The following is a 115,343-nucleotide window of genomic DNA, read 5'->3' as shown; positions in this document are numbered from 1 at the left end:
TGGCGATCGCGTTTTAACCAGTAACGGGTTTTATCCCGTAACCAATTTCTTTGATCAAGGCGTTCAATCCCTCTGTCGGATCAAAACCGAGGATGGTTATTTGGACTGTACCCCTGATCATAAAGTTGCTGTATTAACCGACATTTATGGCAACTATAAAATGGTTAAAGCCAAAGACTTGAAAGCAGGCGATCGCTTAGTCTTTGTTCCCCATAAAATTCCGGGAACCCCAACGGAGTTACCTGAATTTAAAGGAAAACTAAGTTCCCAGGCTAAACCAATCACCGTGCCAGCGTTAACCTCAGAGGTGGCGTATTTCTTAGGGTATTTACAAGGAGATGGTTCAGTCAGTTCTGATGGTTGGCGGGTGCGCTTGCGGATTCACCAAGATAGTCCGCAAATTCTAGAATGCTTGATTGCGGTGGCTGAACAGTTTGGCTTGCCAACTCATACGTTAAGAACACCAGAACAGGGGAAAACAAAGACTTTTGAATTACAACTCAATTCTGCCGCCATCAATCAGTATCTTTCCCAGTTTAAGCAGCCGTTTACCTCGCCCTCTGTACCCGACTGTATTTTATTGGGAACTCAGGCGATTCGGGAAGCCTATTTAGCGGGTTTAGCGGATGCCGATGGATGTCATTCTCAAGGGGTTTTAGTGGCTTCCGTTCATCCCGACTTTTTGCGACAAATCCAGACTCTATATGCCTCTTTAGGAATTGCCACACGGTTGTGTGCTTCAATTCGTAAACGCACAGGTAAATGGGAAGGTGAGTTAGTCACTGTGGGTGAATCGGCTTATTTAGCGGTGCAAACCTTCATGTCTACTGATTCGAGTACCTTTAGTGAACGACAACGACAACACCCGAAATCGTTTCACGATCATGGATTTACCCGAGAAATAGTGAAACCGTTGGTTAGTAGCGATCGCTATCATTATGGAACAGGTCAAAAGCAAGTTATTGCACCAACCGTAAAGCGATTGGTTCCGGAGTCTACGGGGTTAATTCCCGTCAAGGTTAAATCTGTAGAAACTAATGTCCGCACCGCACCAACCTATGACATTGAAGTGGCAACTATCCATGAATTTGTCTGCGAAGGGATTCTGGTGTCTAATAGTGCCGGTATGCGCCAAGGGGTTAGTGATGATGAAAAGTTTGTCAATGCTAAGGATAACCTTTGGCAACAGGATGAACATGGAAACTGGCGCATTGATCCGGAACGCGATGCATTGAGAATGGCAAATCATTCCCGTGTTTTTCACCATAAACCTACCTTAGATGAATGTATTGCAGCAGTTCGCAAACAATATTATTCTGGTGAAGGTGCGATTCAATGGGCGGGAGAAGCCGTGGCGAGAGCAAGTTGTGATTTGCTAGATACTCCAGCCTTGAAAAAAGAGTTTCTGCAAGCTTACGAACAAGGAAATGGGAGTCACTGGTTAAAGGAAAAGTATCCGAATTTGACACCCGATGAAATTGAGCATCGCTTGCAGCGGTTTGGCTTAAATCCCTGTGTGACGGCTGATACTTGGGTGCATACGGAATTTGGTCCGCGCCAAGTTAAAGATTTAATCGGGAAGCAACATGGAACTTACGTTAACGGGGAACTCTTTAGCACAACAGCGGATGGCTTTTTCTATACGGGCGATCGCGCCGTCTTAACCTTAGCCACAAAAGAGGGTGTTTCCCTACGTTTGACCGGAAACCATAAAGTTTTACGAGTTAGCGCCCAAACTCAAAAGCGTCAATACACCGAATGGGTAGCGGCTGAGGAATTGAAAGTAGGCGATCGCGTATGCTTGCACAATCACCGAGGAATTCAGCCTTGGCAAGGTGTGGGAACCTTTGATCAAGGATGGTTATTGGGGAGTCTCGTTGGTGACGGATCACTAGCAGAAACTCAATGGAACGATCAGGGAATATTGCGATTCTGGGGTGACTCTCAAGTAGAAATGGTGGAGTATGCAGTAGCAACACTCCAGAAAAATGTTGATTGTGGTATGAATTTAGGAGGTCATTATCATCGCCAACACAATTTACATCAGGTGGCGTCAAGTGGGTTAGCGAAACTAGCCGCGCAGTTCAATATTCATCGCGGTAAAAAAATAGTGACGCCGGAAGTTGAACAAGCCAGCTACGAGTTTTATCAGGGATTCCTACAAGGCTTATTCGATGCCGATGGGAGTGTGCAAGGAACGCAAAATAAAGGCATTAGTGTGCGTTTAGCCCAAAGTAATCTTGAGTTGCTTCAAGCCGTACAGCGGATGCTGCTGCGTCTAGGAATTGTTTCCAAAGTTTATCAAAATCGTCGGACAGCAGGTTATCGGTTGATGCCTGATACCAATCGTGATCAGGCGACGTACTTCTGCAAAGCCCAGCACGAATTGGTAATAGCTAACGACAATCTGATTGAATTCCGCGATCGCGTGGGTTTCCGTCAGCCGGATAAACAGCAAAAGTTGGATAATTTACTCAACGGATACAAGCGTAAGCTAAACCGGGAACGTTTTGTTGTCACCGTTGAGTCGGTTTCTCCTACGGGTATCGAATCTGTTTATGATTGCACCGTTCCAGGTGTCTCTCGGTTCGATGCCAATGGCATTGTGGCGCACAATTGTGGTGAAATTATCGGCTCGGTATTCCATTGTAATTTAGCCGAAATTCACCTGAATCAAATTGATCCGAATAACCAGAAAGAACAAGAGGAAGCCTTCAGTGCTGGGGCGCTTTCCGTTGCCATTTTGCTCAACCATAAATTTGTTGAGGAACGGTATCAAAAATCACGAGAATTAGACCCAATTGTTGGCGTATCCTTCACCGGATTATTCGATTTCTTTGTCAAAGCTTTTGGCGTAGACTGGTTACGCTGGTGGACAGAGGGACGCCCAGATACCGTCGAAGGTGTGCAGTTCAAGGAACAAGAAAAAGCCTATTTAACCCGATGGCGCGATATTGTACATCGGGTGGTGTGGGAGTACTGCGATAAGCATGGAATTAAACGCCCTAATCGCTGTACAACCGTTCAACCTTCTGGGACAAAATCTCTACTCACGGGGGCATCTCCGGGTTGGCATCCACCCAAAGCACAGCGATTTATTCGCCGAATTACGTTTAGAAAGAATGATCCGGTAGCTTTGGCTTGTATTGATTACGGTTACAATGTCACCCCATCGCAATCGGATAAAGATGAAAACGGAAATCTATTGAATGATCCGTTTGCTGAAGCCTGTTCTGAATGGTTGGTGGAAATTCCGGTGGCTGTATCTTGGGCAGATTTACCCGGTGCCGATGAAATTGATATCAGTCAGTTTTCTGCATTGGCACAAATGGATTTTGCCATGCAAGTTCAGCGCTGGTATGTAACACATAACACCTCTTCAACCTGGGAATTGCGCGTCAATGAAATTGAACCGTTAGGAGAGCAGATTTATCAAGCGATTCAGAATGATGACGGGTATATTTCAGCGGCGCTATTGGCGCGGTTTGATGACCATCAATCGTTCCCGCGTTTGCCTTTTGAACCGATTGATAAAGCGACCTACGAGCAATTGATGCAAGAGGTGCAACAGCGGCGGAAAGTGTCTGAATTTTATCCCGCTTTGGAGAAATATGATTCGGGTGAATTAATCGAAGCAGGACCCGCTGGTTGTGATTCGGATAAATGTATGTTCCCGGAACAAACACCGAATTCGTAAGCTGGAATTAGGATAACTCTCCTACCCAAACCATTCGAGTTCCTCGTCAGGGGAATTTATTGGTCACGGGATCTGGAAAACCTCTCTCCAAACCTCTCTCCTGCAAGGAGAGAGGCTTTGAATTCTCCCCCTCTCCACAACACTGATTCATACCAAATCCGCCTTGGAAACCCCATGTAAGAGGAGGCGATTGAAATCGCTGCTACACAAACAAAGTCCGCCTGCGCGGACTAGATTATAAAGGGGGTGGCTAACCCGGATTTGGTATCAGCAGCCCTTAAGGTATTGGAGGAGAGGGCGACCTAACCCCATTGGGTAGATTGGTGTTGTTCATGAATACAAGGAGGTTGCCCATACAGGTGGACGTATGAAAAAATCAGTGAAAGTTAAACCCAACTCTAAAACGCAATCGATAGAAGAAATGGCAGATGGGACATTAAAAGTGAATCTGAAGTCGCCGCCAGTGGATGGTAAAGCAAATAAGGAGTTAATTGGGCTATTGGCAGAAAAGTTCAATGTTACCAAGTCCAAAGTTCAGATAAAATCTGGGTTATCCGCTAAAACAAAATTGATTGAAATTGTTGATGATTAGAACATCTCCACAGTTAACTTTTATTGTCCCTACCTACTTATTCCACAAACCAGTGATTAACTCCAAACCCAACCGCCCGATGGGGATGAGATAATTCTGTGGCTAGGTTGAGAACCGCTTGTCTGGCGATCGCACTTTCAAAGACGGAGGAGAAAACCACGTCTATATCGTGGGTTTGACAAAATTGTCGGAGTTGTTTCGGAGATCCTGCGATCGCAGCTTTAATTACAAAAATTCCCCGCCATCCCCGCAGGTAACAGGTTTTGAGTTGGTTCAACGTGGCGACAGATTCATCAAGAGCGATCGCTGTCCTATACTGATCCTGCATAACCCTCATTGCCGCAAACTCCTCTGGCGGCAAGGGTTGTTCCAGAAACTCAACCATTCCCGCCTGATCCGCCATCTGCAACCACTGTTGTGCTTGACTTTGTGTGAGTCCACCATTAGCATCTAAGCGTAATTGAGCTGATTGGGGTAAGGCTTGAACCAATTGGTCAAACCACCTCAGTTCCGACTCCATGGACGTTACACCAATTTTCCATTTAAACGTGCGATCGCCCTGTTGCCAACCTTGCTGCCAAGATGTTAACGCCACTTCCCCGGTGGGTAAAAGATAGCTGTATTTCAGCGACGTATGGGATAAGGATAGGCTGGTTTTTTCAGTTTCAATCTGACTCTCTCCCTTATCTTTTGCGACTAAAACCTCCCAAGCTGATTCAAAGCCAAACTGACAGGCGGGGAGTTCAGCCGGGATCGAAAAAATATCCGTTGATGTAATCTGAGACGGGAACTGCTGACAAAAGGTTAAGGCTTGTTCTAAGGTTTCAGAACCAAACCAGGGGAGGGGTGCAATTTCGCCCCAACCCACTCGCCCCTTTTCATCCGTTAGACGCAGAATAATCCCCTCGCGTACTTTCCAGATGCCATGATGAGTGGTTAATGGATGTTGAAATTGTCGCTGGTAAGGATGAAACTCAAAACGATAAGTCACCGGAAACATTTTAGGTTTTCTGTAGGGTGGGCATTGCCCACCAGCCAAAATTTCAGTACCATTCACTCTAGGTTACTAATGGTGAGATGGCTACAGATTCCTATACTAAGCTGTGTGGCATTTTAGAGAGGAGTGGACGAAAATGCGAGAACTCATCCCCAGCAATGGGTTCATGCCCAACATCTGGCAAGTCTCTGGCGGATTAACCGAACGCGCCTGGGTAGAAATCGATCGCGCGGCACTTTCCCATAACCTGAACCAATTAAAGCAGCTTTTGTCGGCTAAAACCCAACTCATGGCGGTGGTGAAAGCGGATGCTTATGGACATGGTGCCACCATGGTTGCCCAAACCGCACTCGCCACAGGTGCTTATGGATTATGTGTCGCTACAGTAGAAGAAGGCATTCAACTGCGAGAAGCGGGAATTGACGCGCCCATCGTGATTTTAGGCGCAACTAATACCCCCGAACAAGTGCGTGCGATCGCCCATTGGCATTTACAACCCACTATCTGTACACCCCAACAGGCTTTGGTCTTTTCTGATACCCTCAGTCGTAGCCAAACCCCCTTATCGGTTCATCTCAAAGTTGATACAGGGATGTCTCGCTTAGGAATGCCTTGGCAACAAGCCACAGAGTTTGTGCAATTAGTTCAGCGATTACCTCATTTAGAAATAGCCAGTGTTTATTCTCATTTAGCCACAGCAGACAGTCCAGATCCCACCGTCATGAGACTACAGCATCAGCGATTTGAATCGGTTATTGCTGAACTTCATGCCGCGAATATTGTCCCCCCTTGCTTACACTTAGCCAACTCCGCCGCCACGTTAACTGATCCTGCCCTGCATTACGATTGGGTACGAGTCGGATTAGCAATTTATGGACTCTATCCCGCACCCCATTTACACCCAAAAGTCAACCTCAAACCCGTTATGCAAGTCAAAAGCCGGGTTACCCAAGTGAAAACAATACCTCCAGGAACAGGGGTTAGTTATGGATATAAATTTATCGCCCAGAAACCGCTACGGTTGGCTGTAGTTGGTATCGGTTACGCCGATGGTGTTCCCCGGAACCTCTCGAATAAAATGATCGGATTAATTCGGGGTGAACGGGTGTCACAAATTGGGGCAATTACCATGGATCAACTGATGCTGGATGTGAGTAATATTCCCGATTTACAGGTTGGTGAAATTGTTACTTTAATTGGACAAGACGGAGATCAGCAAATTTCTGCGGATGACTGGGCAATTTCCTTAAATACAATATCCTGGGAAATCCTTTGTGGCTTTAAGCACCGACTCCCGCGTGTTTTGACATCCTCCCCGGCGTAAACGCACAGGGATTCCCGCCATCACTGACGAGGCTTCCTCTTTCCGCGACTCGGCTTACCTTGAGGAGTCTCCTCACCAAGGCAGAGGTCGATGTCTCCAGAGGCGTGACTTCCCGTGTGCCCCACGGTACGCAATGCTAATTCGAGGATGTTGATGGCGGCGTTCCAGTCTCTGTCAATGACAAACCTGCAATGAGGGCAGCAATGCGTTCTCATCGAGAGAGACTTGTGCACTTTCTCTCCACAGTTTGAGCAGTTCTGGCTAGTGTACTGGGGAGGGACAGCGACTGTCGCCACTCCAAACACTTTGCCGAAATACTCCACCCACTGACGGAAAGTTGACCATGCAGCATCAGAGATGGATTTGGCGAGTTTATGGTTTTTCACCATATTTGACACCAACAAGTCCAGCCTTCGGCAAGCCGCTGGCGCGTCTACATAGGCTACCAAGTCGTTAGACTGGACTACGCATCTGGCCAACTTGACGGCGAAATCTTTACGTTGCCTACTTACCTTGAGGTGCTTTCTCCCTAAGCGATTTTGAGCCTTCTTTCGGTTATTGGAACGTTGGCGTGTCTTAGCCAGCCGACGTTGAAGACGCTTGAGGGCTTTCTCTGACTTTCTCAGATGTCTGGGATTCTCCACCGTTTGACCATCAGAATCGGTGTAGAAATGATTCAGTCCAACATCAAGCCCAATCGTCTTCCCTGTCGGAACCCTTTTCTCCAAACGTTCCTGAGCCAGACAAAACTGAACGTAGTATCCGTCGGCACGACGGACAACTCTCACCCGCTTAATCTGCTTCAACTGATAGAAATGCAAGTCACGAGTTCCCCACATCTTGAAGCTACCAGCCTTAAATCCATCAGTGAAGGTGATAGTTCTTCTATCATCTGATAGATTCCATCCTGAGGTTTTGTACTCGACCGAATCGCGAGTTTTATGCTTCTTGAATTGGGGAAACCCTTTGTTGCCTGGAATATTCTTTTTACAGTTGTCGTAGAAACGGGCAATTGCTGACCAAGCTCGTTCCGCAGATGCTTGACGAGCCATTGAGTTGAGTTTCTTAGCCCAAGGGAACTCTTTGGCTAGAACAGCACAATATGCGCTCAGTTCATACCTTCCAAGTCCCTTGTTATCCATCCAGTATCGCAGGCAACTGTTACGAACAAACCTAGCTGTACGAATGGCTTCGTCTAGCCGTTCATACTGCTCCTTGGTTCCTTCTAACTTTGCCTCGAATACCAACATATTACGCTCAGTTACTTGACGTAATCATACCACAGTTTTTGAAGCCGTCCTATAAGGACGGGGCTTTAAACCCAATTTCTCCGGTAATTTAGAGAGGGGAGCCGCACGTAGCCTGGTTAGGCTGGTTAGCCTCGCGGCTTCGTTCCCTACAGCACAAGCAGAGTAATTAGCGATCGCACAATTATGTCCCCCACTAAACCCTGTATCCCTATCCCTCCACCCCTGATGATGTCACAGGAGGGTTCCTTTGCTCACCAGACATTGACGCAACGCTGGGTGACGATTATTGAACGTGCGATCGCATCTAACAATTATCCCGCCTCGATTACTCAGAGTCTAGAGAATCTGCGTCAGGAATTGCCTTATGGAATCGTGCGATCGCTCGTCTGTGAAACTCAACCCGATTTAGAGGCTTGGAATACCTATATAGCACCCTACCAGGGAAAGCGCTGGATTGATATCCCCTGGTATCCCGCAGAAGTCTATCTCTACCGTCGCATCTTAGAAGCCACCCACTACTTTCAACCGGGAAAATGGCACCGAGTCGATCCCTTTGAACCGCAAAAACACAGCAGTTTAGCAAAGGTAATGTCCGCCATTGAGACAATGAGTGGCAAAATTAACACCTTTGTTGATTCTCAAGGGAAATGGAAGCGCATCGATTTAATCGCCCTATTTTATTTTGCTCTTTGGGGAAATCGCATCGACTTAAGCCTGTTCCCCACTGACGCTGGGGAAAGTCAGCGGATGAATATTGAAGCCTATCGCGAACAGGCAAATTTGTTAGTTGATCATACACCCCAACTTGCCGCTCACATTGCTCACCTTAAGGGAATGCGGCTCGATTTAATTGTGGATAATGCTGGGTTTGAGTTGTTCTGTGATTTGTGTTTAGCTGACTTTTTAGTAAACAGTGGAATCGCTCAACCGATTTACTTGCATTTGAAGCCTCATCCGATATTTGTTTCTGATGCCATGATTAAGGATGTTCACCACACCATCAACGTTCTGTGTAAACATAGCAATCAAGACGTACAATCTCTAGGAAAACGTCTCAAAAATTATATTGACAACGGTGACATCATCTGCTGCGAGGATTCCTATTGGACAGCCCCCCTCGCCTTTTGGGAAATGCCAGAACGATGGCGTGATGAATTGAATCAATCCCAACTTGTGATGATCAAAGGGGATGCCAATTATCGCCGCTTACTAGGCGATCGCCAATGGGATTATACCACGCCTTGGGAAGACATTGTTTGCTATTTTCCCGCACCATTAACCGCCCTACGCACGTTCAAAGCTGAACTCGCCGCCGGATTGCAACCTGATCAGATTGAGAGATTGAATCAAGATGATCCGCAGTGGTTAATAAATGGACAATGGGGTGTAATTCAATTTTTCAACCCACACCAGTAAGTTAGGTTGATGCTTCTTACCCAACACAATCTCAGCGTCAAGCCCTTACTACATACAAACCCAATTATTATTCATCATTTAATTCATCGATTTTGAACTGTCGCACTTCTTCCAACTGCACCCCGTTTTCCGACTAATTGTTTACTCATCTAACACATCCAGAAGTTGCTTGGCAATTTCTCGACGGGTTTCTTCTTTGTGCATTTGCGTAAAAAAAGTTAATGTAATAAATATTAATGTTTTGGGGCTGAACTTTTGCCAAATATCGATTGTGACAGTGGCGGAAATAAACGTGGGATAGGGGAAAGAGAATTCAGATGCATAATGCATAATTCATAATTTATTTTTATGGGGTTTGTTGGGGGACGGCGGTAGTTTTTTGGGATAAGTTCATCCTCATGTAAAAATGCGCCAGAGTTTGTCTTACCGCCGTCCTTCGTCGTTACCTAAAACTCTCCAATGTAGGTGTCGAGGGCTCTAGCTGTTTCCACTAGGGGGTGATGGCGATCAACTAAAATCGGACTTTTGCTAGTCACATCATCAATGGGAATGCTGACGACTATTCCATTTTGCCAAGCGACCATTTTTTGATAGTCATCTTTGGCAATTAAGTCTACAGCCGTTTTGCCAAAGGAGGTGGCAAGTAAGCGATCTAAAGCAGAGGGCGCACCACCCCGTTGAACGTGACCTAAAACGGTTACTCGTGCTTCAATCGTGTTCCCGCTACAGTGAGAAATCTGGTCAGCCACATAATCTCCGATACCCCGTAATCGGATCTCACCTAGGGCGTCTGTGTAGTATCGTTCTTGACCCTCAAGGGTTTTTGCCCCCTCAGCCACAACAACGATCGCAAAGCGGCGATTCCAGCGATCGCGCAGGTCGGTGATATGCTTACAAACACCACTAATGGAATAGGGAATTTCCGGAATCAGGATTACATCAGCACCGCCAGCAATGCCTGCATTTAGGGCTAAATGTCCGGCTTCGCGCCCCATCACCTCAACTACCATGACGCGATCGTGACTAGCCGCCGTGTAAGAGAGACGAGATAAGGCATCAACAATGGTATTAACCGCCGTATCGAAACCAACGGCTAGATTCGTGAAAGCCACATCATTATCAATCGTCTTGGGGACTCCCACGATATTCATACCCCCTTGATGGGCAAGCTGGTTCATAATCGCCAGACTCCCGTCGCCACCAATGACAATCAGGGCGTCTAGACCTAATTTCTGATAACCAGCGATAATCTGATCGGCTTGAGCCTCGGTATCCCCTTTGTTAATTGAACCGAGGATAGTACCACCAGTACTCAGGAGTGGGTCAATTCCGCGATTGTCAAGACCGTGAACATTCAGTGAGACTGATTTGCCTTCCAATAAACCTTGGGTGGCGTAGGGAATACCTAAAACTTCCCAATCATAACTCAGAGTAGCATGTCTAACGGCAGCGCGAATGACCGCGTTTAATCCGGGACAGTCACCGCCACTGGTGAGTAGACCAATCCGTTTGCGAGTTTCCATAGGTCGATCTCAAGTGTGTATTATTGTGGATGGCTTTAACGAAGGCTATTTGATCATCAAAGACAGGTTTACTCCCCAGACATTCTGACAGCACCCTGACACCACAACTACAGTTTTACTGTTTGGGATTAGAATCAAGCTGAATTAGGATCGAGTGCAAGCCCGATTGAGTGGTGCAGTTGTGGCACTCGTCTTAGAGAGTCGTTTGCCTCAAAAACGCTTGCTCAGTGGTACGTCTAGGGTAGTCAGCGTTAACCCATATTGGCAAACAGGGTTCTAAATTCCCTCATGGCAAAAAACCTCAACCTTTCCTGGTCTGTAAACATCTAGTCCAAGATAGCCAATTTTCTGTAATCTGAGAGTATCAAGCCGCACTGCGGTTAAGACAATGATGATTAAAAAGCCCTGCTTCAATCCAGAACATGGATCAACCAGGTCTTAGAGGAATTTCATTTGTCATTAGAGCCGCTTTATTGACAAATGAAATTTATTGTGAATATATCAAGGCTAAAACTTTCTTTAAGAGACTTATGACTTGACAAAATGATCTCCGTTGTGTATTTACTAAAGATTGAAAGAAAAAGAGAAAACGAAAAATTTAATGATTTTCAGTACAACGACTAAGTATAGAATCGTGATAGCGACAGGAATTGCTATTCTTACCTCCTCCATGAATCTGGGTGAAGCAAAGGCTCAATCTATCCCTAATCCCCAAACTATTTTGCTCGCCCAAACCTTTGGCGGAATCGAACGAGAAATAGCTCTTGAGGACGTACCCCTTCCAGTTATGGCGGCGGTGCGAACAGTGACAGGTGCTGAACCCACAGCGGCAAACATTGAAATGAAGCCGGATGGGTCTATTGTTTATGAATTAAGAGGTCAAAACCAGCAAGGCTTTGAATTCTGGGCTGATGCGACTCCCAATGGACAAATTGTTGAGGTGGACGAAGAAATTGAGCGCAGTGCGGTTCCGGAAGATGTGATCAAAGCGCTAAAACGGTGGGAACCAAACGCCTCCATTGTCAGTACGTGGCGCAGTACCCGTCTCGGGGAATTTGTCTATGAAATTGTTCTGGATAATGATTTCTGGTTTGAAATTTCGGCTGATACGAAGCAAATCACTATTCATCAACTACAGCGTTCCTAAGTTGGTGGAAAAAATTAAAGTTAAAGACTGGGGATCGTCATTTGTCCTTTGTCATTTGTCATTGCTAAGGATTTGAGGAGTATTTACAGAATTTAATAGAGTTGGGTTGAGTTATATCAACCGACTTCGGTGAGAAACTGTTCAGCACGACGCCAGAGATTTATGAAGACGTTTACATTCACGAATTGGTCGAAAGTTCTAGCTGTGGCATTAACCGCAACGACTATTCCTTTCACGACAATTTCTGTTTCTGCTCAAGTTCTTAAAGGGTTTGGGGCTTCGTTTCCTCAACCCCTTTACCAACGCTATAGCGTCGAATACGAAAAGGAAACCGGCAACAGTATTGAATACACAGCCATTGGCAGTGGCGGTGGGATTCGCAAATTTATGGAGCGAGCCGTAGACTTTGGGGCAACCACGTTAATTCCGACTCCCATTGAGGAAAATCAAGTGGAAGATGGATTGCTGATGGTGCCGACTGGGGGAGGGGCTGTGGCTATTGTTTATAATCTTCAAGATGTCCCCACGAATATTAAACTCTCTCGCGAACAACTTGCCAAGATTTTCACGGGTCAAATTGGTAATTGGAAACAGGTAAATCCCCGCTTTCCGAATAAAGAAATTCAAGTGATTGTTCGCTCGGACAGTAGCGGTGCTACCTTTGTCTTGACGAAATACTTAAATAAAATTAGTGGGGGGAAGATAGAAGCCAGCCGAGAACCCGATTGGGGATTTGATATTTTCGCGGCGCGTCCCCAGGATAGTGGCGTGGCGGCAGAGGTGCGGCGCATTGATGGGGCAATTGGGTATGTTCAAGCGGGTGTTGCTCAGAGGAATAATCTGCCTGTGGCTCTGCTGGAAAATCAAGCGGGACGTTATGTTAAACCGACGTTGGCAGAAACCAAGAAAGCTCTGGAAAATGTCACGTTTAACCCGGATTTTACTACGGAGAATATTAATGATCCAGAGGATGGTTATCCGTTAGTCAGTTTAACCTGGCTACTTATTTATAAAAGATATCCGAATCAAACCCTTGTCCAAGACACTCAAGACTTGTTGAGATGGATCATGACGCGGGGACAAGAGTTTAATCAAGAGCTAGAATACACGAGAATTCCCGAAGATGTCGCTCAAAAGGTGATCGAAACGGTAAATACAGAATTGAAGGTTCGCCCCTATTAAAAACCTGGCTTTTCCGGGGAAAAAACCGGGGAAACGGGGAAATTCGGGGCGGGCGCGAGCTACATCTGGGTGCAACAAAAAAGATAGTCGTAAAACCCGCCCCTACACAAACGCCAAGTTCCCTGGAAGGTGATGCAGGAATACGCGCCCGGTTTACCTAGATAGTCGCGAAGGGTCAAAAATAGGCAGTGAAACGTCAGATAAAAAACTTGGGTTGGGGATGAGGAGGACTAAAGGAAAAATTATGAACAAACAGAGTGCGCTATTGGCAGTAATATCAGCCCTACTGGGTTATAATCTCCTAATTATATCCCCAGTTTCAGCACAAGCCGAGCCGATTGATCTGCCCTTCGCTGATCCGCCGACACCCTCAACACTTGAATTGCCCTTTGAAGACGATAGCCAACCGGATTCCCCCCTGGCTCAAATCACGTCGGTGAGTGAATTGCGCGATGTGAGTCCTAGGGATTGGGCCTATGAGGCACTGCGTAGTTTGGTGGAAAAATACCGTTGTTTAAGAGGTTCAACCGACCAAACCTTTGAGGGTAATCGGGCGTTAACCCGTTATGAATTTGCGGCGACACTTAACCTTTGTTTGACCCGGATGGAGGGGTTAATTGCTGACGCCAACGCCAATAGGATTAACCAAGAAGACTTAGCCACTCTGCAACGGTTACAAGCCGATTTTGCGACAGAATTAGAGACAGTAATCACGGAACTAGATATCCTAGATGCAGCAGTTGTGCGTCTTGAGGATCAGACATTCAGTACGACAACAATTCTACGCGGTGGTGTCAATTTTAATATAGCGGGGGCGTTTGGCGATCGCCAAGCGGTTCCTGGGGGCGAAAATCCCTCAGAAGACTTGGATGACACCCTCACCCTCTCATCCCTTGTCAGTCTGAGTTTGGATACTAGCTTTACGGGTAGAGATCGATTGCGAACCGGGATTCTCGCCGGGAATGGGAATAATTTGGGCAGTAGCGTGACGGGAACCGATATGACTCGTCTGATTGGTGCGGTGAATACGGGCAATGATGTGATCATCGGCACCCTATTTTACGAATACCCCCTCGGCGATCGCGGAATCGTGGCGATCACGCCAGCGGCTGATTTTCCGACTCGGATTTTTCCGGCGCTGAATCCGGTTTCTTCTATTTCAAATTTTGGTGCTGAAAGCCCGATTTACTCCTTTGCCTTTGGTGCAGGAACCGTAGCCTACTACCAATTTACCGATGAACTTGCGGCTGGGGTAACCTATTTAACCACGTCGGGTAGTAATCCAGATGAGGGACTTTTCCAGGGTCAATATACCGCTTTAGGTCAGGTAACGTTTACCCCATCAGACGAGTTTAGCATGGCGTTAACCTATGGTCGTTATTATGCCCCTGAACCGGGTTCAACGGTTAATATAACGGCGTCTAAGGGCAGTCAATTGGCTCAGTTACCTTTTGGTGGAAGTACCGCTACTTCTTCCAACGCTTTGGGCTTACAATCAACCTACAAGTTAAACGATCAGATGATTCTCGGTGGTTGGCTGAGCTACTTTCAGGCACATGCAGAAGCTTCACCGATTGTGAGTGGTTTGAGTGGTTCATCCGGCGCCGATGCCGAGATCTGGAGTTGGGCAATTACACTGGCTGTGCTGGATGTGGGGAAATTAGGCAGTCAATTAAATTTTGTGGTGGGGATGCCGCCGAAAGTGACCCATAATGATATTGTTGAGCGAGAAGATCAGGATACCTCGTTACATTTTGAATTATCCTATATTTATCCCCTGAGTGATCGAATTTTTGTCACTCCCGGCTTGGTGATGATTACCAATCCTGAACATAATGCAAATAATGATACCCTTTGGGTGGGATTGATGCGAACCATCTTTAGTTTTTAGGTTGACGGGGTGATATCGAGTCCAGGATTTTTAAGACTTGTAGTAGATGAATGAGCTACGCGGCAAACAGGCATTTATCTGTGATATGGATGGCGTGATTTACCACGGCAACCGCTTACTGCCAGGAGTGGAGGCATTTTTGGACTGGTTGAAGGCGTCGGGAAAACTATTTCTGTTCCTCACCAATAGTAGCGAGCGATCGCCTAGGGAGTTGCGGGAGAAGTTGAAGCGGTTGGGCGTCGAAGTCCCCGAAGAACATTTCTACACTAGCGCCTTGGCGACGGCTGCATTTTTGGCTCAACAATGTCCCGGAGGAAGTGCCTTTGTGATTGGGGAAGCGGGGTTGACAAATGCGCTGTATAATGCTGGGTTTTCGATGAATGATACCAACCCAGATTATGTGGTGGTGGGCGAGACGCGCAGTTATAGCTTTGAGAAATTAGAACATGCGGTGCAGTTGATGATTAAAGGAGCAAAACTAATTGGCACAAATCCCGACTTAACAGGACCGAGTGAGAAAGGAATTGTCCCCGCGACAGGGGCGTTAATTGCACCGTTGGAACTGGCGACGGGGGCGAAAGCCTATTTTGTCGGGAAGCCGAATCCCTTAATGATGCGCCATGCTCTGAAGCAGTTGGGCTGTCGTCGCGAGGATACAGCCATCATTGGCGATCGCATGGATACTGATATTATTGCCGGGATTGAGTCAGAAATCGAGACGGTGTTGGTGTTGTCTGGAGTCACACGCCAAGAGGATTTAATCCATTTTGCCTATCGTCCCCACTATATTTTGCCAGGAGTGGGGGATTTAGTCCCTTGACTTTTCTGGAAATACCTAGATGTTTGTTACATATTATAAACCTGTTCTAAATGACCATAAAGAGCGTTAAGAGGTTTATTTAACACTCTAGCAAAAGAGAGGCTCTAGGGAGTATTATCTAATTTTAGGCAGATATAAAACCGTGGTTTCACGGGTAAGACTGAGGTTATAGCAGAATGACTAATAAACAAGTGACTGAACCCAAAAAAGTATCGAGTGATACAAAAATCAGAATCACTCGTGCTGAATTAGTCAAAATCATTGCTCAAGCTACCCAAGAGGGAGTATGGCAACTAGATTTATCAGAGAAAGGTATTACAAAAATTCGCGACGAAATTACCAGATTAACTACCCTGAGATATCTAGATTTATCGAAAAATCAGATAACCGAGATACCGGAGAATATTGCTAAATTCCCTAACCTGCAATGGCTGGATGTATCAAATAATCAGATAAGAGAGATACCGCAGTATATTCGCCAACTCCCTAACCTGGAATATCTGGATGTATCAAATAATCAGATAAGAGAGATACCGCCGTATATTCGCCAACTCCCTAACTTGCAAACGCTGTATTTATCAGATAATCAGATAAGAGAGATACCGCCGTATATTCGCCAACTCTCTAATTTGAAAACGCTGTATTTATCAAATAATCAGATAACAGAAATACCAGAATATCTTGGTCAACTCACTAATCTGCAATGGCTGGATATATCAAATAATCAGATAACAGAAATACCAGAATATCTTGCCCAACTCACTAATCTGCAATGGCTGGATATATCAAATAATCAGATAACAGAAATACCAGAATATCTTGCCCAACTCACTAATCTGCAATGGCTAGATATATCGAATAATCAGATAAAAGAGATACCGGAATATCTTGCCCAACTCACTAATCTGGAAGAACTGGATGTATCGGATAATCAGATAAGAGAGATACCAGAACATATTACCCAACTCCCTAACCTGCAATGGCTGGATGTATCGAATAATCAGATAACAGAGATACCAGAATGCCTGGTTCACCTCACTAGCCGAGGGAGGCTGAATTTAGCGAATAATCAGATAACAGAATTAGATTTATCGAATAAAGGTATCACAAAAATTCCTGACGAAATTCTTCAAATAACCAACCTGCGACGCCTGGATTTAAGGAGAAATCAGATAAGAGAGATACCGGAAAATATTGCCAGAATCACTAACGTTAAATCGCTGTATTTGTCGAATAATCAGATAACAAAAATACCAGAAAGTATTACCCAACTGATTAACCTGCAAACGCTGTATTTGTCGAATAATCAGATCACAGAGATACCGGAAAGTATTGCCCAAGTAACTAGTCTAGAAGAGCTGTATTTATCGAATAATCAGATAAGAGAGATACCAGAAAGTATTACCCAACTCACTCACCTGCAATGGCTGGATTTATCGAATAATCAGATAACAGAGATACCGGAAAGTATTATCCAACTCACTAACCTGCAATGGCTGGATTTATCGAATAATCCGATAAGAGAAATACCGGGATGTATTATCCAACTCACTAGCCAAGAAAGGCTGAATTTAGCGAATAATCAGATAATAGAACTAGATTTATCAAATAAAGGCATTACAGAAATACCGGAAATTGTTGTCCAACTAAATAATCTGGAAGAGCTGTATTTATCGAACAATCAGATAACAGAGATACCGGAATGGATTACCCAACTCACTCACCTAAAATTTCTGTACTTATCAAACAATCCGATAACAGAGATACCGGAAAGTATTACCCAACTCACTAACCTAAAATGGCTGTCTTTATCGAATAATCCGATAACAGAGATACCGGAAAGTATTACCCAACTCACTAACCTACAATGGCTATCTTTATCGAATAATCAGATAACAGAGATACCGAACAGTATTGCCCAACTCACTAACCTGACATCGCTGGATTTAAGGAGAAATCGGATAAGAGAGATACCGGAAAGTATTGGCAACCTGGCAAATCTTGAACTGCTGTATTTATCGAACAATCAAATAAGAAAGATTCCGGAATATATTGCCCAACTTACTAATTTGGAATCGCTGGATTTAAGGGGAAATCAGATAGGAGAGATACCGGAAAGTATTACCCAACTCACTAACCTGCAAAAGCTGGATTTGCGGAACAATAAGATAAGAGATATAACGAAAAGTATTATTCAACTAACTGACCTGCAAAAGCTAGATTTATCGGGAAATCCCATAGGAAACGTAGTCTTAGGGACACCCCACCGAGATTTTCCATCCCCTCGCCCTGGAGACGTGGTACTGGGTTCTCAATCTTCTCCTCCCTCGAAAAAATCACTTGGATAAACTGTACTTCACCAACCTGAAGAACTTAATCCCATCACCTCAGCGACGGCGGTTGTGGTGGGCTTAATTCCTCGCTGTAACTGGTTGTTGCAGTGTTGAATAGCCGTATCCGGATCTTTTAACCCATTCCCCGTCAAAACACAAACCACGGTTGCTCCCGTCGGAACTTGATCTTTCACTTTTAATAACCCCGCCACCGATGCGGCGCTAGCGGGTTCGCAAAATATTCCTTCTTGTGATGCTAAGAGGCGATAGGCTTCGAGAATTTCCTCATCGGTAACGCTATGAAATTCTCCCTGACTGGCATGTTTTACCGCGACAGCTTTCTCCCAACTTGCCGGATTCCCAATCCGAATCGCGGTGGCGATTGTTTCCGGATGCGCCACAGGTTCACCCAGGATCAACGGCGACGCCCCTGCCGCTTGGAATCCCATCATCCGAGGTAAGCGATCGCACAACCCATTCTGATGATACTGGCAAAAGCCCATCCAGTACGCCGTAATATTCCCCGCATTTCCCACCGGAATACACAGCCAATCCGGGGCATTCCCTAAATTATCGACAATTTCAAAAGCGCCAGTTTTTTGACCTTCCAACCGATAGGGATTGACCGAGTTAACCAACGTTACTGGATAATTTGCTGCTAACTCCTGCACAATCTGCAAACAGTCGTCAAAATTTCCCTCAATTGCCAATACCTGCGCCCCATAAACCAATGCCTGCGCCAACTTCCCCAGGGCTACATACCCATCCGGAATTAACACAAAAGCTTGCATATCCCCCCGACTGGCGTAAGCCGCCGCTGAGGCAGATGTATTCCCTGTACTGGCACAAATCACTGCTTTCGCCCCAGCTTCCTTCGCCTTAGAAATCGCCATGGTCATGCCTCGATCTTTAAAGCTACCTGTCGGGTTAAGACCATCATATTTGACAAATACCTTAACTCCCTTACCCACCGCTTCAGAAAGGGCAGGAGTGGGGATCAGAGGTGTATTTCCCTCCAAAAGAGTCACCACTGGAGTTGAGGCGGTGACGGGTAAATAAGACCGATAGGTTTCAATTAGACCTGACCATTGACAAGACTGGGCAAAAGTCTCTTTTGTTTGAGGGGTGTTGGTAGCAGACAGAGTCATGGGTGATTTCTTACTAAATTTTGGTCATGACAAATGACCCGAAAAAAGCGTTGAGTAACCAGACGTGCCATGGCACATCTGTAGGGGAGGGTTTCACTATTATCGTTGTTTGCCACTCAGATGTCACTAAACCCGCCCTGCTGAAGGAGTGATAAGGTATTTGAATAGTAGGCAGGGTGTAGGGAACAGTTGAACCCCATGCTGAGGACGAATGACAAATGAAAAATTCATCCCACGCCTCTTAGTCATGGGATGAACGTGAACTACCAACATCAAATCAAAGATTATGATGTTGGCTTCGCGTCTCATTCGCCGATGCCACCACACCAAAAGATGTATTGGTCTTACTTAGCGTTTCTGGTTGGAATCCAACCTTTATCTCCTCAAGAGGGAGAACCCGCGCAGCCGCCCTGGTTCCCAAGGCTCAATTGTGCTTTTACCGCTTGGTTTTCGCGGTTTCTAACTAGAGTTATAGTCAATAATCTCAACAATAACATATCTTGTAATTGATCACAAGGTATCTTGTAATTGATCACAAGGCAAGAAGTGCATAAGTTTACAAAAAAAACAAGTTTTTCCTCACGGGCAATTAATCATCTCGCCGCTATACCCTACGGGTATAGCGGGAGACTTCTTGCCGTGTCTAGTTAATCAATTACCGAGAACGGTTGTGGGTCACCGATTCTTTGGATTTCTTATTACCACGCTTTATCACTTTCGGACGTTCGACCTTGTACTCAACCTCGACAGCAGCTAACTCCGGTTGCGTGTGGTCATAGACCATTTGCAAAGCGGCGGCGGCGATGGCGTGGGGGTCGTATTCTTCGCTTAACTCCCGCACGATGGGCAGGAATGATGCCATACGTTCTCCGGCGAGTGCCTCTCGTAACTGATCTTGCAGTTTTTCCAAGCGCCGCGCTTCGATTTGCGATCGCGTGGGAATCCGAGACACTTGTAAGTTCTGCCGGACTTTTCGTTCAATTTGGTGCAGTTTGCGCCGTTCAAAGGGTTGAATCAAGGAAATCGCTGTTCCTGTTTTACCCGCACGACCGGTACGACCAATCCGGTGAATATAACTTTCCACCTGATCGGGTAGATCGTAATTAATCACATGGGTAAGATGATCCACATCCAGACCCCGTGCGGCGATATCCGTTGCCACCACCCAGCGCACCTGACTCTGGCGGAATCGGTACAATAAGCGCTCTCGTTGACTTTGGCTGAGGTCGCCATGATACTCATCAACACTATGACCTGCAGCTTGTAACTGACTGGTCAGTTCTGCTGCTGATCGCCGCGTCCGCACAAAAATTAATGCCGCTTCTGGGTCTTCAAGTGCCAGAATCGGCTGTAGGGCTTTAGCTTTTGAGCAGCCACGGGGGATCATATAAACCCGCTGCTCAATCCGTGCTGGGGTAGCTTTAGGTTGCTCAACCGTTACCGTCACCGGAGATTTGAGGAAATTATTGATTAAATCCCGAATTGCCCCAGGCATTGTTGCCGAAAAACAGGCTGTTTGGCGTTCACTGGGGGCTTGCTTGAGGATTTTCTTCACATCATCGATAAAGCCCATGCTCAACATTTCATCGGCTTCATCTAATACCACCCATTTGACTTGATCTAATTTGAGATCTCCCCGATCTAACAAATCGATCACTCGTCCTGGCGTACCTACAACCATTTGGACACCGCGTTGCAACATGCGAATTTGCCGATCAATGGATTGCCCCCCATAGACGGTGAGGATACCGACACGACGAGTACCCGTGAAATCCCGAATCGCATCGGCGACTTGTTGCGCTAATTCCCGCGTCGGCGCAAGAATCAGGGCTTGTACACCTCGGACATGGGGATCTATCTGTTCTAAGATAGGCAGGGAAAAGGCAGCGGTTTTCCCTGTACCCGTTTGAGATTGAGCGACCACATCTCGTCCCGCCAACAGTTCCGGAATGGCTTGAGATTGAATCTCTGTTGGTGTATCAAAACCTAATGTTTCAAGTTGATGGATGCGTTCTTCAGATAAGCCCAGAGTATTGAATGAAAGGGTCATAATGCAAGCGTTTGTTGTGAGTTTTTATTGATGATTAAGATCAGTGGTCAGTTATCAGGAGTCTAGGTTAGGTATTTAGCAATTGCCATTCTCCCTCACCCTTAATCGACTCAAGTCAAAGGACAACTGACAGTGGACTAGGGACTACAGAACCATAGAGGTCATAGATGCCAGCATCGGTGATTTCTACTTCCACGATGGTCCCCAAGGGGGCTTCGCCTTGGACGTAGACTAATCCATCGACCTCAGGGGCAAATCGAGCTGAGCGACCGATCCGTTCCCCGGTTGAGGGGTTCTCTTGCTCAATCAGAACGTCAACGAGCTTGCCCACTTCACCTTGGTTTCGTTTCAACGCAATCGGCTGTTGAGCTGCCATCAGCGTCTGGCGACGCTCCTCCATGACGGCTTTGGGGACTGGATTGGGCAAGTTATAAGCTGGTGTACCCTCTTCCGGAGAAAAAGTAAACACACCAACATGGTCAAACTCATGATGCTGGACAAATTGCAGCAAATGGTTAAATTGCTGCTGTGTCTCACCCGGAAACCCTACGATAAAGGTTGTCCTCAGTACCGCATTCGGCAGGGCGGCTTTAATGCGATCAATAATTTGATCATTCACTCGCCCCTGCCAAGGACGGTTCATGGCACGCAGGATTTCTGGATGGGAATGCTGTAGGGGTAAATCCAAGTAAGGCAGAACATTAGGAGTCTCCTGAATTGCGGCAATTACTGGCTCAGTTAAACCTGTTGGGTAGGCATAGTGCATCCGAATCCAAGGTATGTCCACCTTACCCAATGCCCGTAATAGTTCAGCTAACTTGGGTTCTCCGTACAGATCTACGCCATAGTTGGTCGTGATTTGGGAAATGAGGATTAATTCCTGCACTCCTTGGGATGCCAATTGTTCAGCTTCTGCCACAATCGATTCTATTGTGCGCGATCGCTGGTTTCCCCTCAGATACGGAATAATGCAGAAGGCGCACCGATAGTTACATCCTTCTGCTACCCGCAGGTAAGCGACTCCTTCTGAGGTTGTCCGATAGCGCGGCGTTGTTTCATCGGCAATATACGTGGGTTCGGCTGAGACGGCTTTGACCCGTTCTCCGGCTTCCACCCGTTCTATCACTTCGACGATGTTCTGATAATCTCCTGTTCCCACTACAGCTACCGCTTCCGGCAATTGCAGCAACAATTCCTCTTGGAAATGTTGTGCCATACAGCCAGCAATAACAATTTTCTTATCGGCTTCAGCTAGCTCAACTAGGGTGCGAACGGATTCTTTCCGCGCTGCCTCTATGAAGCTACAGGTATTCACAATAACATATTCGGCTAAATCTTCGTTGCTATCGACTGGATAGCCTGCTTTAACCAGCAGACCCAGGATATGCTCTGTATCAATACGATTTTTTTCACAGCCTAAATGAGAAATGGCAATGGTCGGCTTGTTGCCCATGCGGTTATTACTACAATCTGCACTAGAGGAGTAGAGTCGCGCTCTGTTATAAGCACTCGTATCTGTAAGCACTGAGCCGTGAACAGTTACCTGTCAACTCCCTGGAGAAAACCCGTACAGAGTTCAGGTTGATTGAATCCTGCTCACATTTTTACCCAGCGTTACTGGATTGATAGGGGTATAGCCTTAGAGTTTACCCTTGCTCCACTAGTAGTAGTACGGATGTTCTTTGGATGCTCTAGTTTAACCCCGTTACTTATTTATATAAAATTTTATTAATATACGCAATACGCTCGGCTATTTTATCTAACTTAACTGGTGATCATAAAAAGGCGGTGGTCAGGATGCAGAGAGTTCTATGCGGTTTACCATGATTTATTTTATTTGTCAATCCATCGAACGAGACAGAAATTTTCTGTGGTTGTCAAACCTGAGTATATTGACATCCTCACCACGCCACCTTTTAAAGGGTGGTTGCTTTTGGGAGGTTGACGCTACGACAAAAACAGCCTCTTAATGAGGTCTTATACTCTCTCCACGTCCGTTTTTAGTCTGGGAATGCCCTGCCGCGATTACATGATGTATCGCTTCATAGCATCAAACAAAACTTTCCTTATGTCTCCAGGTTGGATTAAAACCAGAGTCCCTTCGATCTTTCCTATTGCTGGTTCAGGCTCGGTTTAACACCTTGATCGGTGGTATATCGACAGCAAACTTAGGTGGGGGTTTCAACCACTACAATTATAGGACAAAAGCCGTCCTTCTAGGACGGGGCTTAAATCCCATTATTTTTGGTCAAATTCTTGTGAACGGTTTTCAGGTAGATACGTGAACTTACAACAAATTTTCAAGACACCCAATCCAATTATTGGCGTTGTGCATCTGTTGCCCTTGCCGACTTCTCCCCGTTGGGGGGGGAGTTTAAAAGCAGTGATTGATCGAGCCGAACAAGAGGCGACAGCGCTGGCATCAGGGGGAGTCGATGGTGTGATCGTGGAGAACTTTTTTGATGCTCCCTTCACGAAAAACCAGGTTGATCCCGCCGTCGTCAGTGCGATGACCTTAATTGTCGGACGGCTGATGAATTTAGTAACCTTACCGCTGGGGATCAACGTTTTACGCAATGATGCCAAAAGCGCGATCGCGATCGCCAGTTGTGTCCGCGCCCAGTTTATCCGGGTCAATGTTCTCACCGGCGTCATGGCAACGGATCAAGGATTGATCGAAGGACAAGCTTATGAACTGTTGCGGTATCGCCGGGAACTCGGTAGTGATGTGAAAATTTTAGCCGATGTCTTGGTTAAGCATGGACGCCCCTTGGGATCACCGAATTTGACCACAGCCGTACAAGAAACCATTGGACGGGGTTTAGCCGATGGCGTCATCCTCTCCGGATGGGCAACAGGTAGTCCTCCGAGTCTAGAAGACTTAGAATTAGCCTCAGCCGCCGCCAATGGAACTCCTGTTTTTATCGGTAGTGGCGCCAATTGGGAAAATATTCCCACCTTGATGCAAGCCGCAGACGGTGTGATTGTCTCCAGTTCCCTGAAGCGACGGGGGCGTATTGAGCAACCCATTGACCCGATTCGCGTCAGTCAATTTGTGGAAGCGGCACGACGTAGTGTGAACACGAAAGCGTCGCCGCAACCCATGTCTTCGGTCAAGTTACATTCATAGTAGGAGTGAGTCGTAATTGTCTGGCTTACTTTTGAAATTCCTAGTGTTGATTGACAAATTATGAGACGCCGACGTTCTGCTCCCTGGATTCATCGCCAGTCCCGCCCGCTCATTGGTGCGATCGCGATTCTTGGTGCTTTAGATACTGCTTATCTCACCCTAGTGGAAACAGGGGTATTTAAAGAAGCCGTATGTCCCACAGGCGATGTAATCAACTGTCAAGCTGTCTTAAGTAGTAGTTATGCTTGGCTTTTGGGCATACCGCTGAGCTTATTTGGCTTTTTAGCCTATACTGCGATCGCGGTATTTGCCTTTGCGCCCCAACTTGTTAAATCATCGGATAACAAAGACTTTCGCCGACAAGTAGACGATTGGAGTTGGCTGCTGATGTTTGCTGGCTCAACCGCAATGGTTGTTTTCAGCGGCTACCTCGTCTATCTCATGTCCTTTGTAATTAAGGCGTTTTGTATCTATTGCCTCGTATCCGCCTTCTGCTCAATCGCCTTATTCGTGCTGACGATAATTGGGCGTGAGTGGGAAGATGTGGGACAACTGTTTTTCACTGGCATTGTTGTCGGCATGGTAGCGTTGATTGGCACCTTGGGCGTTTATGGCATGAGTAGCCAATCGACAACGACTGCTGGTGCAGACGGTGGCGTAATTCCTACAGCATCGGGTGCGCCTCAAGCTCCTTACGGCTGGAAAGTAACCACAACCTCTGGCGCAGCGGAAATAGAACTGGCTCGTCATCTGACAGCCGTGGGTGCTAAAGAATATGGTGCCTATACTTGTCCCCACTGCCACGATCAAAAGCAGTTGTTTGGCAAGGAAGCCTTTAGCCAAATCGATTATATCGAGTGCCATCCGGCTGGTGAAAATCCTCAGCCTCAAGTGTGCCAAGCAGCGGGAATACAAGGATATCCGACTTGGGAAATTAATGGTCAGTTGTACCCTGGGGTTCAGAGTTTGGAAAAACTGGCAGATTTAACCAACTACCAAGGAAAACGCGACTTTAAGTACCAATTGCCTCGCTGAGAACTGTAGAGACGCGCCATGGCGCGTCTCTACAAAGTTAATACAAATAAAGGATTAATCTGACGATTCATATAAATCGAGGGGTAGATGACCATACATTTCATTAATACCCCCTTCAAAGGAAGATTGGCAGGATACTAAAACACCGCGATGCTCACCCGTATAGGAATCTATATAACACAATCCTGAATTGCCGTTATATTTGATATAAACCGCTCCCTCAATTGGAGTCAGATCAAGATTCGGTTGATATCCTAAAGCTTGAGTATAGGCTTTGAGCGCCGATAAACCCTGAGCCGCTGTATCCGCACAAATACCAAATATTTGATAGTCTGAATGATCGGCAAGTAAAGCTAAGGCTTGCCGCAGTTTCTCTTTGTCGGAATCTGAAACCACAGGTTGAACACAGATGCAATTGAAGGGGTTGAGGAGTGCTTGAGCGTCTGAGATGGTGAGAGGGGTAGAGTTTTGGGTAGACATAATTCGCGATCGCTTGTGACCTGATCGATGATACCAAGTCGCTGGATGCCGGGAGTGACAAGCTCCTTGAATAGTACCCAGGGTGTAGGGTGTAGGGAACAATTGAATCCCTCTGTTACTTCACTATGATAGTGATCACTCAATTCATGTAAAATGAATCACCTTTTCTGGGCTTTATTATCACAACTTCTCAGAGATGTTGATCAAGATTTAGTAAAGATCTTTAGGTAAAAATAATATTTATAAATAAAAAAACATCAAAAAAAATCTGACAAGATTCATGAGTACCTGTCCCTGCTGCTCCCATCCCTTACTACGGCACATTAGCCACCATCGTCTCTACTGGTTCTGTTCACACTGTAGACAGGAAATGCCCAACCTTGATACGACTTGTCGCCAACCTATCCAAGAACTAGAGCGCCTATTTAATCTGCCAACTGTTCCCAGTCAGACTAAGTTGATCAGTTGCCTGTAGTACATTTTTACTGAATTTATGCCCGTATGTGGAGGTAATATGGCGTATTACCGGGAAACATTAAGGGTGTAAATCTCCCCAGAGGAGTTCTGGAATTATGGATTATTTACCCTTATGTTCAGAAATTGCCGAAAATCTAGCGACTTTTTTAGACAAACTACGCTACCAAAATCAGTCAATAATAGATAGCAAAGCCAAACATGAAATTAATCGCCAAGCTGGTGAAATTATCCGTTCTTGTTTAGCAGACTATCCCATAAACCTTTATCTCGCCGGAGAACACCCTAAGCGAAACCCTCACGCTGGCTACTCTATATTTGTCGATCCGATTGATGGAGCATCAAACTGGCTACGTCAAGTGGGCGATCCGTCTTTCGTTATAGCGATCGCGGCAAAATCATCCGACGTAACCTTAGGGGATCTAGACTTTGCGTATGTACGAGGATTACGTACCGGAGACTGCTACTATGGAACCCAGAACACTGCCTATTTCAGAAGCGCCCACACTCAAGACTATAGTAAAATTTACTGTCACTCTCAAGTTTCCCTAAACGACGCGATCGCATACTTACATCCAGGCTATCATCGTGCTAAAGAAAAATTGAGCGGCAGTTTCCCCTTGTGGTTATACTGTAGGGATATTCGCTCGATCGATAACTCAGCCATGGAGTTTTGTGAAATCGCCCGAGGCGCTGCTGATTTTCTGGTCGAATGTCGTTATACTTCAGGAAATTATAATTTACTCGCCTATCCAATTTTAAAATCAGCTGGCGGTTATTTGGTTGATTTTCGCGGCAATTCTCTGGCGTCTCTCAGTCTGGAATCTGAATATATTGTCGATTATGTCGCCTGTGGTTCAGGCTATTTATTACGAGAGGTTCTCCAGGCTATTCAACGCTGGGAGCAAAACCACGAAAAAACTTTCTGTAGTTTTTTAGCAGAAATTGAGCGGGAAAACCAACTTTGGAAAAGTCAAATTGCTTGAAGAGTCATTTGTGATTTGTCATTGGTTGTCTGACGAAAGTTGGGTGGATGAGTGCTGATGGTTATATGGACAAATCTTGTCCATAGGTGTAGTACAGGCTAAATTAGCTTTTCGCGGGGAAGCCCCGCACTCTGCCGTTGGCGAGTGTCGGGATGAGGAGCGGTAAGTCGAGGGGTTCAATGCCCCGAAGACGAACAACTTCATTGCTTGTGTTAGACTACTTTATAGCAAAATAGATTCTCTCTAATGTTAAAGGCACTCAAGCTAAGATTGTACCCAAATAGCCAACAAAAGCAATTGCTAGAGCAATCCTTTGGCAACTGCCGTTGGTTGTGGAATTATTGTCTTGACTTGATGAACAAAACCTACAAGGAGACAGGAAAATGCTTGTCGGGGTATGAAGTTAAAAAACAATTACCCGCACTCAAAAAAGAATACGAGTGGCTGGGATTAACCTACTCTCAATGCTTACAACAAGTTTGTCTGAATTTGGGGGTAGCCTTTAACAACTTCTTTGAGCAAAGAGCCGGTTATCCCAGCTTTAAATCCAAGCAGAGGAAACAATCAATTCAGTACCCTCAGAATGTCAATGTGTTGGACAAGTTCTTGAAACTCCCGAAAATCGGTGAAGTTAAAGCCGTTATCCATCGTCCGATTGAAGGGAAAATCAAAACCGTCACCATCTCCAAGAATCGTTGCGACCAATACTATGCTTCAATCTTGGTTGATCATGGGAAAAATCAACCGGAAAAGTCAACCGAAGGAAAAGCCGTTGGCATTGATTTGGGCTTAACTCACTTTGCCATCACCAGCGATGGTTCTAAGTTTGACAACCCTAGATGGATAGCAAAACATTGACCTGTGGGACACGGGACAAAGCCTATCGCCAAACTGTAAGACGCAGTAATAGAGGACGAATTCAATCTACTACTACGCGGGTTTCTGGGTAGGAAGCCCGCGATGTATGCGGAGCATCAGCGTCGGGTAGTTCACGAAGCTATAATCGAGAACTCCTAATTTTTTATATAAAATGCTCAAACCCCTTCCCTTGAGGACTGTACTATCCCTGACTCTCGTAACCTTTACCGCCAGCTGTTCCCCTCAATCTAATCTCTCTCAACCCTCCGTCAACGAAATCGATAGTGTTTCAGTAGCTGAAAGTCCAGCAGAAGCAGAATTGGCGCAAAAACCAGCTATTCCCTCACTCGCTTCCCCGGATAATCCCGATCCGGCGATCCAAGGGCAAATTGTGCAATACATGAATGGTTTAGCCGCCAAAGGATTTGCCAAGGAAAATCATGGGATTTGGATACAGGCGGGGAATACTCTTCTAGGGAATTATCAAGGTACAGTCCCCTTACCGGCTGCATCCATCACCAAAGTCGCCACCTCCCTCGCCGCTTTGCAAACCTTTGGTCCGGATCACCAGTTCATCACCCTGATTGGCGCAACAGGGGCGGTGGAAAACGGTGTCCTCCAGGGAGACTTAGTTATCGCAGGCGCAGAAGATCCATTCTTTGTTTGGGAAGAAGCGATCGCGTTGGGAAATCTCTTGAATCAGATGGGTATCCAGCAGGTGGCGGGTAATTTAATCATCACAGGCAAATTTTACATGAACTTTGAGTTTGACCCACTTAAATCAGGGACACTGCTCAAACAAGGGTTAAATGCTCAACTGTGGACTCCTGAAGCCCAAACCCAGTATCAAACCCTACCCCCAGATACTCCTAAACCTCAAGTTGCGATCGCGGGTTCAGTACAAGTCTCTCCCACTCCCCCCAGTAATGTCCAACCCCTGATCCGCCACTCGTCCTTTCCCCTGGCTGAACTACTCAAAAAAATGAATCAATATAGCAATAATAAAATGGCAGAAATGATCGCCAACTCTGTGGGAGGGGCTAATGTTGTCGCCCAAAAAGCCGCCGCCGCCGCAGGCGTTCCTCAAGCGGAAATTACCTTAGTCAACGGTTCTGGATTAAGCGATCAAAATAAAATTTCTCCCCGTGCGGCTTCCGGTTTATTTCTAGCCATTGCCCGATATCTTCAACCCTATAACATGAGCCTTGGCGATGTATTGGCGATTGTCGGACAAGATGAAGGCATTTTAAACGAACGTTCTCTTCCCCCATTCGCCATCGTTAAATCCGGAAGTTTAAATAGTGTCAGCGCTTTAGGGGGAGCTTTACCCACGCAGCAGCAGGAAATTATCTGGTTCTCTACGATGAATATGGGTTACAACCTTGAAGGATTTCGCGCCCAACAAGAAGCACTACTGCAAAGTTTTATTAGCCAGTGGGGATCGGTTCAATCATTACCCGAAACCTTACAACCCAATCCCGAACGAACCAGTAAAACCTCTAGCAATGAAATAGTCAACCAATTATGAGGAAACAGGAAATGGGAAACATTCAACAACCCTGACTTAGCTAACGCTTGAAGTCAGGGATTGCCGGACAAACGGACCCTTTAAACCGTTGAATACCGCATGGAGTCTCGGTTTGGTACAGACACCCGGATGTTTCCCTAGTCCGGATTAAATCTAAAGCTTTTTGTCGGGCTGTTGTTAAGTCAAGACATCTTAACCGAGATGGCGGGAAGGGACATAGTGGTCAGTGGTCAGTGGTCAGTTATCAGTGGTCAGTAATTGGCTGATAACTGGTAACTGATAACTGGTAACTGATAACTGATAACTTAACTCGTGAGGATTATATCCATGTTACGAGTACCAGTTTTATCAAGGTCAGGCAAGCCCTTAATGCCAACCAAAGCTAGCCGTGCTAGACGTTGGCTAAAAGAAGGTAAAGCCAAAATCGTACACAACGATTTAGAATGTTTTGCCATTCAGCTAACTTTTGAAACAGGGGAGAACACTCAGTCGATAGCCATAGGAATAGATCCAGGCAAATGCTACTCAGGCGCCGCCGTTCAATCGAGTCTTGCTACCCTCTGGATGGCTCATCTAGTTCTACCGTTCAAAACAGTTAAAGAGCGGATGGAATTACGGCGGGTCATGCGTCGAGCAAGAAGAGGTAGACGAATTAACCGGAAATTGTCTTACAACAAGCGTTGTCATCGTCAGGCAAGGTTTGATAATCGCAAGCAAGCCAAACTACCTCCCTCGATTCGAGCCAACAAACAGCTAGAGTTACGGGTAGTCAAAGAGTTGTTTAAGCTGTTCCCTGTTAGCGCCATTCACTATGAATTGGTTATGGCTGACGTAGACAGAACCAGTGGACGGAAATCGGCTCGGTCTGGTGTCGGATTTTCTCCAGTCATGGTGGGACAGCGACAAATGCTTAATTGGCTATCTGAATTAGCCCCGGTTAAAACTCATCAGGGATGGCAAAAGGATGGAAACGGAACTAGCCAACTAAGAAAGTGGTTGGGATTAGCCAAAGACAAGAAAAACAAAGCTAATCAGACACCTGCAACCCATGCTGTCGATGGTGTGACCCTAGCCGCGTTTGAATTTATACAATGGAGAGAATGGCACTCGAATAATGCAAAACATGGAAGTTGGTGCGGCGATGTTCAAATCACACCTGCGTCATTTGCCATAGTCCGTAGACCACCAATTAGCCGTAGGCAGTTACATCTTTGTGTTCCATCCAAGGGCGGCAAACGGCGCAAGTATGGCGGTACAGTTACCCGTCATGGGTTCAGAAAGGGCGACAAGGTTTTAGCTGAAAAAGCTGGAAAAACTTACATCGGCTGGTGTTCTGGAGACACTGAGAAACAAGTTTCAGTTAGCGATGCTAGTTGGAAACGGTTAGGGCAGTTTACTGCCAAGAAAGTCCGGTTGTTGCAGCGAAGCACGGGATTAATTGTCGTGCCTGCAACTGGATTGTCAAATCTCCCCTTATTGAAAGGGTCGATTTGACCTCTATCCCTCTCCGGGTTGCTTTGCTCCAAGTCGGAGTCTCACGAGGTATACGATGACAAATGACGACTAATTCTCAAATTGGTGAGGCAATAGGGAAGGTGAATGTGGAGGAAGGGGATTTTTCCAGGGGTTGCGATCGCGGGGTGTTAGTTTACTAAACTCAACAGTAGCGCCAAGCTGTTCTAATTCTCCCTGCTGGGCTTGAGATAGTCCAGCATTTTGCTTAAATATTGCTCCCTCAACCTTCACACCACTTAGATTAGCATTGAAAAGATTCGCGCCCGTGAGATTGGCTTGTCTCAAATCCGCATTCGACAAGTTGACATGACGCAGAAACGTATGACTCAAATCGGCTCCCCTGAGATTTACATGACTTAAATCAGCACGACTAAAATCAGCATGACTCAGATTTGCCCCTTCTAAATTGGCATGAGTAAGGATAGCATGACGCAATCGCACCTCCTTTAAATTTGCTCCCCTTAACATCGCCTGATTCAGTTGAGCATTGTTGAGATTAGCTTGGCTCAAATCGGCTCTGATGAGACTGGCTCCGCTCAGATTCGCCTGTTCTAAAATTACCCCCTTGAGATTCGCTCGATCCAATTGGCTGCGCTGTAAGTTTGCACCTGTTAAATTAGCCTGACTCAGATTCGCCTCACTCAAGTCAACCTCACTTAAATCCCCTTCCTGAAGGCTGGTTTGTCGTAAATCCGCACTCTTAAGATTGGAACCACACAGAATCGCCTGATTAAGATTCCCATGGCTGAGATTTGCGTGCTGAAGATTGGTATGTCGTAGTTTCGCCCCGACTAAAGTGGCACGACGCAGATTAACTTTTTGTAAATTGGAGCGACTCAAATTAGCCTGATTAAGGTTTGCACCATTGAGATTAGCATTATTCAAATCTGTTGCTGTTAAATCAGCTCCCATAAGTATGGCACTACTTAAATTAGCGCTACTGAGTTTAGCCAGACTCAAATTCGCCTCACTCAGATCAGCACTGCTGAGATTCGCTTCCCGCAAATCCGCAGCACTCAAATCACTACTGCGAATGTCAGCCCCCTTGAGATCACTCCCGCGTAGATCAGCGCCTTTCAATTGGCAAAAAATACGGTAAGCTCCCAACTCAGAAACCTCTGATTCGCCCTCCTTAATTTTGACGACATCAAATTGCATATTCTCAGTATAAATAGCAAAGACAACATTAAAAATATCCAAAAAGTTAATAAACCACCGACATTCTGCTTCTGGATACCCTTCGTAATAACGAATCAGACTAGCAATGCAATTATCTAAATGAGTGCGGACATAATTACACAATAAAATAACTTTGAGCAAGAGAATAACAATCGTCAGGGGACTGCCTTGGCTGGTTAGGGCAATAAAGAGCGGGGAGGGTTCCTGTCCATTTTCTGTGGTTAAAAATTCTAAGGTACGCCGACAAGTCCGCAGCAATAAATCCATGGTCGTCGTTTCCTCGTGATACGACTCATAGAGCGTCTCTAGTTTTTCGGTCAGCGTCCTTTTGAAAAAATCAATGGACTGCTGAGGACTCGTTGAAAACAGCAAATACTCAAGAAATTTTTGCTTACAGTCCCAATAATTGAGCGTTTTACTCTGCTGAACAAACAAATCAGCCGCATGGGAATAATTATGAAGAAACTTGCGCGAGATAAGTTGTTTTAGTAGACGAATAATTCCATTGCCCAGTCGAGTTGGATTAGCTGGCGGTTTCTTTCTAAACGTTGGCGAATCACAATGTACTGTATACATTGCCAGTTCAAACTTGAACTTCTCTTTCAAACGTTTTGCCGTTTTTTTCGCTAACTCCCGCTGCTCAACTGGATTTTGAGAATCTAAATATTGCGGCAATATTAAGTAATAGGCATAACGATGACTCCACCCTCGACGTTCTGTATGGCTTAAGGTAAAGACTTTAAGTTCTTGATAGTCCGGACTCTCAATAAAATTTGCAATCCATGTTCTCAGAAGATTCAGGTTTGGAGATACAGTAGATTTAAGTGGGTTAGCATCAGCAAGGGTTAGAATCAACTCCTCTATAGAGTCTGACCGCCGACTGGCTGACCAATTGTTAATCAAGATATAGCAAGACCGCTTAAGCGTATTTCTAAATTCTTGCTCATCCTTTTGCTCAAGTAGCTCATAAATTGAGCGAGCGACGTCTGGATTTGGTTGACACTCACCAAAGAAAAATAACTGCTTAAATTCAGGCAAAACGGTTTCTGGAGGAGAACTCTCTACTCGATCGAGCAAGAATTGATAAATAACCTCCTGAGCTTGCTGAATCCGTTGCTGCTGTGATTCTACATCAGCTAAAGAATCGAATGGCTGATTATCTGGTATGATGCGCCCCTCCATAATAGGCAAAACCTGAGTTAACTAATCCTGGTAATTATCTGTCCTTACTACCTATAGCTTAACCTTTTCCCGAAATATTCCTCATCGAAAATATATATTCTACCCAAAATTAGTAGCATCTGGGGGAGTGGGGGTGCAGGGTGTAGGGTGTGGGGTGTGGCAAAGGGAACAATTGAACCCCTCTAAACAGACTCTAAATGGTAAAATAACCAAAGTTGGCGCTGACAACGCCTGTTCAGGTAGGTTATTCAATTTTGACAAGTTTACCTGAGTCCCTAAAGGGAACCGCTACAATTGACCCTTCACTTCGCTCAAGGGCAAGCTTTTGACTTATTCATCCAATAATTGCTCCTTGTTGCTTAAGTTCTTGCTTCATTGGCTCAGAGAGTCCAGAATTATTTCCAAATCGAGTCCCCTTAACCTTCACACCAGTGAGATTCGCATTGAACAGGTTAGCACCCCTAAGATTGGCATGGCTGAGATTTGCCCCAGTTAGATTAACGTGACGCAGCAAAGCTTGCCTCATATCACTTCTACTGAGATTACTATTGCTCAAATCTGTGCGGGTTAAGTCCGTTTTCTGAAGATTTGTGTGACACAAACTGGCATAACTCAGGTCAGCTCGATCTAAGTTAGCACCGCTTAAGTCAGCGTGGTGTAGCTGAGTCCAATTGAGTTGAGCGCCTCTAAGATTGGCATTTCTGAGATCCACACCATTGAGATGAGCTTTACTGAGATCGGCATTGCTCAGATTAGCATAGCGAAGATTAGCATTCACTAGATTCGAGGAATTCAAACTAGCATTACTTAAATCAGCACTACTAAGATCGACTTGCTGGAGATTAGCACGGCGCAGTTTAGCACTTTTTAATATGGCACGGCATAAATTTGCTTTTTGCAGGTCGGCACAACGTAGATTAGCTTGACTGAGATTCGCACCACTCAAATTGGCATTCTGAAGTATGGCACCGCTTAACTCCGTGCGCTCCAGCATGGCACCGCTTAAGTTTGTCTGATTGAGTTTGGCAAGACTCAAGTCGGCTTTGCTCAAATCAGCCCCTGCCAGATCTACCTCCCGCAAATCTGCTGCTCTGAGATCCATATAACGGATATCTGTCCCTCTCAAATCAGCACTCCGCAGATCTGTTCCTTTCAATTGGGAAAAGAGGCGATAGTCATCAAGATCCAACACATAAGCATCTTGCTCATCGTCATTACCATTGAGTTTAACAATGTTATATTGAATGTCTTCGGTACAAATAGCAAAAACAATATTGAAAAATTCCAAAAAATTAATCAGCCACTGACAGTCTTTTTCGTCAGAGTTTTCGTAATATCTAATTAATTGGGCAATACAAACATCCAGATGGGTTTGAGCATATTTGCAAATTAGGATAATTTTGAGCAGGATCACGACTATGGTTAAAGGGTTGCCCCGATTAGTGAGTAAAATAAATAGAATTGAAGGTTCTTGACCATCTTCAGTCGTCAGTAACTCAATAATTCGCCGACATGTCCGCAGGAGCAATTCAAAACTCAGGGGTTTGGTATGATGATTTTCATAAAGACTATCTAATTTAGGAAATAAATATTTATCGAGTATTTCTGAATAAGTTTTGACGTTAACTAAGAATAATAAATATTGTTTAAATTCTCCTTTAAATTCTTGGTAGCTTTGATTTTGAGCGTGTTTACTCAAATAATTCGCATAACTCCGGCAATTGACTAATATCTGCCGAGAGCTAAGTTTTTTAATGAGTTGAATAACGTGATCACCTAGACGAGTCGGATTCGTGATTTTTTTTTCGGAGTTTAAATTAGAAGAATCACAACGAGCCGTATACATTGCTAGCTCGAATTTAAAATTTTTTCTCAGCCGCCTAGACAGATTTTTTGCCGTTTCTCGCTGTTCAATTGGATTGCGAGAGTCGAGATATTGAGGAACTAATAAATAAGCCGTATATCGATGACTCCAGTGCCGTTTTTCTTCTGCCTCAGCAATATAGGGAGCAGAAAATAATTTTAGTTCTTGATAATCGTGACTATCAACAAAATTAGCGATATATCCTTTTAGCCGAGTCATAGAAGGGGATAGAGTGATCGGCTTAACCGGAAGCTCGCCAACTAATTGAATCAGGTTTTCAATAAATTCATAATTCCGCTTTGATAACCAATTATTAATTAGAATATAACAAGAACGTTTTAATGTATTTCTAAACTCTTGATCATTTTTGCTGTCAATAATTTTTTTAAGTGCTGCTACTAGATGAGGCTCACTCTGATTTTCCAGAAATAATTTGCGAAACTCTTGTAATACAGTTTCTGGGGAATTGTGATGAACAATTTTGATCAGAAATTGATAAATAACTTCTTGAGCCGACTGAACACTCAAGTCGGTCTCAGAAATGTCCTCCCCTGATAAATTGAACTGTTCGCCTTCTGGTAAGATGCGCCCCGTCATAATGCCCAAAATTTATTGACACAAGTCTACTCTTCATCATACCTTAGTCCAACTCCCTGGGAAGTCATCAAAAAGCGGCTATGCCTTCCACCTCCTTGGCTGGGGTAGTAGGAATAGCCGTTTTGTGCGGGAGCATGGCTGTCGGTTGGGTTGAGGTAGGTAGGCTGAACCTTCTTGAAGAGTAACCCAACTCCCTTGGGAAAGCCTGTTGGGTTTTACTTGCTTCGGAACCCGACCTACTTGAGAGTTATCTGCCTTCACGGTTCATGCTCCTCTTTTTTACCTTCTTCGTCGTTGATGGTTCAAAGTTCATGAACGATGTAGCTGGCTTGGAGGAGAAGGAGTCCTATTAACGATGCACGAAACCCTAGGCGTCAAATCTTATAGTCCTGATGAAAACTGTTGCTTGGGCCACTGATAGTTCGTTCTCGACTTGAGGGGTTCAGCTTTACGAGTGGCTGCGACATTTTCCAGGTTTGCTTTTTCTTTGCCCTTACTACTTTGCAACAACTGGTGAGCCATTAACACCATTAGTGCTTCAAAAACTGACGTTTTTTCATTGGGATTTAAGGCGACCATCGGGGGTCTGTTTTTGTCGTTCATAAAGCCGAGAGCAAAGGCAATATGCTCCTGACCTAATGCCCCTGGTAAATCCATACAAGTTAAACCAATAATCATGGGGATTTGGACTCGGCTGTTCATAAACGAGAGAATTTCGCGAGCATCATTAAAAGAGCTGGAACGATTGGCTGCTACTAGTAAAATATAGGCATGAGCGCGACGAATCAATAAGTCCCACATAAAATCAAAGCGAGATTGACCAGGAGTCCCATAGATTTGTAACTCCATATTTCGACCTAAAGTGCGCGTACCGAAATCAAAAGCAACGGTTGTTCGTTTCTTCATTAATGATGTGCTATCAGTTGCTTTGCGTTCTGTATCAATTACTGTTGTTTGACTAAATGTCCGCACGAAGGTTGACTTACCAGCACCCACTGTTCCTGTAACGACAAGACGTATTGTTTCCATTATATTTTTCTCCGCAGTATTTCACCTAAATTTATGACTGTCAGATCAGTTAAGCGGGTCAGCTATCTACAGCGCACCAGAAAAATCCCAAATTTTGCTATACCCAAAATTAACTAGCTAACTTTTATTTTTGTCGAACAACTCATACAGAAATAGACCCTTATTTCAGCTATAGCTGCTTAAGTCGTCGTAGAACTGTTATGTTACCTCTAGTGCCATTTCTTTTTCCCAATCAGTGAGAAATTTTAACGGGGATTTATCTGTCTCATTGAAACTAATCAGATCTGGTATTTTGGGCAAAAATTCACAAGACTTCAGGCTCATATTTTTCTCTGGTCTGGATTTTAGATGAAACCCCCAAGTAGAGTCTTCTATAGTTTTAGCAATTTTCTTAGACTATTGTCTGCTTGTTTTATAAGAAAACCATTAAGTTTTCAATAGATCAGGGATGGGTTTTAATTGTCCCGGAATAATTATAAGCAATAATTAAAAACTCACTTAAAAATAAATGATAAGGTTAATGTTCTTCAATATTTTTCCATGATTTGCCCTACAATCCGGAACATTTAGCAATTTTATTATTTCATGTTTGTATAGTTTTATAACGTTAATACTTAAAATTGTGTAACTAGGGAAATCAGCAAATTACTCAGATATTTCACCCCGCCAGAATAATCATGGACACAATCAAACTAATCATGAGGAAAAATGCGCCTCCCCAATAAAGAATGAGACGCTTCAGCCCCAGGGTTTGAGGGGGAGACGAGGTTTCAACGCTTTGTCCTTTGAGCGACTGTAACCATTCAGCGACTCGTTGAAACTTGGGCAAGTTTGGGTGGAGTTTAGTCAGCGAGTCTTGCCACAACAGAATAGCTTGTGCTGGTTGATGATCTTGAGCATAGAAAATACCCATATTGGCTAACGTCTGACCTTCTCGGTAGCGATCGCCTAATTCCTGGAACATGGACAGACTCTGCTGATAGCAATCCCTTGCGTTCTGGCGCTGCTGCTGCTGAAAGTACACATTACCCAGGTTACTCAAGGTCTTCGCCGCCCCAGGGCGATCGCTCAGCTCGTTGAAAATGCCCAGACTCTGCTGATAACATTGGTTTGCCTTCTCCCATTGACTAGCTAAAGAATACACATTCCCCAAATTAATCAGCGTCTGCGCCTCTTTGTCGCGATCGCCTAATTCTCGGCTAGCTTCCAAAGCCAATCCATGAGTTCGTTCCCAGTCCCCCCAATACCCATGGGTGTTAAAAAAGTTAACCAAATTCTGAGCCAGCGACACAACCACATCCCAAGCCTCAGCTTGATGCGCCCACTCAACCGAGGCTACTATATTCGGTCGCTCGATTTCAAACCAGTATAAAGCCGCCAAAAGCCAATGACGCTCGGTAGGCGCTTGCTCTTTACCCTTAACCAAAGATTGAACAAACTGGCGACGAGTTTCTGGATTAATCGCCAAATCAAAAATATAAGCCATCTCTAGATACCAGCGACTCAGCCTCAATCGAGCCGCTTGTCTGACATCGGCGGGTTCCTGCTGCGCCAATTGCCCTCGGGCAAATCGACGCACCACATCATGGAAACGGTAACGCCCTGGACTCTCCGGGGTCAAAAGCTGCCATGCCACCAAAGTATCAAAGGATTGTTGCGCGATCGCAGATTCCACCTCTAACAACCTTACCACCACTTCAACTGTAAAATTGACACCCACTAAAAGTCCCAATAAGCGGAACAAACGAGCCGATGTCTCATCCAGTGACTGATAACTGAGGATAAGGCTAGGGCGCATCGACAAATCATTCAGGTGCATCTGTGCCAGCCGCTGTCGTTCATGCTCAAGCTTGCTCGCATAATCAGCCAATGGCGAGTTAGGGAATTGGCGCAAGAAACCGCCTGTAATCCGCACTGCCAACGGTAGATAATCGCACTGAGCCAGAATCTGTTGAGTCGCGTCTGGTTCAGCCGCCATCACCTGTGCACCAATGAAATTTTCCAGAAGCGATCGCGCTTCGGGTTCACTCATCACAGGCAACTCCACAATTGTCGCCTCCTCCAACCCATTAATCTGGCGACGAGTCGTAATTAACACTGCACAAGTAGAACATTGCGGCAGCAAAGGACGGATCTGAAACTCGTCGCGGGCGTTGTCAAGGATAATTAATACCCGTTTCCCTGCCATCAGAGAATCATACAGTTGAGAACGCTCACTCAGACTTTGAGGGATTGAGCGATCCTCCACACCCAAAACCCGCACAAACCCGGCGAGTACGTCTAAAGCGTCGAGAGGTTGCCCCTCACTCCCGCGCAGATTGACATAAAGCTGAGCATCGGGAAACTCCGGTTGTAACTGATAAGCCGCTTGCACAGCTAAAGCAGATTTGCCCACACCAGCGACACCCGTAACGAGTGCGATCGCCGCCTGGAATTTTTGACCCGATTTTGCCTGTCTTAGCACCCTAGTTATACCTTCGAGTTCCCCTTGGCGACCTGTAAAATCAGCCAATGGCAGCGGTAACTCATAGATCGAAGTCGATTGAGTCAACGTTTGCTGATAAATTCGTTTCGCTTTACTGGGTTCAACCGTCACCGCATCTTGCACTAAACCATGAAAGTGCAGTTCATACCTTGATTTATTTCCACTCATCGATTGCTCCAATGGTTTATCACCTTGCCGATCATCATCACCTCAGCCTAGTCACCCTAACCTAAGCTGGGAATGGGTTTGGTCTTACGGGTAATACAGACTGACAACCACCTGTTGTCACCTATCGTATCCTCAATTTTTACTCTGAAAAAATATAGATATTCCCTTAAATCTATCCTGACTCAATTTTTTATAAAACGCCATATATAAGCGTTACATCACTCAAATTTACTTAATTTTTATCTTCAATAAAATGAAATCAGCTTACGTCAGTCCCTGTTCCCTTACAAATGACTTTCCCCATGAAAAAACCCGGTCAAAGCCGGGCCACACTACCATTTGATAGAAAAGTTACGCTGTGATCAAGCTATGTTTACAAATTCTTGCACACCAAGTTGATTGCTACTTTGTAACTTCACAGGTAAGTGGGCAAGCTGCAAAAATTGACTTATGCAGAATATTCTGTTCACCATGTAACCAGCTCAACCAACGGACTTCCTTCGGATTGACGCCCTTAAAGGTTAATACGGCGGCTCCGAATAAAATCCCGAAAACATTCGCACCAATCAAACCAACGGCGACAAGCAAAACGGCACTAATCGGCAAAAGCGATTGCAAGGAAATCGCCATGATTGCTCCGAGCGCCACCATTAAGACAATCAGCGGAAACCCTGCCACTAATAGACATACGGTTAGAGTAAATGTCCAAATCAAGAAGCCTTTGACCTTTTCGTTGAGTGAATAAGCCTTTGTTAAGTTGTCACGGGTTGTCATTTCCATGGATGTTCCTCCTATCGGGGGTAAAAAATGGTCTTTATGTAACAAACCTTTAATCAATTTCTGCTACTTAAGAAATTACGAAGGTGAAATCCAGTATAGTGAACTTCTCCGGAGAAATGAGCTTTTTTTCAAGAAAATTTACAATCAAGGGAGACCATTTATGGATCGCTAAGACGGTCTGACTCATAATATAGGTCAAGCCTCGACTCAAGATCGTCTATCTATAGATAGAAGTCTTGGGCTGTTTAGCCTCATAAATCTGGTAACGGTATGCCCTCGACTCCCCCATAATTTTTCGCCACGATGACCAATCCCCACTAAATGGATTTTGTTAACATTTCTTATAGTTTTGTACCATAGTTCTCATAATTCTCTGGCAACTCGAAACTCAAAACTAAGCTGCCCAGCATCTAAAGGGCGGGTAGCTGATCGCACAATCCCCCTCGGACTATGCATCAAAAGTCCTTGTTTAGCCTCTTTCGTCGCCAGAACCAGAAAGACAGTATCTTCACCACAACTGTTTGTTTAATTGATCATCTCACCCTATGTAGGGTGGGCAATGCCCACCCTACATAGGGCTTGCTGCACAAGTGAAGAAACCCTTACCCATCAAGGTGATTACGCCAGAACCATCCGCAATTCACCAACAGTGCGCTTGATTTCCAGCATCAAAAGTCCTTGTTTAGCCTCTTTCGTCGCCAGAACCAGAAAGACAGTATCTTCACCACAACTGGTCAAGACACTAAAGCCCTTTTCACCCTCAACATAGATCCGATCAATTGTACCGCGCACTAATTCACGACCAATCCGTTCACCTAAAGAAAGCATCGCCGCTGACATCGCAGAAACTCGTTCGTCATCCATACCACTGGGTAAAGTTGTCGCCAGAGGTAAACCATCGGGGGTGACAACCGCAGCCCCTTCAACATCAGAGGTGGCTGAAGCAAAGTCTTTGATGATCATTCCTAGTTTTTCGGCGTTAATCGCCATTTGGATACTCCTTGTTTAATTTCAAACAGTCTTTGCAGTAATAGATACTCAAAGCTGAGATTTCTCCTGTTCCCCCGACGCTGTTACTCTTAGAGTTCAGCACGAACATTCCTGTTGATTTCACCCATAATGGTGTACTCGAATAGATCACAGCTACCCCCTTGTAAGAGTGATTCAATTTGAGTTCCCTGCAAACGCTGATTCAGAAAGGCTTCGAGAAACCCTTGAACCGCCCCCATGGTGAAAGAAGCGACCCGAGTTGAGCCTTGAAGTTCACCGAAGGAGTCAAAGGTTTCGCGAGTATAGACTTTGTAGACATCGCCGTCTTGGATAATCTTGTCAATGACGCACAAACGAGTTCCCTCTTTGCCCAAGGCTAGCTGGGCTTTTTCGGTAATTTCTTCCATGGAGACGGAGGCATCCTTGTCTACCAAATTGAGTTTTTTGGCTAGCTCTTTACCCCGTTGGCGACCTGCAGAAAGCATCGCGATCGCAGCGGCTCTTTCACCCAGCGCATCCTCGATACCGCTAACGATTGCCTTCATTTCTCCAATATTGCCAAAGTCTCCCAGTTCTTGACGTGGATCTTTCGCTGAATCTGTCATATTAATTTCCTCATTTGATGTTCAAGTCTTGTTGTAATTAAGAGTTCAACTGTTCAGACAAAAATATGTTTCAACAGCAAAATCTTGGCAGGGTACTGGGAAAATAGTCCCTGTTTTTGTTATAGCCGAGAATTACCGAGATCACCGAATATTCTATACTTTCTTAATTAAGCGAACAGAGAATTAGTTTGGCTAAAAAATTGAATTAATAACTAAAATTATTGCCTCAAAAAAATAAATGCAAACAAAACAATAAAACCGGGTCATATACTGCAAAAAAAATGGTAAAATATATCCCAGAATTTTAGCTGTGTCACACCAGTAGGGACACGACATGTCGTGTCCCTACTAATGGTGATTGAGAGGCGAATAAAGCCTTGCAGCCTTATACTTTTATTTGGTCAGCTAGATGAGCAATCAATCACGACAGAACCATCCGCAATTCCCCAACAGTGCGCTTGATTTCCAGCATCAACAGTCCTTGCTTCGCATCTTTAGTCGCCAGAACCAGAAAGACGGTATCTTCACCACAACTGGTCAAGACGCTAAAGCCCTTTTCACCCTCGACATAGATCCGGTCAATTGTACCGCGAACTAATTCACGACCAATCCGTTCACCTAAAGAAAGCATCGCCGCCGACATCGCAGAAACTCGTTCGTCATCCATACCACTGGGTAAAGTTGTCGCCAGAGGTAAACCATCGGGGGTGACAACCGCAGCTCCTTCAACATCAGAGGTGGCTGAAGCAAAGTTTTTGATGATCATTCCTAGTTTTTCGGCGTTAATCGCCATTTGGATACTCCTTGTTTAATTTCCAACAGTCTTTGCAGTAATAGATACTCAAAGCTGAGATTTCTCTTGTTCCCCTGACGCTGTTACTCTTAGAGTTCAGGACGAACATTCCTGTTGATTTCACCCATAATGGTGTACTCGAACAGATCACAGCTACCCCCTTGTAAGAGTGATTCAATTTGAGTTCCCTGCAAACGCTGATTCAGAAAGGCTTCGAGAAACCCTTGAATCGCCCCCATGGTGAAAGAAGCGACCCGAGTTGAGCCTTGAAGTTCACCGAAGGAGTCAAAGGTTTCGCGAGTATAGACTTTGTAGACATCGCCGTCTTGGATGATCTTGTCAATGACGCACAAACGAGTTCCCTCTTTGCCCAAAGCTAGCTGGGCTTTTTCGGTAATTTCTTCCATGGAGACGGAGGCATCCTTGTCTACCAAATTGAGTTTTTTGGCTAGCTCTTTACCCCGTTGGCGACCTGCAGAAAGCATCGCGATCGCAGCGGCTTTTTCACCCAGCGCATCCTCGATACCGCTAACGATTGCCTTCATTTCTCCAATACTGCCAAAGTTTCCCAATTCGTGACGTGGATCTTTCGCTGAATCTGCCATAGTAATTTCCTCATTTAATCAACAAAATTTGTTGGCATTAAGAGTTTAGCTGTTCAAACCTATTTTTGTCTGAACAGCTAAATCCGGTGAGGGATGTTAGCCAATAAATTCTCTTTTTGTTTTAGCATTTTATTGTCAATTTCTCTAAATTATAAATCTTTTTTAAATAATTAAATGGAGAAAATTTAATTAAATTAGATTTCGCTATAATGCGGGAAAATAAAAATAAATTGTTTTATGAAAAATAAATGTAAAATATATTATTTTTTGTCTAAATTCTCTGATAATACAGTCAGAATAAATTAATTTTAGCGATAGTTTGTTTAATTGATCATCTCACCCTATGTAGGGTGGGCAATGCCCACCCTACATAGGGCTTGCTGCACAAGTGAAGAAACCCTTACCTATCAAGGTGATTACGACAGAACCATCCGTAATTGACCAACGGTGCGCTTGATTTCCAGCATCAAAAGTCCTTGCTTCGCCGCTTTCGTCGCCAGAACTAGAAAGACGGTATCTTCACCACAACTGGTTAAGATACTCAAACCCTTATCACCCTCAACATAAATACGGTCAATTACGCCGCGAACTAATTCTTTACCAATCCGTTCACCTAAAGAAAGCATCGCCGCTGACATCGCAGAAACTCGTTCGTCATCCATACCACTGGGTAAAGTTGTCGCCAGGGGTAAACCATCCGGGGTGACAATCGCTGCCCCTTCAACATCAGAGGTGGCTGAAGCAAAATCCTTGATGATCATTCCTAGTTTTTCAGCATTAATAGCCATTGTGATACTCCTTGTCCAATTTCAAACAGTTTGTGAACTTATAGATACTGGAAGTTAAGACTTCTTATGCTCCCCCCGAACCTGTTAATGATTGACTTGAGGAAGAACGGTGTACTCTAACAGATCAAAGTTGCCACCTCGTAAGACGGATTCAGTTTGAGTTCCCCGTAAGCGCTTACCCAGAAATGCTTCTAGAAATCCTTGAATTGCCCCCATGGTGAAAGTACATTGCCGGGATGAGCCTGGGGATTCACCAGCTGAACAAACGGTTTCGTGGGTAAAAACTTTGTAGACATCGCCCTCTTGGCTAATCTTGTCAATGACGCACAAACGAGTTCCATCTTTGCCTAGGGCTTCCTGGGCTTGTTTGGTCAACTCTTCCAGGGATAGGGAGGAACCTTTGTCTACCAAATCCATGGCTTCTGCTAGCTTTTTACCCCGTTGGCGACCAGCAGAAATCATCGCGATCGCGGCAGCTTTTTCGCCCAGTGCTTCTTCGACACCGGTAACGATTGCCTTCAAGCAAACAATGCTGCCAAAGTCTCCGAGTTCTTGACGTAGTTCATTCTGTACAATTGCCATAGTATTTTCCTCATTTGCCGATAAAATTTGTTGGCATTAATGGTTTAGGTATTCAGTAAAATCTATGCTTTAATAGCCAACCGATTGGATAATATTAGGTAATTATCCCTATTCATGTTTTAGCATTTAATTGCGAATATGTCTGTAATTTACTATAGCTTTTTTATGATATATATATATAAATCATGAATTGCATTATTTACCAAAAAAAATAATATTAGCCAATTAAATAAAACATTTTATCGGCAAATTAATCACTGACATTATCACAAAGAAATACGACAAAAATAAATTTATTTTCGTGATGGTTCGTTGAATTTCTAATCTCAACAGTCCCGGCTTAGCCGCCTGACTTGCTAAAACCAGAAGAACCGCCTCTTGTCCACAACGAGTTAAAATGCTCAAGCCTTGCTTACTCTCTACAGAAATGCGCTCAATCTCTCCCCGAATCAGTTCCTTACCTATTCGCTCGGCTAAAGACAACATAGCGGCTGATATCGCTGATACCCGTTCATCATTCATACCAACTGGCAAACTTGCAGCTAGGGGTAAACCATCGGGAGTAATCATTGCTGCACCTTCCACATCAGGGGTATTACTGACAAAAGCCTTCAGAATACCCCCTAACTTATAAGGATTAATCGCCATAGTTGCCGTTTTGCTGAAATTTCCTCAACGGGGAATAGGAGTCAATCTCCTTTGTAAAAATGTCATGTAGAGACGTTCCACCGGAACGTCTTTACAAAAATCATGACTACTCTCTTGAGGCTAGGTTCGATTGAGAAAATGCACTAACTAGAGCAAGGTTATTTTTGAATAGCACCTAAGACTTTGTACTCCAAAATATCGTATTTTCCTCCCCGTAGTACGGATTCAGTTTGAGTTCCCCGTAAACGTTCACCCAAAAACGCTTCCAGAAATCCTTGAATCGCCCCCATCGTAAACGTGCATTGTCGTGATGAGCCTTGGGGTTCACCTGCGGAACAAACAGTTTCGTGAGTATAGACTTTATAGACTTCGTCCTCCTGAAAAATTTTTTTGATCGCACACAAGCGAGTTCCATCTTTACCTAAGGCGTCTTGGAGTTTTTTCGCCACATCAGCTAAAGAGATTTCTTTTCCCTTATCCACTAAATCAAGATTTTCCGCCAACTGTTTACCTCGTTGGCGACCAGCAGAAATTAGCGCAATTGCTGTAGCTTTATCACCTAAAGCTTCTTCAACACCAGTAATAATTGCTTTGAGGCAAACAATGCTGCTAAAGTCTCCAAGTTCTTGGCGTAGTTCATTCTTTGCGATTGCCATATCCATCTCCTTTATTGTACAACCTTTCCCCATTTCAAAAACTAATCTATTTACTCCTTCTCAAGTTAAAAGATTAATCCAGATATTCTTTAATTAATTTTTGTGTTTTTGTGCAATACAACAATTTTATTTTTGCTGTTTTTTAAAAATATTTAGAACATGTAAAAAAACTCCTCTAAGATATTTGTTTAATTAAGACTCTTAATGCTTTTAAAACTGAGGGTTTCAGTTGAGGATTTACCTTCAGAATAGGCGGACGATGCTGAGCATTTACAATACCTAAACGTTTAACAATTTCTTCTACAGGTAAAGTCCCGGCACAATCTGTATGAGTCAAACCAATAAGCATCGGCACTTGAACGCGATCATTCATAAACGAGAGGATATCTTGAGCATAGGAAAAACTATTGGGCTGATTAGCGGTTACCAGTAAAATGTAAGCATCAGATCCATTAATTAAAATATCCCACATAAAATCAAAACGGGTTTGACCGGGAGTCCCGTACATGTACAAAGTTTTATTAGCTTCTAACACAAGTCTGCCAAAGTCGAAAGCGACGGTAGTTGTATCTTTAAATGAGGCTTCTGTATCAGAATCGCTGACCTTTCGTTCTATTTCGACAACATCAATTTCACTAGCTGTTCGCACAAAAGTAGATTTTCCCGCCCCGACAGTTCCTGTTATCACCACACGTATATTTTCCATGATATTTATTGACAGCAAAGCAGAGTTGCTTTTATTGATTCAATTTAAACTACTTTTAGCCAGAAGGATGTGGAAGTAAAAACAGAAAATGCTGTTCAAACTATAGTTCTCTATGTCAGGATATTTATGGCTATTAGTTATATTTTACTAACGCCTTTAAAATATTCCTGACACTTAATTAACTAAATTACAGCAAGATAGCCTTCAAATCGCCAAGAGTCCGTTTAATTTCTAACATCAAGAGTCCTTGTTTAGCTTGCTTAGTGGCTAGAACTAGAAAGACAGCATCTTCCCCACAACTTGTCAAAATACTCAAGCCTTGGTCTCCTTCGACATAAATGCGGTCAATCATACCGCGAATCAGTTCTTTTCCAATTCGTTCACCTAAAGATAGCATCGCCGCAGACATTGCCGATACCCGTTCATCATCCATACCACCCGGCAAACTCGTCGCTAAAGGTAAACCATCTGGGGTGACAATAGCAGCACCTTCAACATCACCCGTTGCTGAGACAAAATTCTTAAGAATATGTCCTAATTTTTCAGAATTGATCGCCATTGATTGTTTTACTCCTGCTGAATTAAGAGACTATGAATGGAGTTAAATCGTGAAGTTTGAATTACATTGAACCTGCACCCGTAGCAATGAGGCGTTTGAATAGTCCTTCTGTCCAACCTGTTTCTTTGAGAACGGCGGCTGATGTGACTTCAATGTAAGCTTGCTCAATAAACGCCAGATCGATCATGCAAATTCGACTGAGAGCATCTCGTAATTCTTCATCTTTGCCTGCCTCTTTTAGCTTTTGACCCACAGCATTAACTACAATTGCCATAGCTGGCACTACATGTTGCGGTCCAATGCCAATCTGCACATGCACTAGACCAATTCGCCAACGGCGATCTGCATAAGTATTCCCCCAATCATCCATACCTGTAAACATTTCGTAAAACCATTGCGTAAAGGTTTCACGCAAGCGATGTATCCGTCCTTCTGTAGCATTCAAAAGCTCGCTCATTTCCGGATCTCGTCCCAAATAAGCATAGAAATGATCTGCCATTTCTGGAGCTATGTCTTTACCCCAATCTGCGTTGGCTTTGAGAATTGCTTTCTGTTCATCGGTAAAGCTAATACGCCTTACTATTGTCTCCATAAATGCATGAGCATCTAAGGTCATCTTTGTCTCCTGTTAGGATTGATTTTAATCTTCTTTATTGATAACAATTTTTTTAAATATTGTCCATGTATTTATGTATTGTTTATGTAAATAAATAATTTACACTTCAAGCAATTCGCACAAAAACTCAAATCCAAATTAAAGTAAAACCATGGCATTTAAGTCAATTTTGATAATAAATTTTAAGAACAATAGCTGAACTAAAAGGTATTCAATTATTAGAAATAAATGGTACATAAGATAAACGCGATCGCGTCCCATTAAGCTAACGCCGAGCTGCGCTAACGCTAACACGGAACCAGACAAACCAAGTCCGCATAGGCAGACTTATATGAATGATATACTTAAGACAAATGTCGCGCTCCTTAAGCTAGCAAGGAAACTCAGTTGTTTAACTTTTCTCCGAATCCAGGATATCTGTCTTATCCGCACAACTCCGCTTAGCTTTCATACAGTTACTTTTTTCATGCATCAGCAGATAAGTCCGGAGTATTGGCTCAAATCAGTACTGTTGTTATCTCTATACTTTTGTTCAGATATAGGGTTTCACTTATGTATATTTTTATTATTTTTCATCATATTTTATTGGAGGCGAACCCCGACTCAAGGAGTCGGGGTGCGGATAGGAGACTAACTGAATTAACCCAAACTGACTTTAATCTGGCTAACCGCCCGACTAATATCTAAGTTAAGGGCGCCTTGTTTGGCATCTTTCCCAGCCAGAACGATGAACACAGCTTCTGGACCGCAGTCGGTCATAATGCTGTAGCCATCATCACCTTCGACTAAAATACGACTGGTTTGACCTCCCAAGAGTTCTTTGGAAATCCGTTCACCCAGAGACAGCATAGTGGCGGACATTGCTGAGATACGCTCTTCAGCCACTGATCCGGGCAAGCTAGACGCCAGGGGTAAACCATCCGGCGTGACAATCGCAGCACCGATGACATCAGTTGTCGTTGAGACAAAATTCTGAACCAGGTGACTCAGTTTCTGAGTATTGATTCCCATTTTTGTGTTTCTCCTTAACGTTAATAGAGGACAATGAAGTTAAGTGATGTAACTAGGACAAGCATGGCTGACTGGTTTAATGTTAAAATCACCTACTTCTGGGTTTTAGCCCAAACGGTAAGGCTACCCAGTCAGCTCACAATGAGCATAAGGCGGCTAAGAAAAGATTTGCCGAGTGTGATAGCAGGGCAATCCTCATTAGCTGCTTTTTGTTGAATTACTCAACAGTAATAAACTCGAACAGGTCGTAAGAATCACCTCGAAGGACTGATTGTGTTTGTGAACCCTTTATTTTTTGCTGAAGCAGTTCGGTTAAAACGCCCCAAACTAAACCGAGGGTAAAAGTACATTTAGGAGGTTCTTCATCAGTTCCGCCGATCGCGCAGAGGGTTTCTGTGGTGTAAACCTTGACAGTGTCGCCCTCTTGGGTGATCTTGTCAATGATGCACAAACGAGCTCCCTCTTCACCCAAAACTTCGGCGATTTGCTTAGTCGCATCTTCCAAGTTTTGTGTAGTACCTTTGAACCCCAACTTTTCTGCGAGTTCTTGCCCATGCTTACGACCAGCAGCAGTCAGAGCAACGGCTGTCGCTTTTTCACCTAAGGCATCGCTCATCCCTTCAACCAAAGCCCGGAAGGATTCAATACTGCTGAATTGTCCTAATTTATCTCGTTTTAGTTCTAACACGTTGACTCCTTATTTTTGACAACATAGAGTTGGAACACTTCATCAACCAAGAAGGTGTTTAGCAAGGTAATCCTAGTCAGTTAAATTGCTATTCATTTAAGAATTTCTTTAATGATAATAAATTCTTAATCATAGATATTTAGCTGGTTCTAGACACATAGCCCTGCTGTTTCTATGAATAATATACCGATTTAATTGATGCAATCCGGAAACTTATCCGTTTTTTTTATGCCAATCTAGACATTGACATTTCTATTATTTACAATTAGTATAGTCCCCTATTTTTTTAAAAAATTCCTTTTAAAAAGAGTTTTAATTCAAAATATAAAATAAATATAAAAATCTAGATGCTCATATTTGCGTAAAAATAGAGAGAGTCTCGGTGAAGAAAGCTGTATCACCAATCCAGTGAAACTTAGTCGATACATTATTAACCTGCAAGTCCCTAAGAAAAAGTGGTCAAGATGCTTGCACTAAGAATGATGAACTGGCAACTTGAGTCTGCACCCCCTGCTAGCCATAGCACAATGACAGGTCTGGAACCTGGCTTTCATTAACTTGACAGCAACGCTCTTGAGTCAGTCCCTGTGCATTTCTTATCTAAAACGTTTCGCTCTACTGAAATTCTCTCTCTGTTCAATTGTATTACATGCAAGACATTTGGCAAGTCTTGACACATACTCTAGCTATAGAAGATAATAAATAAGGTATGATATAAGTATGTGTTAACAAGGAAACACATCTCTCTATTTTTCTCTGAATCATGGAATTTAGCCTCGAAAACTTAACGCCATGTTTCAGATTCGCTAAGGAGAATTCACTCAAAAAAGAATAGTGCTGAGAATCATTAAAATCTGCTGATCAGAGTGAATCAACCATCAGGGCAAAAACTGAGACAATCCTAAGGATTTTGAGAGTCTTCAGAAATACAGCCCAGGATCTGTAGAAAAACTAGCTAGTGCAGCGCACTTGAATTTAGCCAATATCCCTGAGTTCAGCGTCGCTACAGGTGTTCATTTTTCGGAAAACCCTGTAACCTGTATCCCACCTCATTACGTTATCAGCCTTTTGCATCGAACTCGGGTTAATAAAACGCCGCGATTAAGCGGTAAGGTGAATTATGTTTGAGTTAATCGTCCAAAACGAGATTGTCGGGGAAATCGTGTTTAGCATCGCGCCCGATGGATTTGGTGTCATTAATCTCATCGAAGTTAAACCCACCTGTCGAGGTAAAGGATTCGGAAATCAGCTTTTAAACGAAGCCATCGCTCAACTTAAATGCCAAGGCGTTAAGGGGATACGTCTGACTCCGATAAAAACCAAGAATCCTTTTATCGTAGATTGGTACAAAAAGAAAGGATTTGTTTTAAACAGAGACAGAATGCTTTTAACATTTTAACAACTGCGGCATTCGGGTAATAGGGGAAGGACAGAGATTGACTAGAGAAATTTCTGTCTTTCTCCTACCCTCTTACTTTTCTGCCTTCCTACCGACTATCTACTAACTAATGTAGAGACGTAGTATACTACGTCTCTACTAACTAATGGCGGTTTTTCTCCCTTTCCCGATATCCTTAAAGAAAATGAAAAGCCGCTATTTTTAGAGATTAGGTGAGTACAGTAAACTCAAACAAGTCGTAGCTGTCACCCCGCAGTACAGATTCCGTTTGAGTTGCTTTTAGTTTCGATTGGAGTAGTTCACCTAAGACTCCCCAAACTAGACCGAGTGTAAAGGTACACTTGGCAGGAGTTTCCTCAGTTCCACCGATAGCACAAAGGGTTTCTGTTGTGTAGACTTTGATCGAATCACCGTCTCGAACAATGCGATCAATGATACAAAGACGAGAACCTTTTTCTCCTAAAAGTTCTTGAATTTGTTTGGTGGCACCTTCTAAGTCTTGTGTTGAACCGTTGAAGCCCAATTTTTCAGCAACTTCCTTACCGTGCTTGCGACCCGCAGAGGTCAGTGCTACGGCTGTAGCTTTGTCCCCTAATGCGTCTGTCATGCCTTCCACAATAGCCCGGAAGGATTCAATGCTACTAAGTTGTCCCAGTTTATCGCGTTTTAGTTCTAACACATTTGCTCCTTATTTTCTGAATAGATTAATGAGATGTGTTCTACATTTATCTAGGTGTTTAGTTATACAGAAGTAATTCGATAAGTTTATTAAGACTTCAGGGTATAACCGACAAAATCTTAAATAAACTCCGAGGAATTTATACTTATTTTCTACATCTGTAATACTTGTATACCATACATAAGCTTAGCTGGGATTTCCGGAAAACGTCCACTTTTTTGTGATCTATCAATCAAAAAAAATAAAACGAAATATTGTTAATTAAAAAATAATATAATTTGCCTAATTAGTTTCAAGAAATTACTCAAAACATATCAACTTGAGCTAAGAAGGCTAACGCTTTAGGTCAGGGGGTTCATTTGCAAATGAATTTGGATGTTTCGATGTTGCATCGCTTGTTCAAATAATTCCGTTGAAAGTGCTTGTTCAACCGACCAAACACCGGGTTTACTGAGTTGACCTGCCAAGATAAACTGAGCAATGCTACCTGTACCCGCACCAGCCGCCACTGCTGTATTTTCATGCACTAAGGTTGAGACAACTGTGACAGGTTGGTTCTCCTTGTAACCTGTGACTTGGGCGCGAATGGCAACGCCGATACCACTGAAGCGATCGCTAATTTGGGTCATGCGGTAGCTGAGTTGGGATAAATACTCGATATTCTGGGGTTTCCTTAACCAAGCGGAGGGAAACAGATGGGCGGTGATCCAGGTGAGGTGGTTGTAAATATCGGGAATCGAGCCAAACTTGGTGATCACCGTTTTGACGGGAAAAGACTTGACAAGGGTAGCAGTTTCTGGTACATCAAACCAGTAGACGCCAACCTTGCCATAAGGGTCAGGGAAGTCAATCGTTTCGCGATCGCTATAGGGTTTGACCTTCTGCCACTGGTTATCAATCCACGCATCAAAGGGTTCTGATAACCCCAGAAACGTGGTTCGCAGCACGGTTACTCCAGCCCCACCCGAACCGGCTACGCCATAACTCAGGTGAATTTTTTCTGGCAAATCCAGTTGTTCGATTGCCTGACGCACCATGCTATTGGAGATTCCGGGAAAAACCCCGGTATTAATAATGGCAGTAACACCCGCCGCCGCCCCTTGCTCGTGATCGGCGAAGGCTTTTTGCATAAAGGTGCGATTATCACTCACATCCAGATAATTTACGCCCATCTCAATGCAGGTTTTGAGAACCGAGGCGTCTCGATACAGAAAAGGACCAGCACAATGAATGACCAGATTATGAGACGCGATCGCACTCCTCAACCCATCCTGATCTGCTAAATCTAGGGTGAGAAACTGCACCTGTGGCGAAAATGCTGTCTCCGATGTCCTGTGACGCCCTGTAATCGTAATTTCTGCTTGGGTATGGGCAACGAGATCTTCCATTACACTGCTGCCGATACGTCCTCGTCCACCTAGAATCAAAACTCGGTCTGTCATTGCCCAACTTAGTAATATCCTTAATGAAGCTTACCAAGGATATTGCCGTTGTTAACCCTTCAGATCAAGGTTGCCGCTACCTTGGACGTCAAAGGTCATCCATTCAAACCTTTACCGTCTCCAGATCTTATCTAATCTGGCAAGAATACCTTCACTTTGAGTGACCGGATGAATTGCCAGAAAAGATGGTAGTATCTGTAGATATGATAAGTTATGGTAAATGTGTCTACCGAAAAAATCCGGATAGATACGGCTGGATTCGGTAAGGACTAACGTATCTCCGCCCAAGTGGAGATGCAGTCCATCCCTGACCCATACAGATAGCTGCTCCAGTGGAAAACAGAATGAAGTTACTCAAGAGAGATATATCTATAATCTCTCCAGAGGATAAAAACTGCCCAAAAACGACATCTCTTCTCAGCGCAAAAATTTGGCTGATTTGAATTGTCGCGGCTATACTGGCAAGGTCTGGATATTTCTGTAACGGCAGTCATAAGTAGTATATGAGTCCTGTGGTTAAAGTTGTTCAACCCTCTGGTATCTTAGATGGCACAAAAGCCGGTCAATTTCGTCAAGAGATTAGCGACCTTGTGCAATCAAATACTGATATCGTATTGATTGATTTTCAAGACGTTACCTTTATGGATAGTTCGGGCTTAGGGGCACTGGTTCTTGCCCTTAAGACCGTTCGTGCCGCTGGGGGAAAGCTCTTTGTTTGCTCAGTCAACGAACAAATCAAAATGTTATTTGAACTGACAAGCATGGATCGGGTTTTTGAAATCTTTCCCTCACGAGAAGCGTTTGAGGAGGCTGTCTCCTCTAGTGCATGACTCCCTGTGGTAGCGCAGCTTGGCGAAGCTCAGCAAGAATCCCCGCGTCTTCAGACCGGGGATTGTTAGCTGCTTTGAAACAATAACCCGCCAGGGATTTGAATCCTTGGCGGTTAGTGTGATAACTTTTCTATTCAAAGTTAACTTCTAGCAAAGACAAATCGTCATCGAAAAAGTCTTTGGGATTTAATGCCTCAACACCCTGTAAGATTGAGTTGAGGTTACACAAACTCTCTACTCTACACTCACCCAGAAGTTTGACGAAGGAGTCAAGTCCCCAGATATTACCATCCGGTTGGTGAATCTCGTAAATCCCATCGCTGAAAATGTAAAGGGAACTGGATTCGCTGACGTCGCAGCTATCATCCACATACTCAGCCTCAAGCAGCATGCCTACAGGCAGTCCTGTTGTCTTCAACAGCTGGACATCCCCACTAGACAATGGCTTACCCGAGAATAAGACAGCCGGTGGATGTCCTGCACTGGCATAGACAAGTTTACGCTTGGTGCGATTATAGACTCCATACCAGATGGTAAAGTATTTATCATTGCGTGCTGTCATCTGAAAGGTCTGGTTTAACCCCCGCAGAACGTCGCTGGGTTGGTAGTAGTTAATATTCGGCAGGGTGCGTGACCTTAAAAGATTCAACACCGAAAGTGTTGGCAAAGCCGCTCTCAAGCCATGTCCTGCCGTATCTAGCAAATAAATTGCCAGGTGTTCGGAATCTAACCAGTAGTAATCAAAGCCATCACCTCCCAATTGCCGAGATGGAATGAATCGAGAGTCAATAGTTACAGGCGGTTCGGTCATCTGATCGGGCAGAATGGAACGGACGTACTCCGCCGCTTCGGCTAGTTCCGTTTCCAGCAAGTGTTTTTGGTGCTGCAAATCGCGGCTGAGTTCATGTAATCTCAAGCCGGAACGCACTCGCGCCTGCAATTCAGCAATTTCGATGGGCTTACAGATAAAGTCATCCGCCCCAGCATCTAGTCCCTTTACTCGATCCCCAACAGAACCGAGAGATGTCAGCAAAATAAACATGGTGGTTGATAGTGCTGGTGTTGCCTTAATTTGACGACAGACTTCTAGTCCGTTCATCCGTGGCATAATCCAATCACAAATGACCAACGCCGGACGTAACTGCTGCGCTTGTTCTAAACCCTCTTCGCCGTTGCTAGCGATTGTGACTTCATAACCTTGGTTATGAAGCGTCCGTTTCAGCAGTATTTGAATGGCTGGGTCGTCATCAATAATTAGAATTTGGGTCATGGCATCGAGATAATACAAGTCACTCAAGGAGATTGCAGATGCACGCGCTTACAACAAGAAGGAAGACTCGATGAAGCTGGGCACTTTCATGAGAAAGTGATAAAGATCTCAAGGTCAGTGAATAAATGGTAGAGCAAGGGTTAAATCTAGGGTAGACTGGATTTTTTCACAGGGAGTATCTGTTCATTCTAATTCTGGTTTTGATGTCGTTGATGTGAAAGGCTTTGAGCAGTTGATAGAGCTTCAAACATTTAGCAATCAATTTCCTTCCGACCTAAATGCGTTAGACCAGGTTTTATCCTGGTTTGGGGAGCTTCACCCCTCCTCAATCGAAACAAAACTCTGGTTACAGTGCAAACTAGCGCTTGCGGAAGGATACACTAACGCGGTGAAATATGCCCACAAAGACCTGCCGTCCAGTGTTTTCATTGATGTTGAGGTGGTTCTAGCGAAATCACCCCAACGTCTAGAAATACGGATCTGGGACTGTGGAGCGCCTTTTGACTTTGAACGGCGGCTCCAAAATCCGTCGTCCTTGCCTGATGATCAGGCTGAAGGAGGGCGAGGACTGGCTATTATGCAAAAAATTGCCGATAAGCTCAGTTATACACGTATGGATGATAACCGCAACTGTCTAACAATTGTTAAATTTTATTAAGAGTCCTGGCAGCAGGATGTAGGGAAGCAGGGGAGCGGGGGCATAAGCGAAAACCCAGCCTCAGAAGCTGGGTTACTATTTATACATAGCGCTCAATTGATCGATCTGCTCCGAATAACTTGATCAAACGGTGGGGCATCCCTTGTCGTTAATAAAGCTCAGTCAATGTCCGAGGCTCAATAGCTGGAGTCGCTCTAGAGCCTACACCATACTGTACTCAGTTGGTGTAGGAGATGTCACCGACCACTGCCGCGATTGTCATCTTTGCCCTCAGTATCAAACGTATCAAACGCGAGACGCTTGGGTGATTGATTGGACAAAATGACTAAGCTTTCACGTTCTCTCCTAAGATAGGATGCTTGTGAAAACTCGCTCATGTTGTTGCACATCGCTCGTAGATCTCCATGTCCGAGTTGCTACAGCCTTTTTTCCAATCAACCCTGTGCAAATCAGGACAAACCCTAAAATTGGCAGAGGTACTCCAGGTGCAGGGGAACCAATCCTGGCAATTTAGGGCGGAAACCGTAAAATTTAACCAAATGGTGGGGTTTTGGAGAAGGCTATAAGTCCAGCACTAAATCAAAGATTGTAGTGCTGGGAGACTGGACTTGGGTGTCCCAAAAAGATTCACAACAAAAATGGTACAATAACGATACTAGATGTCGAGGTAAGGATTATTTGCATCGGTTGTGTCAACGAAAACCAAGTTGGCGTAGCAAGTCATCTATATGCGAATGCACCCATTGCACCCTCAATATCAAAGTATTATAGGCGGATGGGACAGCCGTCTCTGCTGACGGAGGGGAAGTAAGACCATTACTGGGAGTAAATCTAAGTTGTGGCTACTCCCCTATGAAGTCAGAAGCCCACACTGTACCTCCTGTCCTGAGCCTGCGAAGGATCACAAAGGATTTAGGTCTGTGCTGGGTAGTTCACGTCCTGCTTTCGTCACCTATTGGCAAGATCTCGTGTGAACGTTTCTACCCCGAAGATAGAGCTTGACCCGAAAAACCTGTTTCCGTTTCCTCTGGATCAATTTCAGCTCCAAGCGATCGCAGCGCTGAATGCGAATCGTTCGGTGGTTGTCTGTTCCCCCACAGGTTCCGGAAAAACGTTGATTGGTGAGTACACGATTTACCGCGCATTGTCAAGAGGAGGGCGAGTTTTTTATACCACTCCCTTGAAAGCACTCTCCAACCAAAAGCTACGAGATTTTCGCGCCACGTTTGGTGACCAAAATGTGGGTCTGGTTACGGGCGATGTTTCCATCAATCGGGACGCGCCAATTTTGGTGATGACCACGGAAATTTTCCGCAATATGCTTTACGGCACACCGATTGGGGAAATTGGTACGTCTGTCGAAGGTGTTGAAGCGGTGGTCTTGGATGAGTGCCACTACATGAATGACCGACAACGGGGTACGGTTTGGGAGGAGTCGATTATTTATTGTCCCCCAACAATTCAGCTTGTTGCCCTATCGGCTACGGTGGCGAATTCCGATCAGCTGACGGACTGGTTGAACTTGGTTCATGGCGCAACAGAGCGGATTTATTCCGACTTTCGACCGGTTCCCTTACAATTGAGCTTTGCCAACCCAAAGGGTATTTTCCCCCTGCTGGACTCTAGCCAAACGAAATTAAATCCTCGCCTCAAATCTAAAGGAAATAAAGGGAGAGGACGGGGGGGACGCCCAGAGAGCCCCAGTAATGCCTTTGTTCTGGCGCAACTCCAACAACGGGATATGTTACCGGCGATTTATTTTATCTTCTCTCGTCGCGGTTGCGATCGCTCGGTACAGGAGTTGGGAGACTTGTCCCTGGTTAATGCCAAAGAAGCGGCTGAATTGAAAAAGCGCATTGACGAATTTTTGCGCCGGAATCCGGAGGCGGGTCGCGCCGGACAAGTAGAACCCCTTTATCGTGGGATTGCTGCCCATCATGCGGGGATTTTACCAGCTTGGAAGGGGTTTGTGGAGGAGTTATTCCAATTAGGGCTGGTTAAGGTGGTGTTTGCCACTGAAACCCTAGCCGCAGGAATTAATATGCCCGCTCGCACCACCGTGATTTCTACCCTCTCGAAACGAACCGATCTTGGACACCGACTGCTGACGCCATCGGAATTTCTACAAATGGCAGGTCGAGCCGGACGGCGGGGGATGGATGCAACGGGTTATGTGGTCACATTGCAAACACCTTTTGAAGGGGCAAAGGAAGCGGCGTACCTAGCTACGAGTAAGGCTGACCCATTAGTCAGCCAGTTTACTCCGACCTATGGCATGGTGCTGAATTTACTCCAAACTCACAGCCTTGCTGAGGCGAAGGAGTTGATCGAACGCAGTTTCGCTCAATACTTGGCGACACTGTACCTCCAACCCCAGCAACAAGCGATTACCGAGTTAACCACAGAACTGGCAAAATTAGATATTCAACTGGCGCCCGTTGATCTAAGTGCCCTGGGGCGGTACGAAAAGCTGAAGGAACGGCTTAAAGAAGAACGGCGATTACTTAAAACCCTACAACGACAAGCCGAGGCGGTACAAGCAGCAGAAATTGCCCAAATTATACCCGAAGCTCCCTTGGGTACTCTACTTTCACTCAAGGGCAAGTACATTCCGGTTTCTGAACCAATTCCGGCTCTATTGGTGGCGAAGGAAAAAGGGCGGGGACAGTCACCCTATTTAGTCTGCTTAAGTGCAGATAATCGCTGGTATGTGGCAACAACAGCCGATTTGGTTGGGGTACATGGGTGGTTAGATATGATTGATTTGAGTGTTCTCAACCCACCCGCTGAACTCACACTCAAGCCCGGTCAACTTAGGCGGGGTACACCAGAAACTGAGGCTTCAGCGGCTCAAATTCCCACCGATATAGAACTCATAGTCGCACCCGAAGTGGAGGCGCAGCAGCAGGGGGTAGATGCGGTAAAAGCCCAACTCGAAGATCATCCAGTGCGACAATGGGGTAATCCGTCTCAATTAATCAAGCGCCATAAACGCCGCCTAGCCCTACAAGAGGAAATTAATGAGCGTCAAGCTTTGTACCGAGAAAACCAAGCCCAGCACTGGCAAGAATTTCTTAACCTGATTGAAGTTTTAAGGGCGTTTGGCTGTCTGGAGGAAGTAACACCCACACCAGTAGGACAAGCGGCGGCGGCGATTCGCGGGGATAACGAACTGTGGCTGGGGTTAGCCTTGATGTCCGGTGCGTTTGATCCGTTAGATCCTCACCACTTAGCCGCCTGCGCCTGCGCTTTGGTGACGGAAACACCGCGTCCGGATAGCTGGACAAATTATCCCCCCTCAGAACCTGTACTGGTGGCATTAGATAGTTTAAGACAAACTCGCCATCAGTTGTTTCGAGTACAACGTCGCTATCAGGTGGCTCTGCCGATTTGGTTAGAACGGGATTTAATTGGGTTAGTTGAGCAATGGGCTTTGGGTGTGGAATGGACACAGCTTTGTGAGGATACCAGTTTAGATGAAGGGGATATTGTCAGATTGTTGCGCCGTACTGTCGATTTTTTATCTCAAATTCCCCATGTGCCATTCCTATCGGATGCCTTAAAACGGAATGCTATTCGAGGGATTCAGTTATTGGATCGCTTCCCGGTTAATGAATTGGTTTAGTTTATCATTTGTCATTGGTTCAGGGTTCACTGATAATTGATCACGGGTCACTGCTCAAAAAACCCGCTTCCCTAAATGTAAATCAAGCTTATGAAGAAATGGGTTGTTGGCACTGCGATCGCGGCAACAATCAATACCCTGCTAGGATTACCCGGAGCGTTAGCTCAAACGGTAAACTTGGGGGTGGTAAAAAGTCCTGATAATCAAGCCGATTGGTCAGATATTACCAGTCGCTTGCAGTCAACGGGTGTGGATTACTGTGTTATTGATTTGACCCAGGTTGCTCAACTTTCTAATCTGGAAAATACTCAACTCCTATTTTTACCCAATATTGAACGCCTCGAACCCGAACACCTAGCAACTGTGCAAGAGTGGATGCGTCAAGGGGGGCGGATCATTGTCAGTGGTCCTGCGGGCATTTTATCTCAACCTGAGGTTCGCAATCGCTTGCGATCGCTCTTGGGTGCCTATTGGGGATTTGGTCTGAGTACACCGTCTAAATTGGAACGATTATCAGTGTCTTCGCCAAGGTGGATACCCAATGCGGGATTGATGGAAGAGTTGCAAGGGGGTGTGGTGATTCCCGCCAGTTTGGAGGCTCAAACGGCGGCTGTATGGAATCAGCCGGAAAATCCCCCCGCCGTGGTAACGACGGATCAATCGATTTTTTTGGGCTGGCGCTGGGGAGTGGATGGGGAAGCCGCCGCACAGACGGATGTGGTTTGGCTGCAAGCGGCGCTGAGTCGTTATAATATTACGCCGACGCCTGGAAAGATGCCGAATTCATCCCCACCGAATTGTGTTAAAAGTCAATCCTTGGCGGCGACTCCTGTACCCGCAATCAGTCGAGATCCAAAACGCCAAGATAACCTCTCCGCCAGCAATCCGACTCCTGTTCCCAGCGAAGGCGATCGCTTAGTGCTTCCCGCCCAAACTCCGGGCAATAATCGGGGTATCCTGACTCCCAATGAAGTTACGGCGATGAGTCGGGAGTTGCAAAACTTAATGGGTCGGGTGGAAAGTACATTATTAACGGCTAATGCTCACAATAGTGAGGTTGGCTTGCTCACTCAAGAGAGTATCGAGTCATTAGAGGGGGTGAGTGCCAAAGAAGCCGAACATGAGACTCAACGGAATTCCCATCCAAATCGAACCACGGTTTCGGCATTAGCCCAAGCGAGAATTGGGTTACAAAACTTTCTGGGTGCGGTTGAGCAACAGGACTATACGGCGGCGCGACAACAATGGATTAATGCCCGACGGCTTCTCTGGGATAATTATCCCATGGCTCGTCAACTTGCCCAACCGGAAATTCGGGCAATTTGGTTAGATCGAGGGACAATTGTCAAGGCAAAGACTAAACAGGATTTAGTTAAACTCTTCGACCAATTGGCAAAGGCGGGATTTAATACCGTTTTCTTTGAAACTGTTAATGCTAGTTATCCGATTTACCCCAGTCAGGTGGCTCCTGAACAAAACCCTCTGGTACGCGGCTGGGACCCTTTAGAAGCCGCCGTGGACTTGGCTCATGAACGGGGGATGGAGTTACACGCTTGGGTGTGGATTTTTGCGGCGGCGAATCAGCGTCACAATGCTCTATTGAATCAGCCACCTGATTATCCGGGTCCAGTTTTATCGGCTCATCCCGATTGGGCGATTTTTGATAAGCAGGGACGTTTGTTTGATCAGAATACGAGAAAGGCATTTTTTGATCCCGCAAACCCAGAGGTGCGGGATTATTTAATGGCGCTGCTCGAAGAAATTGCCAACCGCTATGACGTAGATGGGATTCAACTGGATTATATTCGTTATCCGTTTCAAGATCCGAGAGTGAATCAGACTTATGGGTATGGGGTGGCGGCGCGTCAGCAGTTTAAGGAACGGACAGGGGTTGATCCGATTGAAGTGTATCCTAGCTCGCGCCAATTATGGCAACAATGGACAGACTTTCGTATCCGCCAAGTGGACAGCTTTGTCGCATCGGTATCGGCGCGTCTGCGCGAGCAACGTCCTGATTTGATTCTATCGGCTGCTGTATTTGCCCTCCCCCTAGGGGAGCGTCAGCAACGATTGCAGCAAAACTGGGAAGAATGGGCTGTTCAGGGGTATATTGATCTGGTTGTACCGATGACCTATGCTTTGGATACCGAAGGGTTGCACAGTCTCGCCCAACCGTTACTCACGGAATCAACACTTAACGAAGCGTTACTGATTCCAGGAATTCGTTTGCTGAATTTACCCGATGTTGTAGCAGTTGACCAAATCCAACTGCTGCGGGATTTACCCGCCGGGGGGTATGCTGTGTTTGCGGTTGAGAATCTTAACGATAATTTACATCGTATTTTCCAACAGACTCAGGGTCAGCCTGAGTCCACCTCAACCGAGCCAATTCCTTACCGTCAGCCGTTCCCAGTCGCCATGACTCGATTTGCCGCACTGCAACGGGAATGGAACTTTTTGGTCACGAATGAGCAAATCGCCATTCATCAAGACGCCTTTACTGAATGGGTGGCTCAAACAGAAAAGCTGAATCAGGCGCTCAATCAACTCGCCATGGAACCCTCACAACAACATTGGCAAAACGCCAAAGCCGCCCTCGCCGCGTTCCGATCTCAATTCCCCCAATGGATGCAGCAGCAAGGGATGCGCCACCCTTATCAAGTTCAGGTGTGGGATAATCGGCTGGCAACAATTGAACGGTTATTGAATTATGGGGGACGAACCACTTTGCCGGAAAATTCGTCGGATGCGATTAAACGTTAATAAGTGAAACTATTTGCCGACATTTGGCTTAAGAGCATGATAGTTTGTGTAAGGTAAACTATTTTGGGCAGCTAAGGCGCTCCCTATGGGTCTAGCAAGAATTAAGGTTCAGAATAGTGGTCTCCCGCATCAGTCTCAACTTGGGACACAAGTTTGATTGTTTCCCAACATCAGATCTGGGTAAGATCCCGATGGAGTCGGTTGCACAAAGGACATCTTAGGTCAACTACTCACGGTTACTTCGTTGAACCGTGAGCTTGGAAGAATCAGATTCCAGTAACAGTTGTCTACCACATGAGTTTCTAGATGGTACGCACCTCCGGATGTTTTCCTAGTTCGGAAAAACTGCAAGACCTCTGATTAGGTCGCCTTAAGAGGGGACATCTTTCTAGAAATGGCGGTAAGGAACAAGTAACTTGTATAAGGATTATCTCCTATGCAGCGAGTACCAGTAATTTCACCGGGCGGACATCCGCTAATGCCAACCATTGCATCAAGAGCTAGGCGTTGGCTCAGACAAGGAAAGGCAAAAGTTTATCCGAATGACTTGAATGTGTTTGCAATTCAACTTATATTCAACCCGTCTGGGCATGACACTCAGGACGTAGCTATTGGTATCGATCCCGGTAAACTGTTCAGCGGCGTTGGGGTTCAGAGTTATAAGGCAACCCTGCTCAAGCTGCATCTAATTCTCCCGTTCCCCAATGTCACAAAAAAGATGACAGCAAGGCGGATACTCAGGAGAGCTAGACGCGGACGAAGAATCAATCGCAAACTGCCTTATGACCAACGGTGTCATAAAGCCAAACGGTTTGATAACAGAGTCCACAAGAAACTACCTCCAAGTATTAGAGCTAATCGCCAGTTAGAACTGAGAGTAGTCAAAGAAATAGTTCGACTATTCCCTATCTCTAATATTGTTTACGAGTACATCAAAGCTCGTGGTGACAAAGGTTTTAGTCCGGTAATGGTTGGTCAAAAAGTCATGTTGAAATGGCTGGAGAAGCTGGCGCCAACAACTACTCAGTACGGCTGGCAAACCTCTAATCTCAGGCAGTGGCTAAAGCTGACCAAGGAAAAAACCGACAAGTCAAAAGCTGTGGCAGAAACTCACAGCAATGATGGTGTGGCACTGGCTGCTAGTCATTTTGTTAAGTGGAAAGAATGGCATGACAAAAATGCACATGGAGGCTATTGGGATGGTCAAGTGGTTGCCACTGTAGCCCCCTTCAAGGTGATAGCTAGAGTAGGTGTTTACAGGCGTCAGCTTCACTTCGAGAATCCCGACAGCCACAAACCCAACCTTAATCAATATCGAAAACGCAAGGGTGGAACGATAACACCGTTTGGGTTTCGTTCCGGTGACTTTGTTCAAGCTGAAAAAGCGGGAAAAACCTACAGGGGTTGGGTTGGTGGATATACCCAAACAGCCAAGTCAAAAAAAGTATCAGTCTATGACCATAACTGGAAAAGAATTGGGCAATTCTCCCCCAATAAAGTTAAATTGCTCAAGCGCTCATGCCGATTATGCGTGGCTTAGGGGAAAGGTATTGGATGCCTCTATTCTTCCGGCATCTCGCTATCCCTCCTCGGTTTACGAGAGTTGAAACCGAGGAGTCCCGCGAACACGTTGAGATAACAGTAAGGGATTGGGAGAAGACTCCGAAAATAGGTTGATTGTTCACGCAGTACTTGCTCGTTCAAAGTCGAGTTTTTACCTTGATGAAGTGGTATTTGCAGTTTAATGTTTTTGTAGGTTTGCTTTCAGTTCTGACCGGAATTGGTAGCGCAACTATGGCTTTTGGTGAAACACCATCGAAGGTCACTGACTCAACCTCAAAGGAGGTAATGGCTCGCCCAGTCCGTGGTCAAGAAACGTCAAAGGTGGGTACTGTGCAGGGTAAACCTGTCAAGTCTCCTGCTTCACGGGTTAAACCGACTACATCTGTGGTGATTAAGCCTCAGTCTTTGAAAATTAAACCCACAACCTCTACATCAACATCCCTCAATCCCCCGAATCTCAAACCTCAAGCTGTCAAACCCCAAGCGCCCAAACCTGCCCGTTTGCCGATCGTAACCCTTCATGATCCTGGCGTACACAGGTCTTCAGGTTTAGAAGACTCAAATATTGTTTTACATGCAGATAGGCTAGAGGCGATTCTGTTTGATCCCATTGTTTTACCGGGGGATAGTCTTAATCCTACCCAGGATGATCCCACTGTCTTTCCCACCGCCACTATTTCTTTGTTCCGTCACCAGTTGGCTCATTTTCAGGGTGGGATGGTAGATGTAAATGATCATAGCCATTCCCAAAGACTTGTGATTAAGCCTGTCCCAAGTAATCGGGACAACCGGCAAGTGTCTATTCTTGCTGTTGAAGATTTTCTCACTCCTGATTCCCCAGAGGTAGAGTCAAAACCTGGGGATGTAGAGGAAAGGAGAATACAGGTTCTGGATAGAAGTAATTTAGAGAGTAACTTTTCACGTCAATCTGAATCAAGGACAGATGACCCCACTGTATCGGGGACTCAAATTCATCCCACTCACTTAAAACCAGAAAATCGACAGGCGGCGAGTTTAGCACCGTCTCAGATTCACCCGGCGCGTCTCCAACCGGAAAATCGGCAAGGGGTGAATCTGGGCGTTTTCCCAATTCAGCCTCTAATCGGACAATCTGAACCGTTGCAATCGACTCAACCCGAAACCGTGAATCATCAGCAACGCCGCCAACACTCATCGGTTACGGTAGAGAAACCTAAATCCACTCCCAGTAGTAACGTAGTTTGGCAACCTTTATCCTCCCAGAACCGGAATCAGTCGCCAATCGTTGAGAGTCGCCATGGAATTAGTTTGATCTCGGCGAACACTAAACAGAATGGTGACACCCCGCCTGAAGAGAATCAGATTTCAGTTCAAGAGATTAATGTCACTGGGAGTACAATTTTTGGGGAGGCTGAACTTAACCCGATTATTGAACCGTTTGAAGGACGTACTGTCACGTTGGCAGAACTCAGAAGTGTGGCGGATGGGATTTCTCAACTGTATCTGGAACGAGGCTACATTACCTCTAGGGCGGTTTTGGTGGAAGAAACCCTGAACACAGATGTGGTAGAAATTCGGGTGATTGAAGGGAGTCTGGAAGAGATTCAGGTGGAAGGAACACGACGGCTGAATCCGAGTTACGTGCGATCGCGCGTCCGATTGGGGGCGGATACACCCCTGAATACAGGCGAGTTAGAAGATCAATTGCGCTTGTTACGAGTTAATCCCTTATTTGAAAATGTGGAAGCCTCCTTGAGGGCGGGAACCGGATTGGGACAAAGTGTTCTTGTGGTGCGGGTTACTGAAGCCGATCCCTTTGAAGGAAGTGTCGGTATTGATAACTATTCCCCTCCCAGTGTAGGTTCTGAACGCTTAACTACGAATGCCCGCTATCTCAATCTAACCGGAATTGGGGATGAGATTTCGGCACAATACAACCGCACAACGGCGGGTGGTGCCCATACCTGGGATTTTAATTATCGTGCGCCAATCAATGCGATGAATGGTACGGTGCAGCTGCGAACATCGTTTAATGAAAATGAAGTGGTCGAAGAAGATTTGCAGGAACTCGGTATCCAAGGAGAATCCGATCTGTATGAAATTAACTATCGCCAACCCTTAATCCGCACACCGCGTCGAGAATTTGCTTTATCCTTAGGATTTACCCATCAAGATGGTCAGACATTTATTTTTGACGGAATACCGCAAGGGTTTGGGTTTGGACCCGATGAAGATGGTGTTAGTCGCACCAGTGTATTTAAGTTTGGACAAGAATACACCCTACGTCAAACCTCTGGGGCGTGGGCATTTCGTTCCCTATTTAGTTTTGGCACTGGCTTGTTTGATGCTACAGAAAATTCCGATCCTGATCAGGCTAATTGCCCCCCTGAGGGGGATTGCCCCGATGGTCAATTTGTTAGTTGGTTGGCTCAAATCCAGCGGGTGCAAATTCTGAATCCGGATAACTTTTTAATTATTCAAGCGGATCTCCAGTTAGCCTTTGATAGTTTATTGCCAGCTCAACAATTTGTCATTGGTGGCGGTCAATCGGTACGAGGATATCGGCAAAATGTGCGGGCGGGAGACAATGGATTTCGCATTTCCGTAGAAGATCGGATTACGTTAGAACGGGATGAATCGGGTATTGCCACATTTGTCTTAGCACCATTTTTTGATGTCGGTTATGTTTGGAATCGAGGGACGAATCCGAATGAATTATTAGACCAGACATTTATTGCTGGGTTAGGGTTAGGTATATTGTGGGAACCTTTGCCTAATTTAAACCTGCGGCTCGATTATGGTTTGCCCTTGGTTGATTTAGAGGATCGCGGGGCAAATGCTCAGGAGGAGGGCTTTTATTTTAGTGTGAATTACAATTTCTAACTGGGCGGCACAAGTAGGGGTTTGGTAACCAAACCCCTACGGCGGTTGCTATATCCTTCAAGATTCTCCAGATTCATCAACAACAAACCAATCTTCATCTAGGGCTTGTTCTAGAGAAATGTAAGCATCCTTGGGCAGTGAAAACAGCTTAGAAACCGACTTAATCGCCACAGGATATGCTTTAGCATACATCGCGTCTAGTTCCGGTTTTAAGCTGGGACTGTCTTCTAAACGCTGTTGAATTTGAGCGCGAAAATTGACAATTTCAGCAGCCATAAGATTTCCTGAATACTCTTTCTCGGCTTCCCAATAGGATAATTTTAACAGATGTTCTAATAAACGGGTTAAAAGACTTAATACAGCTCGTCTCTCACTTTTACCCATACTTTCTAATTCTTCTATCAAATTATTCCAATCAACCTGATTAAAATTACGTTCTCGTAATTGGTTAATCGTTTCTTGAATCCATTGATAATAGTCTGTTTTATATCGCGTTTTTGACATGGTATTCTTCTCCTATCAGTTTATCTCATATTTAATATAAGTAATAATTCTCTGTCGCTGCACTAGATCCCCGACTTCTAAAGTCGGGGATCTAAATTAATCTCGCGGTAAATTCGCATCCAAAGATGCAATCGGTTGGGTGTGAGATTGAGCTTGGATCACCGAAGAGTGCAGCATGGACGTATTTGTCACTGAATTATTGGCGAGGGTAAATAGGGGATTAGACAAAATTCCCGCCAGAGAGGTGACAACAACAGAAAGAACTAAACCCACTTGTAATGGACGCATTCCGGGTAAATTCCAGCGAATTTCCGGATAATTTTTCACCGCGTCGGACATTTCTTGGGGTTCTTTAACCACCATCATTTTGAGGACGCGGATGTAGTAGTAAATGGAAACTACAGTGGTAATTAGACCTAGCAAAACTAAGCCATACAATCCGGCTTGCCAGCCTGCCCAAAACAGGTAAATTTTACCGAAGAATCCCGCTAAAGGTGGAATTCCGCCTAAGGACAGTAAACAAATACTTAATCCTAATGTCAGCAGGGGATCTTTCTGATACAATCCCGCATATTCGCTGATTTGATCGGTACCGGTTCGCAGGGTAAACAGAATCACGCAAGCAAAACCACCTAGGTTCATGAACAAATAAACCAGCAGATAGAAAATCATACTGGCGTAGCCTGCATCCGTTCCCGCAATTAAGCCAATCATGACAAAGCCAGCTTGGGCAATGGATGAATAGGCAAGTAGGCGTTTCATGCTGGTTTGGGTGAGGGCTACCACATTCCCTAACACCAGACTTAAGATAGCCAGGGCGGTGAAGACAAAGTGCCATTGTTCGCTAACCAGAGGAAACGCGGTTACCAGTAAGCGGATGGCGAGGGCGAAGCCTGCGGCTTTAGAACCGACAGACAAGAAGGCGACAACCGGAGTCGGAGAACCTTCGTATACGTCAGGGGTCCACTGGTGAAACGGAACCGCCGAAATTTTAAAGGCAATTCCCGCGATCGCAAACACTAAAGCAATTAAAATACCCAAGGATGGGGTAGATTCTAAACTAGCAATCCCGGTGGCGATTCCATTTAAGGTAGTTTCGCCGCCAGATAAGCCGTATAGCAAGGATAAGCCATACAGAAACACCCCAGAACTCGACGCCCCAATCAGCAGGTATTTCAGCGCCGCTTCATTGGAACGAGGATCACGCTTCATGTATCCCGTCAACAGGTACGACGAGATACTCAGCGTTTCTAGGGAAATAAAGATGGTAACCAGTTCATTCGCACCACTGAGACACATCGCCCCCAAGGTAGCGGTAAGTAAAATGCCGATAAACTCAGCTAACGAGGTACCCGACTGCTGCACATAGCGAATCGACAGCAAAATCGTTACCGCCGTCGATAAAGCGATGATACCGCGAAAGGCGATACTCATGGCATCCCCATTAAACCCGCCAAAAAAAGCTAGAGGTTGGGCAACATCCCAGCGATAGTACAGGGCGACTATGGAAACCAGTAGTCCACCAATGGCGACGTAAGGCAGGGTATTAGCAGAACGTTTACCCGCAATCAGATCAATGCCTAAAACCAGTAACAGGGTAATCACGACGATTCCCTCTGGCAGAATCAGTCCAGCGTTAAGCTGGGCAACAATAGTAGCAAAATCCATTATGGTCTATGGTTAGGGTCCTATCCAGAGAGTAACGTTCTGATCATATCGGTGATTGGCACTGATTGTAGAGACGTTGCATGCAACGTCTCTACCCAACCAAGATTGAACGCCACAGCCAAAGGAATCCGAATCAGATGTCGGTTAATCCTTTTGCTTGGAATTTTTGCGCCCTCTAGAATGCTGTCGCTTCAGCAATCCGCCAATGCCGAGGGCTGTCGCTGAACCCAAAATAGTCAGAGGTTCGGGTACGGGTTCATAAGCAATATTATCAACGGCACCACTGCCAGGGAGAAATACATCTAAGCGCTGAACCAAGGTGTTATTGAAACCGGTTACGCTTTGAGTTTCGTTGTTACCTGCACCCTGAACTGAAAATTGCTGGACTTGCTGAGTTCCCGCCGCATCAGCATAAGTTGTGATCGTAACATTGTTGCTTTCATCGATGTCTAGAAGTCCAAACTGTTCTAGACGAACTAGGCGATTAAAGTTAAAGGTGATCGTACCACCAAAGCGGGAATCATCCGGGTCAGCGGAGTTATTATCTTCACTAATAATTAGGGCATTCCCAAAGTTAAAGTCTGGAGAGGGGAAGAATAAGTCATCATCTTCACCTGAACAATTACTCGCTGGTCCCCCATCGCAGAAGGTATCAAAAATCATCAGTTCGCGAGGGTTTCCACCAGTGTTTCCCTGACCTGACACAGAGAGTGTAGCCGCTTTTGTCGTTTCACCCGTCAGGTTTTGACCCACCTCAAATTCGGAAAAGTCAATGACTTTAATGCCAGCGGCTTTAACTGGATTCGCGTTGAGGGTGACGAGACTGAGAACGGCTCCTGCGGTAGCCAGGGTCAAGGTTTTGTTGATGGTTTGAGCTAGATTGAATTTCATGTCGATTACTCCTTAGGACTGAGAGAAGATTGAACCAAGTTTAGGCAACTTGGATTTTTATTTATTGGAGGTTTAGTTCCTTGATTTAACTGTAACTGGTTGTTTGGGGTTTTGTGGTAAACTTACGGTGAAGAAAACTGGAAATTGTGTAAAGCGTTGATAAAACTAAGTTAGTTTTTTTCATGGGTCATCTGTCCTTGTGCCTTATTTTTAACTGTCACATCTATGGTATGAATGGTTTGGGTAGCCCGACTACAATAAGAAGCAAGATTGAATTTAATGTCGATTATTTCAATGCTTTGGGGATGAGTAAATTCAGTCACCAGAGCTTCTTTATTGATGTAACTATTTCTGAAGCCTAACCTGATTTACAGGGATTTGTGGTGAAGCTAACGTGAATAAAGGTAGGAGTGGTGTAAAGTCTTGACCCGAATCAGTAGAGACAGGATATGTCGCGTCTATACAGGCGATGGATAATCGGCTTGTGCCATCTGATCAACTGTCATAACTGTATGAATAGTGACTGGGACTGTCCCACTACAATAAGAAGCAAGATTTAATTTTAATGTCGATTATTCCAAGGCTTTGGGGATGAGTTACTCTAGTCCCCAGAGTCTATTTATTAGTGGAATTATTCCTGAAGCGTAACCTAATTGACGGGGATTTGTGGTGAAGCTGTTGTGAATAAAGCTGAGAGTTGTGTAAAGGTTTAATTAAGAATCCGTAGGGACGCAATTTTTTGCATGGGGGGGAGAAAGGGGAGAGAGGTGCAAGGAATTTGTAGGGTGGGTTAGGCGGAAACTCAATCAAAACCAGTAACCGTTGAATGAACTACCCGCCGTAACCCACCAAAAATCATGGGGGTACTTGCTTGTCACCCCTTCAGCGTTCCGCCGGAACGTCTCTACCAAATGATGTGTCCTAACCGCTATGGCGGTTGCTATACGAACCCTGTTCGGGTAAAAATTCAGGGGATAAGATCTCAGTTAGGGTATAAGGACAAGTTTCCGGAAATGAGGATAATCCAGTTTCTTTTTCGGCGCTAAGAGTAGCGAGGGGGTAGGTTTTTTCGAGGGCATTATCGAGACTGGATTTGAGACTGGGGTTTTCTTGGAATAGCTTCTCTAAGCGAAGACGTTGCTCTTTAATGGTTAATTGCCAACTACGAGAGCGCAGATTAGGTTGAAATTGCCATTTGAGTAAATGCATAACCAATAGTTCTAATCGGCTTTCGAGTTGTCGCTTTTCACTACGTCCCATGTCTTCTATTTCTTCAGCAATGTTTTGCCAGTCTATTTGATGGATTTTTCCAGTTCTTAGTAGGTTTGCTTGTTCTTGCGTCCAAGCATAAAAGTCATTTTCGTAGGATATTGAAGTCATGGCTTATATTGCCTGATTGATTGCCTGTTAATTTATAATATATTAATTCGCAAAAAAAATGACAATAAAAACATTGTTTTATCCCCTAAGCTCTTACCCGTACAGGGGCAGGTTTAGTTAGATTATCAGCGTATGCCATAAGTTATAGCAACCGCCATGGCTGTTAGGACACATCATTTATGTAGAGACGCGCCATGGCGCGTCTCTACAATGGTGCCGAACGTCCTAATCGATGTGTCTATTGCTATATCTGTAAAACCCGCCCAGACAAAACAATCTACCCTTTCACACCACTCCCACTATCATTAGGTACGATATACCGCTGCATCAGAATAAAAAATAGTAAAACCGGGGCAATAGAAATAACTGAACCGGCGGCAATTAAACGCCAATCGAGGGAAAAGGTTCCAGCTAATCTAGCAACGCCTAATGGTAAGGTATAATATTCAGGTCGATCCAGAACGATTAGGGGCCAGAGAAAGTCACTCCATGAGCCAATAAAGACAAAGATAGCCAAGGTAACTAACGCCGGACGAACGGCTGGAATCATCACATGCCACCACAATCCTAACTCCGAACAGCCATCCATCCTAGCCGCTTCTTCGAGTTCTTTGGGAACACCTTGAAAGGCTTGGCGTAATAAGAAAATGCCAAAGGCTGAGGCTAAGTTGGGGAAAATGATGCCTAAATAACTATTCCGTAAGCCAAGCTGCACCATCAAAATGTAGAGGGGAATCATCACGATTTGGAAGGGAATCATAATCGTGGAAACGACAATCGCAAAAATGATATCACGTCCGCGAAAATTGAGTCGGGCTAAGGGATAAGCCGCCAGAGAACAAAAGAGGAGATTTAACGTAACAGTGAGAATAGCAACAATGCCGCTATTCCAGAGATATTGACCAAAGGGATTCGTTTTCCAGACTTTGATATAGTTTTCAATTGTCGGTTGACTCGGCAACAGTTGAGGTGGAAAGGCAAAGATATTCTCTGTGGAAGACTTCAATGATGTGCTAATTAACCAGAAGAGGGGAAACAGCATCACCAACGCGATCGCACTCAAGAGAATATACGTCCAAATCCTTTGCCAAATCTGTTTTCCCGGCGTTTTACTCATCGTATTTTTGCTGTAGGGGGAGGACAATGAATCTTTAAGGCGGTGCGTTACGCTTTGCTAACGCACCCTACCAAAAATCGTTATTCCTGTTTCCGTACAAACCCCATTTAAAGGTTGGTCCCACTCATCGATAGGGAGTTGGGGCAAGAACGCAAAATCAAAGATAATTCCTATGGTAGGCTTAGATATCCATTCCTCCGAACTCAGCAGGCGATCATAAAATCCACCCCCATAGCCTAAACGATAGCCTCGGCGATCGCACGCTACCCCTGGCACTAAGATTAAATCCACGTCATCAGGCTCTAAGGTAGGGGAATTGGCATGGGGTTCAAAAATACCATAAGCCCCGGTTTGTAGGGCTTCTCCGCACTTCCAGCTATGCCAGAGAAGAGATTTGCCGACACACCGAGGGAATCCCCAACATTGTTGGGTATCGGTAAACAGGGGATGGAGATCAGGTTCTTGGCGAAAACTAAAATAAGCCAGGATCGTTTTTGCCTGAGTGAATAGGGATGAAGACTGAAGCTGGGTAAATACGCGATCGCTCTTTTCTCGCCAGTCATCCTTTGTCATGGCTTGTCGCTGTTTCAGCAGTCGCTGACGTAATTGTTTTTTGTCATTCGTCATTTGTCATTTGTCATGGAATAGGGAAATGTAGAGGAATGGCAATGATTTAAGCTTAATGGCACTGAAAATTTGCATTTTTGGATCACCGAAACCCTCGATATACCGTAGGGTGGGCATTGCCCACCAGCCAAAATTTCAGTACCATTTGAGTATAGAGGCTGTTTTTTTTGAGCAGTTATTGGTGACAAGCAAGGGCGGGTTTTGTTGAGCAGTTACTGGTGAGATAGGGCGGGTTTTGTGGTTCATTTATTTCTGAATAGCTGACTTTAGTTCCTAAACCCGCCCCTACAATTGATTTGCTGTAAGCTTGCCAAGCTAACTCTAGGGTTGCCATTTCACTCCAAAAATCATTGGTATTTCGCAATGCTAATAATCGTGAGGCGCATTCATCCCGGCTGATGACACTGCACGCCCAGGTTACCAGAGTTTCAAAGTTCGCCGATTGTCCTGTGGGGTAACTCCAACGTGTTCCAAATTTAGCTATTTCCCCATTGGGATAGTACCAGCGAGAGGCGACTTTTGCCGTTTGTCCATTGGGATACTTCCAAATCGCGCCGAATTTCGCTGTTTGTCCGTTGGGATAATTCCAATTGTCACCAATTTTCGCCCGTTGTCCATTCGGGTATTCAATAATTGCCCTTCCCCTGGTATTTGCTAATCCACAGGCGAATTGTTGCTGACTCTCTACTAATCGCACCAGATTGCTATTTCCTGGAGACATTCGCGCCAGTCGCGTCATAATCGTCAAATCGAGACATTCCTGGGTAGCGGTTGGGGGTGGGATAACTTCCACCGCCGAAGGTTGAGCGGTATTACAGTATTGTGCTTCTAGAGTCGCCAGGTTTGCGTCGTCTAAGCCTTGCTGAATGGCGAGACGGCGTACCTGACGAATTTGGCTGCATTGAGTAGGCGTAGCTTCAGCGCGATCGCTCCTTGTGCCAAGAGCCAGTAGGGACGACAGTAATAGTACCACACGAATCGCCAGTTTCATCTTTCTTCCCCCGTTATACCCGTAGGGTTAAGGTCAAAAAGCTATCAGTAATATAAACTTTCCCCACTATTTTCCTTTAATGATATCATAGTTCTCGGCAAACCATTGATAGGTTAATTCTAGACCTTGCTTTAAGGATATTTTAGGCTGCCAACCAGCGGCATTAATTTTCGAGGTATCCAAAAGTTTACGCGGTGTACCATCAGGTTTAGAGGAATCAAATTTTAACTCACCCTCGTAACCAATCACCGCTTTAATTAACAGCGCCAATTCTTTGATAGAAACCTCTTCCCCTGTACCGACATTCACGAATTGGATTTCGTTATAGTGATCCATCAGAAAAACTAAAGCATCAGCTAAGTCATCGACATATAAAAACTCCCGCAGCGGCGAACCCGTTCCCCAAATTTCCACAGCCTCAGCCTTGTTAATTTTAGCTTCATGGGTTTTTCGCAACAGGGCGGGGAGAACGTGGGAATTTGCTAAATCGAAATTATCATTTAGACCATAGAGATTTGTGGGCATAGCGGAGATGAAATTCACGCCATATTGCCGACAATAATTCTCACAAAGTTTCAGTCCGGCAATTTTCGCGATCGCGTAGGGTTCATTCGTCGGTTCAAGATACCCCGTCAGTAGGTGTTCTTCCTTCATCGGCTGGGGACATAATTTGGGATAGATACAAGATGAGCCGAGAAACAGCAGTTTTTTTACACCGAACAAATAAGCGCTATGAATAACATTAGACTCAATCATTAAGTTCTCATAGAGAAATTCAGCGCGGTAGGTGTTGTTGGCATTAATCCCTCCCACTTTTGCCGCCGCGATAAAAACGTAATCTGGGCGTTCAGCGGCAAAGAAATCCTCTACGGCTTGCTGTCGTCTTAAGTCCAACTCTTGACTATTTTTCAGGATAAGATTGGTATAACCCTTGTCGCGTAAGGATCTGACAATGGCACTACCCACCAAGCCGCGATGACCTGCTACGTAAATTTTTGAATCGTTGTTCATGATAATATTAGATACATGAAAACACTGAATAAACGGTAATTTAAGGGCGGATATTAGGGTTACGTTATTGTTTACCGTCTCCTGTAAATCACTCGCATCCGCCCTTACGAATGCGTACCTTTTGAATTTCCCTCAATCAATAGGTGCGTGATCTGGGGAATGTTCGTAAGTATTTTCCTTATGTTTTTCAAACAGTTTAGCCCCTTCACCATTAGACGATGACTGTCCGAAAGTTCGCAAATCGGCTTCTACCATTAATGCGACTAACTGTTCAAAGGATAAAGACGGTTGCCAACCCAACTTTTGCCTTGCTTTTGCCGGATCACCAATCAGTAACTCCACTTCCGCTGGGCGCAGATAGCGGGGGTCAAACTCCACATAGTCTTGCCAATCTAAATTTACACAGTTAAAGGCAATATCCAGAAATTCGCGAATCGAGTGAGTTTCACCTGTAGCGACGACGTAATCGTCGGGTTCCTTTTGTTGCAGCATCAGCCACATGGCTTTAACATAATCTTTGGCATAGCCCCAATCTCGCTTCGCATCTAGATTTCCTAGATAGATTTTTTTCTGCTGTCCAGTCACAATTCGCGAGAGCGCACGAGTAATCTTACGGGTGACAAATGTTTCTCCCCGACGCGGCGATTCGTGATTAAACAAGATACCATTGCAGGCAAAAATCCCATAGGATTCGCGATAATTCACTGTTTGCCAATGGGAATATACTTTGGCACAAGCATAAGGACTGCGGGGATAAAATGGGGTAGTTTCCTTTTGGGGAACTTCCTGGACTTTGCCAAACATTTCCGACGAACCCGCCTGATAGAAGCGTACATCAATACCCGTGCGATTGCGATAATCCCGAATGGCTTCCAACAGGCGCAGCGTTCCCATTCCCACGGCATCAACTGTATATTCCGGACAGTCAAAACTAACACGAACATGGGATTGAGCGCCCAAATTATAAATTTCTGTCGGCTTGACTTCCTCTATAATGCGGCGCAAGGTGACGCCATCAGTCAAGTCCCCGTAGTGTAGAAATAATCTGGCATTCTGATTGTGCGGATCAACGTAGATATGGTCAATGCGATCGGTGTTAAATGTGGAAGTTCGCCGGACAATTCCATGAACTTCGTAGCCTTTCTCCAGTAATAACTCGCTCAAGTAAGAACCGTCTTGACCGGTTATACCTGTAATCAGCGCTTGTTTTGGTTGCGTCATCCTTAAATCGTCCTGTGATGCGTATGGGCAACAGTGGCAGTAGGTGCTTGCCAGAAACGTGTTAACATCCCGACCCGGTTTTGGGATATAGGAAATTATTCCTTACATTACCTTAAATTTTCTAGCCTTGATCGACTTTCTCTTTAATGTATTATCTGTCTAGCCTAGCATGGGAGTCTGATTTTGCCGCCGTCGTTACGTCCGGCGGTTGGTTCATTCGGCGTACTTCGGGCAATGGTCATTGTCGATTTTGAGCCGAGAGGTTTAATTTGAGATTAATCCTCCCATGCTCCCCTAAGCTTAACTTGTCAGTAAGCCCCATTATTCTTTGGAGAAATTATTACGCCAATTGTTTTAACAATCAACCATAAGTCCAGCCAAAAATTGCAATAATTGACGTAATAAACATCGATTTGTACTCGACGTTTATAGGGAATATCATTCCGCCCTGAAACTTGCCATAGTCCGGTAATTCCTGGTCTAATTGTCAAAATTTTATCGATTTGACGCCCGTACTTATGCAGTTCCTCCGGGACTAAGGGTCGAGGTCCGACTACACTCATATCTCCTTTCAAAACGTTCCAAAATTGCGGAAACTCATCCAAGCTCGTATAGCGCAAGACTTTGCCAATTAAGGTTATTCTGGGGTCTTGCTTCAGCTTGAAATTCGCTTCAAACTCATAACGAATAGAGGTTGATTCCGTCATCATTTCTAGCAACATTTCATCCGCATTTTCCACCATGGTTCTGAATTTAATGCAGCTAAACGGTTTATAATCTTTACCGATTCGCTCCTGAACATAAAAAATAGGACCTGGTGAACTGATAGCGATTAGGATGGCTAAGAGCAGGTAAATCGGAAAAAACAACGTAAGAACCGATAGAGAAAATACGACATCGAACAGCCGCTTGGCAAAAATTCCGTCTAAGCGATATCGAGACAGACCTTTGGGTCTACTGCGTGGAGCGCGGGGATGGACACCACGCTTCACGAACGCTCGCAACGTCTTGACGGAGATAAGTTGGCTTTGGGCAGTCATCTTACTCCTTCACTTCACACCACACGTCACGATCATAAAGCCAGAAGCGGTTAGCTAAGGCAATAGCGACCAGGAAACTGGAATTTATGACTCTTTCATCGTGACAGGTGGTCTCGATAGCAGCCATCCAGAAACGTCAAGTAGCGATCGCTAAAAACAGTTGGCGCAAATTGAGCTGCGTTTAATTGTATCTGTTCGGGACTAAAAGCAGTAGCTTGTGCTTCAAAGGCTTCCACCGCCTCCATCAAAGCCCTGGGACTTTGGTCTAGAAAAAACAGACCCGTACCCTTATCCGGATGTTTCCGGATATCCCGAACGGTTTCCAAGGCGCCACCAGCACCATAGGCAATGATTGGTGTACCACAAGCTTGAGCTTCCACTAGGGCAATGCCAAAATCTTCACAGGCAGCATAAACAAATGCCTTCGCCTGTGCCATATACTCCTCAACCACGCGATCGGCACAAAAGCCCAGCACTTGTACGTTGGGTTTAGCCAGATGGCGCAGCGCCTGCAATTGAGGTCCAGAGCCAATAACAACCAAAGGATATCCCAGTTGATTGAACGCCTCCACGATTAACGTCACTTGCTTGTAACTAACCAATCGAGAAACTGTCAAGTAAAAATCTGACTTTTGAGCCAAAAAAGGAAACCGTTCAATATGAACTGGAGGATAAATCACCTGTGCCTCTCGCCTGTAGCAGCGCCAGATCCGTCGTGCTGTATGGCGGGAGTTGGCAATAAAATAATCCACGCGGTTCGCTGAGATGACATCCCATTGACGCAACCGATGCAGCAGATACCGGGTCATTGACCCAGGTAATCCTCGTCCCATAGCACTGCTGTTGAGGTAGTCAAAGGTCAAATCCCAAGCGTAGCGCATGGGTGTATGGCAGTAGCAGATGTGTAGCTGTTGGGGACGGGTGAGAACACCTTTGGCAACAGCATGGGAGGAGGAGAGGATCACATCGTAATCCCGTAAGTCTAGCTGTTCAATGGCTAAGGGCAGCAGGGGTAAATATTTCTGCACTCCCTTGCTAGCCATTGGAAAATGCTGTAGAAAGGTCGTGCCAATCTGGCGTCCAAACAAATAACTTTGGGGATTGGTTGATTCAAAATCAATCAAAGCATACAAATCAGCCTCAACGGACTTGAGGATTTCTTGAACCACCAGTTCAGAACCACCCGTTGCTTTGGGAGTCAGCCACTCATGCACCAAGGCGTACTTCAAGAATTGTTACCCCCCAATCCGTCGTTGCTTATCTTCATTCGTCTTATGTAAAGGTTTGAGAACTATTTACATCAGATTCATAAGTTATAAGTCATTCGTTTATGTAATATGACTCAGCCAATCGAGAATTAAGGAATTAACCATCTCCGGCTTCTCATCGTGAGGACAATGACCCGCCTGCGGAATGGCAAAAAACTCCACATCTTTCTCCATCTGGCGCTGCTGCTGGTAAATAGCCGCCCCATTAATCGGTGTCCAAGGGTCATTTTCTCCCCACAGAACCAGTAGAGGACGTTTTAGCTTGGGTAATAATTCTCTCGGCGCAGGACCAGGAGGACCAGTCAATACCGAAGCAAACACCTGTTGGGCGCCCGGATCACAGGAGGGTTGGTATAGTAAATCGACTAATTCTTCCGTAATCGCTTGGGGATCACAGTAAACCTGACGCAGGGTGTTGCGAATCCGGTTTTTTTGGCGAATGCGGTTAAATAAAAATGGTCCAACGGTTTTAGAACTGACCAATTTGGTAAAGGTTCCCATGACCAGCCGTAAGGGTAAATTTAACTCATCGGGACGGTGATTTAACCCCCCTGCACAGTTAATTAAAACACCACCAACGGCGATATCTGGGTCTTGGGTAACGACCATTAAACTCAATAGTGCCCCAATGGAGTTGCCAATAAATACTGTTGGTTCTTTAATCTGGGCTTCCCAGAAGTCTTTGATCTGTTCATGCCATAACTCTAAGCTGTAGTCTAAGCCCGGTTTATCTGAACCACCGAATCCTAACAGGTCAATCGCAAACACCCGATACCCTGCATCCGCCAGCACCGGGATATTCTTTCGCCAATGTCCAATGGATGCACCAAATCCGTGAATCAATAATAAGGGTTGACCTGTTCCCTTGACGGTGTATTCAATTGAGTGCCCTTGCCAAGTCCAAACGTGTTTTTCTAGTGGGTTGATCTGGATTAACGGTTCTGTAATCACGGCGCTTTGTGAAGTTTCTTTAAGTGATTTTGATCTATAATACATCTAAGTTCCACTATCCGGGCAGATTTTCCTTAAGCTGAGCGATATTTTCTGGACTTAAGGTAAGTTTTACTTCTATTTGTTGCTGCTTATCGCGCAATCTAATTACATGGTTTTCCCCCTGATAGTCACTTTCCCACTGAGGATTAGTGATTTCTATTTTTTGATAGATAACTTCCGGAATTCCCACCCGGATGACTAAATTTTTCTGAGATTGAGGATAAATATAAGCCTGAAGTTGCTGCGTGTCTAGTCCAAGTTTCCAGGGGGTTGTACTGCGTTCTTGATCCGTGTCTGGTTTTTGCCAGTAGAGTGTAATCCCGCGAACTTGTGGATTTTGCAGTTTAAATTCTTCATCAAACCGCTGCCATTCCCAGTCAATTTCCTGGACATTTCCACTGGGGGGAATTATTCGCTGTCGCCATGAAACTTTTCGGTTATTCAGGGCTGTCCAAAATTTGCTGATTTTGGCTAGGTTCGCGCCATTTTCGGGATTGTCACTATTTTGTTGCCAAATAATTTGAGGTGTCATTTGTCATTTGTCAGGGAACAGGGAACTCTTAACAGGGAATGGAGAATCAGGAATCGGGAATAAACTATTCAGGCTCATCTAAATGTTCGGCAACGGATTGATACAAGTCGAGAACGTGCTGATCTTGAAGATGATAATAGACCTTTCGACCGCGTTTATGATACCGTACTAATCGCATGGTTCGCAGGGTGCGTAATTGATGGGAGACAGCGGATTCACTCATATCCAGCGCTGCGGCGATGTCACATACGCACAGTTCTGCGATCGCGAGTAGGGAGATGATCCTCAGCCGATTTGTATCCCCTAGGGAACTGAACAACTCTGCCATGCGTTGGGCTTTTTCTGTGTTCAGCATTTTAGGCTGCAATGAACCAATCCGCTGGCTTTCAACACAATGGGGCGGATGGCAATGAGGTGTGTCTGTGTCTGGATTAGCAGAAACGTTTGCCTCTTGCGCTGATAATTGGATTGGCATGTAGTTACTATCCCTTGGCAGTGGAACGGTCTGACTTTATGGTAGCGAACTCTCCCAACCCAGTTCAGGACGATCACACAGATGGGGGAGTCGAGGCGGGTTTAGGCACACCGGTTCAAGCTAAAATGCAGCAAATGTTCATCTGTTTTCGATGTTAACTCTGTTAGGGAAGGAATATTATGGGTGACTTAGGACGCCTGTCTGTGGGAATTATTGGCGCTTCTGGCTATGGGGGCGTGCAATTGATACGCCTATTGATGGATCACCCAGGAGTGGAGGTGGTTTATTTGGGGGGAAATAGTAGTGCGGGGAAGTCCTTTTCTGAACTCTATCCTCATCTGGGTCATTGTGTGAATTTGACCATAGAGGAGATTGATTTAGATAAAATAGCCAGCCGAACTCAAGTGGTGTTTCTCTCGTTACCGAATGGTTTAGCTTGTCAGATGGCGCCGACGTTGTTGGCGAAAGGCTGTAAGGTGATTGATCTTTCGGCTGACTATCGGTTTAAAAATTTGGATACCTATAAAACCTGGTATGGGGGAGAACGCAATGACCAGGAAACCGTGGCTACAGCGGTTTATGGCTTACCGGAATTGTACCGCGATCGCATCGCTGAGGCGAAACTTGTGGGTTGTCCAGGTTGTTATGTTACCACCAGTCTCTTGGCACTTGCACCGTTGCTCAAACAAGGGTTAATTCTGCCCGATACGGCGATTATTGATGCTAAATCGGGTACATCGGGGGCGGGGCGCACGGCGAAAACCAACCTCTTACTCGCTGAAGCAGATAGTTCTGTATCGCCTTATGGAGTCACCCGTCATCGCCATACCCCGGAAATTGAGCAGATTTGTAGTAATTTAGCGGGTCATGAGGTGATGGTGCAGTTTACCCCCCATCTAATGCCGATGGTGCGGGGTCTTCTGGCTACAGTTTATGCTACCTTGCGTGACCCTGGACTGGTGCGAGAAGATTTGGCAACGATTTATAGCGCATTCTATCGCGCTTCTCCTTTTGTGCGAATATTGCCTAGTGGTACTTATCCCCAAACTAAGTGGGCGTGTGGGACGAATATGTGTTACATCAGCGTTGAAGTTGATCCGCGTACTGACCGGGTGATTGTTATGTCAGTTACTGATAACTTGATTAAAGGTCAAGCTGGTCAAGCGATTCAATGTTTGAACCTGATGATGGGTTGGCAAGAAACATTGGGATTACCTTCGTTGAGTTTTTATCCTTAGATGAGAAGCCGGGGTGCAAAGGTGCGGGGACGGGTTTTGCACTCGGTCAGGGCGGGTTTTGTACAAATGTTATTATCTCATGGCGAAACGAAAATCCCTAAACCCGCCCCTACTAGGTTCCCTCGATCGCAGCAACGGGTCAAAACTACCCCAATCTCCAGATAGAGGTTTGAGACAATTTTTTTTGCTAAGGTAGCGGACACGGAGAGTCCGAAAAATCAATCGCCCGCTAGGTCAGTAATTGCTCATAGAGGATGTGAAATTGATTTCGTGAGGGTGCTAGGAAGCTTTAACTCATTTTTTTTGCTTATATAGGGGGGTGTTTCAGATGTAGTCTGCTATGTCTTTGCGGAAAAAATTCTCCCCTTTCTGATTGGATTGAACCAGGCTTAGGTGCTTACCATGAAATTCCCGTTCCGTCAACGTTCGCAGTCATCTCCAGTAGTTCCCCCTGAACCAGAAAAGGGTTTGGGTACATTTGGGGGTGTTTATACACCGTCACTCCTGACGATTCTGGGTGTAATCATGTACCTGCGATTCGGTTGGGTTGTGGGGAATGTGGGTTTATTGGGGACGCTGATGATTGTCACCCTGTCTACGGCGATTACGTTTATTACCTCACTGTCAATTTGTGCGATCGCAACTGATCGGGTGGTGAAGGCGGGGGGCGCGTATTTCATGATTAGTCGTTCTCTGGGGATTGAAACCGGCGGCGCGGTGGGGATTCCCCTTTACTTTGCCCAGGCGATATCCGTGGCACTGTATACGATTGGTTTTGCCGAGAGTGTTGCGCTGACGTTTCCTCAATTAAATCAACGGTTGACAGCGATTGTGACAACTATCCTGGTGGCAATTCTGGCGATCGCCTCTGCCCAAATTGCGATTAAGGCACAATACTTTATTATGGCAGCGATCGCGCTGTCTTTAATTTGTTTGGTCTTTGGTCATCCCGTTGACCCGAATACTCAGATTGAACTGTGGGGGGCGAAGCCGCAAAACTCTGAACCCTTCTGGACTGTTTTTGCTGTCTTCTTTCCCGCCGTAACTGGGATTATGGCGGGGGTGAATATGTCCGGAGATTTACGCAACCCTAGCCGTTCCATTCCCATCGGTACCCTGGCGGCGGTGGGTACAGGTTATATCATTTATATGGCATTGCCCGTGATTTTAGCGATGCGGGCGGATGCTCTCACCTTAATCGAAAACCCCTTAATTATGGAGAAGATGTCTCTGTGGGGTCCTTCGGTTTTACTAGGGGTTTGGGGGGCGACGCTATCCAGTGCGATTGGTAGTATTCTCGGTGCGCCCCGGGTGATGCAGGCGCTGGCGCGGGATGGCATTTTACCTCGGTGGCTGAAGTTTCTGGGGACAGGTTCAGGATCAGAAGATGAACCCCGTATTGCGACGGTGGTTACATTGGGCTTAGTTTTAGTCGCCGTCGCCGTGGGGGATCTTAACCTCATCGCCCCGGTTTTGAGTATGTTCTTTCTCACCACCTATTTGGTGTTAAATGTAGCAGCGGGAATTGAAACCTTTTTACGTAGTCCCTCCTTTCGCCCCTCCTTCCGGGTGCATTGGTCTATATCCCTACTAGGGGCGATAGGCTGTTTATGGGTGATGTTCTTACTCAATGCCATGGCGACGTTCATGGCAGCGATTATTGTATTGAGTGTTTATATTTGGTTAGAACGGCGGGAATTAGAAAGTGCTTGGGGTGATGTGCGTCAGGGAATCTGGATGGCGCTGGTACGCACAGGAATTACTCGCCTGGATTATACCCCCGATACCAAAAACTGGCGTCCTCATATTCTGGTATTTTCTGGGGCGCCGACTCGTCGTTGGCATTTGGTCGAATTTGCCGCAAATTTAACCCACAAACGCAGCTTATTTACCGTCGCCAGTGTGATTCCTAGTGGTTCCCGTGATCCAGCCAAGCAATTGGAAATGGAAGCCACGATTCGGGAGTATTTAGAGAAGCGGGGGGTGCAAGGCTTAGCCCGTTTAATTTCCGCCCCTGATCCGTTTATTGGTGCAGAACGATTAGTGGAGGCGTATGGAATTGGTCCATTAGTTCCCAATACGATTCTGTTAGGCGATAGTGAGGAATCCACTCGTCGCGGTAGTTATTGTCAGATGATCGCCAACCTACACCAAGCCCGCCGCAATGTGGTGATATTACGGGATGTAGAGGAACGGGGATTTGGGCGGCGTCAGCGGATTGATCTGTGGTGGGGCGGTTTACAGGCAAATGGTGGTTTAATGTTAATTTTGGCGTACCTGTTGCGGACGAGTATGGAATGGCGCGGTGCGGAAATTAACCTCAAATTGGTTGTTGCTAATGCAGCCGCCGCCAAAGCGACGCGGACGAATTTGGAAGAGCTAACTCAACAACTACGGATTGGGGCGCGATCGCAAGTGATTGAGGCGAAGGGACGCCCCTTTCCCGAAATCCTGCGCCGTTCTTCCCAAAGTGCGGATTTAGTGTTCTTGGGTATGGCGAAACCCATGGATGATTACACCAGTTATTACGAACGCTTGCAAGATTTGGCGACGGGATTACCGACAACAGTATTTGTTTTAGCCGAACCCGATTTTGCCTTCTCGGAAGTGTTACAGGAAGGCGTGTAGGGGTTTGGTGACCAAACCCCTACTGAAAACCAAGACGAGTAAGCCTTTCACCTCCATCCCCTAATCCCCATCCCCCCTAACCCCCCTTTGAAAGGGGGGAATGGGATTTAATACTCGCGAGAGGGGGCATAGTTGACAAAAAAGCAATTTAATGATATGTAACAGTTTAATGATAGATGGAGTGTCGGGTGTGGAGAAGAATTGCACCCCTATATAGGACTAAATTTTCTGCGATCGCTTCCCTCTTGGGTCATGCCTCAACTCCAAACTCATCAACAGCCTCTTATATAACGAATATGACAACGGTACTGAATTTAGAGCCAATTACCACGCTGACACGGGAACAATTTTTTCAACTGTGTCAGGCGAATCCAGATGTATCGCTAGAACGTTCATCAACGGGAGAATTAATTATCGTGACACCTATCGGGGGTGAAGGTGGCAGAGGTGAGGCAAATTTGATCATTAAGGTGGGGATTTGGAATGAACAAACTCACTTAGGTGTAGTGTTTAGTTCTCAAACTGTGTTTAGTTTACCTGGAGGGGGCGATCGCTCTCCGGATGTAGCTTGGGTAGAATTAAGCCGATGGCAAGGATTGAGTCAGGAGGAACAGGAAGGATTTCCGCCAATTTGCCCGGATTTCGTGATCGAGTTGCGTTCTCGCACGGATAGATTAAAGCCACTCCAGAACAAAATGCTGGAGTATTTGGCGAGTGGATTGCGGTTAGGTTGGCTGATTAATCGTAAGGATCGGCAGGTGGAAATTTATCGCCAGGGACAAGAGGTGGAAGTGGTAAGAATGCCTGTGGTGTTGTCGGGGGAGGATGTTTTGCCCGGATTCACATTAGAGGTGAAGTGAACCAGATTGTGGGCGCATGTAGGGGTTTGGTCACCAAACCCCTATTTGGTCACCAAACCCCTATTTGGTCACCAAACCCCTATTTGGTCACTGTTTCCGATTCCCTCCCCTGACCTCGCGCCGATAGTTCCAAACCCGATACACTAAAGGCGTCAACTCTTATAGTTCGGTGCTACCTCTAATAAAATGCAACAGCCCCAGGTCGATCAACCCAACAATCCCCCGCCAGCCTTCGCCAATACCGCCTTTGATGTCATCGCCATCGCCGCATCCGCAGGAGGGCTAAAGGCGCTATCTGAGGTTTTATCCGATCTACCGACTGACTTTCCGGCGGCGGTTCTAGTCTTGCAGCATCTTGACCGCACTCACCCTTCTCTCATGGCAGAGATACTCCGCCGACGGATTTCTTTGCCGATTAAGCAGACGGAAGAAGGAGACAAGCTAAGTCCGGGACAGGTCTATATTGCCCAACCTAATTATCATGTTTTGGTAAACTCTGATGGTACCCTTTCCCTAACTCAGTCGCCCACCGTTAATTTTGTCCGTCCCTCGGCAGATTTACTGTTTGAGTCCCTGGCAAAAAGTTATCGAGATCGGGCAATCGCTGTAGTGTTGACTGGGACAGGGAAAGATGGCAAACAAGGACTACAAGCGATCGCGAAAATGGGCGGTATGGTGATTAGCCAAGATCCAGAAACGGCGGAACACTCTGGTATGCCCCGTTCTGCCATTGATACCGGGATAGTTGATTTAATTTTACCCCTATCGGAAATTGCCTCAACACTTATTCAACTGGTAAAAGAAGGCAGAGGTTAGAATATTTTAACGTTTATCAGTAATCAGTAATCAGTAATCAGTAATACCCAACGACAAATGACTAATGGCGAATGACCAAGAAAAAGAAGAAAACCGAGTTTTTGAAGCGCTACTGGAATACATAAAAGAATTGCGCGGGTTTGATTTTACCGGCTACAAACGCTCTACATTAAAGCGGCGGATAACCCGGCGAATGCACTCCCACAATATCGATAATTTTGGTGGTTATCTGGACTACATAGAAGTTAATCCCGAAGAATTTGAGCCGCTGTTCAATACAATTTTGATCAACGTTACCAAATTTTTTCGGGATACCGACGCTTGGGACTATTTGCAAGAGCAAACCCTGCCGAAACTGTTGCAGGAAAAGGATGAACAAGACCAAATCCGCGTCTGGAGTGCTGGTTGTTCCTCTGGGGAAGAAACCTACTCTATCGCCATTCTTTTGGCAGAAATTTTGGGTTTTGATCAATTTCGCCAGCGAGTCAAAATCTATGCCACGGATGTCGATGAAGAAGCCTTAAATCAAGCCCGTAGTGCTAAGTATGAACCCAAAGCTTTAGAAGATATTCCCGAGGAACAGCGACAGCGCTATTTTGAAAAAGTCGGCAATCACTATGTCTTCCGGTCTGAGGTAAGGCGTATGGTGATTTTTGGTCGTAATGATTTGGTACAAAATGCGCCAATTTCCCGACTGGATTTGCTGATTTGCCGCAACACGCTGATGTACTTTAACGGGGAAACCCAGAAAAATATTTTGGCACGTTTTCACTTTGCCCTAAATGAAAACGGCGCTCTATTTTTGGGCAAAGCGGAGATGCTGCTAAGCAGTAGCAATCTGTTTAAACCCTTGAGTTTACAGCACCGCATCTTTACCAAAGTGCCAAAGCAGAAGCTGAGCACTCGCCGGCTGCTTTTTTCCCCATCTGGGGATGAAGAGGCGAAGAGCCGTGTGTCTGACCGGGTGCGCCTGCGAGAAGCGGCATTTAACACCTCACCCATGGCTCAAGTTATTGTTGATGCCAGTGGCTACTTGGTTTTGGCAAATATGAGCGCCCGGTCGATGTTTGACATTAAACGACAAGATATTGGCAAACTGTTTCGGGATTTAGAACTTTCCTACCGTCCCCTAGAACTTCGGTCCCTCATTGATGATGTCTATCGCGATCGCAAATCGATTACGATTAGCGATGTGGTGCAGAATCAGTCAGATGAGACTCAGTACTTGGATGTGCAAATTACCCCCTTACAGGAAAACGGCAATGACAATCAGTGGCTGGGAGTGAGTATTTCTTTTAATGATGTCACTAGCTACAACCAATTACAAAATAAATATCAAACGTCCACCCAAGAACTGGAGACGGCGAATGAGGAACTTCAGTCAACTAATGAGGAATTAGAAACAATCAACGAGGAACTGCAATGCACCAACCAGGAATTAGAAACCACTAACGAGGAACTGCAATCCACCAACGAAGAACTGGAGACAATGAATGAAGAACTCGAGTCTACGAATGAAGAATGGCGGACAATGAATGAAGAATTGCGCTTGCGGACGGATGAAGTCAACCAAGCTAATTCCTTTTTAGCGTCAATTCTGGAAAGTTTTCAAACTGGGGTGATTATTGTAGACCGCGAATTTAATATTATCCGTTGGAATCAAGACGCCGATGAACTTTGGGGAGTACGCAGTGACGAGGTACAAAACAAATCCCTACTGAGTTTAGATATTGGTTTACCTGTGGATCAGTTGATCGAACCTATCCGTAAATGTTTTCAGGGCGAGGAAAATCATCAGACAATAACCGTGGATGCGATTAATCGCCGAGGTCAGTCTATTCAATGTCGGGTTACGCTTCAAAGCTTGAAAGGAGTAGAAGAAGAACAATCATACGGAACGATTATACTGATGGAAGAATTGGAGAATCAAGGAGAGGGATGAGGGGGTGATGGGGTGCAATATAGAGATGCTTCTGGCATCGCGTCTGTGTGTAGGGGATCACTTTCACGACTATCGTTTTTTGCCCGCCCCAATGTCACTAAACCCGCCCTGTCTAAATGATGAATTCCCAGATACTAATCATAAATGACTCCAAACTGCGGCGGCAAATTTTGAGTAACTTACTCACAAACGCCCTGAAATACTCACCCCACGGCGATCCCGTAGAATTTGAACTCAACAGTGAACAGTGATCGATAACTGATAACTGATATAGCAACCGCCATAGCTGTTAGGACACATCATTTATGTAGAGACGCGCTTTTGAAGCGTCTCTACAATGGTGCTGATAACTGGTAACTGATAACTGATAGGGGTACAATAAATGGGGCAGGACTAGGACTCGCGATCGGGAAAAAAACTGTAGATTTACACAAAGTCACAATTTATGTCCAGAGTAAGATTGACATTTGCACGACATTTACCCTCAACTTATCGCCCCGAAATTAAAAAAATTATTTGTAGGGGCACGACTTGTCGTGCCCCTACAAATAGTGGTACAACTATTTTGACATAGCCAGACAAACGTCAATCGTCCTAGAATCGAAAGCTGATAATTTTGAAAATGACTATAATGGGGTACAAACTCCCTGTATAGACCTCTGACTCAAACTATGATATCATGTTCATTTAAGCAGAAATCATTTTTGGCTACCTTACCAGGTTATTTGTGACCTTTTTCCATCTGCATCGAAGAGTACTAAAGGGTACAGATTAAATGAGATGTATCAATCCTGCTTTTAAACGCAATCATAAATAAAATGCTGCCTTGACCACAGATAAATCTCGATAACCTAGACGCCAGTGATGTCATGGAGAAAACAATGAATAGTAACCAATCAGTAAAAAAAAAACTGAATGTATCCTCAGACACATTAACCGAAGCCATTCGGGATCATATTCAAAAAGCTCAAGAGCGCTTAGCACAGAATCAACCTGAAGTTGACATCTTACCGGATCAATACTCAACTCAGTTGACTGAAACCATTGCTGAATTATCAACCACCCTAGAGGAATTACAAGTTGCTGTCGAAGAAATCCAAGAACGGAATCAGGAACTCGCAGCGGCGCATCAAGCCACAGAAGACGAACGCCAACGGTATCAAGAATTATTTGAATTCGCCCCAGACGGCTATGTGATCACCACCGCATCCGGTACAATTCAGGACGCCAACCACGCTGCTGCCACCCTGCTGAATATAGAACAGAGGCGTCTAATCGGCAAACCCCTCGCTGTCTTTGTTGCCGATATTAGCAAATCCACCTTTCGCACTCAATTAAACCGACTAACCAATTTATCCCCCCCCCACTTTCCCACAACTCTGCTGTACAGAGACTGGGAAGTATTCCTGCAACCGCGCCAAAGTGAACCTTTTCCGGCGGAGATTTCCATCTCTGCTGTTCTCAACCCCCAATCTGAAATTGTGGGATTTCGCTGGTTAATTCGAGACATGAGTTATCGCCATCAGGTAGAAAGCTTAAGCCGAGAATTAGAAGCAGAAAAAGAATTAAGCGAACTCAAATCACGCTTTATCCAAACCGTTTCCCACGAATTCCGCACGCCGCTAAACATGATTTACGTTTCCGCGCAACTCCTCGCCCGTTCTCACGACGGCTTGAGTGAAGAAAAATGCAATCAGTTGCTACAACGAACTGATAAAGCCGTGCGGCGGATTACTAAAATACTCGATGATGTCCTAGTCTTTAGTAAAGCCAGCGCCGACAAACTCGAATTAAGCCCCACATTAATCGACATAGAGCAATTCTGCCAAAGTGTGGTAGAAGACTATCAAGTCATAGCAGGTAGCCGTAAAACGATTCACTTTAACTGTCAAAGGAGAAATCATAGCGTTTGCCTGGATGAAAAACTCCTCTATCATATATTAGGCAACTTATTATCCAACGCGATTAACTATTCCCTACCAGACAGTACCATAGAGTTATCCTTGACCTATGAGGGTAATAATATATCCTTTCAAATTCAGGATCAAGGAATTGGCATTCCCAGAGAAGACTTATCCCACCTATTTGACCCCTTCCATCGAGCGAGAAATGTCAGCAACTTACCCGGAACCGGATTAGGACTATCAATAGTACAAAAAGCCGTCGAATTACATGGGGGGACAATAAAAGTAGAGAGTGAAGTTGGCGTCGGCACAACATTCATCGTCACCCTACCTTTAGGTTCATAGTTCGTAATTCGTAGTTCGTAGTTCGTAGTAAGGGCTTTAGCCCTATCATCGCAACGCCAAACATACCAACGCAAACCCCAAATCAAACCTCCCCCACCCCAACCCCAAAACCTGATAAAACCAAACCCAAACAAACCGAGTGTACAAACAACTAACCCTAGAATTTGCCAACAATCCTGAACCATCCCCCCAAACCATCACTCATCCCAGCGGATATTCAGGCTGGTACAGACTACACAAATACTGGGGCAAAAAACCCCACGAACCCCTCGCCCTAACCATCCAACAACTAACCCAAGAAAACGATATCATCTTAGACCCTTTCGTCGGTTCCGGCACAGCCGCCCGCGAATCCCGGGTGCGGAAACGCCGTTTCATCGGAATAGACATCAACCCCATCGCCACCGAACTCACCAAACTACTCATCTCCCCACCCGATTACCCCCTCATCCGCGATGCCTTCCTATTCCTAGAAAAAAGCCTCAAACCCCAAATCAACCAAACCTATCAACTCAAAGATGGAAGAACCGCATCCCACTATCTTTGGCAAAACAACCAATTACGCCAAATTTGGTTATCCGGCAATCGCAGCACCACCCGGTTGGTACTCCCCCCCACACCAGAAGACCTTCAACTCATCCAAACCTTTTCAACCTACAAAAGCAGAATCATTCGTCCCCCTAAATTTTTCGCCAACAGCCGCATAAACGCCTCCCCGCAACTCTCCCTATCCGACCTAATCACAGGTCGCGCCCAACATAACCTGGACTTAATCATAGACCACATTAACCAACTCCCCCAAGCCGCTCAACCCGCGATGAAGCTATGCCTAACCGCAGCATCTGGACAAATGACCAAAATGGTATTCGCCGTTACAGGCAGAGGCAAAACTAACGGGAATCGCTCAAAAAAAATAGAAGTCGGGAGTTGGGTAATTGGCTACTGGCGACCCCCATTACACTTTGAAGTAAACGTTTGGAACTGTTTCGAGCGGCGCGTTACCAAACTCTTAAACGCCATCAAAAACGGTGATCCATTACAAGGCAGCACTATCTGTGAAACTCTCGATCAATTCTATCAAAACAACGCAGAATGTAGCATTATTTGCGCCCCTTGTCAACAAGAACTAAAAAACCTGCCCAAGAAATCAATCAACCTAATTATAACCGATCCCCCACACAGCGATCGCATTCCCTACCTAGAACTCAGTGAACTGTGGAATAGCATCTTAGGAATTGAACCCAACTTTGACTCAGAAATTGTCATCTCCAATGCCAAAGAACGCGCCAAAACTGCCACCCTCTATAATCAAACCATGAGCGCCTTCTTTACCGACTGTTCCGCCATTCTACGAGACGACGGCTTCCTTGTCTTACTTTATAATGCCAGACAACAGGAACACTGGGCATTTATCAAACAACTAATAGATAGCTCAGAACCATCATCAAACCTAAACTACCTCGGACAATTCCCCTGTAACTATTCAGCCCGTTCCGTTGTCCAAGACAACAGAAAAGGGGCTCTTAAGCATGATATTGCCCTAGTTTTCGGCAACCCTAACGCTGATTTAAGTAAGATTTCGCGATTAAAAACCATTCGCGGTTGGTCAGATACTTTTCCAGGTTAGAAAGGATTAACCCAATGGATTTTGATACAGCCCAATACTGGTTTCGAGACAATCGCATCAGAGAATTATCCCAAACCAATGACGGACTACGTTTTCTTAAGCTACTTTCCTTATCGCGCCGTGAACACTTATACCAATTATTCGCATCCGCCGCTTTAACACCCCAATCCAACTCAGCACGAGATTTATGGAAAGAAGCATTCAATACCGCCTCTATTAATGACACCATTATTAATTCCACCATTCAACAAATTTACGCATCAGAGCGAGAAGCACGTCGTAAACAAGAGCCAGAACTCGTTAATCAACTCTATCGTCTCGATGTTTTTGACTGGGGTGGACTGCATCAAAATAGCCTGGAGAGAACAATTATAGACAACTACGTCAAAAAAATTCATAACTATGATCAACTCTCAAACAGTATCGAGAATGAGCTTCACTATAGTATGCGAGGTTACGTTTTATGTTCATGGTACAATCATTGGACATCAATAATAATTGAAGATATTTTTCGGGATCATGATAAAGTATTACCTGCGGTAGGCTTAATCAAAAAAATAGACTTTTTTATAAATGGTATTCCCTTTGACCTGAAGGTCACTTATTTTCCTGAAGGATACATCAAACAGTGCCGTCGTTCAGAGAACAAGCGTCCAGAACTTACACGATTGAAACAATGGGCGCGTCAGCATCAAGTCCCCTTTAGCACTAATATTCCTGACAGTCAATTGCTCTGCGACTTATGGAAAAAAGCCAGTGATTATCCGTCAGAAGACGCCCAAAGCTTGCTCTCTGAACTCAGCAATTTTCGGCAAAAACTGATTCAAGAAGCAAAGACAAATCCCGATAATCTAATCAAATGGCTTTACGAAAATCAAGGTATCCGTCGATTTGACGCCTCGAATCGCTTGTTCTTAGTTCTCATTGACCCCTCAGATTTCTTTCAATCCTGGAAATTGAAACGCGCCAAACCACTTCTCGACTCTAGAATAACAGCTTACTTAGATAAAATCTCTTCATCTCCTGGACGAACCTTACACTTCACCTGGGAAGGAAAAAACTACACAGTCATATCAGAGGCGATAATTATTACTAAACCGCCCGGATAACGTCGTTCGTAGTAAGGGATGCAAGCCCTATCATCGCAACGCCGAAACCATCAACGTAAAATATACATTAAACCTTAAGAAAGGGCGGGTTTTGCCACAAACATTATCAACAAAATTCACAATTCATACCAAATTCGCCTTTATCACCCCCTTTTTCCACGGCGATTGAAATCGCTGCTACACAAACAAAGTCCGCCTGCGCGGACTAGGTTATAACGGGGGTAGCTAACCCGGATTTGGTATCAATCCCATTACCCGCCCCGACAATTCACGGGCGGGTTTTGTACCAACTTTACCATCAACAACCAAAATTAAATCCCATTACCCGCCCCTACAATTCACCCTGCTTACCCATCAACCGTTGCACACTCACCAACGCCCGATTTAACTCATACCCCTTTCGTTCAGGATTCGCCAAATATGCCAGTTGTTCCTCCTCAATCATCTGCACATCCTGACGCACCAATCCATCCAATAACCCCTGTGCTGAACCGAATAAACTATCCTTAATCCACCGCCGAAACCAAATCGGTAACTTATGCAACCGCCAAAATGCATTTAGCGACGTAAAATGAATCAAATAAGCACGAGTTTTCTGCAAATTCACTGGACATAATAAACAGTAAATCTTAAAATCCTGTCCCAAACTTGACACCCAATGGGGATAAACATAACTCACATCCAACGGTTCCGGGTGCAAGCGGCGTAGCGCCGGAAAAAACAACTGAGAAATCGACCAAATTTTATCAATTTTATAATAACTTTTTGCCTGATAATGAGCATCCACCCGATGATCATCTTCATCGATATCCGCCAAAACCGGATCAGCCCAAGCTTGCCAATCCTGATGTAAATGCCCATGATACATATCCATCAGATTTTCAATTAGAAAGGAATAATGGGCATTACAGTCAATCGTGGAAACTGTGGCAATATAATTAAGATGCTCCCACTCTGGTATTGCCATCGGTTGTCGAATTTCCACAGAGTTATCCCCTGTAAATAGCCAAATAAACCCATCCTTTTCCTGCACAGAATAGGTGCGAATTTTACAACTCGGCAATTTTTGATGATCAGCTAAATAAGGAACAGATGCACAGTCTCCGGTTGGTTTAAACTGCCATCCGTGATAGACGCATTCCAACAAATCATCTTTAATTTTACCGTGACTTAATTTAACTTCTCGATGAGGACAGCGGTTTTCTAGGGCATGAATTTGACCTGTACTATCTCGATAAAGAACAATCTCTTGATGCCAAAGGATTACTCCTAGGGGTTGAGATTTGACTTCATCACTACGGGCGACAACATACCAATGATTTAAATTAATATCGAGTTGGCGAATATCTATATTTTTCATAATAAGTCATGGTTTAGTCGTAATTATAATTCAATTTGACAATATACTTATTTTGAAACCCTAGGAAAGAGGTTTGCGATCGCGCCCCTTACGGTCACAATAGAGGCGCTTAAGGTCTATATTCAGCAATCTTGAATGTCCTGATTCATCCCGTCGCTGAAAGCATGGGTCTTCTCAGGACTTGAAGATAAGGGAGCAGGGAAACAGAGAATTCTATAACAGGGGACGAATTTTAGCTTTGTAGGCACTTTCATCCAAACCATCACCAACATTGGCTTGTGCCGGATCAATCGCCTGCTTTAAGGCGTTAATGCGATCTCCAACGGCTGGATGGGTGCTGAGGAATGAGGGGACAGAACCCCTTTTATTCTGGAGTTTTTCCATAAAATTCACCATGGCTGATGGTGCGTAGCCCGCTTTTTTGAGGATGTCTAACCCAACCTGATCAGCCTCCAATTCATCTTCACGACTATTGGGTAACCGCAGCGCCAAGTCTACGCCTATATTGACTAAGGTACTGCGATCTAGACCGGCAGCAACGGCTACTCCCCGGGCGATCGCGCTCTGGCGCATTTGTTCAATCATGTGTTCCTCTTCGATATGCCCGATTTCATGGGCAATCACACTAGCTAGTTGAGCCTCATTGTCCGCCGCTTCAATCAAACCTGTGTTGAGATAAATAAACCCCCCTGTAGTCGCAAAGGCATTAATGCTGTCATCCTCAACAACCTGAAACGTATAGGGAATAGTAGAGCGTTGAGTTTCTTTTGCCAATCGCTGACCAATCTGATCAATATAGCGGTTGACACTGGAATTGCGATAAAGCCGGATCTGGTTTCTCACCAACTTCTGATTAATCTGCTGCCCGATCTCGACTTCCTGGCGATCAGAAATATTGGAAAGCTGGATAATCTGGACGCCTCGGAAAATTATATCGAGCCAGGGAATTGCTTGACTCACCTGAGGTGTACCCACGATCAGGCTCAACGCCAAGATCGCTGACACAAATGGATATAATAGACGACGGTGACGACGAGACCAGAAGGATAATGGATTAACCATGGTACATAAAATTAAAATAGCTACAGTTAAGGTACTCAAACAATAGACGCTACTTACAGGGTATAAGTTGCCATGACTGCTGTATCTCCCCCCCTTTTTCTCATGTCCAGCTCTTGAAAATAAAAGTGAGGCTTTCCCTTGACTATTAAAAAACACTTTCTGACACAGGGGGTTGAGGATAGGGCGACCCAAGTACATTGAGCAGGCTAGTGCTGTTAATTAGGCTAAGTGGGTTGCCCACCCCGACACTTTAGACTACAGGCGTTTGTTTCATCCCTAAGGGGGGCGCGATCGCATTTATGAAAACTTCTCAGCTTTCCACAGGTTATACTGATCTGTTGTTGCTGCCGTGGTAATTTAATCAGGACAGCATCACTGAGTCTTCTGTTGATGTTGAAACGAGAGTTAAAAAATACTAATCGTAAGGGTTTATGAGTATTTTGGATTCTAAAGGTCGTCTTTTCGGTAAAATCAGCATTCTTGATCTAGGGGCTGCCTTGGTCATTTTATTAGTGATTGTGGGAATCTTTTTCTTTCCCGGTACATCAGGTTCCGTCGCCCAACTGCCTGGAACCAGTACGACAAAACCTGTCCAAGTTGATTTGGTTGTTCGCGGGTTGAGCGTGCGTAATCCAGAAGATTTGATGGCTCAGTTTAGGGAAGAAAAGAAAACAAATATCGTCATTCGCAATCAACCCTATGGTCAGGTAGACATCCTATCGGTAAAAGAATTGCCACGGCTGCTGGTAATACCCCAACCCGATGGCTCGGCTAAAGCGCTACCTGATCCCAGATCTGACACCTTTAGCACTGATATGGTGATCACCCTCGGTGGTCAAGCCACGATTACCGATAATGGTCCGGTTCTGGGAAATAGCAAGATTAAAATTGGAACGCCTGTGGAATTAGAGGGTAAAAATTACAATTTCAATGCTAGCGTGATTCAGGTTAGGGTTGAATGAAAGGAAACAGGAAGCAGGGAACAGGATAAACCACTGTTTCTTGATTCCTGAAAATGCTTTGACAGGCAGGTTTAGCTTTAGGTAAAAATGCTCCTAAATAACTAATGACCAACTTTTAATCTCCAGTCCTTTCCTCTGAATTCAGGAGATTCAAATACTTTCGGATTAAACCAATCGTCACGGCTGGCAATTCTAGCTGAGGAGTTAATCCAACATCCTCCAGGGTTTGAAAGACTCGAATGGCTTTCGGATTAAGAGCGGCTAGTCGCTTGCCGATTTCTGGGCTGGTAAATTCGGATTTTTGTCCCCAGAGAATTGCCGTGGGAGTGTTAAGTTGAGGAATGTACAGGGATAAGTCAAAGCACAAGTCTCCTCGCACAAAGGAAAGCGCTGCATATTCAGCATTGGGTTGTTGAGCTGAGGCTAAATAAGCATCCACAATTTCTGAAGCTATTCGGCTCTTACGAGCAAATTGCCGGGTTTCTAAGAAACTGCGGATACCGCCTTCAGTGGCGACGCCAGTGCTGTAGAGGATGCGATCCAGAATAGGTGTGCTGATCAATTGGGCAAAAAAGCTGCGTGTGTAGTCTTCCCCAAAATCAGAGAGTCCTGATGGAGTGGTGAGAATCAGAGACTTAAACAGTTCAGGACGCGCGATCGCAGCTCGGATTGTCAAAGCAGCGGTTAGAGACGAGGCAATCACTGGCGTGCCTTGAGGACAGGTTTGCTCTAGGAATTCATTAATTGTCCTGATGTAGTCCTCAATCTGGTAATTGCGTTCAGGATGCTCTGAACGTCCCCAACCGATAAGATCCGGGGCGAGAACGCGATACTCACTGGCAAATGCTGGATAGACCTTTGACCACTCATACGCCGATGATCCACCCCCAAAGCCATGCAAAAACACTAACGTTGGTCGTGCTTCTGACTCAGGGGTTTCTGGGGTTTGCCACGGCATGTCATCAGCCGTGTAGTATGCCATTGTTCCTAGTGAGGTCACTAAGGAGTGCTGCTTAAAGCCATTGGGTTCAATCATATCTCCACCTTATCGCTATTACTATCATCCCTGATTCTAGGGTCGAGAGCCTCTGACTATGAGTTGATTCCCTTAATCCGGAATCCTCGGTCAAAGGTAGTCACGCTTTTCTAAAAGCGTTAAAATTACAAGTTTTGAACGGAGGGAACTTTCCTCACTATTATTTCATCGGAGGATTTTATACAAGTGGACGTTTGCACACAAAAGGGTACAAACTCATATCAGTAATCCGATAAAAAACATTTGTAGTTTTGGGTGCGACTGTTGGCAGCCAACGCCGCGAAATTCCCACGCTTGCGGTTGAGTTTAAATGCTAGGATAACCAGCCTGTAGGCGTGATTCGCTAAAAGATTGGCGATATCAAGTGGTTTTGAGGGCAGGAGATTTGAGCGGTGATTTGAACCTAAAATTTGACATTTCTTCTAGGCTGATGGAGTTATCAGCTCTTCAGTGTTTAAGCTTTCTCAATTTATTCGTTGTTTAAAAAACGTGATAACAATGCAATGTAATTTACAGTTACAGGAAATTATAGATGATAACTTCATCAAGTCGCCAGTGGCGATAGCTTCTCCTGGCTGGGATATAGCTGAATATGAGTCGAGTTTACTCGTGATAAGACCAAAAAGTGTCTGCCTTAACTTGGAAGCCTTAACCTGTTTTGAAGTTGTAGAGCATCAATTTCACCAGTTTGGAGTGACATTTAAAAACGCGATCGCTCTAAAGCCATCAAACCCAGCCTATCCTGCCCGCTCTGGTACTATTGTCCTCATGGCGGCACCCAAAAGCGGTTGGCTAGAAGCGACATTTTCGCAGCCGATTGCTTGGTTCTGCTGCTATGTCACCAGTTCCCAGCGAACGATCATGTCTGCCTACGACTCCCAGGGTAGGCTTATTGATCAAGTGATGACTCAACCGAATTTAGCTGGCTCGGATTCACCTAAGCCTCCCAATACCCAGCTTCAGATTGAGGCGCCGAATATATCTCGCATCACATTCTATGCCTTTGACGGTCAACTGACCCTTGCTGACTTGAGTTTTGAGTTTTGACCCTTTTACCCTGCTACCCTATGCAGTTTGCCCCGCTCTATCCCCTTTTATACCCAATTCTGAAAACTGCCTTTCCCCATTGCCTTTGGTCAGGTTCGCCCCAGTCACGAACCATTGCCCTCACGTTTGATGATGGTCCTCATCCCCAGTACACCCCCCAACTTCTGCAAGTTCTGGAGCGCTACGATATAAAAGCCAGTTTTTTCTGGTTAGGCACTTGCGTCAAATCAGCGCCAACCGTTGCCCGTGAGGTCTACCTCCAGGGTCACTGGATTGGATTGCACGGTTATAATCACCGCTCTTTCCCCTTGCTGACACCAGATACGCTCGCATCAAGCTTAGAAAAAACCCAAGCCGCAATTACCCAAGCTTGTGGACTCAACTGTGAGTACCTGCGGGACGTTCGCCCCCCGAATGGTTTGTTTACTCCCCAAACTCTAAAATTATTAAACAAATGGCACTACCGACCGGTGATGTGGAGTGTTGTTCCAGAAGATTGGGTTCGTCCTGGCTCTTCAGTAGTTGTCCGACGAGTCCTACAGCAAGTACGTAATGGATCGCTTATTGTCTTGCATGATGGTTACTATGGAGGAGAAGATGTTACACAAATTACAGCGACGTTAATCCCAACCCTGCTTGATCAAGGATATGACTTTGTGACCATTGATCAACTATGGCAAGTGAAAGGCGACATTATTGCTGTGAAGTAAGTTAGTGTTAACGCTATCTGTAGAGTGCCATAACCCGGAAACTTGGATTATTCCAACTATATATAGAGTTAAAGCCTAAGAAAAAGAATGAGGAATGTAGAGGCGATATGGCTTCTGAGCTGGGTAGGATGAGAGATGAGCGTGAGTATTTGACTCAAGTTGCTTTCTCCCGATAACGGACTCACTCCCATTTCCCCTATCTATATGAATCTGTATGAATAGATGGACTCCCTATCCGGTTTTCAGCTCACAGGAGATGACACAAGCGTTACGTATTGTAACCATCTCGGCAAATTTTATTCAGATTTTAAACACAAATACTCCGATTGTGTGTTAAAACAAATGTTTTACACACAATCGAGCCTTGATGACTTATGCATTACCTCTACCCCCAAAAAATTTGTTGCATATACGCCGAAGTTCGTTAACGTAGTCAAAGAAGCATAATCGTCTCCACACCGAACATTTGTACTAAGACAGGGTGATTTCATGACTATAGAGAAACTAAGGCTCTTGAAGTGTCAGCTAACTTCATTAAAATGGCTGATCCCATTTCAGCAATTTGTCCGGGACAATCCAGTCTAGCCCTAGAGTACATTAAAGAAGGATTGACAGAACGGACAGACATCAAGAGACGGTTTCAGTTTTGAGGGCTCTCCAAAGGATAACAGTAAAACTCACGACTCTATCGCTCACTTCCACCAAGCTAGGCTTAGTCCCTCAATCCATCTAGCCATGCAAATCGAGGAAAGACAATCTATAATGGTTTCATTCTTGACCAAAATTAATGGGTCTAAAGCATCCCCCTTCTAAGGGGAGTTCGGTGAGCGTCAAGCAAATATTCATTTCGCGTAAACGCTCTTAACCGAGCCAAGATTATCAGCTTTCTCTAAGTTGCCAAAAACCACGAACAAGTTTTTTGAATTAAAGCTAGAATCAAAAAGTCTCAACAGCCGCTAGGATTAAAACTTACTTGACCCGGCATTCAAATCCCTGTTGAGTTATAGAGGAATAAATCTAGCTTGAGTTTCTCAGGCTCAATAATTCAATAACCGATTAGAATGCAAAAGTAAGATTAAATCGCTGGCTAAATTTTTAAGTAGATTACTGGACATCTACTGGTCTTTAACTGAAGGAGCATGAGGAAAAAGGCATGACCCAGGCAAACGACGTACTTGCAACAATTTCTCAGCCTCAAAGCGGGTTGGAATTCTTGCTAGAGGATGAAGCAACTCAAGACGATATGGTGGACGTTAACTCGGAAGCCATTCAACCCGAACCGGAGGAGGAAGACGGTAAGCCAGGTAAGGTGCGTTCTACCCGTCGTCGCACACAAGCGAAAAAGAAGCACTATACCGAAGATTCAATTCGCCTCTACCTGCAAGAAATTGGTCGGATTCGCCTATTACGCGCTGATGAGGAAATTGAACTGGCGCGTAAAATTGCGGACTTGTTAGAGTTAGAACGTGTCCGCGAGCGCTTGTGTGATCAGCTCGAGCGAGAGCCAAAGGAAGGAGAATGGGCAAGTTCAGTCAACATGGAACTCCCCGCCTTTCGCAAACGCCTTTTCCTGGGTCGGCGGGCAAAAGAAAAAATGGTGCAGTCTAACCTGCGTCTAGTCGTGTCCATTGCCAAAAAATACATGAATCGGGGTCTGTCGTTTCAAGACCTAATTCAAGAAGGGTCTTTGGGACTGATTCGGGCGGCGGAAAAATTCGATCACGAGAAAGGGTACAAATTCTCAACCTACGCCACTTGGTGGATTCGCCAAGCTATCACTCGTGCTATTGCCGATCAATCTCGTACCATTCGCCTACCCGTTCACCTCTACGAAACCATCTCCCGGATCAAAAAGACCACCAAAATCCTCTCTCAAGAACTGGGTCGCAAACCCACGGAAGAAGAAATTGCTGACCGGATGGAAATGACCATCGAGAAGCTGCGATTTATTGCCAAATCTGCCCAACTTCCCATCTCCCTGGAAACGCCAATTGGTAAAGAAGAAGACTCTCGCCTGGGTGACTTCATCGAAGCTGATGGTGAAACGCCAGAAGACCAAGTATCCAAAAATCTACTGCGGGAAGACTTAGAAAGTGTCCTGGATACATTAAGCGCCCGGGAACGAGACGTTCTCCGGTTGCGCTATGGGTTAGATGATGGACGGATGAAAACTCTAGAAGAAATCGGTCAAATTTTTAACGTGACCCGCGAGCGTATTCGCCAAATAGAGGCAAAAGCTCTGCGTAAACTACGCCATCCCAATCGCAACAGTATTCTCAAGGAGTATATCCGCTAGGACTAGAGGGCGATGGGGAATATCAAGTCCGGTAGCACCGGACTTGCTGATGGGGGAAGCGGTAGAAGGTTAAGTCTCCCTTTTAAATATCTTGGCAAGAAGTTTCCCGTCATAATCTTTGATTTGATGTAGGTAGTTCACATAACGACAGCTATGATAGACGCACTCGCCCTGCAGGAGATGATATCAGATGAGTCCTCTATGTGTCAGAAAATAACCCAAAAGCTGGGGTTCATAGGTTGAACACCCAGCTATTCTTTACAAATTGATCAAGATTTGACGATGCCGTATTACATCAGCCCCCAGAAGTGTAGTACGCCTTGACCGGAAATATATTCTGTGATCAAAGCGGCAACAAAACCAATCATGGCTAGACGACCGTTCCAATTCTCAGCGTTCGCTGTAAACCCAAATTTGGCTTCCTTTTGCTGTTGACCTTCCATGGCTTAGTTGTTTTAGTTACATTGTGTAAATTAATATGTAAATTAATATAACAAATTGTTGGCAAAAGGACAAGTATTGGGTCAAAGTGACAAAAATCTCGGTAGAAAAACCCATTCTGGTTCTCAGCCAGACAACGAGCCCGGAAAAATAAATTTTATTTAAAGTTTGATTAAGAAATGGCTATCATCGCGGCTCAACTGCCAACTCGACTCGACCATTATTACCAGCAGATTCGCGTTATTATTGATCGCCAAAATCCAATTACAGGACTATTACCCGCCAGTACGGCAGTGAATGCCCATGGTGACTACACCGATGCCTGGGTTAGGGATAACGTTTACAGCATTTTGGCGGTTTGGGGATTAGCGTTAGCTTACAGCAAGCTCGACGTCGATAGTGGGCGCACCTTTGAACTAGAACAGAGTGTGGTCAAACTAATGCGGGGGCTGCTGTTTTGCATGATGCGGCAAGCCGCCAAAGTGGAACGGTTCAAAGACAGCCAATCTCTGCTAGACGCGCTGCACGCCAAGTATAATACCAGCACTGGCGATGTAGTCGTGGGGGATGATGAGTGGGGTCATTTGCAGCTAGATGCCACTTCCCTATTCCTGTTGATGCTGGCTCAGATGACGGCATCAGGGTTACACATTGTTTACACCATTGCTGAAGTGCATTTCATTCAGAATCTGGTGTATTACATTGGTCGTACCTATCGGACACCCGATTACGGGATCTGGGAACGGGGAAATAAAGTTAATCACGGTAATCCTGAATTGAACGCCAGTTCCGTCGGCATGGCAAAAGCCGCATTAGAGGCGATTAACGGGCTAGATTTATTTGGCGTGCGGGGTTCTCAAGCCTCGGTAATTCATGTCCTTCCCGATGAAATTGCGCGATCGCGGATTACGTTAGAATCTCTGTTACCACGGGAGTCAAGTTCCAAGGAAACCGATGCGGCATTGTTAAGTGTAATCGGGTTCCCCGCCTTTGCCATCGAAGACGTGGAACTGCTCGATAGAACTCGTCAAAAGATTGTCGATAAATTACAGGGACTATACGGGTGTAAGCGGTTCTTGCGGGATGGACATCAAACGGTATTAGAAAATACCACCCGCTTGCACTATGAACCCTGGGAACTGCAACAATTTGAACATATTGAATGCGAGTGGCCCCTATTTTTTACCTACTTAGCCCTGGATGGCTGGTTCCGGGGAGACGTTGAGTGGGCGCGGAATTATCTGGGGCGTTTGGATACATTGCTGGTTGAGCGAGACGGGATGCGCTTATTACCCGAAGTGTATTACGTTCCACCAGACAAAATTGAAGCTGAACGCGCTTCTCCTCATTCCCAGAATCGCAAACCCAATGAAAATTTGCCTCTTGTCTGGGCGCAGAGTTTGTATCTACTTGCCCAAATGCTTCATGACGGATTAATTACGCGGGGAGATGTTGACCCCTTAGGGCGTCATTTTTCTGTAGGGCGTCACCAAGATCCGGTGGTACAAATTGCCCTATTGGCAGAGGATGAAGCGTTACAAGCGCAACTGGCAGCTTATGGGATTGCCACACAGACCCCGACACAAGTTGATCCTACTCAAGTGCGTCAGGCAACTGACCTATCCCGATTGTATGCCCAAATTGGACGGTGTGATGCCTTAGGATTAAGCGGACGTCCGATTCGACGCCTGCGAAGTTTGACCACCTCCCGCATTTTTCGCTTCGGGAAAGAAACGATTGTGTTTTTACCCGCGTTTTTAGACCAACAACAGTTTTATTTAACCCTGGATTATCATTTCCTGGTGGCTCAAATTAAAAGTGAACTGACGTATATTCAACGCCACTGGGGTGAGTTAGGACGTCCAACGATGACACTGTTATTAACTCACCAGATGGTGCAGACGGGAGAGGAAGCCAGTCATCCGGGACAAGAACAACTTCAGGGTTCGGCGTTACTAGAATTAATCCAAGAATTGCAAGATGGACTATGTAATGGGGTGCGGGTCAAGTTAGGGCGTTTAAATCAGTTAACGCTTACAGCCGGAGTTGAACGCATTGATGTGATGCAAGGATTTGAGTTTAGTGAGTCTCCGGTTCAAGATGCTGCACCGCCTGATTATTACCTGAGAAATAGTCCGCGAAAAAATGGTCAGTTAAGTCATACGCAGGAATTCTTGCTGGAATGCGAAACGAATCTCCAACTCTTGCTCGATAGTTTACGGCATTCAGAAAATCTTTATGAGCAAATTGAATTATTACGCACCTTGAAAAACTTGCGGGGACTGGATTTTGATACAGGGTTTGGTCAACCTAAAGGAGTGGTGACGGTGACGGATTTGCTGAATGAAGTGTACATCAAAGCCAGTAGTGAAGGAGCCTCTCCTTACTGGGGAGTGATTCGTCAAGCAGCGGGATTACTGAATAAAGTCGAAATTAGCTTGTCGGATGCGGTGACAGATATTTTGGTGCGGGGGAAACAGATAACGGTAGGAAAAGCGTATAGTGAGGCTTCCCTGATTAAAAACCCAATGTCTAACCTGGAAATCCAGGCAAAAATTGACGAGTTTTGTCGAGAAGATATTCGCGATCGCGTTTTGACTCAAGAACTCTTGATTTACTTAAGTATTCTGATTAAATCCGAACCTCATCTGGTTGATGGCTTGCTCACGCTGCGGGTTGGCTATTTAATTCTGCTGTTGACGAGTGAAGTGGCGGCTGAATTAGGGATGACTCAGGATGAAGCTTATGAAGAATTGATGCACTTGAGTCCCTTTGACATGAAAATGCGGCTGCGTTCCTGTTTGGCGGGATATGAAGGGATTAACCAAAAGTTACGCCAACAAGAATCCCTGCGCGTTAAGCAACCGAAACAGGTGATTAATTGGGTAATATTGCCAGAGGATCAAATCTATATAGATGAAGACATTACTACAGCAGGAAATTGGCTGAGAAAACGACAACTTGATGGTAGTGCGGGTCGAGTGCCTAAAGATTTTTACCCGAAAGTTTGGCAAGTGATGAAACATTGTAAGGGTTTGGTGATCGGCGATAAATTAGAGCGTCGCAATCGCCTCGATAGCCAACCTCTGCTCTCAGAAATGACACCTGGGGAAAAGAATTTTGCCCTGCGGGTTGAGCATTTACTCAATAAAATTCAAGTGCCAACCTATCGACAGGTGAATATCGAAGCACTTGTGGAATTAGCCGCAATACTGGAACGGAATCCAGAGTTGGAAATTGAAGAATACATTGTTCTTGATGTTTTGATTGGTCATGCTGTCCGTTTAGGCTGGTTGGAACGCTATCCAGAACGAGCAGATAAGTATGATGAATATAAGGCAGCAGCTTGGCGTGCTTTTTATGATATGTCTCCTCAAGAATGTGCGGCTTATATTGTTAAGGCGTTCCAATTCTTGACACAAGTAGAACCCGCCAACACTGACACAATTATTAGAAATTAGTGGAGTTTTGGGAATTTCAATTGGTTCTCTGGGATTTATGGTGATAAGTAAAACTTATCACCATAAATCCCAGAGAGCCCTACGGGTTAAGGTTTATCTATCAAACGTAAACTTTTATAAAGCTTTATCCCCTCACCCAAGCCTAGTGGTACGATGAACAACTAAAGCTAGGGGTGCCTGAGCAACCAGGCTGAGATTACACCCTGAGAACCTGAGACTGGTTAAGACCAGCGGAGGGAAGCGGTTTATTAAAAGGAATCTAATATGAGATCAGAATGGGTCGCTAAGCGGCAGGGACAGGGTAATGTTACACAAATGCACTACGCCCGCCAAGGTGTGATTACCGAGGAAATGCATTATGTCGCAGGGCGGGAAAACCTCTCCCCAGAACTGATTCGGGATGAGGTGGCGCGGGGACGAATGATTATTCCTGCCAATATTAACCATACCAACTTAGAACCGATGTGTATCGGCATCGCGTCTAAGTGTAAAGTCAATGCCAATATTGGTGCGTCTCCCAATTCTTCCAATATTGACGAAGAAGTCGCTAAGTTGAACCTGGCGGTTAAATATGGCGCCGATACTGTGATGGATTTATCCACGGGGGGTGGGAACCTAGATGAAATCCGCACGGCGATTATCAACGCTTCCCCTGTACCCATTGGTACGGTACCCGTGTATCAAGCTCTGGAAAGCGTTCACGGTACGATAGAAAACCTGACCCCGGATGACTTTCTCCAGATTATTGAGAAACATGCCCAGCAGGGGGTTGATTACCAAACCATTCACGCGGGACTTCTGATTGAACATCTACCCTTAGTGAGAAATCGCCTAACTGGTATTGTTTCTCGCGGTGGCGGTATCCTGGCGAAGTGGATGCTGCACCACCATAAGCAGAATCCTCTCTACACTCACTTCGACGATATTATCGAGATTTTCAAGAAGTACGATGTCTCGTTCAGTTTAGGCGATTCTCTGCGTCCAGGTTGTACTCATGATGCCTCTGATGAAGCGCAATTAGCCGAACTGAAAACCCTGGGACACCTGACTCGCCGCGCTTGGGAACATGATGTGCAAGTGATGGTGGAAGGTCCGGGTCATGTGCCGATGGATCAAATTGAGTTTAATGTCAAAAAGCAGATGGAAGAGTGTTCCGAAGCACCGTTCTATGTGCTCGGACCCTTGGTGACTGATATTGCCCCTGGTTATGACCATATCACGTCCGCGATCGGGGCAGCAATGGCGGGTTGGTATGGGACAGCCATGCTGTGCTATGTAACACCCAAGGAACACTTAGGACTACCTGATGCTGAAGACGTGCGAAATGGCTTAATTGCCTATAAAATAGCTGCCCATGCTGCCGATATTGGACGCCATCGTCCGGGCGCACGAGACAGAGACGATGAACTCTCCCTCGCCCGTTATAACTTCGACTGGAATCGCCAGTTTGAGTTATCACTTGACCCCGATCGGGCAAAAGAATATCACGACGAAACGTTGCCCGCAGATATTTATAAAACGGCTGAATTCTGCTCAATGTGTGGACCTAAGTTCTGCCCAATGCAGACCAAGGTTGATGCGGATGCGTTGACAGAATTGGAGAAGTTCTTAGCCAAGGAACCTGTTAAGCAAAGCTGACTTTAAATTATAACACATAGAACAAGAGGGTGGGTATTACCCACCTTTTTTTGTTTTTTATGAGTCGGAATTGATGCTTAGGGCTTATGCAAGTTTTCACGGTTTCAGTCAAAATAGTTACCAGCAAGTCATTAATGTTCATCCTTCAAGTGGTGTGGCTACCATTTAGATACATTGTGCAGTGTTTTAAAACGGTTAACCCTTGTTTAAGCCGAATCGTCAACGTAAACGATTAAAAAAAAATCTGCTTAGAGGAATTGTCAGTCTCATCAGATGGCTGGCAAAACTTGGTAAAGGTTTATATAACACGATAATGTCGCTGCGATCGCGTCGGCGTTCCTCTACCCAACCCCCGATGCAAGCTGCACCCTTACCCGCCAACGAAGCAGAGCGGCTCAAAGCTCTGCGGGGGTACAACATCCTTGATACACTACCCGAACAAGACTTTGATGACCTCACAGCTTTAGCCTCACACATCTGTGGGACTCCCATCGCCCTAATTAGCCTGATTGATCAAAATCGCCAGTGGTTTAAGTCAAAAGTGGGCATCGATGCGACACAAACACCCAGAGAACAGGCATTTTGCGCTCATGCTATTCTGAATCCCGAAGATATCATGGTTGTACCCAATGCCTTAGAAGACGAGCGGTTTGCGGGAAACCCTCTAGTAACGTCTGATCCCAATATCCGATTCTATGCGGGCGCTCCTTTAGTCACTGAAGATGGTTTTCCCCTGGGAACCCTGTGTGTGATTGACAAGATTCCTCACGATCTCACACCGCAACAGATCACCGCCCTCCAAGCCCTCAGCCGTCAGGTGATTAACCAAATGGAACTACGGTTGAATTTAACCCGGTTAAATCGCCAAGTTGCTAGGCGCCAGGAAGTCGAAGCCAAGCAGCGAGTATCAGATCAGCAAGTCGTCGAACTCCTCGAAAGCATGACCGATGGGTTTTTTGCCTTGGATCGGCAATGGCAGTTTACCTATGTTAATCAAGTCGGCGCTCAAATTTTACACCGCCAACCTGAAGAATTACTACGTCAGAATATCTGGGACACTTTTCCCGATACGGTAGGTTCAATATTTGAGCAGCAATATCACAAAGCGATGGAGCAACAGAGTCCTGTCACCTTTGAAGCCTTCTACCCACCCATCAGATGCTGGTTTGAAGTACGGGCTTTTCCCTCCTATGAAGGACTCTCAGTTTTCTTTCATGACATTACCCAACGCAAGCAAACCGATGCGGCTTTAAAACGGGAAAAGCAAAAAGTTGAGAACTTGTTACTCAATATTTTGCCCCAAACTATTGCCAAGCAGTTGCAACATGAGCCAGGATTAATCGCCCAGAAACATGAAGATGTGACCATTTTATTTGCAGACTTGGTGAAGTTCACTCAACTAGCGGGTCAGATTTCTCCCCAAGAACTGGTTAGCTTGCTCAACATGATCGTTTCTACGTTTGATCGATTAGCCCAAAAGCATGGTTTGGAAAAAATTAAGACCATTGGTGATGCTTATATGGTAGTTGGCGGACTACCTACCCCTCAGAGCAACCATGTCGATGCGATCGCGCAAATGGCACTGGATATGCAACAGAGCCTTGAACAAATCAATACCTCAACGGGTAAGAATTTTCGTTTGCGGATTGGGATTAACACCGGAGTCGTTATTGCTGGCGTCATTGGCACAACTAAGTTTAGCTACGACATTTGGGGTGATGCGGTGAATATCGCTAGTCGCATGGAATCTCGCGGTCAACCGGACAGAATTCAGGTAACTGAGATAACTTACCAGCGCTTGCGAGACAAGTTTGAGTTAGTCGAACGGGGATTTATCCGGGTTAAAGGCAAGGGTAAAATGAAAACCTATTGGTTAATGGGTGAAAAGCCGAAAATTGTGCAACAGTAAGAAGTAGGCGAACCGCTCGCACTCCTATTCCCTTCTACCTTCTGCCTTCTACTATAAATCGTGACCAATTTGAGGGTTAATGGATGTCTCACAATCTACAGAGGAAGCAGGAAAACTGAATGATATCGCTAACGCCATACCAGAAAGAATTAAGAAGGTGAGCCAGGATTTGCGGCGTTGGTGTTCATCGGATTGCGTCTCTTCATCCATCAGCAAATTCCACAGTAGGAAGCAAAGACTGACTCCGGGTTCTAGGTTGGATTTGAATAACCAGTCGATGAGATTAGGAATTAGGAATTCGGCTAATAGCCAGAGTTTCTTTTTCCAGGTTTTGGATGTTGGGGATTTCATGGCTTGACCTCGTTAAATTTAGGGTTATGAGGTCTAGTCTGGCGATGGAATAAATAGATTGAAAACAGGAAGTAGGTAGTTAGAAAAAGTGATTCGATTGATTGGGGTTGGGGTAAATTGCCGATAATTATCTACAAATAGGGCGTAACGGTTTATAAATAGAGGAAAATAATTGGAAATAGCTGGAAATAGTAGGTTTTATTTTTTAGGGTATTTCTACTGACAATTGACATCGGTTTTGCTACGTTAAATGTAGGGGCACCATCCTTGGTATCTAGGTCAAGTTAAGCCACAATATCCCTCACCCCCAGCCCCTATCTATCCCCCCTAGCCCCCATCCCCCCTAGCCCCCCTTTGAAAGGGGGGAATTAAGAAAGGGGGGAATTAAGAAAGGGGGGAATTAAGAAAGGGGGAATTAAGAAAGGGGGAATTAAGAAAGGGGGGAATGAGTACACAGGGGAGCAAGAGGGGAGCAAGAAGCTAACTTTTCACGATATGTGACACAACGAAAGGAGGTAAGTTTTTATCATTTGCTTCATTCAAGGGAACCTGGTTTTGAGTGAGAGATTGTGTAGGGGCGGGTTTCACTACTATCTTTTTGGTTGCATCCAGATGTGACTAAACCCGCCCCGATTCAGGTTTCTAGACTTCCCCTAAAAAGTTAGGCTTTGAAGGGAAACGGGAGGGGGATAAAAGTGGGCTAGGGGATGAGGGTGAAAATGTCAAAAACCGAGGGTTAACACTATGAATTACAATCAAAACTTTTTGGACGATATCAACCAGCAGTTATTTCCACGAGATATTACCGATAAAAATCTCAGAGAACGCATCTTCTTTCCGCTGCGGTTTCAGCGTCGGGAGTCTCGTGTGTATCATACAGATATTGCCAAAGAAATGAGTCAGACAGAACCATTACTGGGGGTTAATTGTCAAACCTCAATTAATACAACCATACAAAATGTAATTCGGCGGCTGGTGGAGGTGTTTGGTGCGGAAATGGCACAAGATGGCGTGAATACAGCGCCGTTAATTCAGCGACAACGGGGTAAAAAAGGCGCGTGGGAGGTGGTTTATCAGTGGTTGTGGCAGCATAAGTTTCCGCGATGGCAATTGGATTGGATTTGGCAGGGGTTGGTAAAGCAGGCGGATTCTCCAGCAGATTGGATTCGATTTACTCCGGTTAATCCGGGGGATAAAAAATTAGTGGTTCCTCTGGGGAAGACGCGAAAACAACCTGTGATTGGGGTGAATATTCCCTCGATGATGCATATTGATTTAGAGTGTGATTCGGGACATTTATTATTACTGAATCGCGGCAGTGAGAGTCAGTATGTAATGTGTCCATCAGCCGCGTTTGCGCCAAGGAATCGCCTCACGGGAGAAACAATTCTCATGCCTCAGCTTGGGGCAATCTGTGAGCAAGATAAAATTAAGTTTGATACTCTGGGAAAAGAAGAGTTTTTGGGAATTGTGGTAAATCGCTGGTTAGAGTTTCCCTGGTTAAAACCAAATAAGGAGGAACCTGCACCAATTTGGGATACTGAACGGTTGCATCAATTGTGGGTTAATTTGGAAGGAGAGGAAAATTGGCGGGGGTTTTATCAGGCGTTTGAGGTGGTGGAGATGTAGATCCCCCCAACCCCCCTTTTTAAGGGGGGCTTGAATATCTCTCTCCTGGAAAACAGGGATTCAATTTATCGAACTTGGAAAAGGGAGGGCTTGATACCAAATTGCAGTCTAATATAAAACTTTATTTTCGCCCATCTCCCCCTCTCCCCATCTACTCTATCTGTTATCTTGGAACGCAAATTGGTATGAATATCTCCTCCCTTTTGAAGGGAGGCTGGGGGGGATCAACGACTAAACCTTAATCGTTTATGTTCAATCTTCTGTTTATGTAAACGTTCTGAATACTGAGGAGAAACACCAATGGATGAACAACGAATGACTGCCTATATTAACCTGATTGAATTCCTCTTGAATTGTCCCAATGGGGAAGAACTTTCCTTGTTACAGGCGAACGCCGAATTAGTGGATCAGGAGTTCGTGCAGGTAATGGTAGTAGTTGCGGCGCAAATGGCAGAAGTGGGGAATGAGAATGCGGCGAACTGGTTACTAGCGTTAGCAGCAGAATTAGCGGAAATTCTGGGAATTGATTCAACCTCTCCCCCTGCCCCTCTCCTGCAAGGAGAGGGGAGAAATACTCCCCCATTGCCTAGTAGCAAAGGTGAGTTAGGGGGGTTAGGTTATACCTCGGTAACACTCCAAGACTATCTCAATTTCTTAATATCTGTATTGCAGATAGTGGAAGATGATAATCGTCCTCAGTCAATATACCCTCTGCTACAAAATAATCTGAATAAGCTGGATGATAAACTCGCTCATATACTGACAGCATGGGCAAAAGAAACATTAGCTAAACTTGAACCAGAAGTCGCAGAATCCCTCGCTGAGGCTATTTTATCTTTCAGTAATTTGATGGGACAGTTTACGTTGGGGAATATCGCTAGTAATAAAGAAATTGCGATTGCTGGATATCAAGCTGTTGTTCCCATTTTTAGCCAGTCAGACTTTCCCAAAGATTGGGTAATGACTCAAAACAATCTGGCTAATGCCTACTGTGATAGAATTCGCGGGAATAGGGCGGATAATTTAGAAAAAGCTATCACCCATTATCATAATGCTTTACGTTTCCTTAGCCAGTCAGACTTTCGCCAAGATTGGGCAGCTACTCAAAACAATCTAGCCGCTGCCTATTTTGATAGAATACGCGGGGATAGGGCTGAAAACTTGGAAAAAGCTATCACCCATTATCATAACGCTTTACTTGTCTGTACCCAGTCAGACTCTCCCCAACAATGGGCAAATACTCAAAACAATCTGGCTATTGCCTACTGTAAGAGAATACACGGGGATAGGGCGGAAAATCTAGAAGCCGCGATCGCACATTTTAATAACACTTTACTTGTCTATACTCAGTCAGACTTTCCCCAATATTGGGCAACCAAAACCAATCTGGGGAATGCCTATAGTGATAGAATACGCGGGGATAGGGCTGAGAATCTAGAAGCCGCGATCGCACATTATGATAACGCTTTACTTGTCTGTACCCAGTCAGACTTTCCCCAACAATGGGCAATGACTCAAAACAATCTGGGGAATGCCTACAGTTATAGAATAGGCGGGGATAGGGCTGAGAATTTAGAAGCCGCGATCGCACATTATCATAACGCTTTACTTGTCTATACTCCTAATAGATTCCCAATTGAGTGCTTCCAAACTAGCCAAAATTTAGGCAACCTCGCCTGGAATACTCAGGATTTTAAATTAGCGATTCAAAGTTATCAACTAGCCATTCAAGCTGTCGAACAAAGCCGTAACTGGGTGATTGATGAAGAACGCCGCCAGGAGATTCTCACAGAGTCAATTTATGTCTACGAAAGAATTATTCAAGCTTATCTGAATATCGGTGAAATTGGCAAAGCTTTAGAATATACCGAACGCTTCCGTTGTCAACGCTTAGTTGAATTGATGGCGAGTGATGTGCTTAACCCAGGGGGAGAAATTATTCCAGAAGTCCAAGAATTGTTAATTGACTATGAGGAACTACAGCAGCGGATTAATAGCCTACGGTTTAGTTCTCAAACAGAAGCGATGCCAGCCTTAACAGAGAGTCGTCGATTGCCGGATGGGGAAGCATTGGCAGCAAACCTAGCAGAAATTCAGAGATTAGAGGAACAAAAACAACAGGTTTGGAAGCAACTGCGCCGTTATGATCCAGTCTTAGCGGGACAAATTCAGGTGGAACATCTTAATTTAGACCAAATGCAGGAGTTAATCGAAAATGATACTACTGCCCTGCTGAGTTTTTATACCACGAATGACGATACCTATATTTTTATCCTACTTAAGGATCAGAGTCCGCAAGTCTATACCTGCCAGGGACAGGGATTTGAAACCTTCCAGAATTGGATAACTAAAAACTGGTTTATACCCTATCGTTGGGCAAATAAAGAATGGCGAGAAAACATAGAAACGTTTCTCCAAGAACTTGCCCAGCGTTTGCAGTTAAAGGATTTTATTTATCAATATCTCACCGGAATTGAGGAATTAATTATTGTGCCTCATTTGCGTTTACATCAAATGCCCTTTGCTGCATTACCGATTGATGGGATAGAGACGTTCCCCCGGAAGGGGGATAATTCAAAGCCTTCTCTCTCTAACCCCCCTTTCAAAGGGGGGCAAGGGGGGATGGAGAGAGGTTTGGAGAGAGGTTTTCTAGATCCCGTGAAAAGTAAGGGAGATGGAGAGACACGGGGGTTAGTGATTGGCAAAAAATCTCAAGCCAAAGTAACCCTAACTCCCACCACCTACTTAGGCGATTTATTCCGGATTCGCATTGTACCAAGCTGCCAAATTCTCTACTATTGCCAGCAACGCCCGCCAATCCCAAATCAGCCAACAATGGGTATTGTGGAAGATGCCACAGAAGACCTACTTTTCACCCGCTACGAATGCGAAACCCTTGCCCAATCCTACGGCGTTTCTGCTGACAAACGCCTGCAAGGGCGCAAGGCGACAGTAACCGAATACAAAACCTTAGCCTCACAGGTGCAAGTTCTCCACTCTAGCCATCATGCCACATCGAATCCGATGCAACCCCTAGACTCTTATTTAGTATTAGGGGATGGTTCTCTAACCCTGAGTCAACTCATCAGCCCCGGTTGGCGAATGCCTAATTTATCTGATGTATTTGCCTGCTGCTGCGAGGTCAATTTTAGTGTTAACAAACTTACCGATGATTTACTCAGTTTAGCCACAGGATTTCTCTGTGCTGGAGCCAGGAGTGTAGTGAGTACGCAGTGGTCGGTAGAGGACTTACCCAGCGCCCTGTTAGCGATTTTTTACTACAATTTTCGTCAGGCGGGGATGAGCCGTTCTCAGGCATTACAGCAGGGTCAGATTAAATTGCGGAATTTAACCGGAGAGGAGTTTGCCAGGAATTATCAAGGGGAGATTGGCAAGTCGTTGCAACAGCAGTATGATCAGGCGATGACTTGGCGGAATCATGCCAACGTTAAGGGTGATGTTGCTGAGTGCCAGAAGTGGCGGGATTTAGCGGATAAGATTCAGGTACAGCAGCAGTGTTTGCAGTTGTTGGCGAAGAAGAAGCAGCCTTTTTCTCATCCCTATTATTGGGCAGGTTTTGTCTCTCAGGGATTGCCTTGATGATTGTCATTTGTCATTTGTTCTGACTTTTCACTCTAAGTTGTCTGTGTAGTATATAGTCATTGATAGAGTTGTATAACTTATCGGTTATGTATTCGTGCGCCTCGCAACTTTTTCAATTTTGGCAAAAATCAACGTAATAGCAAGGGTTTCAGGTGCTAATTGGGTAAGCCCCTGGGCGCTCCTGGGCGCGGTCGCGGTAGTAAATGATAGCTTATTGGTTATAAAGCTTGTGTTGGTTGAGGCTTTATTCAACCCCTGGGCGCTCTTGTGATATACTATCCATGGGGAAATGTTAGAGGTCATTAAATTAGATTTGAATATTTTCCTATACACGGGGAGTCGATTTGACAGCGGACGGAATGATTTTTCAAGTTGTCTTGATTTTTCAAATTCCCTTGAATTCCTATCAGGGATTGAAACCAGGGGCGATTGCATCTGATGATTTAGTTCAAGTAGTCTAAATACCCCGGTGCGGCGTTTGATACGGGGATTGATAAGCTAATTATCCTCGGCTGGCAGATTTACCTATAAGTTTTGCTAAAGCAAAAGCCAACTTTCTTCATTTAGCATAGATACAAAGAATAGAATCCTCTCTGCTCGGTCTTTTTGGGTATTTTGACATTGACATATTTCTTCGCACCCTTCTCTTACAG

General features: G+C 45.1%; 87 protein-coding genes, 1 pseudogene and 1 riboswitch (1 of these 89 running past the window's edge). Of the genes and pseudogenes, 40 read left to right on the top strand and 48 right to left on the bottom strand.

Annotation, left to right across the window (positions count from 1 at the left end; all coding sequences use genetic code 11):
- Together nrdJ and RIM23_RS29040 are read left to right on the top strand one after the other, a co-directional pair.
- Positions 1–3,697, top strand: partial view of a ribonucleoside-triphosphate reductase, adenosylcobalamin-dependent gene (gene nrdJ, locus RIM23_RS29045; RefSeq protein WP_446371747.1) — the 3' portion only. Its footprint begins 887 nt before the window's first position; only the last 3,697 of its 4,584 coding nucleotides appear in the window; its start codon lies off the left edge, out of view; its stop codon occupies positions 3,695–3,697.
- Between the two features lie 367 nt (positions 3,698–4,064).
- Complete coding sequence (locus tag RIM23_RS29040; protein WP_446371745.1) at positions 4,065–4,289, top strand: DUF167 domain-containing protein; 225 nt, start codon at positions 4,065–4,067, stop codon at positions 4,287–4,289.
- 37 nt (positions 4,290–4,326) lie between these two features.
- On the opposite strand, the gene RIM23_RS29035 is transcribed toward RIM23_RS29040, so the two are convergent.
- Positions 4,327–5,289, bottom strand: a complete 963-nt coding sequence (locus RIM23_RS29035; RefSeq protein WP_446371743.1) for an o-succinylbenzoate synthase — start codon at positions 5,287–5,289, stop codon at positions 4,327–4,329.
- Positions 5,290–5,452: 163 nt separating this feature from the next.
- Between RIM23_RS29035 and alr the strand changes: the two genes are divergently transcribed.
- Complete coding sequence (gene alr, locus RIM23_RS29030; protein ID WP_446371775.1) at positions 5,453–6,610, top strand: alanine racemase; 1,158 nt, start codon at positions 5,453–5,455, stop codon at positions 6,608–6,610.
- 20 nt (positions 6,611–6,630) lie between these two features.
- Here the strand turns inward: alr and RIM23_RS29025 are convergent, their stop codons facing one another.
- On the bottom strand, positions 6,631–7,860 hold the full coding sequence (locus tag RIM23_RS29025) for an RNA-guided endonuclease InsQ/TnpB family protein (RefSeq protein ID WP_446371741.1): 1,230 nt from the start codon (positions 7,858–7,860) through the stop codon (positions 6,631–6,633).
- Between the two features lie 183 nt (positions 7,861–8,043).
- Here RIM23_RS29025 and RIM23_RS29020 point away from each other — a divergent pair, with 183 nt between their 5' ends.
- Positions 8,044–9,276, top strand: coding sequence for a damage-control phosphatase ARMT1 family protein (locus RIM23_RS29020; protein ID WP_446371739.1), 1,233 nt, complete (start codon positions 8,044–8,046; stop codon positions 9,274–9,276).
- Positions 9,277–9,417: 141 nt separating this feature from the next.
- Here the strand turns inward: RIM23_RS29020 and RIM23_RS29015 are convergent, their stop codons facing one another.
- Together RIM23_RS29015 and RIM23_RS29010 are read right to left on the bottom strand one after the other, a co-directional pair.
- Positions 9,418–9,606: a hypothetical protein gene (locus RIM23_RS29015; RefSeq protein WP_446371737.1), complete on the bottom strand. Its 189-nt coding sequence runs from the start codon at positions 9,604–9,606 to the stop codon at positions 9,418–9,420.
- Between the two features lie 116 nt (positions 9,607–9,722).
- Positions 9,723–10,799, bottom strand: coding sequence for an ATP-dependent 6-phosphofructokinase (locus tag RIM23_RS29010; RefSeq protein ID WP_446371735.1), 1,077 nt, complete (start codon positions 10,797–10,799; stop codon positions 9,723–9,725).
- A 601-nt stretch (positions 10,800–11,400) separates the two neighbouring features.
- On the opposite strand from RIM23_RS29010, the gene RIM23_RS29005 reads away from it, so the two are divergent.
- The 5 genes from RIM23_RS29005 to RIM23_RS28985 all read left to right on the top strand — a co-directional run bounded on the left by RIM23_RS29005 (position 11,401) and on the right by RIM23_RS28985 (position 18,187).
- A complete protein-coding gene (locus RIM23_RS29005; RefSeq protein ID WP_446359356.1) occupies positions 11,401–11,946 on the top strand; it encodes a hypothetical protein in 546 nt (181 codons plus the stop codon).
- A 162-nt stretch (positions 11,947–12,108) separates the two neighbouring features.
- On the top strand, positions 12,109–13,128 hold the full coding sequence (gene pstS, locus RIM23_RS29000) for a phosphate ABC transporter substrate-binding protein PstS (RefSeq protein ID WP_446359355.1): 1,020 nt from the start codon (positions 12,109–12,111) through the stop codon (positions 13,126–13,128).
- A 244-nt stretch (positions 13,129–13,372) separates the two neighbouring features.
- Positions 13,373–15,019: an iron uptake porin gene (locus RIM23_RS28995; protein ID WP_446371733.1), complete on the top strand. Its 1,647-nt coding sequence runs from the start codon at positions 13,373–13,375 to the stop codon at positions 15,017–15,019.
- 46 nt (positions 15,020–15,065) lie between these two features.
- A complete protein-coding gene (locus RIM23_RS28990; protein ID WP_446371731.1) occupies positions 15,066–15,839 on the top strand; it encodes an HAD-IIA family hydrolase in 774 nt (257 codons plus the stop codon).
- Between the two features lie 176 nt (positions 15,840–16,015).
- Entirely contained in the window at positions 16,016–18,187 is a 2,172-nt protein-coding gene (locus RIM23_RS28985) for a leucine-rich repeat protein (RefSeq protein WP_446371729.1), read from the top strand.
- 8 nt (positions 18,188–18,195) lie between these two features.
- Here RIM23_RS28985 and thrC read toward each other — a convergent pair whose 3' ends face one another.
- From thrC to rimO, 3 genes are all read right to left on the bottom strand, one after another.
- Entirely contained in the window at positions 18,196–19,320 is a 1,125-nt protein-coding gene (thrC, locus tag RIM23_RS28980) for a threonine synthase (protein ID WP_446371727.1), read from the bottom strand.
- Between the two features lie 655 nt (positions 19,321–19,975).
- Positions 19,976–21,370 (bottom strand): DEAD/DEAH box helicase, encoded by a 1,395-nt coding sequence (locus RIM23_RS28975; RefSeq protein ID WP_446371725.1) that lies wholly within the window; start codon positions 21,368–21,370, stop codon positions 19,976–19,978.
- A gap of 115 nt (positions 21,371–21,485) precedes the next feature.
- Complete coding sequence (gene rimO / locus RIM23_RS28970) at positions 21,486–22,823, bottom strand: 30S ribosomal protein S12 methylthiotransferase RimO (protein WP_446371773.1); 1,338 nt, start codon at positions 22,821–22,823, stop codon at positions 21,486–21,488.
- Between the two features lie 828 nt (positions 22,824–23,651).
- Here rimO and btpA point away from each other — a divergent pair.
- Together btpA and RIM23_RS28960 are read left to right on the top strand one after the other, a co-directional pair.
- The gene (btpA, locus tag RIM23_RS28965; protein ID WP_446371723.1) at positions 23,652–24,500 is read left to right on the top strand and encodes a photosystem I biogenesis protein BtpA; all 849 of its coding nucleotides are present in this window, start codon (positions 23,652–23,654) and stop codon (positions 24,498–24,500) included.
- A gap of 60 nt (positions 24,501–24,560) precedes the next feature.
- Positions 24,561–25,535 carry a vitamin K epoxide reductase family protein gene (locus RIM23_RS28960; protein WP_446371721.1) on the top strand — a complete coding sequence of 325 codons (975 nt, stop codon included), beginning with the start codon at positions 24,561–24,563 and terminating at the stop codon, positions 25,533–25,535.
- Positions 25,536–25,589: 54 nt separating this feature from the next.
- On the opposite strand, the gene RIM23_RS28955 is transcribed toward RIM23_RS28960, so the two are convergent.
- Entirely contained in the window at positions 25,590–26,015 is a 426-nt protein-coding gene (locus RIM23_RS28955; protein ID WP_446371719.1) for a DUF1824 family protein, read from the bottom strand.
- 572 nt (positions 26,016–26,587) lie between these two features.
- On the opposite strand from RIM23_RS28955, the gene RIM23_RS28950 reads away from it, so the two are divergent.
- The 4 genes and pseudogenes from RIM23_RS28950 to RIM23_RS28935 all read left to right on the top strand — a co-directional run bounded on the left by RIM23_RS28950 (position 26,588) and on the right by RIM23_RS28935 (position 31,355).
- Entirely contained in the window at positions 26,588–27,475 is an 888-nt protein-coding gene (locus RIM23_RS28950; protein WP_446371717.1) for an inositol monophosphatase family protein, read from the top strand.
- A gap of 246 nt (positions 27,476–27,721) precedes the next feature.
- Positions 27,722–28,330 (top strand): annotated as a pseudogene (locus RIM23_RS28945) (RNA-guided endonuclease InsQ/TnpB family protein); the annotation flags it as partial.
- 175 nt (positions 28,331–28,505) lie between these two features.
- Positions 28,506–29,861, top strand: coding sequence for a D-alanyl-D-alanine carboxypeptidase (locus RIM23_RS28940; RefSeq protein WP_446371715.1), 1,356 nt, complete (start codon positions 28,506–28,508; stop codon positions 29,859–29,861).
- Between the two features lie 369 nt (positions 29,862–30,230).
- Positions 30,231–31,355, top strand: a complete 1,125-nt coding sequence (locus RIM23_RS28935) for an RRXRR domain-containing protein (RefSeq protein WP_446371713.1) — start codon at positions 30,231–30,233, stop codon at positions 31,353–31,355.
- A gap of 69 nt (positions 31,356–31,424) precedes the next feature.
- Here the strand turns inward: RIM23_RS28935 and RIM23_RS28930 are convergent, their stop codons facing one another.
- The 18 genes from RIM23_RS28930 to RIM23_RS28845 form a co-directional block, all read right to left on the bottom strand.
- A complete protein-coding gene (locus RIM23_RS28930; RefSeq protein ID WP_446371711.1) occupies positions 31,425–33,737 on the bottom strand; it encodes a pentapeptide repeat-containing protein in 2,313 nt (770 codons plus the stop codon).
- A gap of 334 nt (positions 33,738–34,071) precedes the next feature.
- Positions 34,072–36,198: a pentapeptide repeat-containing protein gene (locus tag RIM23_RS28925; RefSeq protein ID WP_446371709.1), complete on the bottom strand. Its 2,127-nt coding sequence runs from the start codon at positions 36,196–36,198 to the stop codon at positions 34,072–34,074.
- 381 nt (positions 36,199–36,579) lie between these two features.
- On the bottom strand, positions 36,580–37,227 hold the full coding sequence (locus tag RIM23_RS28920) for a GTP-binding protein (protein ID WP_446371707.1): 648 nt from the start codon (positions 37,225–37,227) through the stop codon (positions 36,580–36,582).
- Between the two features lie 658 nt (positions 37,228–37,885).
- Positions 37,886–39,892: a tetratricopeptide repeat protein gene (locus RIM23_RS28915; RefSeq protein WP_446371705.1), complete on the bottom strand. Its 2,007-nt coding sequence runs from the start codon at positions 39,890–39,892 to the stop codon at positions 37,886–37,888.
- Between the two features lie 390 nt (positions 39,893–40,282).
- Positions 40,283–40,660: a hypothetical protein gene (locus RIM23_RS28910; protein WP_446358969.1), complete on the bottom strand. Its 378-nt coding sequence runs from the start codon at positions 40,658–40,660 to the stop codon at positions 40,283–40,285.
- 618 nt (positions 40,661–41,278) lie between these two features.
- Positions 41,279–41,650: a roadblock/LC7 domain-containing protein gene (locus tag RIM23_RS28905; protein WP_446371703.1), complete on the bottom strand. Its 372-nt coding sequence runs from the start codon at positions 41,648–41,650 to the stop codon at positions 41,279–41,281.
- An 89-nt stretch (positions 41,651–41,739) separates the two neighbouring features.
- Positions 41,740–42,255, bottom strand: coding sequence for a hypothetical protein (locus RIM23_RS28900; RefSeq protein ID WP_446371701.1), 516 nt, complete (start codon positions 42,253–42,255; stop codon positions 41,740–41,742).
- Positions 42,256–42,676: 421 nt separating this feature from the next.
- Entirely contained in the window at positions 42,677–43,048 is a 372-nt protein-coding gene (locus RIM23_RS28895; RefSeq protein ID WP_446371699.1) for a roadblock/LC7 domain-containing protein, read from the bottom strand.
- An 89-nt stretch (positions 43,049–43,137) separates the two neighbouring features.
- On the bottom strand, positions 43,138–43,653 hold the full coding sequence (locus RIM23_RS28890) for a hypothetical protein (RefSeq protein WP_446371697.1): 516 nt from the start codon (positions 43,651–43,653) through the stop codon (positions 43,138–43,140).
- Between the two features lie 416 nt (positions 43,654–44,069).
- Complete coding sequence (locus RIM23_RS28885; RefSeq protein ID WP_446371695.1) at positions 44,070–44,441, bottom strand: roadblock/LC7 domain-containing protein; 372 nt, start codon at positions 44,439–44,441, stop codon at positions 44,070–44,072.
- An 84-nt stretch (positions 44,442–44,525) separates the two neighbouring features.
- A complete protein-coding gene (locus RIM23_RS28880; RefSeq protein WP_446371693.1) occupies positions 44,526–45,023 on the bottom strand; it encodes a hypothetical protein in 498 nt (165 codons plus the stop codon).
- Positions 45,024–45,248: 225 nt separating this feature from the next.
- Complete coding sequence (locus tag RIM23_RS28875; RefSeq protein WP_446371691.1) at positions 45,249–45,671, bottom strand: roadblock/LC7 domain-containing protein; 423 nt, start codon at positions 45,669–45,671, stop codon at positions 45,249–45,251.
- 158 nt (positions 45,672–45,829) lie between these two features.
- Positions 45,830–46,327 carry a hypothetical protein gene (locus tag RIM23_RS28870; RefSeq protein ID WP_446371689.1) on the bottom strand — a complete coding sequence of 166 codons (498 nt, stop codon included), beginning with the start codon at positions 46,325–46,327 and terminating at the stop codon, positions 45,830–45,832.
- A 175-nt stretch (positions 46,328–46,502) separates the two neighbouring features.
- On the bottom strand, positions 46,503–47,033 hold the full coding sequence (locus RIM23_RS28865) for a GTP-binding protein (RefSeq protein WP_446371687.1): 531 nt from the start codon (positions 47,031–47,033) through the stop codon (positions 46,503–46,505).
- A gap of 187 nt (positions 47,034–47,220) precedes the next feature.
- Positions 47,221–47,592, bottom strand: a complete 372-nt coding sequence (locus RIM23_RS28860) for a roadblock/LC7 domain-containing protein (protein WP_446356991.1) — start codon at positions 47,590–47,592, stop codon at positions 47,221–47,223.
- Positions 47,593–47,653: 61 nt separating this feature from the next.
- Complete coding sequence (locus tag RIM23_RS28855; RefSeq protein ID WP_446371685.1) at positions 47,654–48,208, bottom strand: protoglobin domain-containing protein; 555 nt, start codon at positions 48,206–48,208, stop codon at positions 47,654–47,656.
- Positions 48,209–48,847: 639 nt separating this feature from the next.
- On the bottom strand, positions 48,848–49,219 hold the full coding sequence (locus tag RIM23_RS28850) for a roadblock/LC7 domain-containing protein (protein ID WP_446356994.1): 372 nt from the start codon (positions 49,217–49,219) through the stop codon (positions 48,848–48,850).
- Between the two features lie 217 nt (positions 49,220–49,436).
- Positions 49,437–49,907, bottom strand: a complete 471-nt coding sequence (locus tag RIM23_RS28845) for a hydrocarbon-binding protein (RefSeq protein WP_446356996.1) — start codon at positions 49,905–49,907, stop codon at positions 49,437–49,439.
- Between the two features lie 1,120 nt (positions 49,908–51,027).
- On the opposite strand from RIM23_RS28845, the gene RIM23_RS28840 reads away from it, so the two are divergent.
- Complete coding sequence (locus RIM23_RS28840; RefSeq protein ID WP_446371683.1) at positions 51,028–51,306, top strand: GNAT family N-acetyltransferase; 279 nt, start codon at positions 51,028–51,030, stop codon at positions 51,304–51,306.
- 208 nt (positions 51,307–51,514) lie between these two features.
- On the opposite strand, the gene RIM23_RS28835 is transcribed toward RIM23_RS28840, so the two are convergent.
- Positions 51,515–51,985 carry a hydrocarbon-binding protein gene (locus RIM23_RS28835; RefSeq protein ID WP_446371681.1) on the bottom strand — a complete coding sequence of 157 codons (471 nt, stop codon included), beginning with the start codon at positions 51,983–51,985 and terminating at the stop codon, positions 51,515–51,517.
- A gap of 341 nt (positions 51,986–52,326) precedes the next feature.
- Positions 52,327–53,427 carry a saccharopine dehydrogenase family protein gene (locus RIM23_RS28830; RefSeq protein WP_446371679.1) on the bottom strand — a complete coding sequence of 367 codons (1,101 nt, stop codon included), beginning with the start codon at positions 53,425–53,427 and terminating at the stop codon, positions 52,327–52,329.
- Between the two features lie 503 nt (positions 53,428–53,930).
- Here RIM23_RS28830 and RIM23_RS28825 point away from each other — a divergent pair.
- Complete coding sequence (locus RIM23_RS28825; protein WP_446338413.1) at positions 53,931–54,257, top strand: STAS domain-containing protein; 327 nt, start codon at positions 53,931–53,933, stop codon at positions 54,255–54,257.
- A gap of 130 nt (positions 54,258–54,387) precedes the next feature.
- On the opposite strand, the gene RIM23_RS28820 is transcribed toward RIM23_RS28825, so the two are convergent.
- On the bottom strand, positions 54,388–55,527 hold the full coding sequence (locus RIM23_RS28820) for a PP2C family protein-serine/threonine phosphatase (RefSeq protein WP_446371678.1): 1,140 nt from the start codon (positions 55,525–55,527) through the stop codon (positions 54,388–54,390).
- 214 nt (positions 55,528–55,741) lie between these two features.
- Between RIM23_RS28820 and RIM23_RS28815 the strand changes: the two genes are divergently transcribed.
- The 6 genes from RIM23_RS28815 (at position 55,742) to RIM23_RS28790 (ending at position 66,998) form a co-directional block, all read left to right on the top strand.
- Complete coding sequence (locus RIM23_RS28815; protein WP_446371676.1) at positions 55,742–56,185, top strand: ATP-binding protein; 444 nt, start codon at positions 55,742–55,744, stop codon at positions 56,183–56,185.
- A gap of 404 nt (positions 56,186–56,589) precedes the next feature.
- Positions 56,590–56,751 (top strand): hypothetical protein, encoded by a 162-nt coding sequence (locus tag RIM23_RS28810; protein ID WP_446371674.1) that lies wholly within the window; start codon positions 56,590–56,592, stop codon positions 56,749–56,751.
- 404 nt (positions 56,752–57,155) lie between these two features.
- Complete coding sequence (locus tag RIM23_RS28805) at positions 57,156–59,810, top strand: DEAD/DEAH box helicase (protein ID WP_446371672.1); 2,655 nt, start codon at positions 57,156–57,158, stop codon at positions 59,808–59,810.
- Between the two features lie 90 nt (positions 59,811–59,900).
- A complete protein-coding gene (locus tag RIM23_RS28800; RefSeq protein WP_446371670.1) occupies positions 59,901–62,573 on the top strand; it encodes a glycoside hydrolase family 10 protein in 2,673 nt (890 codons plus the stop codon).
- A 436-nt stretch (positions 62,574–63,009) separates the two neighbouring features.
- A complete protein-coding gene (locus tag RIM23_RS28795; protein WP_446371668.1) occupies positions 63,010–64,113 on the top strand; it encodes an RRXRR domain-containing protein in 1,104 nt (367 codons plus the stop codon).
- A gap of 308 nt (positions 64,114–64,421) precedes the next feature.
- Positions 64,422–66,998, top strand: a complete 2,577-nt coding sequence (locus RIM23_RS28790; RefSeq protein ID WP_446371666.1) for a ShlB/FhaC/HecB family hemolysin secretion/activation protein — start codon at positions 64,422–64,424, stop codon at positions 66,996–66,998.
- Between the two features lie 57 nt (positions 66,999–67,055).
- Here the strand turns inward: RIM23_RS28790 and RIM23_RS28785 are convergent, their stop codons facing one another.
- The 14 genes from RIM23_RS28785 to RIM23_RS28720 form a co-directional block, all read right to left on the bottom strand.
- Positions 67,056–67,502: a DUF29 domain-containing protein gene (locus tag RIM23_RS28785; RefSeq protein ID WP_446371664.1), complete on the bottom strand. Its 447-nt coding sequence runs from the start codon at positions 67,500–67,502 to the stop codon at positions 67,056–67,058.
- A 96-nt stretch (positions 67,503–67,598) separates the two neighbouring features.
- Positions 67,599–69,170 (bottom strand): NAD(P)H-quinone oxidoreductase subunit N, encoded by a 1,572-nt coding sequence (locus tag RIM23_RS28780; RefSeq protein WP_446371662.1) that lies wholly within the window; start codon positions 69,168–69,170, stop codon positions 67,599–67,601.
- 144 nt (positions 69,171–69,314) lie between these two features.
- Positions 69,315–70,061, bottom strand: coding sequence for a PEP-CTERM sorting domain-containing protein (locus RIM23_RS28775; protein WP_446347532.1), 747 nt, complete (start codon positions 70,059–70,061; stop codon positions 69,315–69,317).
- 921 nt (positions 70,062–70,982) lie between these two features.
- Positions 70,983–71,441, bottom strand: a complete 459-nt coding sequence (locus RIM23_RS28770) for a DUF29 domain-containing protein (RefSeq protein WP_446371660.1) — start codon at positions 71,439–71,441, stop codon at positions 70,983–70,985.
- Positions 71,442–71,718: 277 nt separating this feature from the next.
- Positions 71,719–72,558: a carbohydrate ABC transporter permease gene (locus RIM23_RS28765; protein WP_446371658.1), complete on the bottom strand. Its 840-nt coding sequence runs from the start codon at positions 72,556–72,558 to the stop codon at positions 71,719–71,721.
- Between the two features lie 57 nt (positions 72,559–72,615).
- Complete coding sequence (locus tag RIM23_RS28760; protein WP_446371656.1) at positions 72,616–73,185, bottom strand: 5-formyltetrahydrofolate cyclo-ligase; 570 nt, start codon at positions 73,183–73,185, stop codon at positions 72,616–72,618.
- A gap of 175 nt (positions 73,186–73,360) precedes the next feature.
- The gene (locus tag RIM23_RS28755; RefSeq protein WP_446371654.1) at positions 73,361–74,176 is read right to left on the bottom strand and encodes a hypothetical protein; all 816 of its coding nucleotides are present in this window, start codon (positions 74,174–74,176) and stop codon (positions 73,361–73,363) included.
- Positions 74,177–74,242: 66 nt separating this feature from the next.
- On the bottom strand, positions 74,243–75,187 hold the full coding sequence (gene fcl, locus RIM23_RS28750; protein WP_446371652.1) for a GDP-L-fucose synthase: 945 nt from the start codon (positions 75,185–75,187) through the stop codon (positions 74,243–74,245).
- 132 nt (positions 75,188–75,319) lie between these two features.
- Positions 75,320–76,408, bottom strand: a complete 1,089-nt coding sequence (gene gmd / locus RIM23_RS28745; protein WP_446371650.1) for a GDP-mannose 4,6-dehydratase — start codon at positions 76,406–76,408, stop codon at positions 75,320–75,322.
- A 308-nt stretch (positions 76,409–76,716) separates the two neighbouring features.
- On the bottom strand, positions 76,717–77,448 hold the full coding sequence (locus RIM23_RS28740) for a sugar transferase (RefSeq protein WP_446371648.1): 732 nt from the start codon (positions 77,446–77,448) through the stop codon (positions 76,717–76,719).
- 95 nt (positions 77,449–77,543) lie between these two features.
- Entirely contained in the window at positions 77,544–78,677 is a 1,134-nt protein-coding gene (locus RIM23_RS28735) for a glycosyltransferase (protein ID WP_446371646.1), read from the bottom strand.
- Between the two features lie 99 nt (positions 78,678–78,776).
- Complete coding sequence (locus RIM23_RS28730) at positions 78,777–79,667, bottom strand: alpha/beta fold hydrolase (RefSeq protein ID WP_446371644.1); 891 nt, start codon at positions 79,665–79,667, stop codon at positions 78,777–78,779.
- Between the two features lie 55 nt (positions 79,668–79,722).
- Positions 79,723–80,241, bottom strand: coding sequence for a hypothetical protein (locus tag RIM23_RS28725; RefSeq protein WP_446371642.1), 519 nt, complete (start codon positions 80,239–80,241; stop codon positions 79,723–79,725).
- Positions 80,242–80,305: 64 nt separating this feature from the next.
- Complete coding sequence (locus tag RIM23_RS28720) at positions 80,306–80,716, bottom strand: ArsR/SmtB family transcription factor (RefSeq protein ID WP_446371640.1); 411 nt, start codon at positions 80,714–80,716, stop codon at positions 80,306–80,308.
- Positions 80,717–80,895: 179 nt separating this feature from the next.
- Here RIM23_RS28720 and argC point away from each other — a divergent pair, with 179 nt between their 5' ends.
- The 8 genes from argC (at position 80,896) to RIM23_RS28680 (ending at position 93,185) form a co-directional block, all read left to right on the top strand.
- On the top strand, positions 80,896–81,954 hold the full coding sequence (argC, locus tag RIM23_RS28715; protein WP_446371638.1) for an N-acetyl-gamma-glutamyl-phosphate reductase: 1,059 nt from the start codon (positions 80,896–80,898) through the stop codon (positions 81,952–81,954).
- A 402-nt stretch (positions 81,955–82,356) separates the two neighbouring features.
- Positions 82,357–84,582: a Na-K-Cl cotransporter gene (locus tag RIM23_RS28710; RefSeq protein WP_446371636.1), complete on the top strand. Its 2,226-nt coding sequence runs from the start codon at positions 82,357–82,359 to the stop codon at positions 84,580–84,582.
- 296 nt (positions 84,583–84,878) lie between these two features.
- On the top strand, positions 84,879–85,442 hold the full coding sequence (locus tag RIM23_RS28705) for a Uma2 family endonuclease (protein WP_446371634.1): 564 nt from the start codon (positions 84,879–84,881) through the stop codon (positions 85,440–85,442).
- A gap of 186 nt (positions 85,443–85,628) precedes the next feature.
- Complete coding sequence (locus RIM23_RS28700) at positions 85,629–86,258, top strand: chemotaxis protein CheB (RefSeq protein WP_446371632.1); 630 nt, start codon at positions 85,629–85,631, stop codon at positions 86,256–86,258.
- A 64-nt stretch (positions 86,259–86,322) separates the two neighbouring features.
- Positions 86,323–88,200 (top strand): CheR family methyltransferase, encoded by a 1,878-nt coding sequence (locus RIM23_RS28695; protein WP_446371630.1) that lies wholly within the window; start codon positions 86,323–86,325, stop codon positions 88,198–88,200.
- Between the two features lie 881 nt (positions 88,201–89,081).
- Positions 89,082–90,449, top strand: coding sequence for an ATP-binding protein (locus RIM23_RS28690; protein WP_446371628.1), 1,368 nt, complete (start codon positions 89,082–89,084; stop codon positions 90,447–90,449).
- A 139-nt stretch (positions 90,450–90,588) separates the two neighbouring features.
- Complete coding sequence (locus RIM23_RS28685) at positions 90,589–92,076, top strand: DNA methyltransferase (RefSeq protein WP_446371626.1); 1,488 nt, start codon at positions 90,589–90,591, stop codon at positions 92,074–92,076.
- 14 nt (positions 92,077–92,090) lie between these two features.
- Positions 92,091–93,185: a hypothetical protein gene (locus RIM23_RS28680; protein WP_446371624.1), complete on the top strand. Its 1,095-nt coding sequence runs from the start codon at positions 92,091–92,093 to the stop codon at positions 93,183–93,185.
- 331 nt (positions 93,186–93,516) lie between these two features.
- On the opposite strand, the gene RIM23_RS28675 is transcribed toward RIM23_RS28680, so the two are convergent.
- Both RIM23_RS28675 and RIM23_RS28670 read right to left on the bottom strand, forming a co-directional pair.
- Complete coding sequence (locus tag RIM23_RS28675) at positions 93,517–94,545, bottom strand: aromatic ring-hydroxylating dioxygenase subunit alpha (protein WP_446371622.1); 1,029 nt, start codon at positions 94,543–94,545, stop codon at positions 93,517–93,519.
- A 213-nt stretch (positions 94,546–94,758) separates the two neighbouring features.
- A complete protein-coding gene (locus RIM23_RS28670) occupies positions 94,759–95,607 on the bottom strand; it encodes a M48 family metallopeptidase (RefSeq protein ID WP_446371620.1) in 849 nt (282 codons plus the stop codon).
- Positions 95,608–96,038: 431 nt separating this feature from the next.
- On the opposite strand from RIM23_RS28670, the gene RIM23_RS28665 reads away from it, so the two are divergent.
- Positions 96,039–96,569 carry a DUF4330 domain-containing protein gene (locus tag RIM23_RS28665; RefSeq protein ID WP_446371618.1) on the top strand — a complete coding sequence of 177 codons (531 nt, stop codon included), beginning with the start codon at positions 96,039–96,041 and terminating at the stop codon, positions 96,567–96,569.
- Positions 96,570–96,684: 115 nt separating this feature from the next.
- Here RIM23_RS28665 and RIM23_RS28660 read toward each other — a convergent pair whose 3' ends face one another.
- Positions 96,685–97,605, bottom strand: a complete 921-nt coding sequence (locus tag RIM23_RS28660) for an alpha/beta fold hydrolase (protein ID WP_446371616.1) — start codon at positions 97,603–97,605, stop codon at positions 96,685–96,687.
- Positions 97,606–98,103: 498 nt separating this feature from the next.
- Here RIM23_RS28660 and RIM23_RS28655 point away from each other — a divergent pair, with 498 nt between their 5' ends.
- From RIM23_RS28655 to rpoD, 3 genes are all read left to right on the top strand, one after another.
- A complete protein-coding gene (locus tag RIM23_RS28655; protein ID WP_446371614.1) occupies positions 98,104–98,652 on the top strand; it encodes a hypothetical protein in 549 nt (182 codons plus the stop codon).
- A gap of 20 nt (positions 98,653–98,672) precedes the next feature.
- Positions 98,673–99,362, top strand: coding sequence for a polysaccharide deacetylase family protein (locus RIM23_RS28650; protein ID WP_446371612.1), 690 nt, complete (start codon positions 98,673–98,675; stop codon positions 99,360–99,362).
- 1,153 nt (positions 99,363–100,515) lie between these two features.
- A complete protein-coding gene (gene rpoD, locus RIM23_RS28645; RefSeq protein ID WP_446371611.1) occupies positions 100,516–101,658 on the top strand; it encodes an RNA polymerase sigma factor RpoD in 1,143 nt (380 codons plus the stop codon).
- Positions 101,659–101,948: 290 nt separating this feature from the next.
- On the opposite strand, the gene RIM23_RS28640 is transcribed toward rpoD, so the two are convergent.
- Positions 101,949–102,101, bottom strand: a complete 153-nt coding sequence (locus RIM23_RS28640; protein WP_446334106.1) for a chlorophyll a/b-binding protein — start codon at positions 102,099–102,101, stop codon at positions 101,949–101,951.
- A gap of 177 nt (positions 102,102–102,278) precedes the next feature.
- Here RIM23_RS28640 and RIM23_RS28635 point away from each other — a divergent pair, with 177 nt between their 5' ends.
- The 3 genes from RIM23_RS28635 (at position 102,279) to RIM23_RS28625 (ending at position 109,107) form a co-directional block, all read left to right on the top strand.
- The gene (locus RIM23_RS28635) at positions 102,279–105,560 is read left to right on the top strand and encodes a glycoside hydrolase family 15 protein (RefSeq protein WP_446371609.1); all 3,282 of its coding nucleotides are present in this window, start codon (positions 102,279–102,281) and stop codon (positions 105,558–105,560) included.
- Positions 105,561–105,719: 159 nt separating this feature from the next.
- Positions 105,720–105,816, top strand: a riboswitch (TPP riboswitch).
- 8 nt (positions 105,817–105,824) lie between these two features.
- Positions 105,825–107,198 (top strand): phosphomethylpyrimidine synthase, encoded by a 1,374-nt coding sequence (thiC, locus tag RIM23_RS28630; RefSeq protein WP_446371607.1) that lies wholly within the window; start codon positions 105,825–105,827, stop codon positions 107,196–107,198.
- A 202-nt stretch (positions 107,199–107,400) separates the two neighbouring features.
- On the top strand, positions 107,401–109,107 hold the full coding sequence (locus RIM23_RS28625; RefSeq protein WP_446371605.1) for an adenylate/guanylate cyclase domain-containing protein: 1,707 nt from the start codon (positions 107,401–107,403) through the stop codon (positions 109,105–109,107).
- A gap of 51 nt (positions 109,108–109,158) precedes the next feature.
- Here the strand turns inward: RIM23_RS28625 and RIM23_RS28620 are convergent, their stop codons facing one another.
- Positions 109,159–109,458 (bottom strand): hypothetical protein, encoded by a 300-nt coding sequence (locus RIM23_RS28620; protein ID WP_446371603.1) that lies wholly within the window; start codon positions 109,456–109,458, stop codon positions 109,159–109,161.
- 744 nt (positions 109,459–110,202) lie between these two features.
- On the opposite strand from RIM23_RS28620, the gene RIM23_RS28615 reads away from it, so the two are divergent.
- Together RIM23_RS28615 and RIM23_RS28610 are read left to right on the top strand one after the other, a co-directional pair.
- Positions 110,203–111,087, top strand: a complete 885-nt coding sequence (locus RIM23_RS28615) for a hypothetical protein (protein WP_446371601.1) — start codon at positions 110,203–110,205, stop codon at positions 111,085–111,087.
- A 300-nt stretch (positions 111,088–111,387) separates the two neighbouring features.
- Positions 111,388–114,687: a CHAT domain-containing protein gene (locus tag RIM23_RS28610; RefSeq protein WP_446371599.1), complete on the top strand. Its 3,300-nt coding sequence runs from the start codon at positions 111,388–111,390 to the stop codon at positions 114,685–114,687.
- Positions 114,688–115,343: the final 656 nt, after the last annotated feature.

Origin of the sequence: Coleofasciculus sp. G3-WIS-01 (assembly GCF_040223135.1) — a bacterium.
Lineage (GTDB): Bacteria > Cyanobacteriota > Cyanobacteriia > Cyanobacteriales > Coleofasciculaceae > Coleofasciculus.
Note: the sequence above shows the minus strand (reverse complement) of the source record. Positions and strands in the feature narration are given on the sequence as shown.

Coding starts and splice junctions, on each gene's coding strand:
- argC (WP_446371638.1), top strand. CDS start 80,896: ATGGGTGACTTAGGACGCCTGTCTGTGGGAATTATTGGCGCTTCTGGC.
- alr (WP_446371775.1), top strand. CDS start 5,453: ATGCCCAACATCTGGCAAGTCTCTGGCGGATTAACCGAACGCGCCTGG.
- RIM23_RS28860 (WP_446356991.1), bottom strand. CDS start 47,592: ATGGCGATCAATTCTGAAAAATTAGGACATATTCTTAAGAATTTTGTC.
- RIM23_RS28855 (WP_446371685.1), bottom strand. CDS start 48,208: ATGACCTTAGATGCTCATGCATTTATGGAGACAATAGTAAGGCGTATT.
- RIM23_RS28720 (WP_446371640.1), bottom strand. CDS start 80,716: ATGCCAATCCAATTATCAGCGCAAGAGGCAAACGTTTCTGCTAATCCA.
- RIM23_RS28990 (WP_446371731.1), top strand. CDS start 15,066: ATGAATGAGCTACGCGGCAAACAGGCATTTATCTGTGATATGGATGGC.
- RIM23_RS28870 (WP_446371689.1), bottom strand. CDS start 46,327: ATGGCAATCGCAAAGAATGAACTACGCCAAGAACTTGGAGACTTTAGC.
- RIM23_RS29020 (WP_446371739.1), top strand. CDS start 8,044: ATGTCCCCCACTAAACCCTGTATCCCTATCCCTCCACCCCTGATGATG.
- RIM23_RS28760 (WP_446371656.1), bottom strand. CDS start 73,185: ATGACGAATGACAAAAAACAATTACGTCAGCGACTGCTGAAACAGCGA.
- RIM23_RS28755 (WP_446371654.1), bottom strand. CDS start 74,176: ATGAAACTGGCGATTCGTGTGGTACTATTACTGTCGTCCCTACTGGCT.
- RIM23_RS28780 (WP_446371662.1), bottom strand. CDS start 69,170: ATGGATTTTGCTACTATTGTTGCCCAGCTTAACGCTGGACTGATTCTG.
- RIM23_RS29025 (WP_446371741.1), bottom strand. CDS start 7,860: ATGTTGGTATTCGAGGCAAAGTTAGAAGGAACCAAGGAGCAGTATGAA.
- RIM23_RS28790 (WP_446371666.1), top strand. CDS start 64,422: ATGGCTCGCCCAGTCCGTGGTCAAGAAACGTCAAAGGTGGGTACTGTG.
- RIM23_RS28985 (WP_446371729.1), top strand. CDS start 16,016: ATGACTAATAAACAAGTGACTGAACCCAAAAAAGTATCGAGTGATACA.
- RIM23_RS28830 (WP_446371679.1), bottom strand. CDS start 53,427: ATGACAGACCGAGTTTTGATTCTAGGTGGACGAGGACGTATCGGCAGC.
- rimO (WP_446371773.1), bottom strand. CDS start 22,823: ATGGGCAACAAGCCGACCATTGCCATTTCTCATTTAGGCTGTGAAAAA.
- RIM23_RS28905 (WP_446371703.1), bottom strand. CDS start 41,650: ATGGCGATTAACGCCGAAAAACTAGGAATGATCATCAAAGACTTTGCT.
- RIM23_RS28900 (WP_446371701.1), bottom strand. CDS start 42,255: ATGACAGATTCAGCGAAAGATCCACGTCAAGAACTGGGAGACTTTGGC.
- RIM23_RS28705 (WP_446371634.1), top strand. CDS start 84,879: ATGACAACGGTACTGAATTTAGAGCCAATTACCACGCTGACACGGGAA.
- RIM23_RS28640 (WP_446334106.1), bottom strand. CDS start 102,101: ATGGAAGGTCAACAGCAAAAGGAAGCCAAATTTGGGTTTACAGCGAAC.
- RIM23_RS28650 (WP_446371612.1), top strand. CDS start 98,673: ATGCAGTTTGCCCCGCTCTATCCCCTTTTATACCCAATTCTGAAAACT.
- RIM23_RS28865 (WP_446371687.1), bottom strand. CDS start 47,033: ATGGAAAATATACGTGTGGTGATAACAGGAACTGTCGGGGCGGGAAAA.
- RIM23_RS28675 (WP_446371622.1), bottom strand. CDS start 94,545: ATGAAAAATATAGATATTCGCCAACTCGATATTAATTTAAATCATTGG.
- RIM23_RS28825 (WP_446338413.1), top strand. CDS start 53,931: ATGAGTCCTGTGGTTAAAGTTGTTCAACCCTCTGGTATCTTAGATGGC.
- RIM23_RS28665 (WP_446371618.1), top strand. CDS start 96,039: ATGAGTATTTTGGATTCTAAAGGTCGTCTTTTCGGTAAAATCAGCATT.
- RIM23_RS29010 (WP_446371735.1), bottom strand. CDS start 10,799: ATGGAAACTCGCAAACGGATTGGTCTACTCACCAGTGGCGGTGACTGT.
- RIM23_RS28840 (WP_446371683.1), top strand. CDS start 51,028: ATGTTTGAGTTAATCGTCCAAAACGAGATTGTCGGGGAAATCGTGTTT.
- RIM23_RS28940 (WP_446371715.1), top strand. CDS start 28,506: ATGCTCAAACCCCTTCCCTTGAGGACTGTACTATCCCTGACTCTCGTA.
- RIM23_RS28810 (WP_446371674.1), top strand. CDS start 56,590: ATGTCCGAGTTGCTACAGCCTTTTTTCCAATCAACCCTGTGCAAATCA.
- RIM23_RS28935 (WP_446371713.1), top strand. CDS start 30,231: ATGCCAACCAAAGCTAGCCGTGCTAGACGTTGGCTAAAAGAAGGTAAA.
- RIM23_RS28670 (WP_446371620.1), bottom strand. CDS start 95,607: ATGGTTAATCCATTATCCTTCTGGTCTCGTCGTCACCGTCGTCTATTA.
- RIM23_RS28850 (WP_446356994.1), bottom strand. CDS start 49,219: ATGGGAATCAATACTCAGAAACTGAGTCACCTGGTTCAGAATTTTGTC.
- RIM23_RS29015 (WP_446371737.1), bottom strand. CDS start 9,606: ATGCATTATGCATCTGAATTCTCTTTCCCCTATCCCACGTTTATTTCC.
- RIM23_RS28655 (WP_446371614.1), top strand. CDS start 98,104: ATGCAATGTAATTTACAGTTACAGGAAATTATAGATGATAACTTCATC.
- rpoD (WP_446371611.1), top strand. CDS start 100,516: ATGACCCAGGCAAACGACGTACTTGCAACAATTTCTCAGCCTCAAAGC.
- thrC (WP_446371727.1), bottom strand. CDS start 19,320: ATGACTCTGTCTGCTACCAACACCCCTCAAACAAAAGAGACTTTTGCC.
- RIM23_RS28800 (WP_446371670.1), top strand. CDS start 59,901: ATGAAGAAATGGGTTGTTGGCACTGCGATCGCGGCAACAATCAATACC.
- pstS (WP_446359355.1), top strand. CDS start 12,109: ATGAAGACGTTTACATTCACGAATTGGTCGAAAGTTCTAGCTGTGGCA.
- RIM23_RS28775 (WP_446347532.1), bottom strand. CDS start 70,061: ATGAAATTCAATCTAGCTCAAACCATCAACAAAACCTTGACCCTGGCT.
- RIM23_RS28710 (WP_446371636.1), top strand. CDS start 82,357: ATGAAATTCCCGTTCCGTCAACGTTCGCAGTCATCTCCAGTAGTTCCC.
- thiC (WP_446371607.1), top strand. CDS start 105,825: ATGAGATCAGAATGGGTCGCTAAGCGGCAGGGACAGGGTAATGTTACA.
- RIM23_RS29035 (WP_446371743.1), bottom strand. CDS start 5,289: ATGTTTCCGGTGACTTATCGTTTTGAGTTTCATCCTTACCAGCGACAA.
- RIM23_RS28660 (WP_446371616.1), bottom strand. CDS start 97,605: ATGATTGAACCCAATGGCTTTAAGCAGCACTCCTTAGTGACCTCACTA.
- RIM23_RS28765 (WP_446371658.1), bottom strand. CDS start 72,558: ATGAGTAAAACGCCGGGAAAACAGATTTGGCAAAGGATTTGGACGTAT.
- RIM23_RS28925 (WP_446371709.1), bottom strand. CDS start 36,198: ATGACGGGGCGCATCTTACCAGAAGGCGAACAGTTCAATTTATCAGGG.
- RIM23_RS28610 (WP_446371599.1), top strand. CDS start 111,388: ATGGATGAACAACGAATGACTGCCTATATTAACCTGATTGAATTCCTC.
- RIM23_RS28910 (WP_446358969.1), bottom strand. CDS start 40,660: ATGGAAATGACAACCCGTGACAACTTAACAAAGGCTTATTCACTCAAC.
- RIM23_RS28995 (WP_446371733.1), top strand. CDS start 13,373: ATGAACAAACAGAGTGCGCTATTGGCAGTAATATCAGCCCTACTGGGT.
- RIM23_RS28700 (WP_446371632.1), top strand. CDS start 85,629: ATGCAACAGCCCCAGGTCGATCAACCCAACAATCCCCCGCCAGCCTTC.
- RIM23_RS28890 (WP_446371697.1), bottom strand. CDS start 43,653: ATGGCAGATTCAGCGAAAGATCCACGTCACGAATTGGGAAACTTTGGC.
- RIM23_RS28690 (WP_446371628.1), top strand. CDS start 89,082: ATGAATAGTAACCAATCAGTAAAAAAAAAACTGAATGTATCCTCAGAC.
- RIM23_RS28740 (WP_446371648.1), bottom strand. CDS start 77,448: ATGACTGCCCAAAGCCAACTTATCTCCGTCAAGACGTTGCGAGCGTTC.
- RIM23_RS28885 (WP_446371695.1), bottom strand. CDS start 44,441: ATGGCTATTAATGCTGAAAAACTAGGAATGATCATCAAGGATTTTGCT.
- RIM23_RS28960 (WP_446371721.1), top strand. CDS start 24,561: ATGAGACGCCGACGTTCTGCTCCCTGGATTCATCGCCAGTCCCGCCCG.
- RIM23_RS28930 (WP_446371711.1), bottom strand. CDS start 33,737: ATGGAGGGGCGCATCATACCAGATAATCAGCCATTCGATTCTTTAGCT.
- RIM23_RS28920 (WP_446371707.1), bottom strand. CDS start 37,227: ATGGAAACAATACGTCTTGTCGTTACAGGAACAGTGGGTGCTGGTAAG.
- RIM23_RS28880 (WP_446371693.1), bottom strand. CDS start 45,023: ATGGCAATTGTACAGAATGAACTACGTCAAGAACTCGGAGACTTTGGC.
- RIM23_RS28950 (WP_446371717.1), top strand. CDS start 26,588: ATGGATTATTTACCCTTATGTTCAGAAATTGCCGAAAATCTAGCGACT.
- RIM23_RS29040 (WP_446371745.1), top strand. CDS start 4,065: ATGAAAAAATCAGTGAAAGTTAAACCCAACTCTAAAACGCAATCGATA.
- fcl (WP_446371652.1), bottom strand. CDS start 75,187: ATGAACAACGATTCAAAAATTTACGTAGCAGGTCATCGCGGCTTGGTG.
- gmd (WP_446371650.1), bottom strand. CDS start 76,408: ATGACGCAACCAAAACAAGCGCTGATTACAGGTATAACCGGTCAAGAC.
- RIM23_RS28695 (WP_446371630.1), top strand. CDS start 86,323: ATGGCGAATGACCAAGAAAAAGAAGAAAACCGAGTTTTTGAAGCGCTA.
- RIM23_RS28615 (WP_446371601.1), top strand. CDS start 110,203: ATGAATTACAATCAAAACTTTTTGGACGATATCAACCAGCAGTTATTT.
- RIM23_RS28795 (WP_446371668.1), top strand. CDS start 63,010: ATGCAGCGAGTACCAGTAATTTCACCGGGCGGACATCCGCTAATGCCA.
- RIM23_RS28895 (WP_446371699.1), bottom strand. CDS start 43,048: ATGGCGATTAACGCCGAAAAACTAGGAATGATCATCAAAAACTTTGCT.
- RIM23_RS28785 (WP_446371664.1), bottom strand. CDS start 67,502: ATGTCAAAAACGCGATATAAAACAGACTATTATCAATGGATTCAAGAA.
- RIM23_RS28680 (WP_446371624.1), top strand. CDS start 92,091: ATGGATTTTGATACAGCCCAATACTGGTTTCGAGACAATCGCATCAGA.
- RIM23_RS28875 (WP_446371691.1), bottom strand. CDS start 45,671: ATGGCGATTAATCCTTATAAGTTAGGGGGTATTCTGAAGGCTTTTGTC.
- RIM23_RS28725 (WP_446371642.1), bottom strand. CDS start 80,241: ATGACACCTCAAATTATTTGGCAACAAAATAGTGACAATCCCGAAAAT.
- RIM23_RS29005 (WP_446359356.1), top strand. CDS start 11,401: ATGATTTTCAGTACAACGACTAAGTATAGAATCGTGATAGCGACAGGA.
- RIM23_RS28620 (WP_446371603.1), bottom strand. CDS start 109,458: ATGAAATCCCCAACATCCAAAACCTGGAAAAAGAAACTCTGGCTATTA.
- RIM23_RS28770 (WP_446371660.1), bottom strand. CDS start 71,441: ATGACTTCAATATCCTACGAAAATGACTTTTATGCTTGGACGCAAGAA.
- RIM23_RS28975 (WP_446371725.1), bottom strand. CDS start 21,370: ATGACCCTTTCATTCAATACTCTGGGCTTATCTGAAGAACGCATCCAT.
- RIM23_RS28955 (WP_446371719.1), bottom strand. CDS start 26,015: ATGTCTACCCAAAACTCTACCCCTCTCACCATCTCAGACGCTCAAGCA.
- RIM23_RS28635 (WP_446371609.1), top strand. CDS start 102,279: ATGGCTATCATCGCGGCTCAACTGCCAACTCGACTCGACCATTATTAC.
- RIM23_RS28820 (WP_446371678.1), bottom strand. CDS start 55,527: ATGACCCAAATTCTAATTATTGATGACGACCCAGCCATTCAAATACTG.